Raw genomic sequence first — 112,919 nt, forward strand, 5'->3', positions numbered from 1 at the left:
GATATGTCTTCTATGAAAGGTATGGATCATGATATGCCGATGAATAGCGCTACTGTTAAGGCGGCTTCAGACAAGAATGATAATACCGTATTTGGATGGGCAAATGCTTCAACACCTGAAGGTAATAAAGCATTGCAATATAGTGATTTGCAATCGTTAGATCCTCAAAAAGACACTCGTGCAGCTGAACGTGAAATAGAGATACGTCTTGGTGGAAACATGGAGCGTTATATTTGGACAATAAATGGTAAAAAATTTAATGAAGCCGACCCACTAGTGGTGAAGTATGGTGAACGTATTCGCTTAAAATTTGTCAATGACAGTATGATGGCTCACCCAATGCACTTACATGGCATGTTTATGCAGCTTGAGAATGGTCAGGATCCAAGCAATATGCCAAACAAACATACGGTAATTGTTCCACCTGGGAAAACGATAACCACGCTACTCACAGCTGATGAGTTAGGTGAGTGGGCTATTCATTGCCACCTGCTTTACCATATGAGCGCAGGAATGATGAATAAACTAATTGTGGCCCAAGTAGACAAAGATAGTGTTTCAAAAAATATTGTTGCTCAGCCCCCAATAAGTGAGAAGGGAGTAAATCCACATGCAAATCACTAAGAATTTCTTCTCAAAAACAGTCTTATCAATTGCATTAATAAGTGTATCAAACTTAACTTTTGCTAATAGCAGCACTTCGGAACAAGAAAGTAATATTACAAATGGTATGAGAGTCTTATTACAGGAGTCTGGTGGCTTAAGATATACCCCCCAAGAATTGTATCCAGAATATTATTCAATGGAAAATGCAAATGGGGGCGATAATATTATTTTGACCGCAAAAAAGAGATCAGCCCCATCTCATGATGATCATCTTAAAGAACATGGCGGACAAATTTATCAAGCAACAAAACTTGAAAATGCATGGATAGTTGATGAAGATGGTAAGGGTACACTAGGAACAAAGTTTGAAACTTTGATTGGGACAGATGAAAATCGTATATTTATCGAAGCGAATCTAGCAAAGCAAGAAAGCAGTGATATTAATTATGATATATCTGCACTCTATAGTCGTAATGTAGCCCCATTTTGGGATGTGCAAACAGGTGTTCGATATAGTGAAGATAAAAATAACCCAAACAACAATCGGATTGATGGTGTTATCGGTATATTAGGATTAGCCCCTTATTTCTTTGAGACACAAGCATATCTTTATGGAGGAGAGAATAACTTTTGGGGAACAAGTTTTGAATTCGAACGTGATTTACTTTTAACTCAAAAACTTATTACTCAACCTTATATCGAAGCAGATATTGTACTCAATGATAATTCTGACTTTGCTTCTAAGACCGGCTTGTCTGAATTAAAGACTGGTATAAAAACCAGATATGAGATTACTAAAAGGATTAGACCCTTTGTGGATGTTGCATATCAATATGAAAAAGGGTTGAAAGAGACAAGATTCCAACAAGCCACTGACTCAGAAAAAGGCTGGTTGTATGGTGCAGGTATCGAGTTTGTTTTTTGAGACTGTAAATAAAACTGTGTAAACGCTTAAACTATCCCTCAACGCTGTTGGGGGCAACACAGGTGTTTACCATGAAAGATGAAGCAATGCTGGCATTGGCAAAAGAATTTGCCAAGAACTTAAAAACAGAAGCTGACCTGAATAATTTCAGTAAAGCTCTAAAGAAACTCACCGTTGAAACTGCACTCAATGCTGAACTGACAGAACATTTAGGCTATGAGAAGAATAGCCCTCGTATAGGCAAAAATACACGTAATGGCTATACAACCAAACGGCTATTTACTGATGATGGTGAATTTGAACTAGACACGCCTAGAGATCGTGATGGCACTTTTGAGCCCCAGCTGATCAAGAAGATGAGAAGCAGCGCTTCGCAAGGCGTATCACACAAATGGATAGCCAAATCCTATCCCTATACGCCAAAGGCATGACGACACGAGATATTGTTGCCACATTCAAGGAAATGTACGATGCGGACGTCTCTCCAACGCTTATTTCCAAAGTGACGGATGCAGTTAAAGAACAAGTAATAGAATGGCAAAATCGACCATTGGATGCCCTTTATCCTATTGTCTATATGGATTGTATCGTCGTGAAAGTGCGTCAAGATAGTACGATTATTAACAAAGCGGTGTATCTAGCATTAGGTGTCAATACAGACGGACAGAAAGACTTATTAGGTAAGTTTACAAAAACAACTAAACATGCGAAAAGACATTTTTGGTTAAACGATGTTTGCACATGCCACGGATTGTTACCGTCCCACTCAGCTTAGAACAGCGTGCACAACTAATTCTCTTGACCAAGCATGCAGCACATTGGCGTGAAAGACAACGTGCCCAAACCATTCTCTGGCTTTCCGAAGGTAAAACTGTTGCCGAAGTTGCTGCGTTACAAGAGCGTATCCCAGAAACCATAAGGCTACAACGCCGACATTGGGAGCTACATCAGTTTGAATCGATTCAAGAAGGCCATCGCTCAGGCCGTCCCAATACACTGACCTCAAACTATCAGGCTCAAATCTTAGAGTGGGTCAACACAAGCCCACTCAATGCAGAACAAATCCGAGTCAAACTGCATGAAAAACACGGTGTATCCGTGTCTGTTGAAACTCTTCGCAAGTTTTTGCGAGATTCAGGCATGGTCTTCAAACGCACCCGCCACAGCTTGAAAAAAAAGAGACCCGACCGCATTTGGACAAGCGCAACAGCAGATTGAAGCATTACGTGAGCAAGCGGCACGTGGTGAAATTGTATTGGGCTATGTGGACGAAACAGGATTTTCGGCTACGCCAGATAACCGTTATGCATGGACAAAGATAGGCGATGTTCATGCGGTTGATGCTGTAAGACTAAAGCGAGTTAATGTGATGGGTTGTCTGCTGTCAACGGGTCATCTGATCACCAGTTGCCTACAGGAGTCCGTTAACAGTCGCTGGTTTTATGCCTATTTGATGGGTGTAGCAGCACAGGTGAAACGCAGCTATCAAGTTCCTTTGGTGTTGATTGTTGACAATGCCTCGATTCATCGCAGCAAACAGATGGTAGATTGGCGCAAGCTTCTTGTACAAGAGTATTCAACGACTTTGTATTTTCTACCTGCGTATAGTCCTGAGCTGAATAGAATTGAGATGGTTTGGAAGCAGATGAAGTATAACTGGCGGGATTTTAAGGTGATGAAGGCAGATCAAATAGAGCGTTGGGTTGGGCAGATTTCAAAGGGTTTTGGTAATGAATACATGTTTACTTTTTAGTTGATACTTAAGCAGTCGATGTTGTTATTACCAACAACAAACAAAAGATTATTAACTGATATAATAAAAAAAATAAGTCTTTTTTTTGATTTTTTAAACATATCTCATCTTTTATTTTATTAATTTGATAATCTTCATTTTAAGAGTTTATCTTTTCAACCTATACAAATGGAGAAAATCTAATGATTAAATCTATAGACCTTACAAATACAGAGCGACGTGTATCGACTGCTGAATTTGCATTAAGAATGAATATATCTGAAAAAGAACTATATGATCGAATTATAGTCAAATCATTATAAAACCAATACAACTCAGTCGATGAATTATTTAGAGTTTTTTTCGAATCCTGTATGGATAATAAAGTAGTTTGACTATAAAACTGGTCGCGTGAAAAGACCGATAAAGGATGGACGTAAAAACTTCTGGCTTAATAGCTATGTCCTTACCTGTATTCTAAATGAGGAAAACTCCATTCTTACGTCAAAATGAAATAGATGTTGCTCTAAGTCAAAAACGCCTGATTTTTCTCAGGCGTTTTTTTCAATATTTTCATTCATTCATTCAAGAGTTAAATTCTTATCTAATAAGATCTCTTCTTTTTTAAGAGATTAAAGATCTATAATTAAAAAGGTCACAAATAAAATTTGTGACCTTTTTTGTAACAAACTCATATGTGAGTAACACTATGAGTAAGCTAAATTCTGATATAATAAATTATTTTAAATTACAACAATTTAATATATCAGTGAGCAGTTTACATCATTCCGCCCATACCACCCATTCCGCCCATATCTGGAGCAGCTGGTTTATCTTCTGGGATATCAGTAATCATTGCCTCAGTTGTCAACATTAAACCAGCAACAGAAGCAGCATGTTCTAGTGCAGAACGAGTTACTTTAGCTGGGTCAAGGATACCCATTTCCAGCATATCGCCATATTCACCAGTTGCGGCGTTATAACCAAAGTTACCCTCACCCGCTTTAACAGCGTTGATTACAACAGATGGCTCATCACCCGCATTGGCAACGATCTGACGAAGTGGCGCTTCAATCGCACGGCGTAAAATATTGATCCCTGCTGTTTGGTCTTCATTCGCGCCTTTTAGGCCATCTAATGCATTAACCGCACGTACCAGTGCAACACCACCACCTGCTACAACACCTTCTTCAACTGCTGCACGAGTTGCATGAAGTGCATCGTCAACACGATCTTTCTTCTCTTTCATTTCAACTTCAGTTGCTGCACCAATTTTGATAACTGCAACACCGCCAGCTAATTTAGCAACGCGTTCTTGAAGTTTTTCTTTGTCATATTCAGAAGTAGACTCTTCGATTTGCGCACGGATTTGCTGTACACGCTCAGCGATTTGCTCAGCATTACCCGCACCATCAACAATCACTGTATTTTCTTTAGAGACTGTAACTTTGTGCGCACTACCCAAATGCTCTAGTGATGTTTGCTCCAAAGACATACCCACTTCTTCAGAAATAACAGTTGCGCCAGTCAAGATCGCGATGTCTTGAAGCATTGCTTTACGACGATCACCAAAACCAGGTGCTTTAACCGCACATACTTTGATAATACCGCGCATGTTGTTCACAACAAGTGTTGCAAGCGCTTCACCTTCAACATCTTCAGCGATGATAAGAAGTGGTTTACCTGTTTTAGCAACCGCTTCCAATACCGTGATCAATTCACGGATATTGCTGATTTTTTTATCAACAAGCAGGATGAACGGATTTTCAAGTTCAGCAGTTAAAGTATCTTGCTTGTTCGCGAAGTATGGAGAGATATAACCACGGTCGAACTGCATACCTTCTACAACGTCTAAAGCGTCTTCGAAGCCAGAACCTTCTTCTACAGTGATCACACCTTCTTTACCCACTTTTTCCATTGCTTGCGCAATCAATTTACCCACAGTGGTGTCAGAGTTTGCAGAGATTGAACCCACTTGTTCAATTGCTTTGAAATCATCAGCAGGTTTTGCATTGGTACGGATGTTTTCAACCACAGTTCTCACTGCGATGTCGATACCACGTTTCAAATCCATTGGGTTCATACCAGCAGTTACTGACTTGATCCCTTCATTTAAAATTGCTTGTGCAAGTACAGTTGCAGTTGTTGTACCGTCACCCGCGATGTCGTTGGTTTTAGAAGAAACTTCACGAACAAGTTGAGCACCCATGTTTTCAAACTTGTCTTTTAATGAAATTTCTTTCGCAACAGTAACACCATCTTTAGTGATGTGTGGTGCGCCAAAAGAACGGTCAATGACAACGTTACGGCCTTTAGGACCTAAAGTTACTTTTACCGCATCTGCAAGAACGTTTACGCCTGCAATCATTTTTGAGCGAGCTGAATCACCAAATTTTACGTCTTTAGCTGACATATTAAACTCCGAATCTTTTTAAATACTTAATGTGATAATAAATGTGAGTTATGTGTCGATTAGGCTTCAAGCACAGCCAAGATATCTGACTCTTTCATAATCAAGAGTTCTTCACCGTTTACTTTTACAGTTGTTCCCGCATAAGTACCAAACAATACTTTGTCTCCAACTTTAACATCCAAAGCACGTACACCATTGTCAGTGATCTGACCATTGCCCACTGCAATCACCTCACCCTGAGATGGTTTTTCAGCAGCAGAACCTGGAAGTAAAATACCGCCAGCAGTTTTGGTTTCTTCTTCTACACGACGAATCACAACACGATCATGTAATGGACGAATGTTGCTCATAATTAACTCCATCAGACTTAGTCTTTTTTGATAAATTGTTATGACAAGACAAAAGCGCCATAACAAAATTTGATATGACACTTTTGTGGGGTTAAAAAAAATGGCTTCAAGGGGTAAAAGAAAAAAAATTCTATTTCTAGATGTTTTTTTCAACACAATCACATGATCTTGCCGAATTAAGCAGCATTTCATGATCGAAGAAAGATTTTCTGTTTTTCATCAAACCAATAATGCTCAATCTTGCCATTCCCTAAAATAACATTAAAACCATTGGTTGAGTCATGGTGTAAACGGCTCGAAATTGCAGTGCCTGCATGAATGTCATAGATGGGATGATTGACATTCAAATGATAAATCTTTGTAAGGTCATATACTGCTGTTTGATGTAAATGCCCATGCAACAAGCCAAACAGTCCCGTTTCGCCCCAGCGTTCCAAAGCAATCTTTCCTAAAACAGGGCAATCCTTATCATCATGCTGATCAGGAGATATATAGAAAGGCTGATGAAAAACCACCAGCTTTATTTTATTTGAGGGTGAATTGTTTAACTTTTCATAGGTTTCATGAATTTGTTCCAGGGAAATATGTCCTCGCGTATGGTAACGCCGCCGAATACTGTTTACCCCCACAATATAAAAATGCTCAGTTTCCAGCGTTGTTTCCAGGCGACCAAAAAATGCCTGATACAATACAAAAGGGGAAAAAAATCGGTTCCAGACCTGATACAGGGGGATATCATGATTTCCTGGCACCACCAAATAAGGCAATGACAGGGAATCCAGAAATTGTCGGCAGGCATAGAACTGCTTAAAGCGGGCACGCTGGGTTAAATCTCCACTCACCACAATGACCTCAGGACGATGCTGTTGGCAAAACTGCTGTATGGCCTGAATACATACTTCTCTTTCAGTACCAAAGTGTAAATCAGACAGGTGCAACAGCATTTGGCACCATTACTTTCAAGGCAGATTTTTCAACTGCGAATTTTAGCGGTGTCTGCATTTCCATCAGTTCTCCATCCACCGCCACAGTGAGCTTTTTCTTTTTACACTCCACCTGAATCTGTTCAGCACAGAATGAATAAACATCAGAAGCCTGATCAATTTTCCCCTGAATCAGTGTCCATAACATTTTCAGCAAGCTTAGCCGATCACTTTTAGCCACCACCACCCCTGCCAGCTTTCCATTGGCTGCACATTCTGCAATCCTCATCTTCATGTCGCTGAGTTGAAGCTGGTTATTGCCAAAGAAAACCAGCGGCGTAGCAACAGAATATTTTTGGCCATCCACAGTGACCGCCAGTTTTAATAATTTATGCTCACGTAACAGTACATCCAAACCCGATGTATAGGCATTCAGGGGGAAACGGCCAAAACGCTGGTTATATAATTCACGTTTTTTTATAAATAAAGGATATAAACCCAGACTGGCATTATTCAGGTAAATCTGGTCATTCAGGGTGGCAACATGAACCTTATGTTCAATGCCTGTGGCAATCACCTCCGCAGCCAGCCCCAGATCAATGGGGATATTCAGGGCGCGGGCAACATAATTAAATGTCCCTAATGGCATGATTCCCATTGGAATATCGGTATGCATCAATTTTTTGGCAACCGCATTCAAGGTTCCATCCCCTCCTGCCGCCACCACAACACCACGCGAATCGGCATGCTGATGTCTGGAGAGTACCGATGTCATCATTTCATCAAAATTAACCCGCTGATTTAACTCAAAAACTTGGATTTCAAACCCATATTGTGTCCAGAACGTCATGAGACGTTCATATTGCTCATCTTGTTGTGCTGCATGAAAACCTGATTTTTGATTATAAATGAGGGATAAAGGCCGTAAATTTTGACTCATACAACTTAACCTGAATAAAGTTAACAATCTTATTTTTGTTTACAAAATCAACAAATAAAAGCTTCTTTATGTAAATTTTGAGTGAGCATCATTCATATAACCAATAATAATTCTCAAAAAATCACAATATTTTAAGATATTGTTTTCCAATATAATTTTAAATAAAAATAACACATATAAAAAATCAAAATAATGAATAGAAAAATGATCAAACCAATTAAAAACAACTACCTATCTATAAATATACATGCTTGCATTAACCGATTCTGACATTCTTTAGTCTTATTTTTTTTATGATTTTATGCTTTAATACAGCCACTTTTTTTACTTCATCTATCTTACTGTCATCCAGTAAATGGAACTTGTACGTTGTACACACTTTAAAAAGGCATCACCATGACCCAAGTGAACGCACCAGAATTCGTTCGTCACCCTAAGCTGATTGCATGGGTGGAAGAAATTGCAAAACTAACCAAGCCAGCAAAAATCGAATGGTGTGACGGCAGCGAAGAAGAATATCAACGTCTGATCGACTTGATGATCGCTAACGGCACCATGCAAAAACTTAACCAAGAAAAACATCCTGGTTCTTATCTTGCAAATTCCGACCCTTCTGACGTTGCTCGTGTTGAAGATCGCACTTATATCTGCTCTCAAAACAAAGAAGATGCTGGGGCAACCAACAACTGGGTTGATCCTGCGGAAATGCGTGCAAAATTAAATGGATTATTTGACGGTGCAATGGAAGGTCGTACCATGTATGTGGTTCCGTTCTCAATGGGACCTTTAGGCAGCCATATTGCCCACATTGGTATTGAATTAACAGACTCACCTTACGTTGCGGTTAGCATGACCAAAATGGCGCGTATGGGTAAGGCAGTTTATGATGTGTTGGGCACAGATGGCGAGTTTATCCCATGTGTACACACTGTTGCAGCACCATTAAAAGATGGCCAGAAAGACGTTGCCTGGCCTTGCAACCCTGAAAAATATATCGTGCATTATCCAGAAACTCGTGAAATCTGGTCTTATGGTTCAGGTTACGGCGGTAATGCATTATTGGGCAAAAAATGCCTTGCATTACGTATCGCATCAGTCATGGGCCGTGAACAAGGCTGGCTGGCTGAACACATGTTGATTTTAGGCGTGACCAATCCACAGGGCGAAAAACATTACATCGCGGCGGCATTCCCATCTGCATGTGGTAAAACCAACTTTGCAATGTTGATTCCACCAGCAGGTTATGAAGGCTGGAAGATTGAAACTGTAGGTGACGATATTGCATGGATCAAGCCAGGTGAAGATGGTCGCCTATATGCAATCAACCCGGAAGCTGGTTTCTTCGGTGTTGCCCCAGGTACAAACACCAAGACTAACCCGAACTGTATGGCTACCCTGCATAAAGACGTAATTTATACCAACGTTGCTGTAACTGACAACGGTGAAATCTGGTGGGAAGGTCTTTCTAAAGAAGTTCCAGCGAACTTGACCAACTGGAAAGGTCAACCACATACAGGTGCAGATAAGGCGGCGCATCCAAACGCTCGTTTCACCGTTGCTGCTGGTCAATGTCCATCTATTGACGCTGACTGGGAAAATCCAGCTGGTGTTCCAATTTCTGCGTTCATCTTCGGTGGTCGCCGTGCAGACACTGTGCCTTTGGTATCAGAAGCATTTGACTGGGTGGATGGTGTTTATAAAGCAGCAACCATGGGTTCTGAAACCACTGCTGCTGCTGTTGGTCAACAAGGTATTGTACGCCGTGACCCATTTGCAATGCTGCCATTTGCTGGTTATAACATGGCTGACTACTTTGGCCACTGGTTACAATTAGGTAAAGAAGTGGGTGCAAAAGCTGAAGCTGCTGGTAACAAATTACCAAAAATCTTCAATGTAAACTGGTTCCGCCGTGATGTTGAAGGCAACTTTGTATGGCCTGGTTTCGGTCAGAACATGCGTGTGCTTGAGTGGATCATTGACCGTTGCGAAGGTCGTGCAGAAGCGACTGAAACACCAATCGGTCTGGTTCCTACTTATGAGCAGTTAAACTGGGAAGGTATCGATTTCTCTAAAGAGCAATTCGACACAGTAACCACTCAGGACAAAGATCAATGGATCAAAGAGCTTGAAAGCCACACTGAGTTATTTACCAAACTGGGTGATCGCTTGCCTCAGGCACTTAAAGATCGTCAGGCTGAGTTATTAAACGCGGTTAAATCTGCTTAATAATTAAAAATACAAAAGGTCGCTTCGGCGGCCTTTTTTATTTGGAGGATTTAGTAACGAGGTAAAAAAGTGTTTGGCATTTTCACTCGCCAAGGCTTTTGGATAGCAGGTACATACCAAACGTCATAGCGCGAGACCAATAACACTAGAATTATAGTTTAGATGCGTTGTTTACCGTTAAAACAATGGCTTGAGGAAAGGAGACTCATGATCTTCTCAAAATGAATCTAATGGACTTTGCACACCCAAACCACCACGATTAAGCACGTGGGTATAGATCATTGTGGTTTTGACATCAGCATGCCCCAATAACTCTTGTACAGTGCGGATGTCATAGCCGTTTCGCAAAATTTGTGTGGCAAAACTATGCCTCAACGTATGCAGTGTAGCAAATTTTGTGATATGCGCTTGCTGCACAGCAATTTTGAATGCGCGTTGCAAACCTTGATGATAAATATGATGCCGTCTAAAAATTCCTGTCCTTGGATCAGTGGATTCATTAGATGCGGGAAATACCCAAAACCAAGATAAATGACATAGCGTTTTATCCAGCCACAATAGGCTTGTTCAGTCCGATAACTCATGTGCTTATAACGTATACGCTGCCTGACTAAATCAAGAAGTTTGGGTTGTTGAACTGACATGTTATTATCCTTGTTATTTTTATGATTTAATGATAGTTTTTAGTTCAAATAAATCAATATTATTTTGTTTAATACTTTATAAATAGGCGTCTTATGCAGCAAGTTTTAGCATCTTATGTGTCACCTCTGCCGCATAAGAGTAGTTAGGTGCCACACACACAGATTTCCAGGAGCTGAAATGACACTCATAAAGTCGCCTGTTGCGCGAGCAACAATGCTCATCCGCAGACCCGTCGAGGAGGTGTTCAATGCCTTCGTCGATCCCACCGTGACCACCAGATTTTGGTTTAGTCGTTCCAGTGGGCAACTAGCTCCCGGTAAGACAGTAACCTGGTACTGGGATCAATACGGCGTCTCGGGGGAAGTTACGGTCACGGCGCTGGAGAAGAACCAAAGAATTGCCATTGAATGGCCCACGCCTGTTGAATGGACTTTTACGCCTAAAGGCAATGACACAACATTTGTTTCTATCGTCGCCTCAGGCTTCACGGGAACCGATGATGAAAAGGTTGCGCAGGCACTGGATTCCACTGAAGGATTCAATCTCGTAATCTCTGCCTGCAAGGCATTGCTTGAGCACGGAATTGATCTTCAGCTTATCTCTGACAAAAACCCTGATGCCGCCGTCAGTGGCACCTAACAATTCATTCAAGCCGACGCCGCTTCGCGGCGCGGCTCATTGTGCTAGCGTGTAGCACAACGCCGTGCCACTACGCAGCGCGGCTTAACTTAGGTGTTAGGTTGCCATGAAGTTTCTTGTCGTCATCGTTATAGCAATCCTCGCTGGGTGCTCACGTTATGACTCGCCATCGCCCGGCTCGCCTCCTTCCAAAAGCGAGACCGCTTTCCAATCGGCTACAAACGTCCTGGCCGAGCCATTGCCAGGGAGAAAAGTGAAGATCTCAGTCACTGCAAAGGACGAGAGTCTGTACATCGTCAACTGCAATGAACATGTCGTAGTTTCGTTGCGTGCGGTCGGCGCGCCGCACATTTCTTGGGGCGGCGTGTCGAATAGTTGCTTATCCCAAAGCATCATCATTCCAGCCAAAGCGACACTTAGCTTTATCGTGGAACTTAGTGATGGCTCTCCGGAATTAGATACGACCGTGCGGTACACAGCACTGGTCGGAGGAGTCCATCAAAGCGCTGACATCCGCTCACCACAAGTTCCCGTAGAGCGCATGACCAGCAATTCTTTCAAGATCATTCCATGAGTGGCAACCTAACTCAGGCGTTAGGCAGCATGACGAACATCCTCGATACTCTTTACAAAATCTGCCTGCACCCCAGACCAGATGACGAGTTTATTAACCGATTTTCGAAAGTGATCGATGTCTATTCAATTGCAGAAAAATCAGAACTTGTTGACTCTCTTGCCAGGTTTATCGCGGAAAAATTCTTATCTGGTGAAGGGTCGTTCGAAGAAACAGACGTGGCTATAAACAATCTTGCTGGCTATGCAATCTGCAACAACCGAATCCCCGAGTTTATGTGGGGGGTGTACATGGCGTTTGATGATGCTGAACTTGGATCAGACGGTCAACAGCGCTTACCTTCCAATCTCCGCCATGCGCTAGGGCCTGCTGCCTAACTCAGGTGTTATGCAACCAAAGGAAACAAAAAATGGCATTTACCAGAATAGCCCCTCTTATAAGAATATTTGATGAAAACAAAGCCAAAGAATTTTATGTTGAATTTTTGGGGTTCAATATCGACTTTGAACATCGGGACTCCGATGACGCGCCTCTTTACATGCAGGTATCAAAAGGACAATGTCTTTTGCTGCTAACAGAACACCATGGGGGATGTAGTCCGGGCTGTGCCATCAACATTGAAACAGATGAGCTAGAATCTTACTGCAAGGAACTAAATCAAAAGAATTATAAGTTTGCCAAGCCGGGCATCCAAGATATGCCTTGGGGCAGCAAGAATATGTCCATCGCCGATCCATTCGGTAACAATATTACTTTCACGAATGCCATCAGTACCTAACATTCGTCCCCAAAAAAAGCACCCTTTCCACTCCATCAGTACGCCACCTGAGTTAGTCGAACTCAGGTGACGTAGATAACCGTTATTTTAAAGACAGTATACTATACGATTTTTTAAGCCGCATGTGGCGATTGCTGCTTAGCAGCCAAATAAGCATCTAAAGCCAGCTCTTCACTCGGCATAAAGCTCAAGCCCAACTTAGAACGTCTCCACAGCACATCCTGAGTGCTTGTTACCCATTCAAAGCGACATAAATAATCGACTTCTTTGGCATACAAGCCCTGACCAAAATGTTTTCCGAGTTGGTCAACCGATGTTATTTCACCCAATATATTCCAGATCCGTGAACCATAAGTCGATGCCCAGCGTTTTGCCAATGCTTCTGGAGCATCCGTGATTTGTGCACGGATTTCCTGTATCAACTGTTCAACAGAATGCATATTTTCACCGCCAGGCAATGCCTCTGTCGCAGTCCAGCTTCCCTGCATCTCAGGGAAAAATGCCTTGAGCTGTTGCATAGCAGATTCAGCCAATTTACGATATGTTGTTAATTTTCCACCAAATACGGAAAGTAATGGTGCCTGCCCTTTCTCACCTTTGGACAAGGCCAAAGTATAGTCACGGGTAATGGCTGATGGATTATCCGATTCATCATCACACAGAGGACGCACACCCGCAAAAGTCCAAATGATGTCCTGTTGGGTGAGTTGTTTTTTGAAATGGGCATTGCTCACTTCAATCAGGTAATCAATCTCTTCCTGAGTAATTTTCACCTGTGCTGGATCACCCTGATATTCACGGTCTGTGGTGCCAATCATGGTGTATTGGTCCAGATATGGAATGGCAAACACAATACGGCGGTCATCATTTTGCATAATAAAGGCTTTGTCACATTCATACAGCTTCGGCACAATAATGTGACTGCCCTGAATCAGGCGGATCCCGTAAGGAGATTTAAGCTGCAAATCCTGCTTGATAAATTGCGCAACCCAAGGTCCTGCCGCATTAACCAAGGCTTTCGCCTTAATCTGGAATTGACCATGCTCATTTTCCAGATCGACCAGCCAATATTGCCCATCACGTTGTGCAGAAAGACAACGGGTTCGGGTCACTACATCAGCCCCTTTCTCACGGGCATGCATGGCGTTTAAAACCACCAGACGAGAGTCATCCACAGCACAGTCTGAATATTCAAAACCACGGGTAATAGCAGAGTTTAGCGGGCTATCTTCTTTAAAATAAACATTGTTTGAACCCAACAGCTTTTCACGTTTACCCAAATGGTCATAAAAGAACAAACCTGTACGAATCAACCATGCGGGACGTAAATGCGGACGATGCGGCATGATAAAACGCATTGGGCGGATAATGTGCGGTGCTTTAGCCAACAAGACTTCACGTTCAGCCAATGCTTCACGTACCAAACGAAATTCTTTATGTTCGAGATAACGTAGACCACCATGAATCAGCTTACTGCTGGCAGAGGAGGTATGGCTTGCCAAATCGTCTTTTTCACATAAGAATACGGATAAACCACGTCCTGACGCATCAGCAGCGATACCAACACCGTTAATACCGCCACCAATAACAGCAAGGTCATAGATTTTGTCATTTGACTGAGGAGAAGTTTGCATATCATCACCGCAAATTTTCATTATTTTTCGATAATGAAAATTTAAACATATAAAATGAAAATAAACAATAAATTTTGTGCAAAAAAATGCCAAATTATTGGCATTTTTAACAAATGAATAAAAAAGAAATTGATTATGAAATGGATGATAAATGCTTTAGGTCAATTTTCGAATCATAGAAACAAACTGTGTTTGACCACTAAAGAGATATAAAACAAAGCATTTAATGAAAAATTATTGAGCAACAACCAAATTCACACCTAAATCATGAATGGTTTTTAGATATTGCTCATTGGGTTGCTGATCAGTAAAGATACTATCTACTTGCTTCAATGAACCCAGACGGATCATGGCATTACGGCCAAACTTGCTACTATCCGCCGCCAAGAAAACCTGACGTGCACTTGAGAGGATTTCCTGTGACACACACACTTCCTGAAAGTCAAAATCCAGCAAAGTGCCATCCTCATCAATACCACTAATCCCAATCAGCGCATAATCCGCCTTAAACTGCTTAAAGAAATCAGCCGTTGCCTGACCAATCACTCCACCATCAGGGCGAACTCGACCACTGGCAATCAGTACTTCAAAATCCTCCTTGGTGCTGAGAATTTTGGCCACATTCAGGTTATTGGTAATGATCTTCAGCCCAGTATGGTTGAGCAAGGCATGGGCAATCGATTCCGTGGTCGTTCCAATATTAATGAATAATGACGCATGGTCAGGTACAGCAGCAGCCACCGCCTCTGCAATCCTGAGCTTTTCTTCAAGCATATAGCCGACACGCATCGTATATTCGGTATTTTCAACACTGGAATCATGTGCGGCTCCACCATGATAGCGGCGCAACAAGCCCTCATCCGCCAACTGATTAATATCACGACGGATGGTTTGAGGGGTAACATCAAAATATTGAGCAAGCTCTTCAATACTGATATAGCCACGCTCTCTCACCAGTTCAAGGGTTTTTTGTTGGCGTAGGATCAAGCTCATGCTCATCCATCCTAAGTTATTTTAAATTACGAATGGCGTTATTTTACCTTAATTTTAAGCCCAGTCACGTGTACGCCCCACAGCTTTTAACCAGCCTTGATAAAGTTTTTCGGTTTCATCCTGACTACACGCGGGTGTAAATGTTCGCTCAATGGTCATTCTGCTCTTCAATTCATTCAAATCAGACCAGAAACCAACGGCTAAACCTGCCAAGAATGCCGCCCCCATACCTGTGGTCTCTTTCATGGCTGGACGTTCAACCAAAGTCGATAAAATATCCGCCTGAAACTGCATAAGGAAGTTATTTGCGGTAACACCACCATCTACACGAAGTGTACGTAACTTCTCACCCGAATCCTGCTGCATGGCATCCAGTACATCACGGGTTTGATAAGCAATGGATTCCAGCGTTGCACGAATAATATGCTCAATACTCACGCCACGGGTAATTCCCAGAATCGCACCACGGGCGGTTGGGTCCCAATATGGCGCGCCCAACCCCGTAAATGCAGGAACAACATAAACGCCATTACTGTCTTTCACTTTGGTTGCATAATATTCCGAGTCATGCGAGTCGTTAATGGCCTTTAATTCATCACGCAGCCATTGCACACATGAACCACCATTAAATACCGCACCTTCCAGGGCATAGTTCACTTCACCTCGTGGCCCACATGCAATCGTGGTGAGTAAACCATGTTCAGATTGAACAATACGTTTACCTGTATTCATCAGCAGGAAACAGCCTGTACCGTAGGTATTTTTTGCCTGTCCCGCCTCAACACACATTTGACCGAACAAAGCCGCCTGTTGATCCCCTGCAATTCCCGCAATTGGAATCCCAATCTCCTGACCACTGATGGTATGGGTATGCCCATATATTTCAGAAGAAGTACGCACCTCAGGCAACATGGCTTTAGGAATATTCAAGGCTTCAAGCAGCTTATCATCCCATTGCAATGTTTCAATATTAAATAGCATGGTACGTGAGGCATTGGTATAGTCAGTTACATGCGCCTGACCATTGGTCAGTTTCCAGATCAACCAGGTATCCACTGTACCAAACAACAGCTCGCCACGTTCTGCCCGCTCTCGGCTGCCCTCTACCTGGTCAAGAATCCACTTGATCTTGGTTGCCGAAAAATATGGGTCAATCACCAGTCCAGTGACCTTACGTACATACTCATCCCAGCCGTACTGACGAAGCTGGTTGCAGATTTCATTACTTTGGCGGCTCTGCCATACAATCGCGTTATAAATCGGTTTACCTGTTTTTTTATCCCAGATAATTGTGGTTTCACGCTGGTTAGTGATGCCAATCGCGGCAATCTGGTCGCTTGAAATACTTGCCTGTGCTAAAGCCTCAACCCACACCGCACTTTGCGTTGCCCAGATTTCCATTGGGTCATGCTCAACCCAGCCTGGTTGCGGGTAGATTTGGGTAAACTCACGCTGGGCAATCGTAATAACATTTGCATCGTGATCCAACACGATTGCACGTGAACTGGTTGTACCCTGGTCAAATGCAACCACATATTTTTTTTGACTATCTGTAGAGATCATGGCATACCTATTCAGAATTGCCTTATGTATCAAAGCAATAAATGAAATACCTATTAAAAAAATGGGCCTCAACACTGCGATACAGCAACAACTTGTATATAAAAATAAAAAACTTGCACGATTATATGCAAAATTGTTCGAAAACGAAAATTCTTTCTCTCATTTTGAACCCAAATCATGATGAACAGCGTGAGTTTTAAAGATTCATCACAATACAAAATCTAATTTATGCGATACTAAGACTAGAAATAATAGGACTACTAATATGAAAAAAACTAATTTATTGATTATTGTGAGCGGTACACTTCTGGTTGCGGCATGTCAAAGCACTCCACATCAGTACAATGGTGTGACAGGTTATGAAATTGAAAATAAAACGGCAACTTCGGCAACACTAGCCTATACCTTGGCAGCACGTGGCAACAGTGAGGTTGATGAGAAAAAACTACAGCATGCCTGTAAACAAGTGTTAGGAATGGAAAAAACCTATAAAATTTCGATACTCAGTGTCAATGAAATTATGAACCCAACCAAACAGGAACAATATGGGGTGCAACTTGGCAACAGCCGTGCAACTTTTGGTCTATCCAACTCACCTGATTTAAACAACACTGAGGGCTATGCAACACGTCAGGCACTGGAAACACGCCCAACCACACTGAAAGTGGTTCGCTATACCTGTTCATAATGGTTAAAAATAAGGTGGTTGATTTAAACCACCTTAGCTTTATCTGCGTACTTATTATAAGGTCTTATAAAAACTGACATTGCGAAACTCTTTGGCTTCATCCAGATCAGGCCAGGTGGTTGCGCTGCGCTCATCAATCTTCATATATTTAGGGTGACTAAAGTTTTTAACCCGACTATCCGCTACCCAGACTTCTGGTGCGAATTTTAAAAACTCATCCAGAAAGAATCGGTTACACTGATCGTAAAGCACATCCGCAGCCAGCAAGACATCTACCTGTTCTGACTTGTACAAATCATCCAGATACTCAAGCTCGACATTATTTAGCAAGGCATTTTCACGACATGATTCCAAGCTAACCTGATCAATATCACAGCAGATGACCCGCTTTGCCCCTGCCATTTTTGCGGCAATCGCCACCACGCCTGAACCCGCCCCAAAATCCAGCACCACCTTGTCTTTAACATGATGCGGTTCTGCCAATAACCATTGCGCCATTGCTAGACCTGAGGCCCAACAGAAAATCCAGTATGGCGTTTCATTCCAGATACGGCGAATGACTTCATCATCCAGACGCTCAGTTGGGAAAACAGGTGGAATCAGCCATAGGGAAATTGGCGTCTCAGGAAGCTGTTGCGCCAATAAATCTGTATTTGGAATAACTTCATGCAACGCTTTCAGCAATTGCGCAGGTGCTTTGGCAAATTGAAAAGTACAGCTCATATTTCTTTAATTCTATACAATCCTCCTCTTTCATAAAGCATAGGTGTCTACATATCTGTAACCCCCTCCTACCCCCCCTTAAAAAGGTGGAGGAACATCATTTGAATCAAGACCTTATAAGATTCACAGGAAGTCTCCCCTTTTAAAGGGGAGATTTAGAGGGGTTAAAAATCAGATAAATCAACATATTAAAACTTGTGTAGACACTTATATTCATAAAGAGAGGGTTAGGGGGGAATTTAATCCAAAGCTTTTTCAGCGGCTTCAACGGTCTGACGAATCAATGTGGTAATCGTCATAGGGCCAACACCGCCTGGCACTGGTGTATAGGCAGATGCAACTTCTTCAATTCCAACAAGTTGAATATCACCTACACCACCGCCATCACGAGGATGGAAACCAGCATCAACCACAACCGCACCTTGCTTGATCCAGTCTTTCTGAATCAGTTCAGCCTTACCGACTGCACCGACAATAATATCTGCCTGTTTAACCAGCTCAGCAAGATTCTGGGTACGTGAATGGCAAATTGTCACTGTCGCATTGGCCTGTAATAGCATCATCGCCATTGGTTTACCTAAAATCGCTGAGCGACCCACCACAACCGCATGTTTACCTGCGATTTCAATGTTGTTTTCCTGCAAAATGGTCATGATGCCTGCTGGCGTCGCTGAGCCATAAGCAGACTCACCCATTGCCATACGACCAAAACCAAGGCAAGTTACCCCATCCACATCTTTTTCTAGTGAAATAGCATCAAAACATGCGCGTTCATCAATCTGTTCAGGAACTGGGTGCTGCAACAAGATGCCATGCACATCAGGATTGGCATTCAGTTTTTCAATTTCAGCCAGAAGTTGCGCTGTGGTGGTCTCTTTCGGTAATTCGATTTTAAGTGAGTCCATTCCCACACGACGGCAAGCATTGCCTTTCATGCGTACATAAGTTGCAGATGCACCATCATCCCCGACAAGGATGGTTGCCAAAATTGGGGTACGCCCCGTTTTTGCTTTTAATGCCTCTACACGTACCAACAAATCCGCCTCGATTTGTTTTGCCAATGCACGACCGTCTAAAACCAATGCCACAGCGTATCTCCCAAGTGAGTATAAGTAAGTGCTTACTAATCAGATAAGTATGCAAATGATACATGATAATTTGTCCAATATGCTTTTAGATGTTGTTTTTATGTGCATATTCACCCGAAACACTATTGTTTTTTTCCTAAAGATTGCTAATATGTGCATCACCAAGAGATGGCGGGGTGGCAGAGTGGTCATGCAGCGGACTGCAACTCCGTGTACGCCGGTTCGATTCCGACCTCCGCCTCCATTGGTAAAGCCCGAGTGGTGAAATCGGTAGACACAGGGGATTTAAAATCCCCCGCCCACAAAGCGTGCCAGTTCGAGTCTGGCCTCGGGCACCATTTTTCAGCAAATGAAATATGGTGCTAAAAATTCCAGCTTAATGCTGGTTTTTTTATGTCTGAAAATATTTGCAATAAAAATAAAAAAAGCCAAACAGAATGGTTTGGCCTCTACTGAAATAGGATTACGCTACTTGTTGCGCTGTTTTCATTGGCAATAAATTCACATCCAAACTCAACTGATGCTGTCTGGCTGTATCAACACTATATTCAGGCTTCTTGATTGAATCCACATAAACCCACTGTGACTGTACCTGTGCTTCATCAAATTGAACAATTAAATAACCTCTTTGATTTAAGTTGCAATAGTTCAGCTCATCAATCAAGGTGGTAAACGCAAATTCAAACTGTTGCAACTGAGCCAATGGGATATTTAAATATTTTTCCAAACCTGGCGAAGAAACTGAACTGGTTGCCAGCTCAACACCAACAAACACACCATCCTTGCTATATAGATTGGATGACCACGCATTATGGGTATCCCCTGCAAGTACAACAACTTTTTTCTTTAATTGTGCCAAAGTGCCATACAATATTTCACGCTCTGCAAAATAACCATCCCAGGCATCCAGATTATAAGGTGCAACGCTGAGAACGCGGGCTTTTTCCTGATCGGTTAAGCTCGGATCACCTTGCTTTAAACGCATCTTTAAGGTGACTAGCTCAGTAATTTGCATATTCATTTTATTTAAGGTGTCGGCAGTTGGATTGCCTGAAGTTATTTCTGCCAATGAAAGCAACAATTCAGCTGGAACCAGCATTTTTGTCATTAAAATCTGCTGCCCCAGTACATTCCATGTGGATGTCGATTGCTGTAGTTTTCCAAGTAACCAATCACGCTGGGTATAACCCATTAAGGTACGTGCTGGATTGGTTAAATCTGCCTGAAACTTTGCAATATCCAAACCATTTGCTGTGATATAGTTGGCATAGTCCAACTGCTCATCACGGGCGATAATCCGAGTATCAAGCATAGTCAGTTGCACCAGCTTGCCAAAATCAAACTGGCGATAAATCTTGAGATGTTGTTCATCTATGGGACGAATTGGCATCCACTCAAAATAAGCCTGTAAAGCTGCCAGTTTACGCTCCATAAAAGAACCCTCATTAACCTGATGATTCTCTGCACCATCTCGCCATGTGTCATTTGCCAATTCATGGTCATCCCAAATCACAATAAAGGGATGGCGATGATGTAATGCCTGCAAGTCCTTGTCTTTGCGGTATAAAGCATAACGTTTACGGTAATCATCTAATTTGATAATTTCTTTATTGTTATCAGCTGCCAGTGTTCGTCCTAATTTTTCCGCATCTTCTGTTGCATAACCATCTGCGCCATATTCATAAATATAGTCACCTAGATGAATGACCACATCAACATTTTGCTTCGCCATTTCCCGATACACATAGAAATAACCTGCTGGATAATTTGAGCATGAACATACCGCAAAACTGACTTTTGAGGTGCTGGTTGCTAAGGTTTTAGTTTGACCAACTGGAGAAATCTTGTCACCAAAGATAAAGCGATAGAAATAACGCTGGTCTGGTTTTAAACCCGTGACATCCACCTTGACGGTAAAATCTTGCGATGCCGAGGTAAGGACTTTATCGGTTTTAATGATTTGCTTAAATTGATTATCTAGTGCAATTTCCCAACTTACCTGTAAACGAGCACTGGCATCATTCGGTGTCAGGCGTGTCCATAAAATCACGCGATCCTGCAATGGATCACCACTTGCCACACCATGTTCAAAATTCACCTGAAGTGTTGCCGTTTCTTGTTCTGAATTGTCATTACATCCTGTAAAACCAGTGGAGAGGGACAATGCCCCGAAACCGAATAAGCTTTTTTGAATGAGTTCCCGTCGTGAAATTTTGGCTGTCATTTGATGGCTACCTTAGCTTTTATCGCAATAAATGAATAAAGCTAATTGATATACATGAAGCTTTAATCTCAGTTTGATGAAAGAATCATGAAAACAGTTTGTCCAAGTTTGGTTTTATCCGATAAATACATGAATTGACTGAAAAGAAAGCAAATACGTGGTTTTACTCTTGCCAAGTTTTCAAGTGTCCTCTATTATTGCGCTCATGCCCGAGTGGTGAAATCGGTAGACACAGGGGATTTAAAATCCCCCGCCCACAAAGCGTGCCAGTTCGAGTCTGGCCTCGGGCACCATTTTTCAGCAAATGGAAATATGGTGCTAAAAATTCCAGCTTAATGCTGGTTTTTTTATACCTGAAATTTAGGAATATAAAAAAATGCCTTAATTAAAAAACCAAGGCCTTCAATCTTAATGGTCTGCCGCGCTTCTGGTGAGAATGGGCTTAAACGGATATAGCCCATATTTAAATGCTCACCTGATTGGGTTTGTTGGGTTTCCACCAACTGTTTCGAAACTGGGTCTTGTTTCGGCAATTCCCAAGCCATCACAGGCATCCACGCATATAGACGCTTTACTGGAGTACGGGTTTGAATTTGCCATGCCGCACGGTTAAACAGGTCTGCACGCATCAGGATATGACGGTTCGGGAAATACACCCTATCTGCCGAACCATTGGCATCGGGGTCAGAAAAGGCCTGTAGATAAACGGTGTTTACGCCCATACCATTAATTCGATCCAGTAAATGTCCCAGATTACGTTCCTGTTGCTGCGGATCAGGATCATAGATATAGTCTAAATCGACATGCATGATTTTTTGCGGACGATTATTGTCACCGAGGTTCAGTTCACGGTTCTTGATTTCCTGTGCAAGTGCACTGGTCGACATATTGCCCTGAATCAAGATACGGCTCATATTCTGAATGGATTGTTTGGCCTGGTCTGCCCCATCATCCAAGGTAATGGTAATCGGCATGCCCAATTCCTTGGCGGTTTTGACCAACTGCATATTGTAGCGGCCATAAGGCCAGACCATGACCCGCGGTGAACGTAGACCATGTGCCTTTAACAGGTCATTATTCTTTTTTAGGTCCTGATAGACACGTGCCTGATAATCGGCATCATTTTCATAACTTTTGCTTTTAGTATCATAAATGCGGGTAATTGCGGCAGGCTCCAGATTGCCCTGTGGATTTGCATTAATCCCCTGATGCAAATGATAACTATGGCTGGCAATCTCCACCAAGCCACTATTCTGCATCTCCTTAAGCTCGTCCCAGCTCAAGATTTTGTTCCTTGCGATGCTTTCCCCACCAAAATCCACATTCTGGTTTTCTTTCGGTTCCAGCCATGAACCGACCACAGCCAAAACCACAGGGATTTTTTTGGCACGAATTACGGGATAGGCATTTTGATAGAAAGATTGATAGCCATCATCCACCGTCAGTAATACAGGTTTACTAGGCAATTTATACTGGCCTTGATGGGCCTTGATCAGTTGATCCACATTAATAAAATGGAAGCCATTATTCTTTAACCAGTCAATATGTTGACTAAACTGCTGTGCAGTAACCGCATAACTTGGGATCAGTGCATCTTTATGCTCTGTGATTTCATGATAACCAATGACGGTTAACGTTGTCGCATCAATTTTTGGATTAGCCGCAAAAATGGGGGTGGTTGCAACCACACCCAATACAAGACCGAAAAATGTTTTTAAGGTCGGAGACACTAAACGTGTTGTCATAGAAATATTGTCTCGATACAGGAAAGTCGCTGGGGACGAAGCAGGCATGAATGGTCTTAGGATTTAGGCAACATCATAAGCATTCTAGCGTGTCAGCTGGAAGTAAGGATTGTATTTATAATTTTGCAAACTGAAAATAATCTTAAAAGGATATATGATGAAATTTATCGTAAAATAATAGATATGATGGAAATACAATCATACCCCCAACCCTTGTGACGGTTAGGAGTATAAAACGCTATACAGACTAATATTCAATAGACTGGAAATTTGGATTTTCTGATAACTGCTGTAAATAGTAGCGTTCTTTCTGGTAGAAATATTTACATAAACGGTTGACCCACTCACCACGGCGGAACGTCAATATTTTTTTATGGATACCATCATATTCCAGCAGCAGCACATTACGGTCATCTTCGAATGAGGCCAGGCGGGTAATCTTATAATTATGAGGTGCATGCTGGTGAGCAGGTTGCAAGGCCCTTACGATTTCAACTTTATAATCGCCATCAATCCAGTAATGCCGATCCATAAGCGCCTGTTCATTGACCCAAAATCCTGTTTGCGCCCCATCATGCGTATCAATCAGGAAAAAATGGTCCAACTCTTTTAACAACTCTGATGCAGTGATATCCAAATAATCATTCATATCATACCTCTACTCATTCAAATTTTTATCGCTTGCCTGAGGCAATTACAGCATTTTTATATTTAAGCAACTATCATACGTGACCAAGCACAACCCTAATAGTGACCTTATAAGCAATTTGCCAAATTTTAAAATATGATTTTTTATTCAGCACATTGTCATTTGCAGGGAAATTGCTCTTTGAACTCAAAGATATACAGGACTATATAGAGAATCAACCATTTTTCCCAGAGTATGAAAAAAATAAGATAAAAAAGAAAGTCATTTAAAATCAAAAAGTTATTATACAATTATTAATAATGTTTTATATAACTGATTTTAAAGTGATTTAGCATAAATTCAAGCCTAAACCACTTTATTGTTTCTACAACGAACGGTCTATTCGTCGCGTGTCTTGACATCAAAAAGCTCAATTTCAAAGGTCAGGTTTGAGTTGGCAGGAATAATTTTTCCCATCTTACGTTCCCCGTAAGCCAAGTGTGCAGGAACAATCAGTTTGCGCTTGCCGCCAACCCGCATTCCCATAATGCCCTGGTCCCAGCCCTTGATCACTCGTCCAGTGCCAATCACGGTTTCAAAATAATTACCACGGTCTATTGAAGAGTCAAACTTGGTTCCATCTTCCAACCACCCTGTATAATGGGTGGTAATCAGGGCGCCTTTTACAGCCTCTTTACCCTCACCCACTTTTAAATCAATAATCTGTAATTCCGCATTCATCGCTCTCTCCAAATTTCTTTCAGTTCAACATTATTGCAATTGTTGCCACTGGATGTCGACCTGTCCCTTGTCACTGAGCAAAGTCCATTCACCATCCATGATATTCAGTTGCAACTGCATGGTACGTTCACACAATTGTTCAAGTGCCTGTGTGGTTTGCGGAGCCAGTTGCCAAACCGAGACATTGCCGAGTGTCTTGATTTTGGTATTTTTCTGCCACCAGTCATCTGCCTGTGAACCATAGGCAATCACGGCAACTTTCTTGCAACGCGCACTAGCTTTCTTTATTTTATCTTCCGATGGACATCCGACTTCAATCCATTTTTCCAGCAAACCTGTCAGGTCTTTCTGCCATAAGGCGGGTTCATCGGTTTCAAACAGGTCTTTGGTAAATTCCAGTTGCTCATCTGCATAACGCGCATAGGCTAGAATCCGCACCATTAAACGTTCAATGGTTTCTGATGGATGCAATGCCAGCGTCAACTGGTAGTCCGCATAGATATGCTCATCCATATTGGCAATATTCAGGTCTGCCTTATATATTGTTGCTTTTAACGCCATAAACGGTGCTCTTAAATATAGTGTGTTCAAATTTGGCGCTAAGCATACTCTATTTTATAGGACAACATGAGCCAATTTGACCCACTGCTTATCCATCTCTATTGATACGACACGCCAAGAACTGCGTTTCAAATGCCAACCAATCCTGCTGGGATTGGGTAATGATTTCTATTCGGTTATCAATACTTTCTTCCGCCGACTTATAGTTAAACTGTTGAGGATTAAAATTAAAGCTTTTCCAGCCCTGATCGGTATTAAAAATTCCCTTGATACGCACCCAGTCTTGCTGGGCACACAACAGGTCTAATAAATCATAAAAATTAAACTGCCAGCGCTTTGGTAATTTCCAACCTGCCACGGTATAGCCCTGGACAGTCTCGACATAATGATAAGGCAGTTGCTTGATTTCCTGTTCCTGAACGGCGGCCTGTGTTTTTTGCAACTTTAATAAGGGCTGAATTTTACGTTGGACAGGCTGTTGGGCAATATCAATTTTTTCAAGCTCGACCTGCCCCTGCTCAGTCTCAAACCAATGTTGCACATAGGTCTGGTATTCCTGTTTTAATGCCCGATAAGCTTGGTGGTCAGCCTCATTCATCAAATCAATGTGTGAGATGACCACGATTTGTGCCGCTTTCAACTGATCGGTATATAAGTTCTGCTGCACCCAGTCTTGGTCATGCAAACGGCTGCCATCCACAACCACCACCAAGGCCCGCATCGCCAGACTGCTTTGCCAATGGGGTTCTGTCAGTTGTTCCAGCAATTGTGCGGGATGCCCTAAACCTGTGGGTTCTATAAATAGTCGGTCTGGTTTGCTTTCACTTAAAAGACGTGCAAGCGCAATTTGCATGGGTAACTGACTACTACAGCATAAACAACCACCCAGCAACTCCTTGACAGCATAGCCCTGTTGTTGACTAATTAATTGCTGGTCAACACCGATTTGACCAAATTCATTCATCAATACCGCCCACACCTCATATTCAGGCTTTTGGTTCAGTAAATGTTGCAGTAGCGTGGTTTTACCCGCCCCTAAAAAGCCAGAAATAATATGGGTTGGAACGGGTTGAGGTGCAATAAATTTCACAGTGTCTGACAGGTGCAAAAGATTTATTCTAACGGCAAAGTTGCCCATCAAAAAGTAACTTTAGAGATTTTATGGTGATTTACCATAAAACAAACACATCAACACACTTACCTAAAGTCTATAACAATGACCCAAACCCATTCATTCACAATTTATATTTTCAAATAAGGATGAAATACCTTTAAGTTACTTAAAGGTATCACACTGATTGATATCACCCGATTTCAGTCCCAACTGAAACCAATGCATACGCTGCTCACTGGTACCATGTGTGAAACTATCAGGGACAACCTGTCCTGTGGCACGTTTCTGCAAATAATCATCACCAATCTTTTGGGCAGCATCCATCGCTTCCTCGATATCACCCTGCTCTAGAAATTGTGTACGCTGCTGGTTCTGATGTGCCCAGATTCCTGCAAAACAATCCGCCTGCAATTCCAAACGTACTGAAAGCTGATTGCCCTGTGTCTGACTCATTTGTGAACGTGCCTGCTGCACCTGAGAGGAAATGCCCAATAGATTTTGAATATGATGACCGACCTCATGTGCAATCACATACGCCTGAGCAAAGTCACCCGCCTGATCCTGACGGGAAAGTTCTGTTTGGTTCTGTTCCCCAGAGATACCCATTTGCTGACGCATCTCTTTAAAGAATGAGGTATCAATATAGACTTTTTGGTCTGTTGGACAATAAAACGGCCCCATTGCCGCTTGAGCCGTGCCACAACCAGAACGCACCACTCCATTAAACAGCACCAATCTTGGTGGTTTATAGGACATGCCCAACTGTTGAAAGATAGGAGTCCAGGTATCTTCTGTGTCTGCCAGAATGGTTCCGACAAAATCACTGGCTTCTTTCTGGTCGCCAGTCAGGCTTTGTGGCGCACTGCCCTGTGAGGATTGCGCACTAGTCACAGCCTGGGTCGCCTGATAAGCCTGTTGGGGGTCAACCCCAAAAAACTTCCATGCAATAAAAGCAACAATAAGCCCCAGTATACTAATTCCGCCTGCTTTTGCCCCGCCACCACGACGGTCTTCAACATTGGTACTGATTCGACGACCTTTCCAGCGCATAGTGACCTCACATGATTATATTGTCCAAGATTTAAGCCGAAGCCTTTGACCACACTTTTTGAATCAATCCAACAATGATGAGTACAATGGCACCTGCAACCAGACCAATACCCAAATTAATCAAGGTAGGTGTCAATGCGCCAATAACTGAACCAATGCTTGGAATCAGTTCCAAATGGTCTACCGTTTCTTCAGTAAAATGATGCAGCAATGGAATAGTATGGCTAATAATGCCACCACCAACCAAGAACATTGCGACCGTCCCAACAATGGAGAGTGTTTTCATCAACACAGGGGCAAAGGCCAGCAAACCACGCCCAATCTTATTTTTAAATTCAGATGCCTGTTGTGTTAAATATAAACCGAGATCATCAATCTTGACGATCATGGCAACAAAGCCATACACGCCAATGGTCATGACAATCGCAATAACGCTTAATACAGTCACTTTAGTCATAAATGTTGCTGTTGCAACGGTACCTAACGAAATTACCACAATTTCAGCGGATAAAATAAAATCGGTACGAATCGCACCTTTCACTTTTTCTTTTTCAAACTTGACCAGATCAACTTCAACCTGTTGCAGGTTTTCACTCGCCTCTTCGGCTGTCTTGGCTTTTTTGTGGTGCAGCATATGCACAACTTTTTCTACACCCTCATAACAGAGGAATAGGCCACCAATCATCAGCAAGGGATTAATCAACCACGGCGCAACCACGCTGATTAAAAGTGCCAGTGGAACCAGAATCAACTTATTCACAAAAGAGCCTTTGGCGACACTCCAGACCACTGGCAATTCACGGTCAGAACGCACACCACTCACTTGCTGGGCATTCAGCGCAAGGTCATCCCCCAATACACCAGCAGTTTTTTTGGCTGCCATTTTGCTCATCACGGCAACATCATCTAAAACTGTCGCAATATCATCCAGCAGTAATAATAAACCACTCGCCATTTTTATGTCCTAGTTTGTATTTATACGGCTATTGTAAAGTGGATTAAAGCCATTTTTATATTGATATATTGAAAATTCTTTGCGTATTTTTTGTAGGCATGTTTTACAGAGACTAGGGTCTGTTGACATTTCACAGATGCTTGCGACAGAGGACATTTTTTAGATGGTACAAGGCATGGCTTACGAAATTTAGCTATCCTAAATGAGTAAGGCATAACGCAGTAGCGGCAAAAAATGCCCCTGTCCCGTAGGGTTATGGCTAAAACTTCCATAAACTGCGTTATGAAACTTGACAAGGGGGTCGCCATTGCCTGCGTTTCATGCCTTGTTTATGTTGTTTTAGCCTATAACGCAAGACATGGCTGAAATGGCAACAGACCCTACCCCTATTCCTGCAATATACCGTACAATATGCTGCATTAAATATTTATCAAATGACTGAATCTTGGAACATATCATGAGCAATGCTGATCAACGTCCAATAATTTTGACAGGCGACCGCCCTACTGGACAACTTCATCTTGGACACTTTGTCGGTTCATTACGCTCTCGTGTAGGCCTACAGGACAGCCATCATCAGCATCTTTTACTAGCCGATGCACAGGCCCTGACGGACAATGCCGATAATCCAGATAAAGTTCGCAACAATATCCTACAAGTAGCACTCGATTATCTGGCGGTGGGGATTGACCCAAGCAAAACAACCATTTGTGTGCAATCCTGTTTACCTGCCCTGAACGAACTCACCATGCTTTACCTTAACTTTGTCACTGTGGCACGTCTGGAACGCAATCCAACCATCAAGTCAGAAATCCAGATGCGTGGTTTTGAACGTGACATTCCAGCAGGGTTCCTATGCTATCCAGTGGCTCAGGCGGCAGACATCACCGCATTCAAGGCAACTGTGGTGCCTGTGGGTGAAGACCAGATTCCAATGATTGAACAAACCAATGAAATCGTGCGCCGTATCAACCGTCAAATCGGACAGGATTTATTACCTGAATGTAAGGCGTTGTTATCCAATATGGGACGTTTGCCAGGTTTTGATGGCAAGGCCAAAATGTCTAAGTCATTGGGCAACACCATTGTCTTAAATGCTTCAGATAAAGACATTAAAAAAGCCGTCAATGCGATGTACACCGACCCGAATCACCTGCGCATTGAAGACCCGGGTCAGGTTGAAGGCAACGTGGTATTTACTTATTTAGACGCCTTCGATACCAACAAAGAAGAACTTGAAGAACTAAAAGCACATTACCGTCGTGGTGGTTTGGGCGATGGTACGGTGAAAAAGCGTTTGGAAGGCATTTTAAAAGAATTGATTGGCCCAATTCGTGAACGTCGTGAAGAATTGGCTAAAGATCCTGATTATATTATGGATATTTTGAAACAAGGCACTAAAAAATGCAGAGATATCACACAACAAACCTTAGATGAAGTAAAAGCGGGCTTGGGTTTATTTAAATTTTAATTTACGTTACTTTTACCACAAAAAAGCCCATATTTCTGGGTTTTTTTAATTAACTCATGGATTTAAGTCTAATTTAAGAACTACCCAATAAAAGTTATAACTAACAATTTTCGTCACTTATTAACATCTATTAACAGTAGTTAACATGAATACCTATGAACTTGGTTAAGTTTTTTTATATGATGACTATGTAGATTAGAAAAAACTAATCTTATGATATTTCTCCTTTTCATCGGAACTGTTTTACAGATTCGTAGTTCTACGCAATGATCACCCCAATCATTGCGTTTTTTTTATGCCTATTTCTCGATTGTGAAAACATGTAAGTTTTTAGCAATAAAAAGTTAATTATAGCGGTCTAGCTGATTTTTTGATCTATGATAATTTTTCAATAACTACCACACACTGAGAGAGATTATTATGTCCATTGCTAAAGTCGTCGAAGTCAATTCTAGCAGCAACAAAAGCTTTGAAGATGCAATTCAAACTGGGATTGCCAAAGTCACTGAAACGGTCAAAAATGTTCAAGGTGCTTGGATTAACGAGCAGAAAGTAGTGATCAAAGACAATAAAATTACTGAATATCGCGTGAATTTAAAAATTAGTTTCCTTGTTGAATAAAAAGATTTTATCTTTTAAAAATCCCCGTTTGGGGATTTTTTTATAGTGACAATGTCGACAATATTTGATCATCCAAAATGATCAAACAGATTATAAAATCATCTTTTATTCATCTGCCAGAGCATAGCAATCAGAACGATTTAAGTTGAAATTCACCCCCATTCGCTTTACTCTTATAACTGTTTTATTTTTATAAAAATTTTATTTATTATCTCAAAAAGATATAAGAGTAATGCAAATGATATGGGACTTATTAATCCATCCATCAAATATTGTTTTTAGTATTGCTTTAATGCTTTGCCTGTTTATTGGCGTACTTGAATTCATCTTGCTGCTGTTTGGTGGTAGCTCAAGTTTTCTCGAACAGTTTTTACCAGATAGCCTCACCGATGTAGACCATGCCGATGTCGGAGTGGATCATCCAGAGAATCTCTTTACCCAGTTGTTGGAATGGCTGTATTTAGGCAAGGTCCCCTTACTGATCTGGCTCATTATTTTCTTAATTGTATATGCATTAACAGGCCTGATCATTCAGGATATCTTCTTCCACCTAACCGAACATTACCTGTCTGCATGGATTATTGCACCTGCCTGTGTGTTTCTGTGTATGCCCATCGTGCGTATCAGTGCTGCGCTCATCGCCAGGATTATTCCCAAAGATGAAACCACGGTTATTTATAGTGAAGACTTGATCGGCAGGACAGCCCAAATCATTTTAGGGGATGCCAAACCCAACTCCCCTGCACAGGCCAAAGTGAAAGACCAGTTTGGTCAAACCCATTATGTTTTGGTTGAACCAGAACTCGACATTGTTTTTCAGCAAGGACAAGAGGTTATTTTGACGCAGAGAACCAAGATTGGTTTTCAGGCAATTTCGGTTTAATTTTTATATTGATGATACGAGGGCATTTAAATGTTTAATTCAGCATTGACTGAAATTTTAATTATTACAGGTGTTATTTTTGCGGCACTGATTTTTATAGGGATTATTATTGCTCGCCTGTACACACGTTCCAGCAAGGAAGTGTCTTTTGTGCGTACAGGTTTTGGTGGGGAGAAAGTGATTTTAAATGGCGGGGCAATCGTTCTGCCTGTATTGCATGAAATTATTCCTGTAAACATGAACACCTTGCGTCTGGAAGTCAAACGTGCTGCTGATCAGGCACTGATTACCCGTGACCGTATGCGGGTGGATGTCATGGCTGAGTTTTATGTTCGGGTAAAACCAACAGGTGAATCCATTGCAACTGCGGCACAAACGCTAGGTCGTAAAACCATGTCGCCTCAGGAATTGAAAGACTTGGTTGAAGGCAAATTTGTTGATTCCCTACGTGCCGTTGCCGCTGAAATGGCGATGGAAGAACTGCATGAAAAGCGTGTTGATTTCGTACAGAAAGTTCAACAGGTGGTATCAGAAGATTTGTCTAAAAATGGTTTAGAGCTTGAAACCGTTTCATTGACTGGTTTAGATCAAACCAGCTTTAAGTTCTTTAACCCACAAAATGCCTTTGATGCTGAAGGTTTAACCAAGTTGACCGAAACCATTGAAGATCGCCGTAAAAAGCGTAACGACATTGAGCAGGATGCTGACCTGGCGATTCGTGCAAAAAATCTGCAAGCTGAACAGGCAAGGCTACAAATTTCTCGTGAAGAGGAATATGCCAAGCTCCAACAGGAACGTGAAATCTCAATTCGTAAAGCGGAACAAAGTGCTGAAATTGCAGCGCAGGAAGCAGCTAAAAAGCGTGAAGCAGAAGAAGCCCGTATTGCTGCTGAACGTGAAGTTGAAATCAAACGTATTGCTTCGGCTCGTGATGTGGAAAATGAAAATATCCAGAAAGCTCAGCTCATTCAAAAAGCGCAGGTTGAGCAGAAGAAAACCATTGAACTTGCAGAGCAGGATCGTGCCATTGCTATTGCAGAAAAGTCCCGTGCCGAATCAGAAGCCAAAGCCCAAGCAGATAAAGCCCGCGCCGAAGCAGTAAAAGCCGAGGAAGAAGTTGTGACTGTGCGTGAAACACAACGTGCGGAACGTCAAAAAGCGGTTGAACTGGTTGCTGCTAAACAAACCGCTGAAAAAGAAGCAATTGCCATTACCGTTGCTGCCGATGCAGGTAAAAAAGCGGCTGCTGATGAAGCCGAGGCAATACGAATTGGTGCAGAAGCCGAGGCTGAAAAAGTACGTTTAAAAGCCAAAGGTGAAGCGGATGCCAAAATCCTGCTTGCTCAGGCATTGGAGAAACAATATCAAGTCGATGCAGAGGGTGCTCGGGCAGTGAATGAAGCAGCCAATACCCTTTCTGCTGAACAGGTGGAAATGCAAATTCGTTTAGCCTTGCTCAAACACTTACCTGAAATTATCCGTGAAAGCGTTAAACCAATGGAAAATATTGATGACATCAAGATTTTACAGGTCAATGGTTTAAATGGTTTAAATGGTTTTGCAGGTGGTTCTGTATCAGGTGAAACAGTTGAAAACACCCAAACCTCTTTGTCTGATCAGGTTGTGAATAGCGCCCTACGCTATCGTTCACAAGCCCCTTTGATTGATAGCTTAATGAGTGAACTTGGCTTACAAGGTGGTGATATTAATGGTTTAACTCAAGGATTGAAACCAAAAGCGGAGTAAGTGTTTAATATCCTCAAACTGAGACTTATTAAATGACAATAAAAAACCCTGATGTTTTCATCAGGGTTCTTTAAAGATTAAAATCAACGAATTACGCCAAACCTTTCTCTTTCAAAACTTGTAGCATGGTTGAACCAAGCTCTGCAGGGCTACGCGTGTAAGCCATACCTGCTTTTTCAAATGCAGCGAATTTCTCTTCTGCTGTACCTTTACCACCAGAAATGATCGCACCTGCGTGACCCATACGCTTACCTTTAGGTGCAGTTACACCAGCGATGTAACCTACAACAGGCTTAGTCACGTTAGATTTGATGAATTCAGCAGCTTCTTCTTCCGCTGTACCACCGATCTCACCGATCATGATGATTGCATCAGTATCTGGATCGTCCTGAAACAATTGAAGCGCTTCAATCTGGTTCATACCTGGGATTGGGTCACCACCGATACCGATACAAGTAGATTGACCTAAACCAAGCTTGGTTGTTTGAGCAACAGCTTCATAAGTCAATGTACCTGAACGTGAGATGATACCAATACGACCTGGTTGGTGGATATGGCCAGGCATAATACCAATCTTACATTCACCTGGAGTGATCACGCCTGGACAGTTAGGACCAACTAAACGCGTACCGTTACCGTTAGTTTCTAAGTAACGTTTAGCTTTAAGCATGTCGATGGTTGGAACACCTTCAGTGATCACAACAATTAAGCCAACACCTGAATCAACCGCTTCAACGATCGAATCTAAAACGAATGGAGCTGGTACATAGATAACAGATGCATCTGCATTTGTTTCACGTACAGCTTCTTTCATTGTGTTGAATACTGGTAGGTCAAGGTGAGTCGTACCGCCTTTCCCTGGAGTAACACCACCCACAACTTTTGTACCGTAGTCTAAAGCTTGCGCAGAGTGGAAAGTACCGTTTTTGCCCGTAAAACCCTGTACCAATACTTTAGTGTCTTTATTAATTAATACGCTCATGATTGATACTCCCCTTACGCCTTAACTGCAGCTACAACTTTTTCTGCGGCATCAGATAGGCCGTTCGCAGAAATTAATTTCAAACCAGATTCATCAAGTAATTTCGCACCCAACTCAGCGTTGTTCCCTTCTAAACGAACAACAACGGGTACAGTGACATTTACTTCTTGAACCGCTGCAATAATTGCTTCAGCAATCATGTCACAACGTACGATACCACCGAAAATGTTGATTAAAACACCTTGAACAGACGTATCAGCAAGGATGATTTTGAACGCTTCGATTACGCGCTCTTTGGTTGCACCACCACCAACGTCAAGGAAGTTTGCAGGCTGACCACCATAAAGTTTGATGATATCCATCGTTGCCATTGCAAGACCCGCACCATTCACCATACAACCGATGTTACCTTCTAAAGCAACATAGTTAAGGTCAAATTCAGATGCTTTTAATTCACGCTCATTCTCTTGCGATTTGTCACGTAAAGCAGCAACTTCTGGTAAACGGTAAAGCGCATTAGAGTCGATACCAACTTTTGCATCTACACATAAAATCTCGCCATTTTCACGAACTGAAAGTGGGTTGATTTCAAATAATGCAAAATCATTTTCAACAAATGCCTGGTAAGCAGCTGTCATGATTTTTACAAATTGACCGATTTGCTTGTCTTTCAAACCTAAAGCAAACGCAACTTCACGTGCTTGGAATGGTTGTAAGCCAACGAGTGGATCAACTTCAACCTTGATAATTTTTTCAGGCGTTTCTTCTGCAACTTTCTCGATTTCTACACCACCTTCGGTAGAAGCCATGAAAGTGATACGACGGCTAGAACGGTCTACAACCGCACCTAAGTAAAGCTCACGCTCAACTGGGTATACATCTTCAGCCACAATAATGCTGTTAACAGGTTGACCATTTGCATCTGTTTGATACGTTACAAGACGAGTGCCAATGATGTTGTTTGCAAATTCGATTACATCTTCTTTAGATTTCGCAACTTTAACGCCGCCAGCCTTACCACGGCCACCTGCATGAACCTGTGCTTTCATTACAGCGAATTTACCACCAAGCTGTTCAAACGCAGCAACGGCTTCATCTGCATTTGTTGCCAAAATACCTTCTTGTACTGGCATGCCATATTTTTTTAATAACGCTTTAGCTTGATACTCATGTAAGTTCATTTAGTTACCTACTATGTTGTTTATTGTGGTACAGCCTAAATATTCTTAAAACCAGACTGCTACATATTGAGTAAATGATTGCCTTATAAAACCAATCACCATCATTTAAAAAAGTGTGGCGAACCACACTTTTTGTTTACTTACGCTTACGTTGAATCGCGTGGATTGCACGACCATCAACAGCAAGCGCCGCTTCATGTACAACTTCTGAGAATGTTGGATGACCGAAAGTCATCAATTGCAAGTCTTCCACAGAAGAAACAAACTCAAGCGCAATCATGCCTTGGTGTGCGATCTCAGATGCATTAGGACCCACAACGTGCATACCTAAAAGACGGTCTGTTTTCGCATCAGCAACGAATTTCACAAAACCAGCCGTATCACCAGCTGCCAATGCACGACCATTCACCGCAAACGGGAATTGGCCTGCTTTCACTTCATGGCCTTTTTCTTTGGCTTGCTCTTCAGTTAAGCCTACCCAAGCTGCTTCTGGATGGGTATAGATTATGCTGATGATGGTGTCATAGTTCACTTGAGCAGCATGACCGTGGATACGTTCCACTGCCATGACGCCCTCTTCCATTGCCTTATGTGCAAGCATTGGACCGCGTACCAAGTCACCAATCGCATAAACACCTTCAACAGAAGTTGCACACCAATCGTTTACTTCAACTAAGCCACGTTCAGTCAGTTTAATACCGCAATCATCTGCCAATAAACCTTCAGCATAAGCACGACGACCTACACAAACGATCAATTTATCGAAAGTTTGTTCTTTGTCTTCACCGCCTTGGGTATATTTAACAGTCACTTCACGACCATTAACATCAGTACCTGAAACTTTCGCACCGAAACGAATATCTAAACCCTGTTTTTTCAAGATTTTTTGATATTCTTTCGCCAATGCTTTGTCCGCCATTGGTAAGAACGCATCTAATGCTTCAAACACAACAACTTCTGAACCCAGACGGCGCCATACTGAACCCAACTCTAAACCGATAACACCTGCACCAATGACACCAAGACGTTTAGGAACTTCTGGGAATTTTAATGCACCAGTCGAATCAACAATTAAGTCTTCATCAACTGGAGCGACTGGAATATTGACAGGTACAGAACCCGTTGCAAGGATCACGTACTTCGGTTCTAAAACCTGTACTTCACCTTCAAACGGTGTGAATTCTACTTTTTTACCTGCAAGTAATTTACCAGTACCTTGTAACCACTCGATACCATTACCTTTCAGTAATTGAGCAACACCACCCGTCAATTGATCTACAACTTTATCTTTATGTGCCAACAAAGTGTCTAGATCAAATTTAACTTCACCTGTGGTGATACCATGTTCAGCAAGTTCGTGAACGGTTGCTTCATAGCGGTGGGAAGAGTCAAGCAGTGCTTTAGATGGGATACAACCCACATTTAGACAGGTACCACCTAAAGATGGCTTACCGTTGTGGATACGTTTTTCGATACAAGCGACTTTAAAACCAAGTTGTGCAGCACGGATCGCTGCCTCATAACCGCCAGGTCCACCGCCAATAACAACAAGATCAAACTGTTGAGACATTTTTATCTCCAAAGTCCCATATAAAGGATCACTTTATATGGGAGATATATTTCTAATATTAAAGATCAAGAATGAGTTTAGCTGGTTCTTCTAACAATTCTTTGATTGTTACCAAGAAACCGACAGCTTCTTTACCATCGATTAAACGGTGGTCATAAGAAAGCGCTAAATACATCATTGGCAAGATTTCAACTTGACCATTCACCGCCATAGGACGTTCCTGGATTTTATGCATACCCAAAATCGCAGTTTGTGGCTGGTTTAAAATAGGAGTTGAAAGCAATGAACCGAATGTACCACCATTGGTAATCGTGAATGTACCACCAGTCATTTCTTCAATTGACAACTTGCCTTCACGTGCTTTCGCAGCATATGCAGCAATGCCATTCTCAACTTCGGCATAGTTCATACGGTCAGTATCACGGAGAATTGGCACAACCAGACCACGGTCAGAAGAAACCGCTACACCAATGTCATAGAAACCGTGATAAACGATATCATCACCATCAATCGATGCATTAACCGCTGGATAACGTTTTAACGCTTCAGTGGCAGCCTTAACAAAGAAAGACATAAAGCCTAAACGCGCACCATGACGCTTTTCAAAAGCATCTTTATATTGCTTACGCATTTCCATGATTGGCTTCATGTTCACTTCGTTGAACGTTGTCAACATTGCAGTCTGTTGTGTAGCTGCCAATAAACGCTCAGCAACACGCTTACGTAAACGAGTCATAGGAACACGTTTCTCGATACGCTCGCCGACAGCAACGCTTAATGGTTGAACTGATGCAGCAGGTTTAGCCTGATGGCTGGCAACATCTTCTTTCGTGATGCGACCACCACGACCTGTACCCTGTACATCAGCCGCATTGATGCCTGTTTCAGACAATGCCTTACGCACAGCAGGAGCCTGATCCTGCACGGGAACTACTGGTGCCGCACCTGCTTGAGTATTTTCAACAGCCTGCTGCACTTGAGCAGGCGCTGCACTTTGCACTGCCTGAGTATCGGCAGCACCAGAAACAGCACCCGCCTCAAACTGTGCGATCACTTCATCAGATAAAACAGTGTCGCCTTCATTTTTGATGATTGCAACTAAACTACCGTCAGCTGGAGCAACCACTTCTAAAACAACTTTATCGGTTTCAATGTCACAGATCACTTCATCACGTGATACAGATTCACCTACTTTCTTGTGCCAGGTTGCGATCGTACCGTCAGCAACTGACTCTGGAAATACCGGTGCTTTAATTTCGGTTGCCATTATTGAGAATCTCCTGATTGTTCAGCTTCAATTGCTAGTGCGTCATTGACGAGCTGAGCTTGTTGTTTTGCATGCAAGTATGGTGAGCCACAGGCAGGTGCGGCAGATGCTTCACGGCCTGCATAGCTAATGCGAATTTGTTTACCAGATTTAAGAACATCTTCGTATAGACGAGGAACGATAAATAACCAGGCGCCCTGATTCTTCGGTTCTTCCTGCGCCCAGACAAGTTCCTGGATGTTTGGATACTGAGCCATGACTTCAGCTAAACGCTGTTCTGGATATGGATACAACTGTTCGATACGAACAATCGCAATATGATCCAAACCAAGCTCACGACGTTTTTCCAGTAAATCGTAATAAACCTTACCGCCACAAAGGACTAAACGCGTCACATCAGCTTTATTGATGTTATCAATTTCATCAATCACAGTCTGGAATGAACCATTTGCCAACTCATCTAAAGTCGAGGTTGCAAGCTTATGACGCAACAATGATTTTGGTGACATGACAATCAAGGGCTTACGAATTGGACGAACCGCCTGACGGCGTAGCGCATGGAAAATCTGTGCTGGTGTTGTTGGTGTCATCACCTGCATGTTGTCTTCAGCACATAGCTGTAAGAAACGCTCTAGACGTGCAGATGAATGCTCTGGTCCCTGACCTTCATAACCGTGTGGCAACAACATAGTGAGACCACATACTCGCTCCCACTTGGTTTCACCCGAAGCGATAAACTGGTCGATCACCACCTGTGCACAGTTTGCGAAGTCACCAAACTGGGCTTCCCAAACAATCAGGCTTTTCGGCAATGTGGTTGAATAGCCATATTCAAATGCAAGCACCGCTTCTTCTGACAATAAAGAATCATAAACAGCAATACGCGGTTGATTCTCCTTGACATGACATAATGGAATATAAACTGAACCATCTGCCTGATTATGCAGTTTGGCATGACGATGTGAGAACGTACCACGTCCCACATCTTCACCTGTGATACGCACAAGGAAGCCATCATCCAGCAAGGTTGCGTATGCCAGTGTCTCAGCAGCTCCCCAGTTGAGTGGCATTTCACCCGTTTGCATTTTCATCCGATCATCAATGACTTTCTGAACCTGACGCTGCAATACAAAACCCTCAGGCAAAGTATTTAAGGTTTTTCCAAGTTCTTTTAAGCGGTCAATATTGACACTGGTATCCCAGACATCGGTATATTCATGACCCAGATATGGAGACCAGTCCACAAACATCTTCTTGTTCGGCTTAGTCACCAATGCGTTCGCCACATGATTGCCTGCTTCAAGGTCAGCGCGGTAATCCTCAACCATTCTGTCTGCACTTGCACGATCAAGAATTTGCTGTTGAACCAGCTGATCAGCGTAAAGTGTACGCGTGGTGGCTTTTTTATTAATGATCTGATACATCAATGGCTGTGTTGCGGATGGTTCATCCGCTTCATTATGACCACGGCGACGATAACAGAACAGATCAATGACAACATCTTTACGGAACTCATGACGGAAATCATGGGCGATTTGAGTCGCAAAAATTACAGCTTCAGGATCATCCCCATTGACATGGAAGATCGGTGCCTGAATCATTTTTGCAACATCGGTACAGTATTCGGTAGAACGGGCATCACGTGGATCAGAAGTGGTAAAACCAACCTGATTGTTCACAATAATATGAACAGTACCACCAACCGTATAGCCACGAGTCTGTGACATCTGGAAAGTTTCCATGTTCACACCCTGACCTGCAAACGCCGCATCACCATGAACAATCAATGGTAAAACATCATCACCACCGATATCCTTACGGCGAACCTGACGCGCACGCACCGAACCTTCAACCACAGGTCCCACAATCTCAAGGTGCGATGGGTTAAATGCCAGCGCCAAATGCACTTCACCACCTGGTGTCATTACATTTGAAGAGAAGCCCTGATGATACTTCACATCGCCAGAACCTTTTTTGTGCAGGCTTTTGCCTTCAAACTCACCAAAAAGGTCGGCAGGGTTTTTACCCATAATGTTGACAAGCAGGTTAAGACGACCACGGTGTGGCATCCCGATCACAACTTCTTTACAGCCTACACTACCTGCACGCTGAATGATTTCGTTGACCATTGGAATAAAGGACTCACCGCCTTCAACACCAAAACGCTTCGCGCCAACAAACTTATTACCCAGATACTTTTCCAGACCTTCAGCAGCCGTCAAACGCTCCAGAAAGCCTTTTTTCTGATCAGGGCTGAAGTTGAATTTACCGCGCGCACCCTCTAAACGTTGCTGAATCCAGCGTTTTTCCTTAGTGTCAACAATGTGCATATACTCTGCACCAATTGATCCACAGTAGATAGCCTCCATTGCCTCAACCATTTCAGCCAATGTCGCTTCTGCCTTGCCAATCGCGAGGTTGCCTGTATTAAATACAGTATCTAAATCAGATTTAGTTAAACCATGTGCAGATAAATCAAGATCTGGAACTTCTTCACGTTTCGCAAGACCTAATGGATCAAGTTTGGCTTTTTGATGACCACGGTTGCGGTAAGCAGCAATCAGTTGTAATACACCAATTTGACGACGCTCATGTTCTGTACTTACAGTGCTTTGTACAACAGGTTGAACTCGGTTTGAATTACGACCCAAAAGGAGGAATTGCTCGCGCACACTACCGTGTGGTTGATCACCTTTAGGGTATTTATCGAAATATTCACGCCAATCCTCTGACACTGAGGTTGGAGAAGTTAGGTACTGTTCGTAAAGCTCTTCAATATACGCTGCACTATCAGCGGAAAGTTCAGTGTCAAGACGCAGTGCGTCAGCAACTTCTTGCATTTTTGGACCCATTTCCTATTGCAAAAAATAATACAGGTTGCCTTTTAAGCACACCCATGATTCATAGCGTCAAATTGGTAACAAGACACTACTACCCAAGATCATCAAACCTTGAGACATTATTACTACACATCAGGAGTATTCCCTTTGATGTAACAAATGAGCCATGCACTTTCAATTCAAAGCACATAACTCATCCTTATACTCGATAAAATCGAGCAATTTTTTGCAAATCATTTTAGAAAAATTAAATAATTCTTTAACTTTTCTAAATTGACTTTTTTAAAGTAATCTGCATAAATTCATGGAATGTTACTTTTAGATAACATCAGGAATATGCTTATTTTTTGCTTTCATTTACTGGGTGAAATCCTATCATGTAATCAAGTCTGAATTGATTTTTTTGACACATACCATTCATAAACCAGCGAAATACACTTATTCAATTATATTCTAATATACCGCCCTTTTTCTAAAAGTTGCACCTTGTATCGACCAAAGTTAAAGATTCACTACAAATTTCGCACAAACACCACGCAGAATGCCTAAAAATAAAGCAACTTCCCGATTTATATTTGTTTTTATTATTTGACTTAATCATAAAATTTATAAAATACCATATAACTGACCGTTGTTTAAGATTGATACACATGTTACCCACCCCCATGTTTCCATCCTTATAAATAGCCACATCCAAAATAAAAAACGGAAGTCCTTTTGGAACTTCCGTTTTTTTGGTCAGAGCAATCGATTAGCTCGCTTGATCTAACAGCATGTTACGAATGTGACCAATTGCCTTCGTTGGGTTTAAACCTTTCGGGCAAACCGATACACAGTTCATGATCCCTTTACAACGGAACAAAGAGAATGGGTCGTCTAAACGAGCCAAACGCTCTTGTGTTGCCGTATCACGAGAGTCAATGATAAAGCGGTATGCATTTAACAATGCAGATGGCCCCAGGAACTTGTCAGGGTTCCACCAGAATGACGGGCATGACGTTGAACAACATGCACAAAGAATACATTCATACAGACCATCCAGGTGTTCACGTTCTGCTTGAGACTGTAAACGCTCTTTTGCTGGTGCTGGCTGATTATTAATCAAGAATGGCTGAATTTTGTTGTACTGGTCATAAAACTGGTTCATGTCTACAACCAAGTCTTTTACCACTGGCAAGCCTGGTAAAGGACGGATCACAATCTTCTCTGGCAAGTCGTTCAGGTTCCACAAACAAGCCAAGCCATTTTTACCATTGATGTTGACACCATCAGAACCACAGATGCCCTCACGGCATGAACGGCGGAACGTTAATGTCTCATCCTGTACTTTCAACGCAAGCAACGCATCAAGCAACATACGGTGCTTGTCGGTTAACTCAAGTTTAAAAGTTTGCATGTACGGCGCTTTATCCTTATCAGGATCGTAGCGGTAGATTTCGAATGTACGAGTGCCTCTACTCATCTTTGTTCTCCCGATTAGAATGTACGTGGCTTAGGTTCGATTGCTTCAACCGTTAATGGGCTGAAACGAACTGGCTTATATTCAAGACGGTTGTCTGATGAATACCATAAAGTATGCTTCATCCACTCATCATCACGGCGGCCGTATGAGTATGTTGGGTGATCAGGTGCCAACTCATAGTCAACAACTGTATGTGCACCACGACATTCTTTACGTGCAGCAGCAGAGATCAAGGTTGCTTTTGCAACTTCATATAAATTTTCAACTTCCAATGCCTCAACACGTGCTGTGTTAAAGACTTTAGACTTGTCTTTCAAATAAATGTTGCGAACACGTGGCTCAATCGCAAGAATCTCTTTTACACCCTTGTCAAGCAATGCCTGAGTACGGAATACACCTGCGTGATCCTGTACGATGTCACGGATTGCATCGGCCACTTCCTGAGCGTTCTCACCAGAAGTTGAGTCATCCAGCTTACGGATACGAGCCAGAGTGTTTTCCAGCACATTATTTGGCAACGGTGCATAGTCATCACCGTGATGCTTGGTCACGTAGTCAATGATGTGTTCACCAGCAGCTTTACCGAATACCACAAGGTCAAGCAGGGAGTTGGTCCCTAAACGGTTTGCACCATGTACAGATACACAAGAACACTCACCGATTGCATAGAAACCTTTTACTGGCTTCACATAGTCACGGGTACCTTTATAGGTATATTCTTTAGTGTCCTTATCATAGTGAGCAGAGAATTCAGCCTCTTCCACACCATGCGGCACAACGACCTGACCATGAATATTGGTTGGAATACCACCCATTTGATAATGAATTGTTGGTACAACTGGAATTGGCTCTTTGGTACAGTCAACGTTTGCGAACTTCTTACCAATCTCAAATACAGATGGTAGACGCTTCATGATTGTTTCCGCACCCAAGTGGGTCATATCCAACAGGATATAATCCGCTTTAGGACCACAGCCACGACCTTCCTTAATTTCCTGATCCATAGAGCGTGATACGAAGTCACGTGGTGCCAAGTCTTTTAAAGTCGGTGCATAACGCTCCATGAACGGTTCGCCGTCTTTATTACGAAGGATACCGCCTTCACCACGACAACCCTCAGTCAACAATACGCCTGCGCCCGCAACACCCGTTGGGTGGAATTGCCAGAATTCCATATCCTGTAATGGAATACCCGCACGGGCAGCCATACCAAGTCCGTCACCTGTGTTGATATAGGCGTTTGTTGATGCACGGTAAACACGACCCGCACCACCCGTAGCAAACAAGGTTGCCTTTGCCTGGAATACCGCAATATTACCAGTTTCCTGATCATATGCGGTTACACCAAGAACATCACCCTGTTCATTACGGATTAAGTCAAGTGCAATCCATTCAACGAAGAACTGAGTACCCATTTTCACGTTGCTTTGATACAAAGTGTGAAGCAATGCATGACCTGTACGGTCAGCGGCAGCACAGGCACGTGGAACGGCTTTTTCACCGTAGTTAGCAGAGTGACCACCGAATGGACGCTGATAGATCGTGCCATCTTCATTACGGTCAAACGGCATACCCAGATGTTCAAGCTCATAAACAACTTTTGGCGCTTCACGGGTCATAAACTCGATTGCGTCCTGATCACCCAACCAGTCAGAACCTTTTACCGTATCGTAAAAGTGGTAATGCCAGTTGTCTTCCTGCATGTTGCCCAGTGACGCACCAATACCACCCTGAGCAGCAACTGTATGCGAACGTGTTGGGAACACTTTGGTGAGTACTGCAACCTGTAAACCTGCCTGAGCAAGCTGATAGGCTGCACGCATACCAGAACCACCACCACCAACGATTACAGCGTCAAATGATAATGTCTGGATATTTGAATAATTTTCTTTAGGGGTTGCCATGATCTGTTCCTATCAATTTGCCCAGAAAATCTGGATACCCCAGATTGCGTACACGAACACTGAAATAATGACAGCAGAAGTCAATACAAGGCGCAAACCTGAAGCTGATGGTCCCATCTGACGAGTCGTTACATAATCAGTAAAGACTTGCCACATACCAATCCAAGCATGTGCAACCAGCGATAATACCGCCAACAAAGAAAAAATCTTCATTGGCAGAGTCAACATAAAGCCAGCCCACTGTTCATAGCCAAATCCGCTGTTGCAGAGAATCCAGCCAAACAGAACAACAGTATAGGCAGCCAATACAACCGCACTCACACGCTGGATATACCAATCGCGAGAACCTGAACCTGTTAAACCTGTAGCACTTTTCATCAGAACATAATCCATACAAAGGCTGCGATAATACCAACCGCAGACAAGATCAATGCGATTGTAGCTGCGATGCGACCGCTCTGTAATTCTTCAGCAAAACCAAGGTCGGCAAGCAAGTGCTTGATTCCTGCGATAAAGTGGAAAATTAATCCAGCTACAAATACCCATACGATGAAACGTACAATGATATTTCCGAAAACGACATTTTTAACGTAGTCAAATCCTTCTGGTGAAGATAAAGATTTATCCAAAATCCATAAAAGAACTGCGACCAATAAGAAAACGATCACACCTGATAAACGGTGCAGAATTGATGCAATAGCCACGGGTGATTTTAAGTTTACAGCTAAAACTTGACCCATGGACAAATTGACAGGTCTGTTGCTTTTCACAGCGGGCATCCTGTAAGTAGAAACTCCAACTGGAGTTTGTTTGAATTAATTCAAAGGAAAGCTGGCATTGTTAGGCAAGCACAGCTCATGCCTAACCTATAACGACACCGAATTATAAAACGTGAAATATCAAAATACAAACAATCAGCTTTCGCTTTAGTCGAAAAAAATAATAAATAAGAATCATTCACACAAACAATATTTCCCAGATAAATTAAATTTCTGGCGAAATTATTCTATCCATTTGTTTTATAAAAACAAAAATATAAAACTTTTTTTTATGAATAGTTTCAAGCTGGAAAAAATCACCATTATTTATTTCAAAAAAAATATGTTTTTCTCAGTAAAACCCCATTAAATGAGTCGGTTTTAAGCATAGTCATAAATAATACCCCTCATTTATATCTTAAATACAATTAACCACTAATCTATTATTCAGGCCTAATCCATATAAATACATCGATTTATTTTTAATCAATCAATCGCACCATAATGAACCAATTATCCCGTTATATGTCAGCCTTTAAACTGTTTTTTGAACTATTATTTAACGCGAGACCATGAGATATATAGGTTTTTGCTGAGCTAAGCCCTTAATTTTACAGGCATCAAAATATCACCAGAGTAAAAATTTACTTACAATTGTACTGGTGCTTCATTTTTTTTATGCACCTGAAACATGATTTGACATATTATACTCGACCGATGCTGTGAATTTACTCAATTTTTTCTTTGATACTGAATGACTAAGTTGACTGTAGAAATGTCATTTTTTATCCCTAAGTATAATTGACAAAATTTTAGTAGCCACTAATCTTATAGCAAATTTTGACACCGTCTGATTCGCACATGACAAGATTAGGATTTCGAGTCAGATAATCATTCACCAGGACAGGAGATCTATTGAATGTCTGCAGCAACTGGCAAAAAAGCCGTATTACAGCTTGATGGCAAAGAAATTGAATTACCAATTTACAGCGGCACATTGGGCCCAGATGTAATTGACGTTAAAGATGTATTGGCATCTGGTCATTTTACTTTCGATCCTGGTTTTATGGCGACAGCTGCTTGCGAATCTAAGATCACATTCATTGATGGTGACAAAGGTGTGTTATTGCACCGTGGTTATCCAATTGATCAATTAGCGACTCAAGCAGACTACCTCGAAACTTGCTATTTACTATTAAATGGCGAGCTTCCAAATGCTGAACAAAAGGCAGAATTTGACGCTAAAGTACGCAACCACACCATGGTTCACGATCAGGTAAGCCGTTTCTTCAATGGTTTCCGTCGTGACGCTCACCCAATGGCTATAATGGTTGGTGTTGTTGGTGCGTTGTCTGCGTTCTATCACAATGGCTTGGATATCGAAGATATCAACCACCGTGAAATCACTGCAATTCGTCTTATCGCGAAAATTCCTACGCTTGCAGCGTGGAGCTACAAATACACGATCGGACAGCCATTCATTTACCCACGTAACGACCTAAACTATGCAGAAAACTTCCTGCATATGATGTTTGCTACGCCTGCGGATCGTGACTATAAGGTTAATCCGATTTTGTCTAAAGCAATGGACCGTATCTTCACGCTTCATGCTGACCACGAACAAAATGCGTCTACATCTACTGTTCGTCTTGCTGGTTCTACTGGTGCAAACCCATATGCATGTATCTCTTCAGGTATTTCTGCACTTTGGGGACCATCACATGGTGGTGCAAACGAAGCTGTACTGAAAATGCTGGCTGAAATCGGTAGCGTTGAAAACGTTGCTGAATTTATGGAAAAAGTAAAACGCAAAGAAGCGAAGCTTATGGGCTTTGGTCACCGTGTTTACAAAAACTTTGACCCACGTGCCAAAGTGATGAAAGAAACCTGTGATGAAGTGCTTGGTGCATTGGGTATCAATGATCCACAACTTGCGCTTGCAATGGAACTTGAGCGCATTGCGCTTAGCGACCCATACTTCATTGAACGTAAACTTTATCCAAACGTAGATTTCTACTCAGGCATCATCTTAAAAGCGATTGGTATCCCTGTTGATATGTTTACAGTTATTTTTGCATTAGGTCGTACTGTTGGCTGGATCAGCCACTGGTTAGAAATGCACGCTTCCCCATATAAAATTGGCCGTCCTCGCCAGCTTTATACAGGTGAAAAACAACGTGACATCAAACGTTAATTTTTAAGAAATTAATGTGAAAAAGCTGCCAAATGGCAGCTTTTTTTATTGCTTTCTAAAGCTCATCCTCTTCCAGGGCACGCAACAAGTTTGTACTGATCCCATCGGCACGCAGCCAGGCCAGTTCATAGCTTGCCTTGGCTAAAGCCAACACACGTCGTTCAAACTCATCCCAGATCAGCTTTACCTGTGTGTGGGAAATTCCAAGTCCACTTTCCTGTGCCAAATGCTTATTTTTCTCACAGATTTTTAAAGCATGATACAGCTTACGTCCAGCACTTGCGCTTTCCAGAATACGAATGTGCTTAGCATGGATAAAGCCCTCGACATGCTGGAGACTGGCATTGGGCAACAATGGCACCAGAATCTGGTCCAGTTGTGCATCCAAACGCTTCCAGACCACCAACCGCTGTTCAGGCGTATAGGTGTTCCACTGGATCACCTCATGATTAAAACGGCGGCATCCACGACACACCAGATCACCAAATACCGTTGAACAACGCCCTGCGCATGGGGTCAGTGATGGGATTCGACAATCATTACTCAAAACTTATTCCTCTAAAACCATATTAATTTTATGGTTTTCTCGCTTATTTTCAAATTTCACGCTAAAATATGCGCCTTGTTTTTCCTATCTTAATACATTTGGAGTTATCCATGAACGCTACTGTAGAACAGCTTGCACCTGTAGAACAGCAAGCGACCAATAATTGGGTTGTTGCGGCACTATATCAATTTAAAGAAGTTGCGGATGCGGCCGATCTGCAAAAACGTCTTCTGGACTTAGTGAATGGCATCAATTTATGTGGAACTCTGATTGTCGCTTCTGAAGGAATTAATGGTACTGTTGCTGGCGACCGTGCAGCAATTGACACGGTTCACCAATTCCTATTGAACGAAGGCTTTAGCGCAATGGAATATAAGGAGTCTACCAGCTCTGAAAAACCATTCCGCAAGATGAAGATTAAGCTGAAGAATGAAATCGTTACCCTGGGTGTGGAGGTTAAGCCACGTGACCTGGTTGGTCATTATCTTGATCCAAAGGAATGGAACGAGCTGATTAGCCGCGATGACGTGATTCTGGTGGATACTCGCAACGACTACGAATATAAGGCAGGTACATTCAAGGGCGCAATTGATCCTAAAACAGAAACATTCCGTGAATTTCCTGAATATGTAAAACAAAACCTTGAACAGCACAAAGACAAGAAAATCGCCATGTTCTGTACAGGGGGTATCCGCTGTGAAAAATCCACTTCCCTGTTGTTACAGGAAGGCTTTAGTGAGGTTTACCACCTAAAGGGCGGTATCCTTAAATATCTGGAAGAAACACCTGCCGAGGAAAGCCTTTGGGAAGGTGAATGTTTTGTATTTGATGGCCGTACTGCCGTGACACACGGGGTTGAGGAAGGCGAGAACATCAAGTGTCATGCATGCGGCTGGCCTTTAACCAAAGAAGAAGCGGAATTGCCAAACTATGAGCATGGTGTTTCCTGTGTTTTCTGTATTGATAAAACCACAGAGAAACAGAAAGAGGGTTTCCGTATGCGTCAATCGCAAATTGCAGCAGCAAAACGTAAACGCCTATAAAAATTAAAAAAACTGAAAGCCATAGTTCTACTATGGCTTTTTTATGATAACAATAAAAATGATGTAACGATTAGACCATTGAGCTTCATGATTAACCATCCTATGCTAAAAACAATAATCAAATGAACTATATATGGGTATTATGGGACTTGAAGAATGGGTCTTGGCAGTCATGGAAAAGCTTGGATATTTAGGCATCGCTTTTTTGATGTTCCTAGATAACATTTTTCCTCCTATTCCCTCTGAAATTATTATGCCCTCTGCGGGTTATACCGCCTCCAAGGGGGATTTGAGCTTAATTGGCGTTATCATTGCTGGAAGCGCAGGTTCACTGATCGCGGCGATGATCCTTTATTGGATTGGCCGTAAAATTCCTGAACAGCGTTTATTCAGTTTTATAGAGCATTACGGCAAATTCCTTAGAATCAAGGTTACCGACCTTGAAAAGGCCTTGGGCTGGTTCAACCAGCATGGGCATAAAATCGTTTTCTTTGGCCGTATGATTCCAGCAGTACGCTCGCTGATTAGTATCCCCGCTGGAATGAGCAAGATGCCTTTTGGCAAGTTTATGGCTTACAGCGCATTCGGAACCATCATCTGGACAACATTCCTGGCATTTTTAGGCTATCACCTCAGTGAAGATCAGGCCCTAATGTCTTTAATTATGCAACGGGCTAGCTATATTATTTTGGCAATTGTCATACTTTACATCATTTGGAAAATGGCTAAAAAATTTGGGCAGAAAACATAAAAAAGACAAAGACTTATCCTTTATTATTCATCTAAGTTAAGGAAAAACCATGCAGCATGAGTTTTGGCATCAAAAATGGCAAAAAAATGAGATTGGCTTTCATCTCAACCAGCCTCACCCACTACTGGTTAAATATACGGGTTCCTTAAATCTCTCTCCAAATAGCCGTATTTTTATCCCACTCTGCGGTAAAAGTTTAGACATACATTGGCTTTTAGGTGAGGGCTATCATGTAGTGGCAATTGACCTGAGTCCAATTGCCATTCAGGACTTAATCTCAACACTTAGACTTTCCTTTACCGAAACTCGGACTGGAAATCTTAGTCATTTTCACCATCCACAAATTGACCTATTTGTCGGTGATTTTTTTGAATTGACGGTTGAACAGACAGGAAAGATTGATGCGATTTATGATCGGGCAGCCTTGGTCGCCCTGCCAGAAGAAATGCGAAGCCAATATGTCCAGCATCTCATTCAGATTGGTGGTGAAGCATCGCAATTACTGATTAGCTTTGAGTATGATCAATCCATGATGGCTGGTCCGCCTTTTTCCATTTCCACCCAACAGCTTCAAGACTACTATTCCAGTGAATACAACATACAGCCACTCGATAGCCAAACTGAACTGCTCAAAGGAAAAGTGAATGCCCAGGAAAAAATTTGGCTGCTAAAGAAATAACCCTATCCCAAAATAAAAAACGTCCATAAGGACGTTTAAATACTTAACCTGGCGTATATATGAGCCGCTATCATTGCGGCCTCAAACCTATCCTCAAGCTGGTGTATGGTACATGAGATAAATCTCATTAAGATTATCTGGAATTTCCTCAGCCAGTTCATCCATCAACTGACCATTGCGACGGAAAGACTCCATTTGCGGATCTTCCTCATCAATGCCACTAAACACCATGATCGGCAAAGTCAAATCAACCAGTTGTTCTTCATATTCTGGCGTAAACCAGGCATCTTCGTTCAGGAACATGGCATCAACGAAACCGACGCTCCAGTCACCTAAACTTGAATCCACATCAGCCTCTTCAATTTCAAATGGAAACTCAATTCCATTTTCATTGGCCAAATCCTGACGGATGGATTCCAGCCAGGCTTTAATCTGTTCGATGATCTCACTCGGAACTTTCTTTTGATTGCTCTCGAACAGCTCATCCAGCCAACGATCAAACTTTGGGCCAACGGCAATAGCGCACAAAAAGCCATGAGTCGCCGCAAAATCTAAACCATATTCGTTTTGGTCACCGTCAAGATAATTACTTAACAACTCTAAATCCAGGGTACTCATTTTTTATCCAGCTCTAAAGTTACATTTTCGACAGCATAACATTTTCAGACACAAAGTCTCAGCAATTTTGCCTAGTCTTCGTCATCGAGGTCATCATCGTCGAAATCGTAGTCAAAATCTTTTAATTCTCGTTCTAAACGACGCTGAGCCAACAGATCATCAATCAAACGGCGTTTTTCCAATGATTCCTTGGCACTGATTTTTCCTGATGATTCATCAAAACCAACATCATCGCCGTAGTTATCATCATCTAATTCAAAATCTGTAGAAGACACGAAGTACCTCTTATACGAAAAATATAAATGGGTCTAGCCGCTATTTATCTGTCTCAAACCACCTTGTCAAGTTTTATTTTATTTTTTTGCTATAAATCGGTGATTTGTACTTTTTTTCGGCGGTTTTTTTGTGTAATTATAATCCCAGGACAATACCAATCAAAAAAGTTCCGCAAAAAGGATGGACTGCTTGAAAAATTATGACACACCCCCATATTCAAGAAACACACGTGAAATCAATACTATTTTTTATTTAAAGCAAACGGATCAAATCCAAAACATTCCTCGTGAATTGTGCTATCATGCACGGTTTTTCACCGCCACAGATTCAACAAAAGAGTAAGCAAAGATGAGCGATATGCATTCCCCTACTTCGCAAGTAGCGGCTCTGATTAGCCGAGGCAAAGAACAAGGTTACTTAACTTACGCTGAGGTTAACGATCATCTACCAGACTCGATTACAGAAAGTGAGCAGATTGAAGATATTATTCAAATGCTCCAAGACGTCGGTATTCCAGTGCATGAACGCGCACCAGAAACTGATGACACTATGTTTGGTGAATCGACTGAAGCAGCGGATGAAGTTGCTGAAGAAGAAGCTGCTGCCGTATTAGCATCGGTTGAAAGTGAGCCAGGTCGTACTACAGATCCAGTACGTATGTACATGCGTGAAATGGGTACGGTTGAACTTCTAACCCGTGAAGGCGAGATTAGCATTGCGAAACGTATCGAAGAAGGTATTCGTGATGTTTTACATTCGATTGCTTACTGGCCAAATGCCGTCGAAGTGGTTTTACAAGAATATAATGACTTTCTAACTGGTGAGCGTCGTCTTGCCGATATTCTCTCTGGTTATTTAGACCCAGAAACAGACGAAGAGATTCCTGAAGTTCTTGAAGATGAAGCTGAAATCGAGGAAGAAAAAAGCCCAACTTCAACAACCAAAGAAGTTAAACTTGATGATGACGATGAAGAAGAATCTGAAAGTGATGATGACTCTGAAGGTGATTCAGGTCCAGACCCTGAGGTTGCAAAAATACGTTTCACCGAATTAGAAACAGCTTGGAACGATACCAAAGCCATTATCGAAAAGCATGGTCGTAATAGCAAAGAAGCAGAAGCTGCTCTTGAAGCATTAGCTGCTGTATTTATGATGTTCAAATTTACACCACGTTTATTTGATATCATTTCTGAAATGATTCGTGGTACACATGATCAAATTCGTGCCAATGAGCGTGAAATCATGCGCTATGCAGTTCGTCGTGGTCGTATGGATCGTACAACTTTCCGCACGACCTTCCCTGAGCAAGAATCAAATCCAGCTTGGTTAGATGAGCAAATTGCAAAAGCCCCTGCGGAAATCAAAACACATTTAGAAAAAGTTCGTCCTGATGTATTGGCATTCCAACAAAAGATTGCTGATATCGAAAAAGAACTTGGCTTAAACGTGAAAGATATTAAAGATATTTCTAAACGTATGGCTGTAGGTGAAGCAAAAGCACGCCGTGCCAAGAAAGAAATGGTTGAAGCAAACTTACGTTTAGTAATTTCGATTGCGAAGAAATATACCAACCGTGGCTTACAGTTCCTTGACTTGATTCAAGAAGGTAACATCGGTCTGATGAAAGCCGTAGACAAGTTTGAATATCGTCGTGGTTATAAATTCTCGACTTATGCAACTTGGTGGATCCGTCAGGCAATTACCCGTTCGATTGCGGATCAGGCACGTACTATTCGTATTCCTGTTCACATGATTGAAACGATTAACAAGATCAACCGTGTGTCTCGCCAACTACTTCAAGAAATGGGTCGCGAACCGACTCCTGAAGAATTAGGTGAACGTCTGGAAATGGACGAAGTTAAAGTTCGTAAAGTACTTAAAATCGCAAAAGAACCGATTTCGATGGAAACACCGATCGGTGATGATGAAGATTCGCATCTTGGTGACTTTATTGAGGACTCAAACATCACTTCTCCAGTGGATGCCGCGACCTCAGAAGGCTTAAAGGAAGCGACCCGTGAAGTGCTTGAGAACCTGACTGAACGTGAAGCGAAAGTGTTGAAAATGCGTTTTGGTATTGATATGCCAACCGACCATACCTTAGAGGAAGTGGGCAAGCAGTTTGACGTGACGCGTGAGCGTATTCGTCAGATTGAGGCGAAAGCTCTGCGTAAACTACGTCATCCATCTCGTTCAGAGCACCTACGTTCATTCCTTGAAAATGACTGATGCTTAGGGACATCCTGTATCAAGAGCGCAACAATGCTTTGGTGCAGGGCTTGAAGTTAAACACTTCGCCTCCATTTACCTAGTTAGAACATAAGCGCCTGCACTGATGCAGGCGTTTCAAATTAAGAGGTTACTCATGGTAGACCGCACTCCATCTCGCGAATTGCAAGAACATCTTTGGGTTTTCCCGATGGACTATCCAATCAAATTGATTGGTAATGCTGGGGATGAACTTCGAGTGGCTGTTGTAGATATTTTACAAAAGCACTTTCCTGAATTCGATGGTGCTACAGTAAAAGTACAACCTTCACGTACAGGAAAATACCATTCTTTAACTGCGCAGCTGCGCTTTGAGGAATTAGAACAAGTTCATGCACTATATGCTGATCTTGCTGCCTGTCCATTAATTAAGACAACGCTATAATCAAGGAATCCAAAATGCGAAAGTGTTTTGGATTTTTTATGTGTGCAAATAAAACTTCTGATCAGTTAAACCATTCATAACACTTCTATATTATTCTTTCTTTTTCGATTTATGATTGCGAAATAGCTGATGAAAACGCAACGAATTTTACTATCATTATTTACGGTATTTATCTCATCTATCAGTGATGCGAAAACAGCAACTTTTTCTTGGCAAAATGAGCTGTGTGAATATAAAGGAGTTTATGACACCAATAAATTCACAGTTAAACAATTAAATGACACGATTAAAATGATGCAATCACGTCATTCGACACAATTAAATAGTAAATCTTATGCCTTCCACCCAGATGACATTGCTAAGATCAATTTAATTGCAATTCAAGAAGAATACAAAGTACAGAAGAAAGCATTAAATAATCTACACCCCTTGCTTATTAAAGAATTTCAGCAACTCAAAAATGATCTTATTCAAAATCTAGATCAGGAATACCAACATAATTATTTGACAGCTCTCGCATTTACACAGCCTACGAAGTTACTCACTTCGACTTTCGCACCACAATGCTTAAACCAAGCCAAGGCTTTAAATGCACAAGATAAGCTATCACTGATTAACAATGCCAAACTTTCTCTGCAACGTGAAAATCAATTAGAGTTAAAATTAGGTAATGATCCACAATTTCTCATGAAACGCAGCCAAGATTTTGATATTAAATTAAAAAGCAAAAATGCAGTTCAATATGCCCAGATTCAACTCATTCGTGAATGGTCGAATTGCGCAAATCCACATGAAACGACAAACGATCAGTTAGAGCAGATTTTCCGCAAAAAAGTATTTATTCAATCAAAGGAAGTTTATTGTGACGAACCTTGATAAACCATCCTTAATCATTCGATGTTTTCAGGATCTACAAGATTACACGACACGATTTGAAGCGATGAAAGATTTTACAACTCATCGTGATGAAACAACACCTGATGAGCTTTGGCTACTCCAACATCAAGATGTTCTAACTCAAGGACAAGCAGGTAAACCAGAACATATTCTCATGCATACTCAACTTCCTGTTGTGCATACAGATCGTGGTGGTCAAGTGACGTGGCATGGACAGGGACAACTGGTCGCCTACTTCCTGCTTGATTTAAACCGCCTGAAATGGCATGTACGCACTCTGGTCAGCTTTGCTGAAAAGGCCATGATTGACCTGCTTCAACAATACAATATTCGGGCCTATGCAAAACCTGATGCACCTGGAGTATACGTTGAAGGGCGCAAGATTGGCTCTCTCGGTTTTAAAATTCGCCGTGGTCGTAGCTATCATGGTTTGGCATTGAACATTGACTGTGACCTGACTGGTTTTCAAACCATTAATCCTTGTGGATACGCAGGTTTAGAAATGGTACGCTTGCAGGACCTGCTCGAAGATTATCCAAGCTTCGAGCAGCTCTGTCATGATTTTGTTTGCTATTTAAAAAATACCAATTTCTTTCATGACCCTGAAGTCAAATCTGAATAAACTACTTTTCAATTTTAGAGAAATAAATTAGAGTAATTACTCTAAATTTGCTTTTGCATAATTTTAATAAGGGATACGCAAGTGATTTCAACCAAAGCAGTGAAGCCCACTTTGCAATTTGCCTACGTAAAACTCATGATGGATGTTGTTGGTCGTGGTTTAGTAATGGCAAGCCAAGTGGACGATGAAGTACAACAGGAAGTTTCCAAGTTTCCTGTTGGCTTTATACTTTCAATGAATGTTTTTCCAAATGGACCTGCATTTGTTGCCCGAGTAACAGAAGAAAAACAGTTAGAGCTTCTCTCTAACTACAAAGGCAAGCCTGACTTAACCATCACGTTCAAGCATCTTACCCATGCATTTCTGGTTTTCTCGTTTCAGGAGAGTACTGCCCAAGCATTTGCCAATGACCGCATGATTGCCGATGGTGATGTATCCAGTGCAATCCGTCTTGTGCGTTGCCTGAACAAGATGGAAGCGTTGATCCTGCCTAAGCTGATCGCCAACCTTGCAGTCAAGCGTTATCCAGTTGAATTAACATTAAAAGAAAAATTCACTGGCGCAAAAAATATCTATCTCAAAGTCGCAAAATCATACTTTAAACGGAGCGCATAACATGGCTAAGCCTTATTACGAATTTTTCTGTCCTGTAAAGGTAATTGCTGGTAACGCTGCGTTAGAGCATATTCCGTTTGAGCTTGCAACTCTGGGCGCAAAACGCCCAATGATCATTACCGATAAAGGTGTACGCGCCAACGGTTTACTTGGCCCAATCGAGGCGGCATTCAGCACCACTGATGCCGTGATTGGTGCAATCTTTGATGACGTTCCACCAGATTCAAGCCTGGAAGTGGTACGCCAGGCAGCGGAACTTTACCGTAAGCAAAACTGTGATGCGATTATTGCGATTGGCGGCGGTTCAGTGATTGACACCTCCAAGGCAACCAACATCCTTGTGTCTGAAGGTGGCAATGACCTGCTTCAATACTCTGGTGCTCATAATCTTCCAAAACCATTAAAGCCATTCTTCGTAATTCCAACCACGTCTGGTACAGGCTCAGAAGCAACGATGGTCGCCGTGGTATCTGATACTCAACGTAATGTAAAACTCGCATTTGCATCATATTATCTTATGCCCCATGCAGCGATTCTTGATCCACGCATGACCCAGACTTTGCCACCACACTTAACCGCAATGACTGGAATGGATGCACTCACGCACTGTGTTGAGGCATACACCTGTTTAGCAGCGAATCCATTAAGTGATGCATATGCAAGTGCTGGTATCAAGAAGATCAGTGAAAACCTGTTCAAGGTACTGGACAACCCAAGTGATGCCCAAGGCCGTTTAGAGTTGGCACAGGCTTCGACCATGGCAGGTATTGCATTCTCCAACTCAATGGTTGGTCTGGTTCACTCACTTGGCCATGCCTTGGGTGCGGTGGCTCACCTGCCCCACGGTTTATGCATGAACCTATTCCTGCCATATGTGCTTGAATATAATAAAGAGATCAATGGCGACAAGATTGGTGAATTATTACTGCCACTTGCAGGTGCAGACATTTATGCACAAACACCTGCCAGCCAGCGTGCAGATAAAGCGATTGCAACTATTTTAACCATGCGTGACCGCCTATTCAGCCTCACCAAGCTACCACGTACCCTGCGTGAAACAGGTAAGGTAACTGAAGCACAGCTGGATGAAGTGGCCGAGAAAGCGTTAAATGATGGTTCTATTATTTACAATCCTAAAGAGGCCAATTTGCAGGAACTACGTGCAATTCTACAAAAAGCCTGGTAATTCATTTATTTAGATAAATAATTATCATTAATAGGCCCTGATCTAAACCAATGATCGGGGCTTTTTTCATTTCAATGAATTTTTATTCATCTGTTTCTCTGCACAACTGGCAAAAAAATTGCTAAAAAAAGCGTAAAAGTACTGACAATGTTTATCAATTTACGATAGATTGGCGAACTTCTTTTTTCTATAGGGGGGATCGTTTTCGTCTCAAACGATCCTTAAACCATAGCTGATCCTTGATCAACGATTATGAGGATAACGCCGTTGACAAATATCTCTGGGACTCCATCGGTAGCTAAGCTGCAAAAAACGCTAGGTCTCTGGCACATTATCATTATTGGCTTAGCCTACATTCAGCCCATGACTTTGTTTGACACTTTCGGACTGGTATCGAAAGAAAGTCATCATCATGTTCCGACCTCCTATATTGTTGCCCTAATTGCAATTTTATTCACGTCGATCAGTTATGGTCACATGATTCGTCGTTACCCATCATCAGGGTCGGCTTATACCTATGCACAAAAATCCATCCATCCCAACGTGGGCTTTATGGTGGGCTGGTCATCTTGGCTGGATTATTTGCTGTCACCAATGGTCAATATCATTCTGGCAGGCATCTATCTTGACGCATTATTCCCGAATGTAAACCACTGGGTCTGGGTGATTGTTCTGACCGCCTTTATGACTGGCATCAACTTACGTGGCGCACGTTTTGTGGCGAACTTTAACAGCCTGATTGTCCTCGTCCAGCTTATCGTGATTGCTGTATTCACCTATCTGGTCTATAGCAAACTACAGATGGGATATAACGCCGAAGGTCCAATTACTGCAGAAACACGTTACCAACTCTGGAGCCTGGAGCCATTCTGGAACGACCTGACTTCTGTAGGCGCATTGATTACAGGTGCAACCCTGCTGTGCTTCTCGTTTACGGGTTTTGACTCGCTCAGCTCACTGGCGGAAGAAACCAAGGATACTGAAAAGACGCTGCCTAAAGCGATTTTCCTGACTGCATTATTTGCAGGTATTGTGTTTATTATCAGTACCTACTTTATGCAAATCTACTTCCCGAATGATCCTAAAACTTATTTTGAGGACGTCGCCGCAACCCAGCCTGACATCCTGTTACTGGTGGGTGGTTCATTATTCCAGTCCTATGTGCTTGCCTTTGCGATTGTGACGGTCATGGCATCAGGGATTTCTGCCCATGCAGGTGTATCACGCTTAATGTATGTGATGGGTCGTGATGGGGTCATCAACAAGAAAATCTTTGGCCATATCAGCCCGAAAACCTTTACCCCATCTTATAACATTCTGATTGTTGGATTGGTGGCATTAAGTGCAGGTTTTATGAGTCTGGATGTAGTGATTTCCATGATCAGTTTTGGTGCCCTGATTGCGTTTACTTTCGTGAACCTGTCCGTAATTTCACGTTATGCCTTACGTGATGGCCGAACCAAGAACTTCAAGGACATTGTGAGCTTTGTGATTATTCCACTCTTGGGCTTTCTCAGCGTTTTTGCCATGTGGCTTGAAATTGAAGACACGGCATTGAAATATGGCTTATGGTGGGCAATGTTCGGTATTTTATACCTTGGTTATAAAACCAAAGGCTTTAAATACAATGCCCCTCAACATAATGAGTTTGATGATCGTTAAACTGGTTAAAATAGAAAAGGCGCTCAATGCGCCTTTTCTATTAATTTTAAAAAAGTTTGAAACAATTTCAATGTCATATATAGTCAAATCATTATAAAACCAATACAAATCAGTCGATGAATTATTTCGAGTTTTTTTCGAATCCTGTATGGATAATAAAGTAGTTTGACTATATGATGAGGTTTGCTTTAAATCTTTAAACATTTAGCCTTTGTTTCGATAAACCTTTACGATGACAGAAAATTTTTAATAATCAAGTCAGTGCTTTAAATCCCTGCTGCCGCCAGGCTTCATAGACGATCACCGCGGTTGCATTAGACAAATTCAAACTTCTTGAATTTTCTGCCATTGGCAAACAAATCCAGTTTTCCTGCGGGAACATCAGGCGTACCTGTTCAGGCAGGCCACGGGTTTCAGGTCCCATCAGCAAGGCGACAGGACGATTTAAATCCACTGTATGTGGTGTGGCAGAACCTTTGGTGGTCAATGGAAAAATATCATTGATGCCAATACCCTTTGCCTTTAAGTCAGCGAGGCAAAGTTCGATACTGTCCCAAATCTGCATTCTTGCCCATTCGTGATAATCCAGGCCTGCACGCTTCAGTTTCTTATCATCAAGCTCAAAGCCCAAAGGCTTGATCAAATGGAGTTGCGCACCTGTATTGGCACATAAACGAATGATATTGCCTGTGTTGGCAGGAATTTCAGGCTCGTATAGCACAACATGAATCACAAATATTCTCTACATTGCATGTAAGTCCCCCCTGTGAGGGGGGATTTAGGGGGGTATAAATTGAAACACTTAATTATAAAGTTCTTACAACCATTGTAACTGTTCACGCAGACTCACCACTTCACCAATAATGGTTAAGGTCGGTGCTACGATATGATGTTCAGACACTTTGGCTGCAATATCCGCCAATGTACCCACCAGTACTTTCTGCTCAGGCGTAGTACCTTTGGAAATCAAGGCAACAGGCATGGTTGGTCGTTGACCATGTGCAATCAGTTGCTCACAAATACGCTCCAAGCCCACCAAGCCCATGTACAGCACCAAGGTCTGATTTTCATACACCAGCTCTTTCCAAGGTAATTCTGGTGAACCCTCTTTTAAGTGCCCAGTCAGGAAACGTACGCTTTGTGCATAATCACGATGGGTCAGCGGAATCCCTGCATATGCGGAACAACCTGATGCGGCGGTAATTCCAGGCACAACCTGAAAAGTGACACTGGCTTCAACCAATTCCTGAATTTCCTCACCACCACGTCCAAAGATAAAGGGATCACCACCTTTCAGGCGGCAAACACGTTTACCCTTTTGCGCATATTCAACCAATAAGGCATTAATGCCATCTTGTGGGACTGAATGATTGGAACGGGCCTTACCGACATAAATCTTTTCCGCATCACGGCGGCAGAGTTCCAGAATCGGCGCAGACACCAAACGGTCATAAATCACCACATCCGCTTGCTGCATCAAGCGTAAGGCTTTTAAGGTCAAAAGCTCAGGATCACCTGGACCAGCCCCCACTAGATACACCTCACCTTTTGGTGCAGTCCATTCTGTTAAGGCTTGTTCAATTAAATTATTTGCCACATCCAGATTGTCATTGAACACCTGCTCCTTTAACGGACTGGCATACAGATTCTCCCAAAAGATACGGCGTTCATCGGGATTGGAAATCTTTTCCTTGACCTGTTTACGCCAAAGACCTGAAAACTCAGCCAGTTTCCCCATACCATGCGGCACAATCGTTTCAATCTGGGTACGAAGTTGTCTGGATAAAACAGGCGATGCTCCATTGGATGCAACGGAAATCACCAAAGGTGAACGGTCAATAATCGCGGGAACCATGAAACGGCAATTCGGAATATCATCCACACTATTCACTAAAATATTACGTGCTTCACATTGCTCGAAAACGCTTTTATTCACAGCGGTATTGTCGGTTGCAGCAATCACCAAACGATAACCTGTAGCAAGAATATTTTCAGAAAAAGCGGCCTGAATATATTGCCCCATCGATTTGTAAACAAGCTGGCGTAACTCAGGCTCAATCTCAGGCGCAATCACATCGACAATCGCACCTGCCTTCACCAATAAACTTGCTTTACGGTAGGCAATATGCCCACCGCCAACAATCAGACAACGTTGCTGCTGCAACTTTAAAGAGATTGGGAAAATTTCCACGATACGCCTCTATATTTTTTAGATCTGATTGGGCTAAAGCAAAAACTATGCACAAAATGGATGCACAGTTTAATCAATATAGCTTGCACCGCCCATATATGGACGTAAAACTTCTGGAATTTCGATTGAACCGTCAGCACGCTGGTAATTTTCCATCACTGCAAGCAAGGTACGACCCACCGCCAGACCTGAACCATTCAAGGTATGCACCAGTTCGATCTTCTTCTGGTCTACACGGTAGCGCGCTTTCATACGGCGTGCCTGAAAATCGCCCATGTTTGAGCAACTTGAGATTTCACGATAGGTATTTTGACTTGGCACCCAGACTTCCAGGTCATAGGTCTTGGTTGAACCGAAGCCCATGTCACCACCACAGAGCAAAATCTTGCGGTAAGGTAAACCCAATGCCTGCAAAATGCCTTCTGCATGTGCAGTCAGTTCTTCAAGCGCCTGCATTGAGTGCTCTGGTTTTACGATTTGCACCATTTCAACCTTGTCAAACTGATGCTGACGAATCAGGCCACGAGTATCACGCCCGTAAGAACCTGCTTCACTACGGAAACATGGTGTATGTGCTGCGTATTTGAGTGGCAAACGATCCGCATCTATGATTTCGTCACGCACAAAGTTGGTGACAGGCACTTCTGCGGTCGGGATCAGGTAATATTCTTTTTCACCCTGTAACTTGAATAAGTCTTCTTCAAATTTAGGTAGCTGACCTGTACCACGTAAGCTATCTGCATTGACCAGATAAGGTACATACGCTTCGGTATAACCATTTTTGAGCGTATGCGTATCTAACATAAACTGCGTCAAAGCACGTTGTAGACGTGCCAAAGGACCTTTGAGTACGCTAAAACGTGAACCTGTTAATTTGGTTGCTGTTTCAAACTCAAGCCCACCCATCCACTCACCCAGATCGGTATGGTCCTTGATCTCAAAATCAAACTGGCGTGGTGTGCCCCACTTTAAGATTTCTAAATTATCACTCTCATCTTTCCCTTCAGGCACAGACTCATCTGGCAAGTTTGGAATCGCCAGTGATTTTTGCTCTAGTTCAGTTTGCAATTCAGCAAGCGCAACTTCAGCAGTTTTGATTTCATCACCAATGGCAGCCATACGCACCATGATCTCAGATGCATCTCCACCCGATTTCTTAATTTGACCGACCTGTTTGGCACCCGCATTACGCTCTGCCTGTAAATTTTCAGCTTTGGACTGCAATTCCTTACGGCGCGCTTCCAAATCCGCCCATTCCTGAACATCAAGCTGAATACCACGTTTTGCCAAAGCGGCATTGACCGCTTCAATATTATTTCTGAGTAATTTTGGGTCAATCATAATCAATCATGAATAGAGAAAAAACTGGCTATAGTGTAAGGCTTTAACCTAAAAAAATACAGTAATAGACAACAAAGACTCAGCATCCACACACGATATGTCGATGCTGAATACTGGCTAAACGGGCTCTTTCGGCAGACTTGGCAGATATTGCGGCTTAATAAACTGTTTGGCTGCATAATATGGCAGGGTCAACTCGCTCATCCCTTCGGCGTACGAAGCCAACTCATACAGCGGATAGACGAATACTATCTCATTGACACCATAATAATAGTTGTCACTCACCTGCAACTGCTCTTTCTTGATGTTATGGTCTTCCAGCCAATTCTGATTCGAGACATATAACTCATCGCGTAGTTTTTGGTTCATGTCAGGTTTAACCAATTCACTTACAGTAATGTGTTTTTTATTGGACAGGTCAAAATTGACAAATTCCTGATGCGACATGCCATGTGCCGCACCCGCAGGGTAACTATAGGTCTGAATGGCAAAAGTTGCTAAATTATAGTTTTGCCCTAAAAAACGTACATAAGTGCTACTTTCACTAAGCGAGGGTTCATCCGCTGGCACCTTGACTTTTTGGTCTGCAATGTTGGCAAAGGCATTCGGCTCGGCCTTTTTCATACGATTGATAAAATATTCATCAATCCATTTTTGCTTGGTCTCGACCGTTTGCAAGTCATAACTGGTACATCCATCTTCCAGGCACAACTTTTGTTTAGGAAGCTTGACCGCCACAACTTTGGCCTGAATCAATGGAATATCGACTTTTTCAGCAGTAGCTGACGATTGTTCTTTTTTAGGTTGACAGCCAACCATTGCAATGACCGTAAGTATTGAAATGAGTGGAATCAATTGTAATCTTTTTACTATTTTCATCGCCTTGCAAGTCTCCAGGATTTTTCTTCACTATACAAAGCCTTGCGCCTAGATGAAATTAAGAAATGTATCTATATCGCGCCCAGCAAAAAGCCGCAACAGATGCGGCTTTGTTGAGCATAAGTCCATTATTGGTCAATAATATCTGTACCTTTTGGCGGTTCAAAGTGAAAGACCGATGCTGGAATCGCTGGATTCACTTTGATGTTGCTAAAACGCACATACGTGGTTTGGCCTAAAGAATCCTGCAAAATCATCAAGGTGGGTGCCTTATTTGCGCCAAAGCTAATGGTCAGGCTTTGGAATGCACCATCATCCTGTTTTGGGTACAAGGTATAGTACAGCTTGGTTCGGTCAGGCTGAGTCACACGGTAAGCATCCATAATCTGGTTGGTATTACCTGACAATAATAGTGCAGGCGTATTGGCCACCTGATCATCCAGACTCTGTCGCACTGCCTGCTGTAAATCTGGATCATAAATCCACACCACCTTTCCTGTAGTCACAATGGTTTGTTTCGCTGGACTGGTGGTTTCCCAATAAAATTTTCCAGGACGCTCAACCTTCATCACACCCTTAAAGGTCTGGTTCATGTGCTGGGCAGTCAGGCCCTTTTTCTGTACTGTTTTATTATTGGTGGTCTTGGTGCTTTGTTCAAAATCTGCGGTCAGGCGTTGCAGACCAGCCAACTGCTGTACCAGACTGCTGGTTGCCTGCTGAGCCGATGCAGCCACAGGTGCGGCAAACACCTGACTTCCCACCACAGGGACAAGCGAGATGGCACTCAAGGTTGCGGCATAAGCTATTTTTTTTACGAAATTCATAAAATGAACCTTCTATCAGATTTTTACTGTTATGACGACATCTTACTGTTTTTGATCACGAAAAAAATGAAGAAATCCACAGGTTTTGTGTATTTCGTGTCGCAAAGTCCTGCATTATGTATGAAGTTTCTGCCTTTATGTAGAGATTGTAAATATAAAAAAACCCGCCAAAAGCGGGTCTTTCTGAACCATTAAAGCTTAAGCTTCAACAGTTACATAGCGACGGCCAAACTGACCTTTCACTTCAAATTTCACTACGCCGTCAGCAGTAGCAAATAAAGTATGGTCACGGCCCATACCAACATTTGCACCAGCGTGGAACTCAGTACCACGTTGACGAACGATGATGTTACCAGCAGTTACAGTTTGACCACCGTAAACTTTAACACCCAACATCTTAGGATTCGAATCACGACCGTTCTTCGTCGATCCACCGGCTTTTTTAGTTGCCATGTCTATTTACTCCTGTGTTAGCCTGCGATACCAGTAATTTTCAACTCGGTAAACCATTGACGGTGACCTTGTTGCTTACGGTAGTGTTTACGACGGCGCATTTTGATGATGCGGATTTTGTCGTGACGACCATGGCCAACTACTTCTGCAGTTACTTTTGCGCCAGCTACAACTGGAGCACCGATTTGAATGTTGTCACCGTTTACAACCATTAATACGTCATCAAACGTAATAGTCGCGCCAGTTTCAGCTTTCAATAATTCTACTTTAAGGGTTTCACCCTCAACAACACGGTGCTGTTTACCACCGCTCTGGATTACTGCGTACATAATGTACTCCAACTTGCCCGTGTCGTCGTGCCGATAAAAGGACATATCGATCTTAAGACGAACGCCACTGGGGTTATACAAGGCGATAGATTTTAAGTGAAATTTGATCAAACAACAAGTGATTTTGCACAAATACGCCGCTCAACAAATGAGCTGTAGATTTCATAATAAAATCAAACAGTTTGAGAATACGTTGTTTTTATTGATTCTGATCGGGTTTTGCAATACATTCTAAAAAACCAATTGCGACAATAACAATCTGTGTTCATATAAAGTCACGCATACCTATGGTATAAAGCTTGGGTTTGACTATGTAGAGACCGCTTTTTTGTCTAACGAAAGCCGCAAAATCGCTGCACCGATTTAAATGACTGATTACACAGCCTGTATAGCTGTTCAGCAACAGACATATTGATACACCTAACACTATATTTCACCTGTACGAGGTTCTTCTTCATATGGTTATCGATTTTAAGCAAGACATTCTCTCTCCTGTAGCGACAGATTTTGCTGCGATGGATCATTTGATCAATGAAGGAATCAGCTCCAAGGTTGGCCTGGTCATGTCGGTCAGCAAGCATGTGGTTGAGGCTGGCGGTAAGCGTATGCGCCCAATCATGTGCCTACTCGCAGCCCGTGCATGTGGTGTAGCCAATATGCAGCATGCGCAGCATCTGGCTGCAATCATTGAGATGCTGCATACCGCAACGCTGGTACATGATGATGTTGTGGATGAGTCCAATCTGCGCCGCGGCAGACCCACTGCCAATGCAACCTGGAACAACCAGACCGCCGTTCTGGTCGGTGACTTTCTGATTGCCCGCGCTTTCGATTTACTGGTGGACTTAAACAACATCACTTTACTCAAGGATTTCTCAACAGGAACCTGTGAAATTGCGGAAGGTGAGGTTTTACAGCTTCAGTCCCAACACCAGCCAGAGACCACTGAAGAAACCTATCTAAAAATTATTCATGGTAAAACATCACGCCTGTTTGAACTGGCAACTGAAGGCGCGGCTATCTTGGCGGGTACTGAAGAATACCGTGAGCCACTACGTCGCTTTGCGGGTCACTTTGGCAATGCCTTTCAGATCATTGACGATATTTTAGACTACACCTCCGATGCGGAAACACTGGGTAAAAATATTGGTGATGATTTAATGGAAGGCAAACCGACTTTACCGTTAATTTCAGCATTGGCCCACTCCACTGGTGATGACCATGCGATTATTCGCCGCAGCATTGCAACAGGCGGTGTGGAACATTTGGATAAAGTGATTGAAATTGTTCATCACTCAGGTGGTCTGGATTACTGTCAAAAACGTGCCCAACAAGAAACGGATGCCGCTTTAGAAGCGCTTAAAGCACTTCCAGATAATGAATATCGCCAAGCACTGATGAATCTAACCTTAATGGCCTTACATCGACTACAATAATTTTTCTGAGTGCCTATGCATTTAAATTTATCTGATTTATTTTTAAAAATGCAGGAACAGCTTGACCATCCTGAAGCTGTTCCTGAAAGTCTTCTTGCCAATGAGCAGATCCTCATTGAACTGGTCAATCGCATACGACCCAAAAAACCGAATGATGCTGAAGAAGTTAAACAGCGAATTCATGCATTAATCAAAATTCTTTTGCTGACTCCCACTTCAGCAACTTTACTCCAGAATTTCCTGCTCAAGCTGATGAGCCAGTATAAACAGATCAGCCTCTATGCCGACAGCGGCATTCTTTCGCTGGATGGTTTCTGGAATCAGCTTGGGCAACGTCTTGGCGCACATTTCCTGCCTTTAGTGGAAGATGCTAACCAGCTTAAAACCCTCGTTGGCAAAGTCTTTCATAAGCAAAGTGATGGAGAATGGCTGGACCTGATCGAAAATCAGGACTGGATTACCCTCTTCAACCTAATTGCTGAAAGCCAAAGCAACACGAATGAAAAACAGGTGTGTAAAACCGACCTGATCAAGGCCATTACTGTGTTGTCCTATCGGATTAGTGGCATTGGTCTGTATCCAGAATTTATTAATGCACAACCCGACATTATTGAATATGAGTCACCTTTTTTGGTTCAGAACCGTGAAATTGTAGAGTTCATTGAAAAGTATAAACAGCAGATACACCAGCAGGATACAGTTGCGGTGCTTGCTCCTCCCGATGCGTCACAGGCCTTTGTGATGCTGGACCAATGCCGTGAGGTTGTGCTCAAGATCCGTCGGGCAACCAAGCGCATCGGGGTCAGTATCAGCCTGACCTATTTATTGTCCTTACTGGAGCAGGCGCTTGACCGTATTGAATTATTGCTTGGTTTGCTTGCCAGTAAAAATGATTTCCACTATATCGCACTGGGACAATTAATTACTGACCTGACCCAGGCCCATTATGATGAAAAAAGTGTTCGTCACCTACTAAATTCAACCAGTGAACTGATTGCCCTGCAAGTCACCGAAAATGCCAGTAAAACAGGTGAGCATTATGTAAGTACCGATAAAAAAGGCTTTTTCGGCATGTATAAGGCGGCGGCAGGTGCAGGCGCAATTATTGCCGTCATGGCCACCTTGAAAATTTTAACGACCCGTCTGGTACTTGCTCCATTTATGCATGCATTTTTATATAGCATGAATTATGGTCTAGGTTTCATGCTGATCCATGTGCTGCATTTTACGGTTGCAACCAAACAACCTGCGATGACGGCCGCAGCACTTGCAGCAACGGTACAGCAGCAGAAAGGCAGTAAAACAGCTCAGATTGCTGAACTGGCGGCCCTGATTATCAATATTATCCGAACTCAATTCATCGCAATACTGGGAAATATTTCAATCGCTATTCCTGTAGCGGCCTTAATTACCTTTTTATGGCAGTACAGTCTTGGGGAACCGTTACTTTCCCCTATTAAGGCAGCCAAGACACTACATGATTTAAATCCATTTACTTCGCTGGCTATCCCGCATGCGGCAATTGCAGGTGTCTGTTTATTCCTTTCAGGCCTGATTGCGGGCTATTTCGATAATCTGGCAGTCTACCGAAAGGTCGGCCCCCGTCTAAAACAGCACCGCCGCCTAAAACGCTGGATGGGACAGGCACGACTGGACAAGTTTGCCAACTATATTGAAACCAATCTCGGGGCTTTGGCAGGTAACTTCCTGTTCGGGATAATGCTGGGAAGTATGGGAACCATCGGTTTTATTTTAGGCCTGCCGCTGGATATCCGTCATATTGCCTTTGCATCCGCCAATTTCATTCAAGGCTTAATGACAGTAAGCGGCGCACCTGACCTTGGTTTAATCATCGTGTCATTTTTGGGCGTTATGTTGATTGGTCTCACCAACCTATTTGTTAGCTTTACTCTGACTATTATTGTTGCTTTGCGCGCTCGTCGAGTACGTTTCGCACAATGGAAACCATTGGCAAAATTGGTACTCACCCACTTCTTAACACGACCAAGTGATTTCTTTTGGCCACCAAAACAACCAATCGAAGTAGATGATGATGCATCAAGTGAACAAAAAGTGAGACATTAATCAATTTTTGTTATGTTTTTTTACTGAACCTTAAAAAAATCTGAAAATGAAATTATCATAAAATTTCAAGACTTGACCAAAAGTGTACTCGAAAGTACACTTTCAAACATTATATAACCCTGAACAATGGTTAAGCAAATAATGAGGTTCGCATGCCGTACCTACTGCTTTGTATTGGTTGCTTTTTTTTAGGACTCGGTGTGTTTGGGCTGGTTTATCTCGACACATCGACTTTAGACCTTTTTAGTGTTCAAGCTTTATTTGAACACCGTTCGTTTGCGCTTAACCAGGTAACCATTCTGCTTTCTCGACTGGGTGGAATGCCATTTTTATTATTTTTAACCACTTTTTTGTGTATTTATCAAACTTGGATTAAAAACTATAAGAATGCAATTTTTATCGCTTTAAGTGTGGGTGGAAGTATTGTGATTGGTTGGCTTCTGAAATGGGGCATTGATCGACCAAGACCCTTGGAACTTTATCACTTGATTCAAAGTTATGGCGCATCTTTCCCAAGTGCCCATAGCCTATATGCTGCGACCCTTGCGAATATGTTCATGTTGCTGTACAGCGCGCATAAATACCGTAACAGCATTATTTTAGTATCTACTTTATGGTTTGTTTTCATGGGGATATCTAGAGTTTATGCTGGGGTTCACTATCCAACCGATGTATTGGCAGGTTGGGGAATCGGGCTGATTTGGACTTCGTTGCTTTGGTTTTGGCTGTATCAAGGCAATTTCAGCAACAATTTGTTTTTAGATAACAAATCTAAATTGAGGTGGAATAATGATGTCAGCTAAGCTTTGGGCTCCTGCCCTCACTGCTTGCGCGTTGGCAACAAGCATTGCGCTTGTTGGTTGTAGCAAAGACCCTAAAGATGCACAGCAAGCTGCTGCTGCTCAAAAAATGCCACCTCCTGAAGTCGGTGTCATTGTTGCCCAACCGCAAAGTGTAGAACAAAGTGTGGAACTTTCTGGGCGGACCTCCGCCTATCAGGTTTCAGAAGTACGTCCACAAACAGGTGGTGTCATTTTAAAGCGCTTATTTGCTGAAGGCAGTTATGTTCAGGCAGGTCAGGCACTTTATGAAATTGACGCCAAGACCAACCGTGCAAGCGCAGACAGCGCCCGCGCGACCTTATTGCGCCAGCAAGCAAACCTAAATGCATTACGCGTTAAAGAAGGGCGTTATCGTCAGTTGGTTGGCACCAATGCGGTTTCCAAACAGGAATATGATGATATTCATGCCCAGGTCCTGTTGGCTGAAGCCGATGTAGCAGCCTCTCAGGCGGCATTGAAAAATGCTGAGATCACTTTGGGCTATTCTACTGTACGTGCGCCAATCTCAGGCCAGTCCAGCCGTTCTTCGGTAACAGCTGGTGCGTTGGTGACAGCGAATCAGGCTGATCCCTTGGTCACGATTCAACAGCTTAACCCGATCTATGTTGATATTAACCAATCCAGTGCCGAAATGTTGCGCCTACGTCAACAGCTCAGTAAAGGCAGCCTGAACAACAGCAACAACACCCGTGTCAAGATTACGCTTGAAGATGGTTCCGACTATCCTGTTGAAGGCCAGTTGGCTTTCTCTGATGCCAGAGTCAATCCAGACACAGGTACAGTGACCTTGCGTGCAGTGTTCTCAAATCCAAACCACCTGTTGTTACCAGGTATGTATGCAACTGCCAAGATTTCACAGGGCATCATTCCAAATGCCTACCTGATTCCACAGGTGGCTGTGTCACGTCTACCAACAGGACAGGCGATTGCCTTGATTGTAAATGCGAAGAATACGGTTGAAGCGCGCCCAATCACAACGGTTGGTGTGAAAGCTCAGGACTGGATTGTCACCGATGGCTTACAGGCGGGTGACAAGATTGTGGTTGATGGTGTTGCCAAGGTTAAGGAAGGCCAGCAAGTTTCTGTAAAACCTTACCAGCCACAGGCAAAAGCACCACAAGGTCAAAATGCTACACCACCAGCCGCCGCTGAACAACAAAAGCAAGCCGATTCAGCAAAAGCTGAACAAAAAGCTACTTCACAAGCTTAAGGGGTAGATTGCATGGCTCAATTTTTTATCCATCGCCCAATTTTTGCATGGGTGATCGCACTGGTCATTATGTTGGCGGGTATTATCACGCTCACAAAAATGCCAGTTGCACAATATCCGACAATTGCCCCCCCCACGGTAACGATTTCTGCAACTTATCCTGGGGCTTCTGCGCAAACCGTTGAAAATACGGTCACCCAAATCATTGAACAACAAATGAATGGTTTGGATGGTTTACGTTACATTTCATCGAATAGTGCGGGTAATGGTCAAGCATCAATTAACTTGAACTTCGCACAAGGTGTCGATCCAGATATCGCCCAAGTACAAGTTCAAAACAAACTGCAATCAGCAACAGCACTGTTACCTGCTGACGTACAACGTCAAGGTGTAAAAGTGACGAAGTCTGGTGCAAGCTTCTTGCAAGTTATTGCATTTTATTCGCCAGATAACAGCCTTTCTGCTTCTGACATTAAAGATTATGTGAACTCAAATATTTCTGAGCCACTGAGTCGTGTGGCAGGTGTAGGTGAACTCCAAGTATTTGGTGGTTCATACGCCATGCGTATCTGGCTGGACCCTGCCAAATTAAGCAGTTTCAATTTAACACCAACGGATGTTGCAGCGGCAATTCGTGCACAAAATGCACAGGTTGCAGTGGGTCAGTTGGGTGGTGCTCCATCCGTCAATGGCCAAGTTCTTAACGCAACGGTAAATGCACAAACCATGTTGCAAACCCCTGAACAGTTTAAAAACATCTTCCTGAAAAATACCTCAGGTGGTGCACAAGTTCGTTTGGGTGATGTTGCACGTGTCGAACTCGGTTCAGATAACTATCAATTTGACTCAAAGTTCAATGGTAAACCTGCAGGTGGTGTCGCAATCAAACTGGCAACAGGTGCCAACGCATTGGATACTGCTGCTGCGGTTGAAAAACGTTTATCTGAGTTACGTCATAACTATCCGAGCGGTTTAAAAGACAAGCTAGCCTATGACACCACACCATTTATTCGTCTTTCGATTGAAAGTGTTGTGCACACGCTCATTGAAGCGGTTGTCTTGGTATTTATCGTAATGTTCTTGTTCTTACAGAACTGGCGCGCAACGATTATTCCAACATTGGCAGTTCCTGTGGTTGTGTTGGGTACATTTGCCGTGATTAATATCTTCGGCTTCTCAATCAACACCCTCACCATGTTTGCAATGGTACTGGCCATCGGTCTATTGGTGGATGACGCCATTGTCGTGGTCGAGAACGTTGAACGGGTAATGCAGGAAGAACATCTGGAACCTGTCCCTGCGACCGAAAAGTCGATGAGTCAGATTTCAGGCGCCTTAGTCGGTATTACCAGTGTGTTAACAGCGGTATTCGTACCGATGGCGTTCTTTAGTGGAACCACTGGGGTAATTTATCGTCAATTCTCGATCACGCTGGTTACTGCGATGATCTTGTCATTGATCGTAGCACTTACCTTTACCCCTGCCCTATGTGCAACCTTGTTAAAACAGCACGATCCAAACAAGCAGGAAAGCAACAATATTTTCGCGCGTTTCTTCCGTTGGTTTAACCGTAGCTTTGAAAGACTTTCGGAGAAATACCAAGGCGGTGTCAATCGTATGACCCACCACAAGTTATTCTCTGGGGTACTTTATATTGTTGTGATTGCCGCTTTGGTTGGCATTTATAAAGTTTTGCCATCTTCATTCTTACCAGAAGAAGACCAAGGTGTGGTGATGACACTGGTTCAGTTACCACCGAGCGCGAGCTTGGAACGAACCGACAAAGTCATCGATACCATGACAGGCTATTTCTTGAATAAGGAAAAAGAAAATGTAGAGTCAATCTTTACAGTTGCTGGTTTCTCATTCACAGGGGTGGGTCAAAACGCGGGTCTTGCCTTTATTAAATTAAAAGACTGGAGTGAGCGTACGACACCAGAATCACAAATCGGTGCCATCATTCAACGTGGTATGGCATTGAACATGATTGTGAAAGATGCGTCTTACATCATGCCATTGCAGTTACCCGCAATGCCTGAATTGGGTGTCGCTTCTGGTTTCGATATCCAGTTAAAAGATGCCAGCGGTCAAGGGCATGAAAAACTCATTGCTGCTCGTAATGCGATTTTAGGTATGGCATCACAAGACAAACGTCTTGCGGGTGTACGTCCAAATGGTCAAGAAGATACACCACAGTACCAGATCACCATTGATCAAGCGCAAGCAGGTGCAATGGGTGTCAGTATTGCCGATATTAACAGCACCATGAGCATGGCTTGGGGTGGTTCATATATCAATGACTTCGTTGACCGTGGTCGTGTGAAGAAAGTTTATGTCCAAGGTGAAGCGGATACACGCATGATGCCTGAAGACTTGAACAAGTGGTATGTGCGTAACAACAAAGGCGAAATGGTTCCTTTCTCTGGCTTTGCCAAAGGTGAATGGACCTATGGTTCACCACGTCTAGAGCGTTATAACGGCGTATCATCTGTTAACATTCAAGGTACGCCTGCACCGGGTGTCAGCTCTGGTGATGCAATGTTGGCAATGGAAGAAATCATTGGTAAGTTACCTTCTATGGGCTTAACCGGTTTCGACTATGAATGGACAGGTTTATCTTTAGAAGAACGTGATTCTGGTAGCCAAACAGCACCTCTTCTTGTTCTTTCATTATTAATCGTATTCCTGTGTCTTGCTGCACTCTATGAAAGCTGGTCTGTACCTGTTTCGGTATTGCTGGTTGTACCTTTAGGTATCGTCGGTGCATTTGCCTTGACATGGTTAGGTATGCTGATTAAAGGTGATCCAAACTTATCCTTTAACATTTACTTCCAGGTTGCAATTGTTGCCGTAATTGGTCTATCCGCGAAGAATGCGATTTTGATCGTCGAATTTGCGAAAGAATTACAGGAACAAGGCGAAGAACTCTTTGAAGCAACATTACATGCTGCCAAAATGCGTTTACGTCCAATTATCATGACTACACTTGCATTCGGTTTCGGTGTTTTACCGCTCGCCCTAGCAAGCGGTGCTGGCGCAGGTAGCCAACACTCGGTCGGTTATGGTGTACTTGGTGGTGTAATTTCTTCAACACTTTTAGGTATTTTCTTCATCCCTGTATTCTTCGTGTGGATTCGTAGTATCTTTAAGTACAAACCTAAAACTTTAAATACTCAGGAGCATTGATCGTGATGCAAACTGTATGGTCTATTTCCAGTCGTGGCATTGCAATCTCTGCCCTCGCGCTATCTTTGGCTGCCTGCCAAAGCATGCGCGGGCCAGAGCCTGTGGTAAGCTCAGATGTTCCTGAAAGCTTCGCGTCTTACGGCAATGCTTCTGGAACATCAATCGCAGAACAAGGTTACAAAGATTTCTTTGCTGACCAACGTTTGCTGCAAGTGATTGATCTGGCGCTTGCCAATAACCGTGATTTACGTACTGCGGCTTTGAATATCCAAAAAGCACAACAGCAATACCAAATCTCGGAAAACAATCAGTTACCAACGATTGGCGCAAGTGGTAGTGCGGTTCGTCAAGTCACCCCTACTCGTGATCCAAATAACCCATATTCAACCTATCAAGTCGGTTTAGGCCTAACTTCATATGAGTTGGATTTCTGGGGTCGTGTACGTAGCTTGAAAGATGCGGCACTAGACAGCTACCTTGCGACACAAAGTGCGCGTGATGCCACACAAATTAGTTTAATCAGCCAGATCACTCAGACGTGGTTGAATTATTCGTATGCAAGTGCACAGTTGAAACTTGCAAATCAAACCCTCAAGGTACAGCAAGACTCGTTTAACCTGAACAAGAAACGTTTCGATGTGGGCATTGATAGTGAGATTCCATTGCGTCAGGCGCAAATTTCGGTTGAAACCGCACGTAATGATGTTGCCAACTACAAAACACAGATCGCACAAGCACAAAACTTGTTAAATTTACTTGTTGGTCAAACAGTTCCTCAAAACTTATTGCCACAACAGCAAATTTCTCAAATTACCAAACAAAGCGCTTTAAGTGCTGGTTTACCAAGTGACTTGCTCAATAATCGCCCAGATATCAAGGCGGCTGAATATCAACTCAGTGCCGCAGGTGCAAATATTGGTGCAGCCAAAGCACAACTTTACCCGACGATTAGCCTGACAGGTTCGGCAGGTTATGCTTCAACAGATTTGAGCAACCTTTTTAAGGCGGGTAATGCAGCTTGGTCAATTGGGCCAAATATTAGCTTGCCAATCTTCGATTGGGGTACACGTAAAGCCAACATCAAGATTTCAGAGACTGATCAGAAAATTGCCTTGGCAAACTATGAAAAGTCAGTTCAATCTGCTTTCCGTGAAGTGAATGATGCCTTGGCAACCCGTGCCAACATTGGTGATCGTTTAACCGCGCAACGCCGTTTAGTGGATGCAACCAACACGACCTATAAGCTGTCTAACGCCCGTTTCCGTGCAGGTATTGATAGTTATTTAACCGTGTTGGATGCCCAGCGTTCAGCGTATTCGGCTGAGCAAGGTTTACTGCTGTTACAGCAGGCAAACCTGAACAACCAAGTTGAGCTTTACAAAACATTGGGTGGCGGTTTAAAGACCAATACCAGTGATACAGTGACGCCTCAACCCTCTAGTGCTAAAATACATGCTGCACAATAAACCTTAATAAGATGTACTATCTATAGCCATCTCCCGAGATGGCTAGTTTATTTTGAGTCCGACTGAATAATAGTTTAACCCCAAATGATTGGCATATTGTGCCGCTTCGGCACGCGATGAAATTCCCAGTTTACAGGTTATTTCTATCACACCATTAAATAACCATCTCACTTTCAATCAAAATGGCTTGGTATATTCCCAAGCTATATTTATGAGAATTACCTTTTTAAGCTTTTCTCATCCCTCATGTTGTTTTATCTTTAATACAGTATTTTTATTCGAGATCAATATGTTACTCAGCAGCTTGGAATCTGTACCTGGTCATGAAATTTTACGTCAGCTTGATGTGGTGTATGGCAGCACTGTCCGCAGTAAGCACGTGGGTCGCGACCTGATGGCGGGTTTAAAAAATATTGTGGGCGGCGAATTGACAGGTTATACCGAACTTCTTGAGGAATCCCGTCAGGAAGCCACACAACGCATGATCGACAAGGCACGCGGTTTAGGTGCCAATGCGATTGTGGGGATTCGCTTTTCCACATCGAATATTGCCCAAGGCGCGTCCGAACTTTTTGTATATGGTACGGCTGTCGTGGTTCAGCCTGTGGCGCCTAAACTTCCTGATCCATTTGGCGCATAGGCAATATAATGGATGGATTAATTTTTCAGATCGTTATTTTTCTGATTCTTTTTTCAGTCGGTTGGGGTTTTGGTCGTCATATTGAACAAAAACACCTACGCGAACTGGATGAGAAAGAAAGACAACTTGCCCATATCCGCATTGATACCAACCGCTTTGTTGAAACGACTGCAAAAGGTCAACTGGTAAGCAGCAATGTGGTGATCTCACATGATTATTTTAAATATGTGCTTGCCACCATTAAAAACTTCTTTGGTGGTCCTCTTGTCAGCTATGAAAGTTTGGTAGAACGGGCACGGCGTGAGGCAATGGTTCGGCTCAAGCAGGAAGCACACAGGATGGGAGCAAACCAAATCATGGGGGTTCGTCTCAGCACCACTGAACTGGGGATGCAAGGTGGCATGGTTGAAGTGTTTGCTTATGGCACGGCTATTTTAAATGAGTAAAAGGGAGCAAAAGCCCCTTTTACTTCACTTTGGTTTTACGAATCATTTTATACAACAGGCTTGGTGACAAACGGGACACCAATACGCCCAGTTGTTCTTTCTTGCCGCCGACAACTACATATTCCTCACCTGCCATCAAAGCCTCAACAACTCGCTGGGCAAATACATCGGCATCCAAACCATTTTCAATGGCTTCATCCTGATAGCCCTGTGGCTTACCCTCACCATTTAAGGCATTAAAAGAGACATTGGTTTTAACAAAGCCTGGGAAAACCACCGAAACCTCAACCCCATCTTTTGAAACCTCGGCGCGAAGACTGTTTGCCCACATATGAATCGCCGCTTTGGCAGCTGAATAACTGGCGCGATATTGTGTACCCAATAGGCCCGCCACACTGGAGACAAATACCACCCGACCAGACTTTTGTTTGAGGAATGTTGGTAACACAGTCTTGGTAAAGAACACCTGTGAAAAATAATCTACTTCCATGATGGCACGTTCAGTTTGCATGGTGGTGTCCTGAATCAGGGCACGCTGGCTCAGACCTGCATTGTTGATAAGCCAGTCAATTCGCCCTTTGCATGCCAAAACCTGTTCATGCGCATGACGTACCTGGGCTTCATCAGTAATATCAGCGGCAATTGAAACATGACGTTCTGGCTTGAACAAACCGACACGCACAGCTTCCAGTTCATCATAACGGCGTGAAGTCAGCACCACCTGCGCACCCTGCAAGGCACATTCCCTTGCCAGCGCCTTGCCCAAACCAGAAGAAGCCCCTGTAATCCATACCACTTTATTTTCAAGGTTTTTTAGCTTTGCCATATCAATGATCCCCTATGCCTGATGACGCATAAATTTCAAGAAGTAATCCACATAAATGACCGCAACCTGCTGATCCAGTTGAGTGCCTAGTTTTTCCAAACGTTTATAGCCTAGATGTGTGGTCATGTTGATCACGCCATTGAGGGTTTTATCCACCACAAAATTAAACTTCAGGCATTTTTTCGGTTCACGAATTAAATGGGTCACACCGACATCAATCACATCGGTCAGCAGTTTCAACGCATTTACCGTTTCATGACGGTCTCCACCAGCAAGCTTATGGCTTGAGCTTTTCACCTGTTGTGCAAGCTGCTGTTCAATTGGATAGGTCATGTAAACCTTTTCATCTTCAAGCTGAATGGTTTTGGAAAGATATTCCACCACAGGAACCAATCGGTCATTGCCAAAAAATGAAACTGACCACGGCATATATTTGCGAATGGCTTCCAGAATTTGCTGAATCACCTTTTCGGATTCGCCTGTTTGGGAATGATGCTGGTTTTCCTGTAGCAGCACCATAAAAACCTGTTCAATCACTTCACAAGCCATTTCTGACAGGACATTCCCCAAAGCATTTGCCTGACTTTCCTTACTGCCCTGTAATAACTGCGCTCGAATATGCGCAAATCTCGCGTATGTATCCGCATGAATATTTAAAAAAACGGCGGTGTTCATTCTAATTACCCTAATTCTTAGATTGCATAAAATAAGGGCTTGTTCAACAAGCCCTTATTTTTCCATCAAACTGTTTTATATCATTTTTGGCTTTTTACACGCCGAATTTACCATATTCTATTCCGCATCAACATGCATAAATGCCAAAAAATGGTTGACCGTGTGTTGCTTCATTAATTTTTAGTAAAATTGAATAACTCATCTGAACCATCCTCTCATTCATATTTTAATATTGTTATGTTGTTGTTTTATGCATCTACATAGGATAATTATGTGACACAGAACACATAATTCAAGGTTTTATCGTTAAAAAACCAACGCATTTCATCGGCTTTTTTAGATGAAAATCTTGGCGGTTTTTTTGCTACAATAGATCCAATTTTTTATTCAATTTTAATCTTCTGTACTATGACTGACGCTCAATCTGCTCAAAATATTGCAACCACTTACGATCCAACCGAGATCGAAAAGAAATGGTATCAAATCTGGGAACAACAGGGTTACTTCAAACCATCAGGTCAGGGTGAATCATTCTGTATCATGATTCCACCGCCAAACGTGACAGGTAGCCTGCACATGGGGCATGGCTTTAACAATGCCATTATGGATGCCTTGACTCGCTATAACCGTATGATGGGTAAAAACACCTTATGGCAACCAGGCACAGACCATGCGGGGATTGCAACGCAGATGGTGGTCGAGCGTCAACTCGGTTTGCAAGGTGTGACCCGTCATGACTTGGGTCGTGACAAGTTCATCGACAAAGTTTGGGAATGGAAAGAACAATCTGGCGGAACGATTACCAAGCAAATCCGCCGTTTAGGTTCATCTGTGGACTGGTCTCGTGAACGCTTTACCATGGATGATGGTCTATCCAATGCCGTAAAGGAAGTGTTTGTGCGTTTGCACGAAGATGGCTTGATCTATCGTGGCAAGCGTTTGGTGAACTGGGACCCTAAACTGCAAACTGCCCTTTCTGACCTTGAAGTTGAAAGCAAGGAAGAAAAAGGCTCATTGTGGCACTTTAAGTATTTCTTTGAAGATAAATCACTGAAAACCAAAGATGGTAATGACTATCTTGTGGTGGCAACCACACGTCCAGAAACTTTATTAGGCGATACAGCAGTTGCGGTACATCCTGAAGATGAACGTTATGCACACCTGATTGGTAAAAACATTATTCTCCCAATTACAGGTCGTTTAGTACCTGTGGTGGCTGATGAATATGTCGAAAAAGATTTCGGTACTGGCTGTGTGAAAATCACCCCAGCGCATGACTTCAATGACTATGAAGTCGGTAAACGCTGTAACTTAGCCATCATCAACATCTTCAACAAAAATGCCGAAGTGTTGGCTGAGTTTGAATATATCGCCAAAGCGGGTGAGCAAATTTCTCAACTGTTGCCTGCCCCTGCGGACTATATTGGTTTAGAGCGTTTTGCTGCCCGTAAAAAGTTGGTTGAACAAGCGGAAACTGAAGGCTGGTTAGATCAAATCCAACCTTATGACTTGAAAGCACCGCGCGGTGATCGTTCAGGTGTGATCGTTGAACCATTATTGACTGATCAATGGTATGTGAAGATTGCGCCACTTGCTGAACCTGCAATCGAAGCAGTTCAGGATGGTCGTATTAAGTTTGTGCCTGAGCAATATACCAATATGTATATGTCATGGATGCGTGACATTCAGGACTGGTGTATTTCGCGTCAACTGTGGTGGGGCCACCGTATTCCTGCCTGGTATGATGCCGAGGGCAATGTGTATGTGGGACGCAATGAAGAAGACGTTCGTGCCAAAAACAACATCGCTGCTGACATTGAATTAAATCAGGATGAAGATGTACTGGATACATGGTTCTCCTCTGCGCTTTGGACGTTCTCAACTTTAGGTTGGACTGGCGATGCACAGAAAGATGCAGCCAACGTTTTCCTTAAAACGTTCCACCCGACTGATGTGTTGGTGACAGGTTTTGACATCATCTTCTTCTGGGTTGCCCGTATGATCATGATGACCATGCACTTCATGAAAAATGAAGATGGTTCATCACAAGTTCCATTCAAGACGGTTTACGTTCATGGCTTGGTCCGTGATGGTGAAGGTCAGAAGATGTCGAAGTCCAAGGGCAACGTACTTGATCCGTTAGACTTGATTGACGGTATTGATCTTGAAAGTCTGGTTGCGAAACGTACCACTGGCTTAATGAATCCGAAAGACGCAGCGAAGATTGAGAAATCAACCCGTAAAGAATTTCCAGACGGCATCAATGCCTACGGTACAGATGCAGTTCGTTTTACGTTCTGTGCGCTTGCCAATACGGGTCGTGACATCAAGTTCGATCTAAAACGCGTTGAAGGCTACCGTAATTTCTGTAACAAGATTTGGAACGCGACCCGTTTCGTATTGATGAATGTTGAGGGGCAAACCGTTGGTCAGGAAGCGCGTCCTGATTTATGGGAACTTCCTGAACAATGGATCATCAGCCGTTTACAGAAAGTGGAAGCTGCGGTGCATCAAGCATTTGCCACCTACCGTTTAGACCTTGCGGCGCAAGCAATCTATGACTTTATCTGGAATGAATACTGCGACTGGTATGTCGAACTGACCAAGCCTGTGCTTAATGATGCCAATGTGTCAGAAGAACGTAAGGCAGAAGTTCGCCGTGTGTTACTTGCAGTAATGGAAGCTTCTTTACGTTTGGCACATCCGTTAATGCCGTATTTGACTGAAGAAATCTGGCAAACCCTTGCACCAATGTTGGGCAAAGGTGGCGCAACCATCATGACCGCACAATATCCTGTGCCTGATCAAGCGAAGATCAATGATCAAGCTGAAGCAGATATGCAGTGGTTACAAGGCCTGATTGGTGCGGTACGTAACATTCGTGGTGAAATGGGCTTGGGTAATGCGCGTTTATTGCCTGTATTGCTGCAAAACATTTCTGATACTGAACGTGAGCAAATCACCCGTATTGAAGCATTATTTAAGGCATTGGCTAAAGTTGAAAGCATTACATTCTTGGTTGACGGCGAACAACCGCCATTATCTTCTTCTTCTGTTGTGGGTCATGTTTCTGTATTTGTTCCAATGAAGGGTTTAATTGACCCGAAAGCTGAATTAGGTCGTTTGCAGAAAGACCTGGATAAGGTTCAAAAGCAACATGATCAAATCGCAACTAAACTTTCTAACGAAAGTTTTGTCGCTAAAGCACCAGCAGCCGTTGTTGATGGTGAAAAAGTCAAATTGGCTGAGTTCGCTGACCAATTAGCGAAGATTAAAGCGAATATGGAGCAAATTGCAAGTTTATAATTATGACTAGCGTATTGAATAAAATATATTCAATACGCTAAACAGAGGTGGTCCCACTTGTTTGAACAACTAAAAGCTTATTTACAGGCTCAAACCACTTTAAAAATTAAATGACCAGCCGAATGCTCTATTTTTAAGTAAGTTTTTTAAACAATCAAAATCCTTATAACTATTTAAACACTGTTCATCTTGTAATAGCTTTCTTCGAATTTCCCTCAAATCATATTGGTACTTCTTAGCCAAATCAGCAGGTTTAAAAGTGTGTTTATAAAAACCTGAGCTTTTCCAATCAAATGAGTAAATAATGTGATCTAACTCCATTTGCAATTGCTCAATTTGATCTTCTAGCAATAGATTATAAGATTTCAAATGTTCATTTGCGATTTTAACTGCTTGTTTTTGATCACCTTGTTCTGTATAAGCACGTAACTTTAATAGCGTAAGTAAATCTTTTTCTTCAAGTGCAGTATTTGCTTGCTGCAAGAGCTCGGTTTTGTCTATACGTTTTTGCTCATCCCGTTCACGATCAGGATGGATCACAGAGGCAATTTTTAAATAAATGCTTTTTAATGACTGCCCTGCCATTTTTTTTGCATCTTCAAGTTGCATTTGCTTCTTTAAAATTTTCTTTTTTTCTTTTTCTGCAAACTTTTGATATGCTTCACGTTCATGATCATTCAGTTGATTTTGAATGAAATCAGCTTCCTCTCGATCAAATTTTTCTTTTACTTTTTGCATAAACTCTTCAAGATTTTCGAGATCAAAATCAAAGTCAATCCAGTCCTCAGACACACCCAATTGATCTGCAAGAATTTCTTTCATCACTTGTTTTTCCATCATTTCATCAACATCATGCTCTGAATGAAAATCATCCTCTGTATCATCTACTTGTGATGTAGGCAAATGATCATGGTCTTCTAAAATTTTATAAAATTGAGCAATGACGATGGTCAATTTATGTTGTTCTTCAGACAGATTGGGATTATTTAAAAGTTGACTCACTAAAATTGAGATTTTTTGATCTAAACGCTCTAAATGGGTTTTAGCAAATTTATGCGATTGTTTATATTGCCAAAGTACCTCTAGTTGACTAAATAAAACTTGGTGCCATTGAGCATATAATGGCAAGAGTTCAACACTTGCATCCTGCTGTACTTTTTGTTGTGCTTGTTGCCACTCAACCAAAGAGAGTTGTAATTTCTCAATTTTTTGAATCTGACGATTAAACTTTTTTTGTTGTGGAGATAAATTTTCAGTTTCTTGATACAAACTTAAATCTAAAATGCTCATGACTTTATTTCAATACAAATGCGATTTGACTCAATATTTTAACAGAAAGCATGCCTACGACCATTTGTTTTAAAAGTAAAATTCTTATCTCATAAAACCCCATGCCCCAACAACATCTCCCCGCCACTCAGCTTTTTCATATACTTTAAACGTTCTTTTTTCCCACTTCAACTGCGGCTTTAAATCAGTACAATCGGCATCTTATACTTACTAGACTCGCCTTACAAAATGTACAATTCAAATGTACATCTAAATAGGACAAATAATATGAACAACATTCCATTTAGCCAAGTCCGAGCCAATCTTGCGCAACTGATACAACAAAGCAAACAAGGTCAACCGATTTTTATTTCACAACGAGGGCAAACCTCTGCGGTGCTCTTATCTTTCAATGACTATCAAAAATTAGGTCATCAGCCACAAAGTCTTATGCAGGCATGATCAGCATGGCATCAACAACATATACAAGATTTACAAAATGAGACTGATGATTTTCAGCCTGAACGCTCACAAGAACAGGGGCGAAATTTTTCATGGTAAATTCTACCCTATCTCATATTAGTTATCTCCTAGATACCAACATCATTTCTGAATTGATCAAGCCACAACCCAATCAGCATGTCATTTCGCAATTTCAACTGTATCAACATGAAATTGCAATTCCGAGCTTAGTTTGGAATGAACTTCGATTTGGTTGGCTTAAAATGCCTCAAGGGCAAGGTAAAGAAATGATTGGTTCTTTTTTACATGACATTGTCAGTCTGATTCCCACTCTTTCTTATCATGAATCTGCTGCCAAAATTCATGCTGAAATTCGCTTAGAAGCACAACAAAATGGGCTTAATATTCCCTTTGCAGATGGACAGATTGCAGCAATCGCAATGGCTCAAGGCTTAGCTTTAGTCACTCGTAATAGCAAAGACTTTCAAAATATTTCAGGTTTAAGGTTGGTCAATTGGTTTAGATAACCCGATTTTTTCCATATTCAGCAACAATTTTGTGCTCTTTTTAAGCAAATCGCACCACTTTTCATCAAAATTACAATTTAAATTCTAAATTGGTGCGTTTTTTGCATTATAAAATTCATCAAATTGAGTTGTTTCACGACAACTTGAGTTTTTAGATTTACTAAATCTATTTTGGTGCAAAAAACGAATCAAATATTTGTATCAAAACCGAATTTAGCACTTTTTTTGAGCACTACTATGCAAAACGTAGATCTATTTTTCTTACTGCTCGGTGCAGTACTGGTATTGGCAATGCATGCTGGCTTTGCATTTTTGGAACTGGGTACAGTACGCCATAAAAACCAGGTCAATGCGCTCAGCAAAATCTTAACTGATTTTGCCATTTCAGCTATTGCCTATTTCTTTGTGGGCTACTGGATTGCATACGGACAGAATTTTTTCCATGCGGGCACTACCTTGGCTGCCGATCATGGCTACAACCTGATGCGCTGTTTCTTCCTGCTCACCTTTGCCGCCGCCATTCCAGCGATTATCTCTGGTGGTATTGCTGAACGTGCCAAAATGCGCTCCCAGGCCATTGCCACGCTGATTCTGGTCGCACTGATCTATCCGTTCTTTGAGGGCATGATCTGGAATGGCAATTATGGCTTGCAGGGTTGGCTGGAAAAAACCTTTGGTGCAGGGTTCCATGACTTTGCAGGCTCAGTCGTTGTACATGCCATGGGTGGATGGATTGCATTGGCGGCGGTAATCCTGCTGGGTGCTCGAAATGGTCGCTATAAGAATGATGGCCGTGTCAGTGCCCATCCACCATCATCAATTCCATTCCTTGCTTTAGGCTCATGGATTCTGATTATAGGCTGGTTTGGCTTTAACGTGATGAGTGCGCAACGGGTGGAGGCCATCTCTGGTTTGGTGGCAATCAACTCACTGATGGCAATGGTTGGCGGTACATTGGCTGCAAACTTTATGGGTAAAAATGACCCTGGTTTCCTGCACAATGGTCCATTGGCAGGTTTGGTCGCAATCTGTGCGGGTTCGGATATTGTGCATCCTATTGGTGCATTATTCATTGGCGGCGTTGCAGGTGCCCTGTTTGTTTACCTGTTTACTTATACACAAAACAAGCTCAAGGTAGATGATGTACTGGGGGTATGGCCTTTACACGGTGTCTGTGGTGCATTTGGTGGCATCGCTGCGGGTATTTTGGGTCAGCAGGCTTTAGGCGGTTTGGGTGGCGTGTCCATCATTTCCCAAATCATTGGTACAAGCTTAGGTATTATCATTGCGCTGATTGGTGGTTTTGTCGTGTACGGCATCTTAAAAGCGACTTTGGGTATCCGTCTTTCTCAGGAAGATGAATATCGCGGTGCAGACCTTTCCATTCACAAAATTTCGGCAAACTCTGAAGAATCCATGTTCTGATGTGATTTAATGATTAGAAACGAGTATTCCTAAAATTTCCCTTGTATGTGCAGACCTCACTACAAGGGAATAATTTTAAACATAAAAAATTTATTTCAAACATACATTTTAAATGTATTAGCTCGCTCCACATTTATTTTATAAATTTGTATTACCTTATAATATGAATAACATTTTTATTATAATAACTGATGTTACGCACCTAGCCTATATGTTGTAAATTTTCAAAAATTCAACCACAATATATTGTGGTGAAAGTACCCAAAAATACACTTACTGAGTAACATCAGATAATAATAAAAATTATCATTCAAATAAATTTAATTTTTCTTTAAGTTTTGGTTAATTTTATATTAAGTTCCATCATTTTAAATCTCAGTCCAATCTGCGCCATTATTATTTATTCATTATGTTAATGAAATCCCCTTTTCTCTTATGGAACAGTTGCCTACTTATTCTCAGCGGGTTGGTATTGATTTTTGTATTTCCAGTCGCTGGACAGATTGATTTATCTCTTATTCAACCCTGGGTGGATAGCACAGGACATTTCCAATTAAAGGGCGACTGGTATTTAGCCATCCTAAGTCATACTTATGTGAAGAAAATCCTGACAGTGGTCTACATCATCTTTTTTGTACTTTGGTGTTTATCATTTAAGGTTGAGAAACTGAAAGCAAGACGTTGGCAGTATGGCTATATGTTTTGGGTCAGTATGTTATGTACATGCATTATTGGTCTAATGAAAGCACAAGCTTCTCATGCTTGCCCATGGGATATGACCCATAAGACTGTCACAGGTTTTATTTGGGATTATTCCGCAACTGCGGGACACTGCTTTCCAGGTGGACATGCCAGCACAGGCTTTGCCTTGCTCACAGGCTACTTTACCTACCGTTTACAGGACAGAAAACGTGCATGGTTTTATTTATTTGCAGGTTTAACACTGGGTTTTGCGATGGGCTGGGCACAGATGATGCGTGGCGCACACTTCCTCAGCCATAATCTCTGGACAGGCTGGATTTGCCTAACCATTAACTTTGTTCTCTATGCGGTCACTGAAAAATACCACGTATCGCTCCCCGACCGTAATTCCGTACCGCAAGCACAGCTTGATGTGGTAAAGTGAACACCTACTACAAGTAAGTGTTTATAAACATCAGGATGTTTTTTGCTGGCCTATGTCTGACTTTCAAACTTTTTTAGAATCGTCTTTAACCACACAACAGAATTCGATTGAGGCCTACCAACTCAACATCGGCAAGGTCTGGCTTAAAAAGGCTTCCGAGCGTCATGGTTTATGGCTCTACACCCCACTGAAATGGCTGGCAAAAATATTCAACCTCGGTGCAATCATGCCTGTTCCCAACCGAGGGGGATCAATCGCAATTCAGTGTGAATTCAAGCGTATTCAGCAACTCAGAGCATTAGGGGTTTCCACGCCAAATGTGTTGGCAGTTTCGGAAAAAGGCATTTTATTACAGGACATTGGAATACAGCATCAAAGCCAGATTCAGCAACTAGATCAGGCGCTTGCCCGCCGCAAGGAAAATCCTGATGCACAATTTCTACTATTTACCCAGGCAATTCAGTCCATTCAAAGCATACATCAGAAAGGTGGGTATTTAAGTGAAGCCTTTGCACGCAATATTCTAGTCGATGAGCAGAATCAGTTTAGCTTTATTGACTTTGAAACTGATCCACGTGATGTACTCAGCCTGCATGACTGCTTTGTACGTGACTGGTTGCTGTTTATTTTCTCAACGGCCTATCATTTTGAATTTGAACAATTAAATGATGCCAGCCTCATCCTGTACAAAGCGCTGCTTGCTGAGCCGCAAGTCTATAAGGACATTGCCAAGGTTGGAAAACGCCTGAGCTGGGTACTTAATTTCAATGTAAGCAAGGTCGGTAATGATGGAAAACGTATTCAGAAATGTGTGTTGTTTCTGCGCGACCTTAAAGAACACGCTGAAAAGGCATCAGCATAGTTTTCTCTATGCATGATGCTCCAGTTTTTTAGGAAGTTTTACCAGCACCGATAAACCGCCTAAATCAATACTTCTTGATAAAGTGAGTGTGCCACCCAAACGCTGCGTGGCCTTATCCACAATTGAAAGTCCAAGACCGCTGCCCACTTCCAGATGATGATGCACACGGTAAAAACGCTTCAAAACCTTGTCGTATTGGTCTGGATCAATGCCCTGCCCGCTGTCATCAATCTGCACGTAGGCAAAGCCATCGGTATCATCATAAACCGAAATATTGATGATGCCCTGATTCGGAGTGTACTTGATCGCATTATCAATCAGGTTAAAGATAATCGAGTGAACGGTTGGCTCAAGGCTTTGCATTTCAATCAGGTCATTACGCTCAAAGCCCAGATCAATTTCTTTCTCCATTGCCAGATTGACCAGTTGCTCCACGCAGTTCAGTGCCACATCATTCAGGTAAAACTGGGTGTTTGGTTCAATCAGGCTTAATCCAACATCCTGTTTTGCCAAGGCCAGCAACTGTGTTACCAAGTGCTGAATACGTGCCAGTCCCTTGCTGAGGTTTTGCAAAGCCTCATGTTCAGGAAACTGGCTAATCAGAATCTTGGTTTGCAGGTTCAAGGCGGTGACAGGCGTCCTGAGTTCGTGTGCCGCATCGGCAATAAACTGTTTCTGTTCGGTCTGTGCGTGCTGGATCCGTTCAAATAAACGGTTCATTTCCTCAATGGTTGGAATCAACTCCTGCGGATATTCGTCACTATCAATTGGTGCCAATCCCTCAGACCCTCGTTGGGTCAGCTCAGTTTTAAAGTCTTCCAGTGGTTTTAGGCTTAAACTGATAATAAAGGCCAGTACAATGATCGCAAATGGCAACATCAGGATATAGGGAATAAACATGCTGCCCGCTAGTTCCCAGGCAAAGCTTTGACGTACCTTTTCCTGCTGGCTAATCTGGATTTGATAGTCTTTTAAGGGAAATACATAAACCCGCCATGTGCCCTGCACAGTATTTTGGGTATAAAAACCCGCCTGTTTTACAGGGGGAACCAGTAAATGGGTTGGGTGCCAAAGGTGGCTTTGATCTTTATATGCCCAAATATCAACCAGTAAATCCTCTTCATGGTAACTGCGGTGCAGTTCTATTTTGCTGGCAATCTTTATGATCGGTTCAACGGCGGAGCGTTCAGCCATATACTGCATCTGGGTATCCAGAATTTCATTGACCTCATGCAGGGCAATTTTATAGGCGGTAAAAATCAGCAAGCATCCAAGTAGAAGACTAAAGACAGATGTTCCCCAAATCAGTCTTTTTTTCAGTGAATATTGCTTCATTTTTTTCATAAATAATCAGGGTTGTCCCAGTCTATAACCTAGCCCACGAATGGTTCGAATAAAGTCTTTGCCAAGCTTGGCACGCAAATGATGGACATACACCTCAATGGTATTGCTTGTCACTTCACTATCAAAGTCATAGAGCTTGTCTTCAAGGTTGGCTTTGGAGAAGATTTTATTCGGATGGGTCACCATTGGAATCAGGATGGCCCATTCACGGTTGGACAATTCAATTTGCTGTCCTTTAAAAGTCGCCAAATGCTGTTCCACATCCAGCGTCAACTCGCCACTTTTAAGTAACTGTGACTGATTTTTCAGTAAGGCGGTTTCGGCATTTCCTCGACGCAATAGTGCATTGATACGGGCAAGCAACTCATCAAACTCATAAGGCTTAACCAGATAATCATCCGCGCCGTGATTCAGTCCATCCACCCGATTCTGCAACTGATCCCGTGCAGAGATAATCAGAACAGGAATTGAGGTGCGCTGGCGGATTTGTCTCAGGATTTGCATGCCATCCATAAGCGGTAAACCAAGATCCAATAAAACCAGGTCAAACGCCTGTTTGGTCAATAATGCCAAGCCATCGACCCCATTATTGACCCCCTCCACTTCAAACTGATGATAGCGCAGCAGGGTCATTGTTGACTCTGCAATCATAAAATCATCTTCGATCATCAAGATTTTGGTCATGACTTCACCACACCTTATGGATTAGGGACATGCTGCCAGCATATCGTTATTCGGGTCGATCACCTTGCTTTTCACATCAAGCAGGCTCAGCATGGTCGGGAACAGGTTATCCTGACTCAACTCCTTCCTGCCCTGCTGTGCCAAACACTTGACCTGTTGTTTTGCCTGATTTTTCCAGACAGTGGAGAACCACATCAGCATCGGGATATGGGTTTGTTGCGTTGGTGCAATCGCATAAGGCGCACCATGCAAATAGATACCGCTTTCACCTGTGGACTCTCCATGATCAGATAAATACCACAAAGCAGTTTGGTATTTCGTTGTATTTTTTAATGTTTCAATCAGGCTGTCCAAAACATAATCGGTATAGAGCAAGGTATTGTCATAACTGTTCAGCAATGCATCTCTGCTACAACCCTGAATGGCGTTGGTGTCACAGGTCGGCTTGAACACTTTGAATTGTGCGGGAATACGTTTATAGTAGGCTGGTCCGTGACTGCCCATTTGATGCAGTACAATCAAACGTGGACGATTGTCATCTTGCGGAATTGTGGCTAAATAGGCCTTAAAGCTATCAATCAGAATATCGTCAAAACATTCCTTGTCTTCACACCATTTCTGCTGGAGTGGTTCAGGAATCTTGAATTGATTGACACGGTCACAGGTGCCTTTGCAGCCTGAATTATTATCAATCCAGGTCACCTGATAGCCTGCACGTTGTGCAATATCGAGTAGCCCCTCACGGTGGATAGCCAAACGTTCCTCATACTCTTTACGCGGCATACCTGAAAACATACAGGGAACCGAAACTGCGGTTGCCGTACCGCATGAACTGACCTGCGAGAAGTTTAAAATATCCTGCTGTGCCAGTTTTGGGTTGGTATTTTTGCCATAACCATTCAAAGAGAAGTTTTCAGCACGGGCTGTCTCACCGACTACCAGAACCATCAGTTTCGGTAAAGATGTAGCCTGTGCCTTTTGCATCACGGCATCTTCACCATACATGACCAGTGGTAAATTCTCTTTAGGCGCTTTCTTCTTATAATATGAAGCAAAGGAAGCAATCATGTTCTGCGGCGAAATCATACCTTTCAGGTCACGGTTTTCACGAAAGATTGCAGCAAAATCAACATAGAAAACAAATAATAGCCCTAACACTATCGCCAAAGAGACAACTGAAGCAATGACCTTGTGCAATAGCTGGCGAATGATGGGTTCAGGTTTGATTTTTATCATGAGAATTACAATAATCGGCAGTACTGTCATTCCCAGAGTCCATGTCAGCAAATGCCATGACCAGGTATCACGCGCTTCCGCAATATCGGTCTGCATCAGGTTCTGGATTTGGTCAGATGTAATGAGTACGCCTAGTGTATTCACTGCATAAGCGGCAAAACCGCCAATAAATACCAATGCAATCGCCAGAGGTTTTGCTGTCCATTTCCAGTTAAAAAGCTGGAAAATAAAGTTATAGGCGGCAACCACAATAATGATTGAAGCGACAACAAATAATCCTGCCTTTACACCATTATATGGCGTCAGCATGTGTATTTTTTCAAAAAAGGCAATATTTAAAAATACACCCAACCAAATTGCCAGTAATAAATTAAATACAATTAAAGAAATAGGTTTTTTCTTTAAATTTTGAAAAAATGTCATCATTACAGTCTAAACATAAATATCCTGCTTCCTTTTTAATATAAAAATGCAAACTTAAAAATGACTTAAATAGAAAAAGACGATCAAGTGATCGCCTTTTTTGTTAAAATGATAATGATATTAATTCTTAGAACTTAAATTCCAGACCTAAACCAGCAACAGGCTGTTTATCCTTTTTACTGACCTGTTCAAGCGTTAAGTAACCTGCATAGCCGTAAGTCTTTACCTGCTTGTTAAATGCATAGTCCACGCCACCAATGATCTGTTTGGCCTCAAAGTCAGCCGTGGTATCCTTAAAGCTGGTGGTGTTCTGGCTGTACTGACCTTTTACTGTCCAGTTCTTTGCCTGTGGAATGGTGTATTCCGCACCAAGCAACCAGCCCTTGGCATCATCAATCTTGTCTGCGCCTGCGGTATTGCCAGCCACATTCTCGACCTCAGAGCTTTGGAATAGTGCTTTCAGCGCCAAACCATTCACTGGGTTGACACGGCCAATGGCACGGATGGTGTTTGCCGCGGCAAATATCGCTGGGGCAGCCGTTGGTGAAATTGCCTTGTCAGAGGCATTTAAAAAGCCACGTCCAAGGAATGTGCTTGGAATGGCTTTATCATAGCCAATACCAGCAACCAATAACGGACTTTCAAAGCTTGCTGACGCTGACCATGCATCACCTAAACCACGGCCTGCTGTTTTAACAACACCTGATTTACTGGTATCAATTCCTGTTGCTTCGCCTGTTGCCAATAGGCCACTTACTTTAATGGCTCCGTCCAGTACAGGAACTTTTACTGCTGGTGATTCATAAACAACGACGTTGCTAACACGTGTTTCACCACCAAAAATTCCACCAATGTCGGCCTTATTGGCAACATAGTTGTTAAAAGTATCAACGACACTAGAAAGTTGCTTCAATGGCGTATCATGTACACCAATTTTCACTGTACCCAACTGGACATCTTTTAAACCGACAAAACGGTTACGCTGTGACCAGTCTGTGCTGTCACCATCTGCGCTGAAGCCCCATTCAATAGCATAAACGGCACTTAAACGGTCTGTAAGTTTTTCATCACCCTTAACACCAATAAATGAACTGTTTGAACTAATTTCCCAAACATCCTTGTTGGCCTTGGTTGCATTTTTTTCTGGTAGATAGTCAACACTGGCATCAATTTCACCGTAAATGGTCGGTGCTGCAAATGTTGTGGTTGCAAGTAAACTAAGCACTGCTGCTGTTACAATTTTGATTTTCATTATGTACGTCCTAGCTAAATTTGTAACAAATCCTACACATTAACTTTATATGACAAAACGATTAAAATCTTATTAATTTATTCCATTTTCGACTAAAGTTTAATTTTTAGACACTTTTTCAGTACCGTTTAACTCGATTTTTTCTTATCTCTTCATCCAGATTATTATTTTAACTATCAATCAATTAAGAAAATAAATTTATTTTCTATTTCAATAAAAACACCTTTATTCATAAAACAACTGTTTTTTATAAATTACTTCAATTTTCCATATAAAATATGATTTCAGCACATAAAACCTATTTCAATCGCAGGGCATTTTAGAAAAAAATTGTAATAAAACTATATTTTCATCTTGCATTATTTTTCCAAAGGAATATCGGCCATAAACACAAAATGGCAACCCCACAAATCATGGCTAAATAACGGTAATATCCGAGTACATCCCCTACGATTCCACTGATCAGATACAGCAAACCACTCACTGTCGCCATGACTGATACCTGAAAGGTAAAGTCAGTTCCAGCAAATGGCTTACGGCTATATTGCATCACCAAGGTCAACATCACCACCAACAGCATCGCGGAACAGGCATCTTCAAATGCGTTCACGGCATATAGCCATAACGGTGCAACCTGAACCTGCTGGTCATATGCATATGCAACAAAGGCATAAGCGACCAGACTCAGGATTTTCAACAGGGAAAATATGATCAGACACTGTGCCCGAGAAAAATACTTCAGCAGCACACCTGCACAAGCTGCCCCGATCAGCGCAGCGATGGCACCAAACATGGTGATAAACACGCCAATTTGGGTGAAACTCAATCCCATATCCACCATAAGCGGCTTTAATAATGGCCCTGCCAAACCATCCGCGACCTTGAAGCTGATCAAGACCATTAACCAGCTTTTAAGCGCTTTGGATGAGCTAAAATAATTCAGGTAATTCCTGATGGCCTGTATGAATGAGGGAGCAACCTGTGGATCATCAACGCTTGGCCTTGAATGAAGCGGTTCCCGATAAAATAAAACAGGTAATGTGTTCAGGAAAACCAGTACCGCCAACACAAGAAATGTTGCCTGCCAATGTAGCCAGTCCAGCCCCCAGAGTACCGCTCCACCACCGACAATAAAGCCCAGACGGGAACCGATCACCTGAAAGGTATTGCCCCAATGTTGCTGATCACTTTTAAGCAGGTTCACAGCAAGACCATCTGTGGCAATATCCTGAGTTGCTCCCGTAAGGTTCATGAGCAGCAATAGCACAAAAAAAATGATCAAATAGCTGGGTTGGTCCAGAGACTGAATGGGAAAAAAAGACAAAATGACCAGAATAAACACACTACATAATTGAGTGGGGACAATCCAGCTACGATAATGCCCCAAACGTGACAAGGCATAACGATCCACATAGGCCGCCCAAAAAATCTTGATTGACCACGGCAGCATCAACAACCCAAAGCCACCAATATGTGCCAGAGATACCCCCTGCGCCCTTAAAATCACGGGTAAGGCGTGGGTCATAAAGCCAACGGGAAGTCCCTGTGCCCAATATAGGGAAAACAATAAAATGTAAATCTGTCTGAGACTAGGCACTTTTTCAGTTTCCCTTGGCAAGCTATGGCGAAGCCCAAAGTATCCAATCCTTTCAGTGTCATGGCAATAAAATCTTATTTTTTGCCAATGCAGGCACTGTCATGAGGATTTAAGATGATAGGAGTTGTTCATGATCTATCTTCGCTTATGCCACAAGATTTTCCAGGTTTACCGCCCTTAGTTCCGCAACGTGGCAGAGCGTATAGTCGTGCATTGTGCAGAAAACTTTTCATTGGTCAGGGATGAAAAGTGGCTTTTATCATATTGCCCATGCCGCTGGTGTACCGATTGTGATATTTTCTTTCGATTATGAGCACAAGACCATCTATAGTCTGGGCGCATTCACCACGACAGGACACTACCAGCAAGACCTTGAAAAATTATGAAATGTTATGAGGGCCATTTCTCACCAAAGAATCCACACTAGCTGGCTGAAACCTTACAAAAACTTGTGAAAAAAAACTAGAAAATTAAGGGCAAATCTGCTCTGATGTGCCCATCTTTTTGTACACTTTATCTGTATTTAATATGAAAATTGCTCGACTGTCTTGCCTGGCATTAGTTAGCCTGGCTTTATTTGGTTGTGATCAGACTGCAAAAAAAACACCGCCTACAACAGCAATCAAGGCCCGTGAACCTGTGATCGCACTGGCGTTGGGTGGTGGCGGGGCCAAGGGTTTTGCCCATATTGGTGTGATCAAGGTGCTGGAATCACATGGGATTAAGGCCAAGATTGTGACAGGCACCAGTGCAGGCAGCTTTGTGGGCAGTATCTATGCAAGCGGTCAAACACCTTATCAAATGCAAAACCTTGCCCTAAAGCTGCAAGAGTCTGATCTGCGTGATTTAACTCTCAATAGTCAGGGCTTTATTGCAGGGCAAAAATTACAGAACTACGTCAATGCTCAGGTGGGCAATAAACCAATTGAACAGTTTCCAAAACGTTTTGCTGCGGTTGCCACCCGTTTGGATAATGGTAAAAAGGCTGAATTTATTAAGGGCAATGCAGGTCAGGCAGTACGTGCATCCTGTAGTATTCCGAACGTTTTTGTACCCACTGTGATTGGCAATACCAAATATGTCGATGGTGGCTTGGTCAGTCCAATTCCAGTCAAAACAGCAAAGGATATGGGTGCTGATCTTGTGATTGCGGTGGATATTTCAGCCCGTCCAACGGGTGACAAACCACTGAGTATGTGGGGATTGCTCGACCAAACCATTAATATTATGGGACAGCAAAGTATTAATGAGGAGCTGAATCAGGCAAACGTCGTGATTCAGCCTAAAGTTGGTCATCTTGGTGTGCTTGATCTTAAATCAAGTAATGAAGCGATTTTAGAGGGTGAAAGAGCGGCTCAGGGTAAAATCGTTGCCATTCAAAAAGCCATTACTGATTTTAAGAAATCCCCTGCTGCATTACAGCCAGCGCCTCGGGCTAAATTCTAAAAAAACAATATTAAGGGGTGGTGTGCATTTCAAAAATGCTTGCTCTATAAGTAAGCTTTCCAGCTCGCATTTTCCCCACATCCTAAAAAAACAATCTTTTTATATTCATAAAGATAATCATCTGCTAGAGTGGGGAAAGTGAATATTTTTTCACCTCCACTCAGTTTAATGATGCGAGCAAATCTATGGAGTTTGTAGTTGAACCTTGGCACTGGTTCGTATTAGGGATTTTACTGATTCTTTCAGAGTTGATTTTGCCTGCTTTTGCCGCATTATGGTTTGGCATAGCAGCAGTCATGGTATGTATTTTACTGTGGCTTTTCCCAATGATGGGCTTTACCACCCAAGTGGTGACCTGGGGAATTTTATCTATTTTATGTACGATACTCTGGTTCAAGTTTATCAAGCCACTCTCGACTGATAAAACCAAGGCAGGATTACCACGGGAAGCCACGATTGGACAAGTGGGTATGGTCATCCGTACTGGGCTTGACCATGATCAGATCATTGTACGCTTTCCAATGCCTGTTTTGGGCTCAGATGAATGGAATTGCCGAACCACAACGGCTGTTCAAGTCGGTGACCGTGTTCGGGTCGTTGATATTCTAGGTAATGATTTAGTGGTCCAACCACATAGTAGTAATATTTCATAACAAAGAGGGTTTTGATATGTCTGCTGGAGCGATTATTGTTTTAGCTCTTTTGGTCTTTATTGGTATAACCATTTTTAAAGGGGTTCGTATTGTTCCCCAGGGTTATAAATGGATTGTACAACGTTTAGGTAAATATCATACTACGTTGAGTCCTGGCCTGAATTTTGTCATTCCATATGTTGATGAAGTGGCTTATAAAATCACCACCAAGGATATTGTGCTGGATATTCCTTCACAGGAAGTGATTACACGCGACAATGCGGTCTTGGTGATGAATGCAGTTGCCTATATCAACCTGACCACACCTGAAAAAGCGGTGTATGGCATTGAAAACTATACATGGGCAATTCAAAACCTTGTTCAAACTTCACTACGTTCCATCGTGGGTGAAATGGACCTGGACGATGCGCTGTCTTCCCGTGACCATATCAAGGCGAAATTAAAAGCCGCGATTTCTGATGATATTTCAGACTGGGGAATCACGCTCAAAACCGTTGAAATTCAGGATATCCAGCCATCTCACACCATGCAGGCTGCAATGGAAGAACAAGCGGCAGCAGAGCGTCAACGTCGTGCTGCTGTAACCAAGGCAGATGGTGAAAAACAGGCAGCTATTTTAAGTGCAGAAGGTCGTCTGGAAGCCTCCCGTCGTGATGCAGAAGCGCAAGTGGTACTTGCTGAAGCCTCACAACGTGCCATTGAAATGGTCACCAGTGCTGTGGGAGATAAAGAAATTCCTGTTGCCTACCTATTGGGTGAACAATATGTGAAAGCCATGCAGGATTTATCCAAATCAAGTAATTCAAAAACAGTGGTATTGCCTGCTGATGTACTGAATGCAATTCGTGGGATTATGGGTAAGCATTAATTTTTAGTTATAAAAAAAACGTACTATCTCTAAAGATGGTGCGTTTTTTTATTGAGCAAATACCATCTAAGCTGTGTAGTTGATATTTATTGCTCAGCTAATTTCTTAATTTTACGATCAAAAATAAAAGGGCCAAAAGGTAGGATCGCAGCAATCAACCCCATGTTAAAAATACTCAGTGACCATTTCATACGGTGACAAACAACCAGCAAGACCGCTAAAAACAACAAGAACAGTACTCCATGTCCCATACCAATGTATTTGACAAAAACAGGATTATCCCAAATATATTTAATCGGCATCGCAACACCAAGCAATAACAGGAAACTGATTCCCTCAAGCGTACCCACGAAACGTAAAGTTTTAATATTCATTATGATGCTGTTCCTGTCATTAACTTTTTCGTGCCAGTAAAAACTGTGCAATTGCCACCAGCTCTTTGGCATCATCACCAAAATAGCCCAATGCTTCAAATGCCTGATCATGCAGGGTTTGCGCATAGGCTTGAGCTTTTTCCAAACCCATTAAGGCTGGATAAGTCGATTTTTGTACCTGCTCATCCTTACCCGCAGTTTTACCTAATGTTTCAGTGCTGGCGGTAATATCCAGAATGTCATCCTGAACCTGAAAAGCCAAACCAATGCTTTGCCCAAACTGGCGCAACTTTGGAATCGCCTGATCCGTACCTGCAAAAATTGTCACTGCACCCATCATAATCGCGGCCTGAATCAAGGCACCTGTTTTATTACGGTGAATATTTTCCAGTTCAGCCTGATCGACCTGTTTGCCTTCAGCCTGTAAATCCAGTACCTGACCACAGACCATTTTTGAACTGGCGGTGGCTAAAATCTGCATTTGCTTCAGTACAATTGTAGCATCAGTTCCCTGCCCCTGTTCATCAAACAAACGGCTTCCCAGAATTTCAAATGCCATGGATTGCAAGATGTCACCTGCCAACAAGGCAGTGTTCTCACCAAATGCAACATGGCAAGTTGGCTGCCCACGACGCAGCAAATCATTATCCATACAGGGTAAGTCATCATGTGCCAATGAGTAGCAGTGGATCAACTCAACCGCAACGGCCGCACGGCGGGCGGCCGCAAAATAAGGGTTGGGTTGCAATGAGGCAGCCGCATAACACAATGCAGGACGAACACGCTTTCCCCCTAGCATCACGGCATGATGCACAGCGGCCTTTAACGGTTCTGGAATGGAGAATGCAGCCAATGCTGTCAATAAATCCTGTTGAATACGTTGTTGAGCTTGTTGTAAAACATCCGCATTAACTTGAGAAATAGATGACACAATTGCCTCTGGAAGCTTGAATGATAAGGATAAAGACAGGACCTGTCAGAATGGCGACATCATACCATTATTTATCTCAGGAAATTGTGTTTGTATTTTTAACTTATTCAAAATAATAAAGCCTCCAAAAGGAGACTCTATCAAGAGATTTACTGGGATAATTTAGAACGTATCACCTGGTACACGCACCCAACCTTCCATTAACACACGTGCGCTACGGCTCATAATGGCTTTTTTCACGGCCCATTTGCCATCAATCAACTCAGCTTGAGCGCCAACACGCAATGTCCCTGATGGATGACCAAAACGAACCGCTTCACGCTCACCACCGCCTGCTGCCAGATTCACCAACGTTCCTGGAATGGCTGCTGCCGTACCAATTGCAACTGCGGCTGTGCCCATCATGGCGTGGTGCAGCTTACCCATCGACAAGGCACGCACCAATAAATCCACATCAGCCGCCTCAACGGTTTTACCACTTGAAGAGGTATAGGCTTTCGGCTGAGAAACAAAGGCAATTTTAGGCGTATGCTGACGGGCAGCCGCTTCAGAAATATCTTTTATTAAGCGCATTTGTAGCGCGCCATAGGCACGGATTTTTTCAAAACGTGCCAAAGCAGCGTTATCACCATTGATATGATCCTGCAATTCTGTACCCTGATAGCCAATATCTTCCGCATTCAGGAAAATGGTTGGAATACCCGCATTGATAAAGGTGGCCTGAAATGTACCAATCTCAGGTACTTCAAGCTGATCCACCACATTGCCTGTAGGGAACATATCACCACCCTCTTCACCATCATCGGCAGGGTCTAAAAATTCAATCTGCACTTCCGCTGCTGGAAAGGTCACGCCATCCAGTTCAAAGTCACCTGTTTCCTGTACCTGACCATTGGTTACTGGCACATGCGCAATAATGGTTTTTTGTATATTTTTCTGCCAGATGCGTACCGTACAAATACCATTTTCAGGAATACGTTCTGCATCAACCAAACCATTGGAAATGGCAAATGAACCGACTGCTGCGGTGAGGTTGCCACAGTTACCACTCCAGTCCACAAATGGCTGGTCAATCGAAACCTGTCCAAATAAATAATCGACATCATGTTCTGGTTGTGCACTTTTTGCCAAAATCACGGTTTTGCTGGTACTTGAAGTTGCACCACCCATGCCATCAATTTGCTTGCCATAAGGGTCTGGACTGCCAATCACACGAAGAAGAAGTTGATCACGTGCCTTTCCTGCCACCTGTGCCGCTTCAGGCAAATCATCCAGCTTGAAAAACACCCCCTTACTTGTACCACCACGCATATAGGTTGCTGGGACTTTGATTTGCGGTACTGAGCTCATGTCAATTTCATCCTTTTATCATGTTTTGGTGCAGCTAGGTTTTGTGTTCAACGTTACTGCACAGCAGTCAAAAATGCCATACGACCAATGGTTTTTTAGGCAAATTATCGTTAGCAAAATATGTTGTTTATATTGGGTATATCAGCATGATTTAACAATAGCACGAAAGCCAACAAACATGGTTAGAAAACAAAGTTGCCTTTCAAGCGTACAAATATAAATCAATATTTATTTTACCACTCATTCAAATATAGGATTTTAAATAACTTTTAAAAACCACTTTACAGTCATAGCCTGCCTGTACTTTTACTAGGCGAAAATCCTGCAATCTATTAGAATAATCCACTTATTCATCGTCGAGCTCAGTCCTTTGAACAACGATTCTTCTCAACTTCAGCGTGGACTAAAAAACCGCCATATCCAGCTCATTGCGATGGGTGGAGCAATTGGTACGGGCTTATTTTTAGGTTCTGCACAGGTGATCCAGTCTGCTGGACCATCTATTATTTTGGGTTATGCGATTGGCGGTTTGATTGCTTTTTTAATCATGCGTCAACTCGGTGAAATGATCGTAGAAGAACCTGTAGCAGGTTCATTTAGTCATTTTGCATATCAATATTGGGGTAAATTTCCAGGCTTTTTATCAGGTTGGAATTATTGGATATTGTATATCCTCGTTGCGATGAGTGAGCTCACGGCAGTCGCAAAATATATCAATTACTGGTGGCCTCATATTGCTGCATGGCAGTCAGTTTTATTCTTCTTTGTGATTATTACAGCGATCAATCTCACCAATGTAAAATTCTATGGTGAGTCAGAATTTTGGTTAGCCATTATTAAAGTCACCGCTGTTATAGCGATGATTTTATTTGGTCTGTTCTTGCTGTTCACTGCGGATGCCAACTCTACGGCTTCATTTACCAACCTTTGGAGTCATGGTGGATTCTTCCCGAATGGGTTTGAAGGTCTATTCTTCATGCTGGCATTCTTGATGTTTGCATTTGGTGGTATTGAATTAATCGGTATGGCAGCGGCTGAAGCCAATGATCCAAAGAAAACGATTCCTAAAGCGATCAACCAAGTTGTGTTCCGTATTCTGATTTTCTACATCGGTTCACTCACAATTTTATTATCACTTGTGCCTTGGAATCAGCTTGATTTAGGTGGCTTAGATAAAAGCCCATTTGTAATGATTTTCAGTCAAATGGGAATTGGTTGGGCTGCTCACCTACTTAACTTCATTATCTTAACCGCAGCATTATCTGTATATAACAGTGGTATGTATGCAAACAGCCGCATGTTGTTTGGTTTAGCTGAACAAGGTAATGCACCTAAAGTATTTGCTAAAGTGAATAAACAAGGTGTTCCTGTTCCAGCCGTATTGCTTTCAGCATTGCTCATCTTCGGATGTGTACTTTTAAACTACTTCGTACCAGAAGATGCCTTAGGTCATTTGATGTATGTGGTTGTGGGTGCTTTAGTTTTAAACTGGGCAATGATCAGTTTGACTCATTTGAAATTTAAAGCGATGGTCAAACAAAAAGCATTAACAACGAGCTTCCCTGCTTTATGGTCACCATTCAGCAATTATCTTGTACTCGCATTTATTGCGGTTGTACTTTACATCATGTGGCAGCAAGGTTTTAAAGAATCTGTGCTCATGATTCCTATTTGGATCGTTCTAATGTTTGTGCTCTATCGTGTTTTAAATTTGAAAAATAAGAGCTAAATACAGCTAGTCGGTTTCATCAAAAAGTGATTGCTAAGGCAATCACTTTTTTGTTTATAATCATTTAATTATGCGCCCTTAGCTTAACTGGATAGAGCAGTTGCCTCCTAAGCGACCGACGTGGGTTCGAGTCCCGCAGGGCGCACCATTTTATGGTTTATTTTGATATAAAACATTCCACCCAAAAATAAAACATACATTAAATTCAAATATTTAATTAAAATCAAATCTAATTTAGTCTATAAATTTCCAACTTAATACATATTTTTTTGCGGTAATTTTTACGGTAAGATGTACTACCGCAAAAACTCTTACCGTAAAAAGGCCAAAAATAGTTATACCACTTACAGATACCAAGATTAAAACTATCAAAGCAGACTCTACAAAAGTTCAGAAGCTTGCCGATGGTAATGGTTTATTTTTGATTATCTCTAAGACTGGGGATAAGAGCTGGAGATTTGACTACTCACGCCCCTATACCAAAAAAAGAAATTCCTTAAGCTTTGGTTCCTATCCAACAGTCACTCTAGCTGATGCAAGAATTAGACGTGAAGAAGCCCGTACCCTTCTCTCTCAAAATATCGACCCACATGTTGAAAAAGTTAGAATTGAGAATGAGATATTAAATACGAATAATAATACTTTCCAAAATATTTCAAATGAGTGGATGGCAAAGCAAGACTTTGCTGAATCAACGATTAAAGGGCAACAACGCTTATTAGAAGTAATCAATCAGCATATTGGTAAAATCCCAATACATGAGATTAAAGCCATGGATATCCTGAAGGTTTGTCGAATTTATGAAAAAGAAGGCAAATTAGAAACAGCTTAAAAGGTCAAAGTGAAATGTGGTCAAGTTCTGCGCTACGCGGTTTCTATTGGATTTTGTGAGCGTGATGTTACTCAAGATTTAAAGGGAGCCATCTCCCCTCCCAAAGTGACACATATGGCCGCTTTGGTAGAACCTAAAGATTTTGCCTTACTCTTACGAGACATTGATCATTACGAAGGTTCAGTAATCACTCGATATGCTCTACGTATTGCTCCTCTAGTTTTTGTTCGCCCAGGCGAATTAAGACATGCTAAGTGGCAAGATATCGACCTTCAAAAAGGCTTGTGGAGTTATACCCCTCCAAAAACAAAATCAAAGACAGGTGTCCAGCACATTGTCCCTCTATCAACGCAAGTCATTCATTTGCTTTCAGAACTTGCTCAAATAACAAAAGCTAGAAGTGAGTATGTATTTCCTGCAATCACTTCCAACTTAAAGCCCATGTCAGAAAATACCATTAATCAAGCTTTACGCCGCTTAGGTTATACCAGTGAACAAGCATGTGGACATGGTTTTCGTGCTTCTGCGCGTACAATTTTAGAAGAAGTTTTAGAATTTCCGATTGAATTGATTGAGCAACAGCTTGCCCATCAGGTAAAAGATATGCATGGTCGTGCTTATAACCGTACTAAGCATTTAGAGAAGAGAAAAGAGATGATGCAGAGATGGGCGGATTATTGTGATGAATTGAAGGCTTCGTCATAAAAAATAAACTAATACTAGCTCACTCAAATAAAAAGGCTAATTAACGGGGGCTTTGAGGGGGAGTAAATGAATCAAATCTCGTAATTATTAATGCAATCCTAATAGAATAAAAAAGCTAAGGGGGACTAAGTTCATAATGGATTTATTTTTAAAATCACAAACTTATGATATAAATAATTTATACAAGAATTTACTGACTTTAAATAGCATAACTTATGTACTTATCAAACATAAAACTTTGGAACTTTAGAAAATATGGTGAAGTTGCCACTACATTTGATCTAACAAAACCTAATTTAGACCTTAACTTTACCAAAGGTCTTAATGTGCTAATTGGTGAAAATGATTCTGGAAAAACTGCAATAATAGATGCCATTAAATTGGTTTTAAAAACTCATAGCTACGATTACATCAAGGTAGAAGATAAAGATTTTTTTGATGGCTCTACACGATTTAGAATTGAGCTTGAATTTTGTGGCTTAACTGATGATGAAGCTAAAAATTTTACAGAATGGTTAGGATGGAAAGGTACTGGAGCTGATACCCAAACATTTTTAAAGTTAAATTATGATGTTACGCGTAATAAAAACAAAATTAATCCATCAGATGTAAAGGCTGGTGCAGACTCAGAAGGCTATCTATTAACAGCTGAAGCCAAAGAATATCTGAAAACAACATATTTAAGACCTTTAAGAGATGCTGAAAATGAGTTGATCTCAAAACGAAATTCTCGACTTTCTCAAATTTTATTAGGCGATCCTACTTTTAAAAACAAAGATCAAAATCATGAACTCGTTCATATGTTTGAAGGTCTGAATACAAATTTAAAAAAATATTTTAAAGGAGAGGAAATAAGTTTTATTGATAAAGATGGTAAAAAAACAACTGAAACATATGAAGATGGAAAAATAATTAAAGAGAAAATTGATGGTTACATCAAAAAATTTTATAACGATGAGATTTTTACAGAATTTAATGTTTCATCCACAGAATTAAAAAGCATTTTAGAAAAATTTTCTCTTTTTTTAGAGTCTCAGAGAAATGTAGGTCTAGGTACTTTAAATCGACTTTTTATGGCAGCAGAATTACTTCACTTAAATAAAGAGGATTGGCATGGTTTACGTTTAGGATTGATTGAAGAGTTAGAAGCACATCTGCATCCTCAGGCTCAGATGCAAGTGATTGAAGCATTACAACAACAAAAACAAATTCAACTCATTCTTTCAACCCATAGTCCAAATTTAGCCTCGAAAGTCAAATTAGAAAATTTAATTCTCTGTAATAAAGGCAATGCTTTTCCTTTAGGGAAAGAATACACAATGCTAAAGCCTGATAGTTATAAATATCTAGAAAAATTTCTCGACACCACTAAGTCAAACCTGTTCTTTGCTAAAGGAGTGATTCTAGTAGAGGGATGGGCTGAAGAAATTCTAATTCCAAGTTTCGCTAAAGCTATAGAAATAGATTTAACAGCCAAAGGAATATCTGTCGTAAATATTGGTGGTGTTGGTTTTCAACACTTTGTCGATATTTTTCTTCGAAAGCAAGAACCTCATATGACTATTCCTGTTGCAGTGATTACAGATTCCGATGTAAGAACTTATGAAAAAGTTGGCGAAGACTACAATCCCAAATCTTCTAAAGTACTAGGAAGTGAAATTGCAAATAAACTTAAAGAAATTAATGAAAAATCGAATCAAAATGTTAAATATTATGCTGCTGAGCAATGGACTTTAGAATATTCTATTTTTAAATCCAAAAAACTTACATCCTCATTTCAAATACATGCTAAAGCAATTCATACTAAAACTTCGTGGGATAGTAATTTTGAATTAGAGCTTGCTAAAAAATTAATTAACCAAGGACTAAAAAAAACAGAAATAGCTTATCGTTTAGCACATGATTTAGATGTGGAAATGAAAAAAGAAAAACCTGTTAGAACTATAAATTTACACGAAACAGATTCGACAGACAGTATTTATTATTTAATCGAGGCGATTCGATATGTCACAAACAGTTGAAATCACAGATGAAGATATACGATACGCTGAAAATATTTTATTACCTCAAGGCAAAACTTTTGATGATGAACGACGTAAATTTATCTGTAATTTATCTACGATAGATTTACAAGCAGTTCCTGGCAGTGGAAAAACAACAGCTCTTTTGGCAAAACTATTAATTTTAGAAACTAAGCTCCCTTTATCTGATGGTTCAGGAATTTTAGTTTTATCTCATACCAATGCAGCAGTGGATGAAATTAAAGAAAGAATTCATCAATACTGCCCAAAACTTTTTCGTTATCCTCACTTTATTGGAACAATACAAAGTTTCGTAAATGAATTTTTAGCTATCCCTTATTATCTTTTTAAACTTAAGAAAAAACCTCTACGTATTGATAATGAAATATATGCAGAACAAATAGAATTTGCTCTTTCATACAATACAAAAATAGCTCTTTCAAAACGCAGCATAAATTATATTGATATATTAAGTAATTCATTTATAAGTAATAAACAAATTTTGCAACATTTTTGGAGTAATGACGAAGTAACTATTCCCAAAATTGGTAGCCATACAAATACATATAAAGAATTAGCAACCATAAAAATTAATTTACTAAAAACTGGCATTCTTAGCTTTGGTGATTGCTATGCTTTAGCACAAAAATATCTAAGTAATTATCCAATTATCCACAAAATTATTAATAAAAGATTTCAATATGTATTTATTGATGAAATGCAAGATATGGATACTCACCAATATGAGCTTATTGAAAAGATATTTACAGAAAATAATGATACAAATACTATAATTCAAAGAATTGGAGACAAAAATCAATCTATTTATAATTCAATAAAAGCTGAATCAATTTGGCAAGATAGAGGCAATGTTCTTCACCTTTCAAATAGCCAACGTTTAAGTAGACCAATCGCAAATATTGTTAAAAATTTTGCACTGTATCCAGAACATTGTACGGATATTCAAGGCATGAATGAATGCCAGCTTAAACCACATATATTATTATTTTCAGATTCATCTATTAAGAACGTAATCCCTTATTTTTCTCAACTTGTGCAACAATATAAAGGTTCTGGTGAACTAAACTGTCTTCAAGACAAGCCTCTAGAAATAAAAGTCATAAGTTGGAATACCAATTGGAAAGATGATGAAGATAGCCGCTCTAATCTCACTAAGCTTAGATTAGAAGATTATCACCAAGCTTTTAAAAAAAATGAGCAGAAACCTAAAGAAGACTACAAATGCTTAAAAAGTTATATTCATTTTTATGATAAAAAACATACTACTTTATCTATGATTAGAAAAAATATTTTTCATGCTCTACTTAAGGTTTTAAGAATTGAAAATATTTCGACAAATGAAAATCGTCTTTATACCATTTCAAATTTAATTAACCACTTAAAGGTAAACTCAGAGCTAAATTATTCAGATCTAAACTTAAAAGTATATCAATGTTGTTTAAAAGTAGTTAGAAATGAAAAAAATCAAGCTTTGTCTGACTTACAAACTTATATTCCTGTATTCATTTCTTATTTTAAAGAAAATCATAGGCTTTCTCCAAAATGTAGTGATTTTATCAATAATGATAAAACTGGTCTTGATCAATCTAGTCAAAATCATTCCTCTGTTTCAAATATGATTGAAGAAAATAATCTCAAAATCGAAATAGCCAGTGTCCATTCAGTAAAAGGTCAAACGCATGATGCCACACTATATTTAGAATCATTTTTTAATCAAGGGTATGGAAACTATGAGTCAGAACGTCTTAGAAATCAGTTTTTAGGTATACAAACAATTCCTCAAACTCTTGGAACACAGAAAACTAGCCATGATAAAATTATCCAATCAACAAAAATGGCGTATGTAGGATTTTCGAGAGCAACTCAGCTACTTTGTATAGCAATACACAAAGCTAGATTTGAACAACATCTAAAGACAATAGATCGAGATATATGGGAGATTAAAGATATATCCAGTTAAAAGAATTGATTGTTACAATTAGTGTAATTCATAGAGTTCTATGAATACGAAGAATAGCTTAAAATTTTATTTCATTTTCTACAAAAAATAAGGGAGCCGAAGCTCCCACCTTTTATCGACTCGCCAACTTAGATTCAATCCATTGATTGATTTCCCAAGCTGACCACCCAACACGACCAACTGTTAAATTCGTCTGTTTGGGAAATGTTGGATCATATTGTTTATGACGCTCATCCATAATGTTATAAATCGTTGCACGACTTAGCCCCGTAATTCGCATAACCTCTTTCAAGTTAATAATCTGATTCATCTGAAAGGTTTGACCTGTGAACGCATTCATGATGTTGACTCCTAATCATTGATGCGAGCGGTGATTCGCTCAGATAATAGGGCCGTCCAATAAAATTTTACTGAGTCCAATCTCGTCCACCCCCATCTAATTCACCGCCCTCACACTCCCCTGTAATCCTTTCTGAATATCCTGTACAAAACCATCCTTTTGATTGAATATAGGTTTCGCCTTAGCTTTTGAGTCAGGCTGTGCCTGCTCAGACTCAACAATCTCATCCGCATAAAACTCCTCCACCAAATCCAATCCCTCTTCCGAATTCACCTCAAACCGTGCATTGCCATAACCCTGCCGTGCTATTGCATCCAATGCACTTTGATTAAATCCAGAAGCTTTGCTTTGCTGATCTATATCCTTTGCCATTTGAATGGCTTGTTGCAGATTCACGCCATCACGTAGTGTTAAATCCACGTAATACACAGGTGTACGATAACTTTGTGTGGTGGATTTACCTCTTAAGGTCAATTGCAACGGTAAGCAGGACAATAAGCCATTGGAGGCTGCATGGTAATAACTGAGTCGTGCTGCCAAAGTGCGAATGCTGTTAAAACCTGTGGTTCTAAAGATAAATGTACCCAGTTCATCCGATTCATCTAAATTGACATGTAGCCTTCCATAAGGTTTACAGTTGCCACCTTGTGCCAAAGGACATAAGTCAGGTGATGGACATGGATGTTGTTCAATCCCTTGATTGGTCAGCCGTTGGCAAGTTTCACCATTACCAACACACACTGGACGTCCTGTTTGGCGGTCAAATAAGCTGTACTCTGCACGTAGATTCAATTCAGGATCATTAAAGATCATACGGACTGGTATGGTTCTGAGTTTTTGGTTTTGTGCTTTAACTCGGAGTTGTTCATCAAGCGGATGCTTCACCCATCCTTCTTTGCCTTGGATTTGGCTGGTAATCGTGAACTGGTCATCCTTTTCGGGCAATCGTTTACCGTTCTTTTCGACCACCTTACCGATACTGATACGTCCAAGTATGGGTGGTGTAATCGCTAAACCTTTGATCATGTTAATGTCCTCTATGCTGCTGTATGGTTTGGAACTGTTTTGTGTTGTTTGGTTAAAAATGAAATAGACATAAAACATCCCATGCGCTGAGGCATGGGATGTTTAGGCGGTCTGTTTTAATGTTGAGTGGTTAAAGTTTTGCTTAGGCTAAATCGGTTTCAATCATCATTGCTGTAGATGTTGAAACGCCGTGAACCTAGTTTGCTTTGTGGAAATTGATTCAGATATTCAGGATGCTGTTTAAGTAAAGCCTTGCTATCTAAGCTGATTGAGTCTTTAGACTTCTTCCACGTCACTGAGCCGTTGGTGAATGTTGCACGCTCTGCCTGTTGCATCTTGGCTTGCAATTGATGTTTAAGCAGATCAAATTGTTCTTGATGCTTTTCAATTTGATTGCGTGCTTGAAGCAGTTGCTCAAACTGTTGATTAGCACTTTCGTCTTCGGATAAATCCGTGGAGCTGAGTGGCACATGTTCGGGATAAAGCAGTTGTAAAGCTTTGGCTGCCGATTCACTGGCATCTGCTTCAGGTGGCGTATCCTTTTCCACGCATTCCCAAAAGTAACGTTCAGCATTGATAATGTGTTGAATCACTGATTCAGAGCGAGTGACTTTAAAAATTCGGGTTTCATGTCCACAGATTAAGACGCAGATATGTGCAGCTTGCTTGCCTGTCACTGCCAATTGGTGTTGCACCTGACACAGCACGTATAAAGGCACACCATCACGCCACAGTTTGGCACCATATTCCCCTGCTGTTTTACATTCCAAGATTTGTACATCGGCATCACCTGTTACGGAGTAATCCAAATTGGCGAGCATGAAATGTTTATCAGGTTCAGGATGTTGTAACACTGCATTGACCCGACGGACTTTGTAGTTCGTGTGCATGCTGTAGTATTCAGCCACCAAGGGTTCAAGGCGTTTGCCCCAGTACAGAGGTGCATGCCCTTCACTTTCATCTTCGATGCTTTGTTGAATTCGTCCTGTTTTGATCATCCATAGTTCGAGCATCGACATATAAGGATTGAGCCCACAGGCTGCGGCACAATCACTACTGCCGATGCCTTGTCGACGTACTGCTAACCATTCAGCTTGGCTGAGTTTCTTGGTATCCACAAAGCGTTTGGCTGTAAACAGTTTGGGACGATTAGCATGGGTATTGACGATTGGATTCGGTGTTACATTTAGAGGCGTGTTTAGTGCTGTATTCATGATCATTTCCTATTTTGTAAATTTCGGGCATAAAAAAGCCACATCCGAAGATGTGGCTTGCTGTTGTATTTGGGGTGTATTGGTTGGTTAATGAATTGAAGTTAGGCAATTATCCTTAAAGCCTGTTCCAATCCACGTTGTTTTAAGCCTGCTCCTGCACCAAACCAAGCTGAATCAAGTCGATGATCCTGACTCATGGCTCGACGTTCATGGTCAGCAAATTCTGTGATCGAGCACAATAAGCCATAGGCTGTATCTTTGGCTGAACTGAGTTCTGCCCCACGGCCATGCCCATTAAACATGGTCATGACTTTAGACATGGCTCGTCCATTCGGTTCGGTTTTTGTGGTCTCAGCCTGATTGGCAACATTGCGATAGAACTGAATAATGCTGTCATCCTGTTCAGCAATACTCAAGCTGGTATTGTTAAATACAGCATCGAAGTAGGCTGCTGCTTCTTGTTGAGTGACTTTACGCTGACTGAGTTGCTTCATTTCATACATGTGCTCTTCCCATACACGAACGGATATACCCAATTGTTGCTTAATTTTCTCGGCATCAAACTTGGTGCTGTGTGGCACTTTGACCACGCCTGCACTGCTATTCTGTCCTTTTAAAGCAATGGCTAAGGTGTTATTACACACCACACGAATACTGGTGAATTGTGCTGTAGTGGCTAAAGTTCCATCACAAGCGGTGGCAAGAAGAATATAGCCATTACTGACATCTTTACCTTTCAGTGCTGAAGTCTGTCCTGTTCGTGCTAATGCCCAGAATTTCTTGCCACCTTTAAGTACCCCTGCGGTTTCTAATTCAAAGCCTGATTGTTCGGTCAGGTCTTTATAGAAATTTAGGATTTCCATGGGTTGCACCTCTTGATAGCGTTGACTGACTACAGAGAGTGGTGCATGAGTATCGGAACGGTATAGCACTCGTTGTTCTTCATAAGGCATGATGATGCTTTGCCCACGTTCATTCTGTGCCATATAGCTAACATTGGAGGATTCAATGCGCCAGTCCATGCCTGCCTGCTGTGCCCAGACTTCAATTGGTTGGTTTTGCGTGAGCTGGTTGCCTAAGCCATGCCAAGGGGTTTCGCCAACATAGGCCATTTGTTCAAGTTGATGTGCCATAGATTTTGTCCTTATAAACAAAAAGGTTGCTGGACTTCATCCCTTGATTGGAATGAAGTCCAGCAGCCTGATTTAGATTGGTCTTGTGAATATGCTTATTAAGCCTTATGTAATAGGCTCAATAAACGCATTCAATGTATTGATTCATCTTTATGTTATATAAGTGAAATTTCTTTCAATATGCTCATATGCTTCAACGACTCAACTGTATAGTGCGTGGTTCGTATGTAGAATAAATATCGCCTTCAGCCTACTGCGGTGACATCACAATTTCACGCCCATCCTTCAGTACTGCAACCACCTCTCTGACATTCCGTGGATCACAATTTAAGAAGAAACGCATGGATTTCCCGTACAGAATTGGATTGGCACCATCACGGTAATCGGCTCTACAGTTACCACGATTCACCACCACTCGATCCAGTGTAATGCTATCGGATAATGAAATTAAATGTAGATAAGCAGTTTCAACCTCATGCTTTCCACCAAAGACCTGATTCTTGATTTCAATGCGGTATTGCATGGATGCATCGCCTTGGTCGGATGGCGTTTGTTGTGCGTCCTTCTCGGCTTCCTGTCTATTCAGGGTTTCCCATTCATCCCAGCCTTTGGCAATAAACTCTCGTATTTCCGCAACGGGAGTGACTTCCAAATTACTCAGGTAATAACCTGCTGTAGCTGCCGTTTCTTCACTGGGTGATTTTTCTAAAGACTCTAAGTCCTGTAATTCTTTCTCAGTCAGTTTTTCAACTTTGACCGCTGGTTTGGCTTGTTCAGTTTTAACTGCGGTATTCTGTGCTTGTGTTGCTTCTGGTTGCTTTTCACAACCGACTGTGAACATGGCAATGGTTGCCAACATCATGATCTTTTTCATTTTATCTCCTCCCCCTATTCCCCTTATGCTTAGGCATTCACATCAAGGTGCTGGTCTATCCATGCATTGTTGGTAATATTTATCTTTAAAGACTTGTTTGGTTTTTTCGAAAGTTGCCGTCCCACCTCGACCATATTCAAAGGCGTCATGAATCATCGGTCTGAGTTGTTCTCTCAGCTCATCGTTATCGCCTGCAAGCATGTAAGTCGCTTCGGCAAAGCCTCCATAGGTCAAGCGTGCCTGCATCACGCTTTCAGCCACATTAGCTTCTTCTTGACAGGCTTTCTCTTGTTTGGAGCTACAGCCTGTAAGCAAAGCAATTGCGACTATCAGAAGTAATTTATTGTTGAACATGTTCTTACCCCCTGCATTTGCCTACGGTATAACCTCTGGCAAAGTCCAAACGACGTCGGTCTTCATCATTGGTGATCGGTACAGTAAAGAACGGCTTGCCGTATTGTTCACGAATGCTGTCATAGCGACAGCTACAGGCTTCTTCATTTTCCACTGCGGTTTTAATGGCTGTATTTGGATACATGCATTGTTCGATATAGGCTTTACGGTCTTTGGCATCCGTAGATGAACAGGCAGCTAAAACAGGTAAAAGGAATACAGCAAGCATGCTGAATGTTTGAATTTTCATAAAGCTCCCCTCTGGTATTGTTCTGTATTGAAATCAAAATTTAAGACACAACGACGCATACTCCCGAGTCAGGAAGATGTTCGGAAATGAATAAAATGAGACGAATAAATCCCATCAACTGCTTGGTGAAAAATCAGTTGCTTGAAATAGAATTCAGTACAGTAAGGGGATGTTTTGAATGACCATGACGGACTCCTATATGCATAAGAAGTTCTACCGAATCACTGTCAATTGATTATGGTGGCAGAACGAAAAGGGGTTGACAGACTGGGCATATAGAACCAGCACGCGCGAACGCGTCCCCCTCCCGTTCTACCGCAAAGGGGGACGAGAAGGTTTCGCACAAGACTTATACTCAGGAAGAATATAAGTACCTGATACGCTATACGCTTGGTCTGTCAAAACCAACTGACAATGTAGGTCAGCACGCTAAGAATAATGGTGAGGGCAAGCTAAGTCAATTCAGGTGGTTAGGAATACGGCTTGAACTTAAACTTTTATAATACTATTTAATAAAATGTTTGATCTTTATCATAAAGTTGTTAATACTCATACTTCATTTATCTGCAGTATTTAAAGAAGGTAAAGAAAATGAGTCTAGAGCGTTTTAAAGCACAAGCAATTCGAGATCTAAATATTTATGAAGCAACGCCTGCAATCACAAATGAAGAATGGATAGCTTTTGCTAAGCAACTTGTTGCTTCAAATTCAAAAACAATAGCAGAAGCAAAAAACATATTCCTAGAAATGTTTGAAAGTAAAGAAATTATTTTCATTGCATGTGAGAGTGTCGATAACACGGATTTAAATGCTCTATTAATGATGGCGATTCAAATAAGTAAAATTTAAAAATATAATTGTTAACATAAATATTTAAACTACTGTTTTTATGGGGGGGGGTAGAATGTCTGACCAAGACTTAGCTTATCATCTACAGATAAAATTCGGATTATCTTATAATGAACCGAACTCATATCAAATATTAGCTATCAAATCGGACATCAACCAAATTGTTAGAAGTGGTAGAACACCAACCCAAGCCGATTGGATAAGGATCATTGGATTTCACTGCAGAACTATTGGGACACATTCTCGATTTGGAGTTGATAATACAGATTTGAATTTTTTACTTTTATTAGCAATCCAAACCAGTAAGTAGCAATATGAATATTAATGATTTTAAGAAAGAAGTTTTTTCTACTTTTCACATCTTTAAAGTATCTCCAGACATAACTGATCAGGAATGGCTAGAGTTCTCAAAAAAACTTGCTCAATTAAAACCTAGAAATAAAGTTGAAGCATCCAAGCTTTTACATAGTTTTTTTCCACGTCATAAATTTACAGTTATGGCATTTGATAGCGTTGATAACACGGATATTAATGCTCTTTTACTTATGGCTATTAATTTAAACAAATGAGTAATAACTCTTACAGCTCTTTCGAAAAAGAGCATGCACAAAATAAAGAGACATATATAAGAGGTGGATCAGGAAATTTGAACAACAGCTATAAGTGATATTTTGCTCCCCAAATGATGTTATAAACATCGATATAAGGAGTATTTTATGGCA

Annotated in this window: 101 protein-coding genes, 4 tRNA genes and 7 pseudogenes; 55 read left to right on the forward strand and 57 right to left on the reverse strand. The window is 41.9% G+C overall.

Annotation, left to right across the window (positions count from 1 at the left end):
• The 6 genes and pseudogenes from F988_RS04815 to F988_RS15590 all read left to right on the forward strand — a co-directional run.
• On the forward strand, nucleotides 1-624 hold a 624-nt coding region (locus F988_RS04815; protein ID WP_004681458.1), incomplete at its 5' end, for a multicopper oxidase domain-containing protein.
• Nucleotides 611-1,531 carry a copper resistance protein B gene (locus tag F988_RS04820; RefSeq protein WP_004681459.1) on the forward strand — a complete coding sequence of 307 codons (921 nt, stop codon included), beginning with the start codon at nucleotides 611-613 and terminating at the stop codon, nucleotides 1,529-1,531. The genes F988_RS04815 and F988_RS04820, both read left to right, overlap by 14 nt.
• Before the next feature lie 71 nt (nucleotides 1,532-1,602).
• Nucleotides 1,603-2,261, forward strand: a pseudogene (locus F988_RS14415) (IS256 family transposase); the annotation flags it as partial.
• An 11-nt stretch (nucleotides 2,262-2,272) separates the two neighbouring features.
• A complete protein-coding gene (locus F988_RS04835) occupies nucleotides 2,273-2,749 on the forward strand; it encodes a helix-turn-helix domain-containing protein (RefSeq protein ID WP_004677047.1) in 477 nt (158 codons plus the stop codon).
• The gene (locus F988_RS04840) at nucleotides 2,745-3,284 is read left to right on the forward strand and encodes an IS630 family transposase (protein WP_126038012.1); all 540 of its coding nucleotides are present in this window, start codon (nucleotides 2,745-2,747) and stop codon (nucleotides 3,282-3,284) included. Before F988_RS04835 ends, F988_RS04840 begins: the two co-directional genes overlap by 5 nt.
• 182 nt (nucleotides 3,285-3,466) lie before the next feature.
• Nucleotides 3,467-3,776: pseudogene (locus F988_RS15590) on the forward strand (hypothetical protein).
• A 265-nt stretch (nucleotides 3,777-4,041) separates the two neighbouring features.
• Here the strand turns inward: F988_RS15590 and groL are convergent.
• The 4 genes from groL to F988_RS04860 form a co-directional block, all read right to left on the reverse strand.
• The gene (groL, locus tag F988_RS04845; RefSeq protein WP_004681467.1) at nucleotides 4,042-5,676 is read right to left on the reverse strand and encodes a chaperonin GroEL; all 1,635 of its coding nucleotides are present in this window, start codon (nucleotides 5,674-5,676) and stop codon (nucleotides 4,042-4,044) included.
• A 59-nt stretch (nucleotides 5,677-5,735) separates the two neighbouring features.
• Nucleotides 5,736-6,026: a co-chaperone GroES gene (locus F988_RS04850; protein WP_004681468.1), complete on the reverse strand. Its 291-nt coding sequence runs from the start codon at nucleotides 6,024-6,026 to the stop codon at nucleotides 5,736-5,738.
• Nucleotides 6,027-6,214: 188 nt separating this feature from the next.
• Nucleotides 6,215-6,970: a metallophosphoesterase family protein gene (locus tag F988_RS04855; protein WP_004681470.1), complete on the reverse strand. Its 756-nt coding sequence runs from the start codon at nucleotides 6,968-6,970 to the stop codon at nucleotides 6,215-6,217.
• Nucleotides 6,951-7,889 carry a diacylglycerol/lipid kinase family protein gene (locus tag F988_RS04860; RefSeq protein WP_004681472.1) on the reverse strand — a complete coding sequence of 313 codons (939 nt, stop codon included), beginning with the start codon at nucleotides 7,887-7,889 and terminating at the stop codon, nucleotides 6,951-6,953. Before F988_RS04860 ends, F988_RS04855 begins: the two co-directional genes overlap by 20 nt.
• A gap of 396 nt (nucleotides 7,890-8,285) precedes the next feature.
• Between F988_RS04860 and F988_RS04865 the strand changes: the two genes are divergently transcribed.
• Nucleotides 8,286-10,115, forward strand: a complete 1,830-nt coding sequence (locus tag F988_RS04865; protein WP_004674891.1) for a phosphoenolpyruvate carboxykinase (GTP) — start codon at nucleotides 8,286-8,288, stop codon at nucleotides 10,113-10,115.
• 216 nt (nucleotides 10,116-10,331) lie between these two features.
• Here F988_RS04865 and F988_RS04870 read toward each other — a convergent pair whose 3' ends face one another.
• Nucleotides 10,332-10,673, reverse strand: a complete 342-nt coding sequence (locus tag F988_RS04870) for a tyrosine-type recombinase/integrase (RefSeq protein WP_010589162.1) — start codon at nucleotides 10,671-10,673, stop codon at nucleotides 10,332-10,334.
• A 14-nt stretch (nucleotides 10,674-10,687) separates the two neighbouring features.
• A pseudogene (locus F988_RS15695) lies at nucleotides 10,688-10,759 on the reverse strand (phage integrase N-terminal SAM-like domain-containing protein); the annotation flags it as partial.
• 178 nt (nucleotides 10,760-10,937) lie between these two features.
• Here F988_RS15695 and F988_RS04875 point away from each other — a divergent pair.
• The 4 genes from F988_RS04875 (at nucleotide 10,938) to F988_RS04890 (ending at nucleotide 12,751) form a co-directional block, all read left to right on the forward strand.
• Nucleotides 10,938-11,399 carry an SRPBCC family protein gene (locus tag F988_RS04875; protein WP_004681473.1) on the forward strand — a complete coding sequence of 154 codons (462 nt, stop codon included), beginning with the start codon at nucleotides 10,938-10,940 and terminating at the stop codon, nucleotides 11,397-11,399.
• Nucleotides 11,400-11,505: 106 nt separating this feature from the next.
• Nucleotides 11,506-11,973, forward strand: coding sequence for a hypothetical protein (locus F988_RS04880; protein WP_004681474.1), 468 nt, complete (start codon nucleotides 11,506-11,508; stop codon nucleotides 11,971-11,973).
• Nucleotides 11,970-12,350 carry a hypothetical protein gene (locus F988_RS04885; protein WP_004681476.1) on the forward strand — a complete coding sequence of 127 codons (381 nt, stop codon included), beginning with the start codon at nucleotides 11,970-11,972 and terminating at the stop codon, nucleotides 12,348-12,350. The genes F988_RS04880 and F988_RS04885 overlap by 4 nt, the downstream gene beginning before the upstream one ends.
• 32 nt (nucleotides 12,351-12,382) lie before the next feature.
• Nucleotides 12,383-12,751: a glyoxalase superfamily protein gene (locus F988_RS04890; protein ID WP_004681478.1), complete on the forward strand. Its 369-nt coding sequence runs from the start codon at nucleotides 12,383-12,385 to the stop codon at nucleotides 12,749-12,751.
• A 113-nt stretch (nucleotides 12,752-12,864) separates the two neighbouring features.
• Here the strand turns inward: F988_RS04890 and glpD are convergent, their stop codons facing one another.
• The 3 genes from glpD to glpK all read right to left on the reverse strand — a co-directional run bounded on the left by glpD (nucleotide 12,865) and on the right by glpK (nucleotide 16,941).
• Complete coding sequence (gene glpD / locus F988_RS04895) at nucleotides 12,865-14,385, reverse strand: glycerol-3-phosphate dehydrogenase (protein WP_010589163.1); 1,521 nt, start codon at nucleotides 14,383-14,385, stop codon at nucleotides 12,865-12,867.
• Between the two features lie 234 nt (nucleotides 14,386-14,619).
• Nucleotides 14,620-15,378 carry a DeoR/GlpR family DNA-binding transcription regulator gene (locus F988_RS04900; protein WP_004674899.1) on the reverse strand — a complete coding sequence of 253 codons (759 nt, stop codon included), beginning with the start codon at nucleotides 15,376-15,378 and terminating at the stop codon, nucleotides 14,620-14,622.
• A 54-nt stretch (nucleotides 15,379-15,432) separates the two neighbouring features.
• Complete coding sequence (gene glpK, locus F988_RS04905; protein ID WP_004681481.1) at nucleotides 15,433-16,941, reverse strand: glycerol kinase GlpK; 1,509 nt, start codon at nucleotides 16,939-16,941, stop codon at nucleotides 15,433-15,435.
• A gap of 265 nt (nucleotides 16,942-17,206) precedes the next feature.
• Between glpK and F988_RS04915 the strand changes: the two genes are divergently transcribed.
• Nucleotides 17,207-17,629, forward strand: a complete 423-nt coding sequence (locus tag F988_RS04915; RefSeq protein WP_004681484.1) for a hypothetical protein — start codon at nucleotides 17,207-17,209, stop codon at nucleotides 17,627-17,629.
• A gap of 54 nt (nucleotides 17,630-17,683) precedes the next feature.
• Here F988_RS04915 and F988_RS04920 read toward each other — a convergent pair whose 3' ends face one another.
• Both F988_RS04920 and folD read right to left on the reverse strand, forming a co-directional pair.
• Nucleotides 17,684-18,352, reverse strand: coding sequence for a class I SAM-dependent methyltransferase (locus F988_RS04920; RefSeq protein WP_004674906.1), 669 nt, complete (start codon nucleotides 18,350-18,352; stop codon nucleotides 17,684-17,686).
• A 239-nt stretch (nucleotides 18,353-18,591) separates the two neighbouring features.
• Entirely contained in the window at nucleotides 18,592-19,440 is an 849-nt protein-coding gene (gene folD / locus F988_RS04925; protein ID WP_004674908.1) for a bifunctional methylenetetrahydrofolate dehydrogenase/methenyltetrahydrofolate cyclohydrolase FolD, read from the reverse strand.
• A 170-nt stretch (nucleotides 19,441-19,610) separates the two neighbouring features.
• Between folD and F988_RS04930 the strand changes: the two genes are divergently transcribed.
• Nucleotides 19,611-19,684 (forward strand) — tRNA-Cys (locus tag F988_RS04930).
• 8 nt (nucleotides 19,685-19,692) lie between these two features.
• Nucleotides 19,693-19,778: transfer RNA gene (locus F988_RS04935), tRNA-Leu, on the forward strand.
• A gap of 125 nt (nucleotides 19,779-19,903) precedes the next feature.
• Here F988_RS04935 and F988_RS04940 read toward each other — a convergent pair.
• Nucleotides 19,904-21,664, reverse strand: coding sequence for an alkaline phosphatase D family protein (locus F988_RS04940; protein WP_004681486.1), 1,761 nt, complete (start codon nucleotides 21,662-21,664; stop codon nucleotides 19,904-19,906).
• Between the two features lie 207 nt (nucleotides 21,665-21,871).
• Here F988_RS04940 and F988_RS04945 point away from each other — a divergent pair.
• Nucleotides 21,872-21,957 (forward strand) — tRNA-Leu (locus F988_RS04945).
• A 114-nt stretch (nucleotides 21,958-22,071) separates the two neighbouring features.
• Here F988_RS04945 and pgaB read toward each other — a convergent pair.
• The 7 genes and pseudogenes from pgaB to F988_RS04980 form a co-directional block, all read right to left on the reverse strand.
• Nucleotides 22,072-23,409, reverse strand: a pseudogene (gene pgaB, locus F988_RS04950) (poly-beta-1,6-N-acetyl-D-glucosamine N-deacetylase PgaB); the annotation flags it as partial.
• A gap of 247 nt (nucleotides 23,410-23,656) precedes the next feature.
• A complete protein-coding gene (locus F988_RS04955) occupies nucleotides 23,657-24,058 on the reverse strand; it encodes a hypothetical protein (RefSeq protein ID WP_004681489.1) in 402 nt (133 codons plus the stop codon).
• A gap of 378 nt (nucleotides 24,059-24,436) precedes the next feature.
• Nucleotides 24,437-24,778, reverse strand: coding sequence for an FKBP-type peptidyl-prolyl cis-trans isomerase (locus F988_RS04960; protein WP_004681490.1), 342 nt, complete (start codon nucleotides 24,776-24,778; stop codon nucleotides 24,437-24,439).
• 30 nt (nucleotides 24,779-24,808) lie between these two features.
• On the reverse strand, nucleotides 24,809-25,339 hold the full coding sequence (locus tag F988_RS04965) for a YaeQ family protein (RefSeq protein WP_004681491.1): 531 nt from the start codon (nucleotides 25,337-25,339) through the stop codon (nucleotides 24,809-24,811).
• A gap of 88 nt (nucleotides 25,340-25,427) precedes the next feature.
• A complete protein-coding gene (locus F988_RS04970) occupies nucleotides 25,428-26,429 on the reverse strand; it encodes a CobW family GTP-binding protein (RefSeq protein WP_010589166.1) in 1,002 nt (333 codons plus the stop codon).
• A 186-nt stretch (nucleotides 26,430-26,615) separates the two neighbouring features.
• Entirely contained in the window at nucleotides 26,616-27,503 is an 888-nt protein-coding gene (gene ypfJ, locus F988_RS04975) for a KPN_02809 family neutral zinc metallopeptidase (protein ID WP_004681493.1), read from the reverse strand.
• 31 nt (nucleotides 27,504-27,534) lie between these two features.
• Nucleotides 27,535-28,458, reverse strand: a complete 924-nt coding sequence (locus F988_RS04980; protein WP_004681494.1) for a DUF808 domain-containing protein — start codon at nucleotides 28,456-28,458, stop codon at nucleotides 27,535-27,537.
• A gap of 457 nt (nucleotides 28,459-28,915) precedes the next feature.
• Here F988_RS04980 and trpS point away from each other — a divergent pair, with 457 nt between their 5' ends.
• The 4 genes from trpS to F988_RS05000 all read left to right on the forward strand — a co-directional run bounded on the left by trpS (nucleotide 28,916) and on the right by F988_RS05000 (nucleotide 33,179).
• Entirely contained in the window at nucleotides 28,916-29,929 is a 1,014-nt protein-coding gene (gene trpS / locus F988_RS04985; protein ID WP_004681495.1) for a tryptophan--tRNA ligase, read from the forward strand.
• A gap of 420 nt (nucleotides 29,930-30,349) precedes the next feature.
• Nucleotides 30,350-30,550, forward strand: a complete 201-nt coding sequence (locus F988_RS04990) for a dodecin family protein (RefSeq protein WP_004674921.1) — start codon at nucleotides 30,350-30,352, stop codon at nucleotides 30,548-30,550.
• A gap of 238 nt (nucleotides 30,551-30,788) precedes the next feature.
• A complete protein-coding gene (locus F988_RS04995) occupies nucleotides 30,789-31,433 on the forward strand; it encodes a YqiJ family protein (RefSeq protein ID WP_004681496.1) in 645 nt (214 codons plus the stop codon).
• 30 nt (nucleotides 31,434-31,463) lie between these two features.
• Entirely contained in the window at nucleotides 31,464-33,179 is a 1,716-nt protein-coding gene (locus F988_RS05000; RefSeq protein WP_004681498.1) for a flotillin family protein, read from the forward strand.
• Between the two features lie 91 nt (nucleotides 33,180-33,270).
• On the opposite strand, the gene sucD is transcribed toward F988_RS05000, so the two are convergent.
• From sucD to sdhC, 9 genes are all read right to left on the reverse strand, one after another.
• Nucleotides 33,271-34,161, reverse strand: a complete 891-nt coding sequence (gene sucD, locus F988_RS05005) for a succinate--CoA ligase subunit alpha (protein ID WP_004681499.1) — start codon at nucleotides 34,159-34,161, stop codon at nucleotides 33,271-33,273.
• A 14-nt stretch (nucleotides 34,162-34,175) separates the two neighbouring features.
• Entirely contained in the window at nucleotides 34,176-35,342 is a 1,167-nt protein-coding gene (sucC, locus tag F988_RS05010; protein ID WP_004681500.1) for an ADP-forming succinate--CoA ligase subunit beta, read from the reverse strand.
• 136 nt (nucleotides 35,343-35,478) lie between these two features.
• Nucleotides 35,479-36,912 carry a dihydrolipoyl dehydrogenase gene (gene lpdA, locus F988_RS05015; protein ID WP_004681502.1) on the reverse strand — a complete coding sequence of 478 codons (1,434 nt, stop codon included), beginning with the start codon at nucleotides 36,910-36,912 and terminating at the stop codon, nucleotides 35,479-35,481.
• A 58-nt stretch (nucleotides 36,913-36,970) separates the two neighbouring features.
• On the reverse strand, nucleotides 36,971-38,179 hold the full coding sequence (gene odhB / locus F988_RS05020) for a 2-oxoglutarate dehydrogenase complex dihydrolipoyllysine-residue succinyltransferase (protein ID WP_004681503.1): 1,209 nt from the start codon (nucleotides 38,177-38,179) through the stop codon (nucleotides 36,971-36,973).
• Nucleotides 38,179-41,019: a 2-oxoglutarate dehydrogenase E1 component gene (locus F988_RS05025; RefSeq protein WP_004681504.1), complete on the reverse strand. Its 2,841-nt coding sequence runs from the start codon at nucleotides 41,017-41,019 to the stop codon at nucleotides 38,179-38,181. Before F988_RS05025 ends, odhB begins: the two co-directional genes overlap by 1 nt.
• Before the next feature lie 751 nt (nucleotides 41,020-41,770).
• On the reverse strand, nucleotides 41,771-42,481 hold the full coding sequence (locus F988_RS05030) for a succinate dehydrogenase iron-sulfur subunit (protein WP_004681505.1): 711 nt from the start codon (nucleotides 42,479-42,481) through the stop codon (nucleotides 41,771-41,773).
• Nucleotides 42,482-42,495: 14 nt separating this feature from the next.
• Nucleotides 42,496-44,385: a succinate dehydrogenase flavoprotein subunit gene (gene sdhA, locus F988_RS05035; RefSeq protein WP_004681506.1), complete on the reverse strand. Its 1,890-nt coding sequence runs from the start codon at nucleotides 44,383-44,385 to the stop codon at nucleotides 42,496-42,498.
• A gap of 12 nt (nucleotides 44,386-44,397) precedes the next feature.
• Nucleotides 44,398-44,763: a succinate dehydrogenase, hydrophobic membrane anchor protein gene (sdhD, locus tag F988_RS05040; protein ID WP_004652198.1), complete on the reverse strand. Its 366-nt coding sequence runs from the start codon at nucleotides 44,761-44,763 to the stop codon at nucleotides 44,398-44,400.
• Nucleotides 44,763-45,164: a succinate dehydrogenase, cytochrome b556 subunit gene (gene sdhC, locus F988_RS05045; RefSeq protein ID WP_004681507.1), complete on the reverse strand. Its 402-nt coding sequence runs from the start codon at nucleotides 45,162-45,164 to the stop codon at nucleotides 44,763-44,765. Before sdhC ends, sdhD begins: the two co-directional genes overlap by 1 nt.
• An 898-nt stretch (nucleotides 45,165-46,062) precedes the next feature.
• On the opposite strand from sdhC, the gene gltA reads away from it, so the two are divergent.
• The gene (gltA, locus tag F988_RS05050) at nucleotides 46,063-47,337 is read left to right on the forward strand and encodes a citrate synthase (protein WP_004674939.1); all 1,275 of its coding nucleotides are present in this window, start codon (nucleotides 46,063-46,065) and stop codon (nucleotides 47,335-47,337) included.
• A gap of 55 nt (nucleotides 47,338-47,392) precedes the next feature.
• Here gltA and F988_RS05055 read toward each other — a convergent pair whose 3' ends face one another.
• Nucleotides 47,393-47,884: a DUF1289 domain-containing protein gene (locus F988_RS05055; protein WP_004674940.1), complete on the reverse strand. Its 492-nt coding sequence runs from the start codon at nucleotides 47,882-47,884 to the stop codon at nucleotides 47,393-47,395.
• Nucleotides 47,885-47,994: 110 nt separating this feature from the next.
• Between F988_RS05055 and trhO the strand changes: the two genes are divergently transcribed.
• The 3 genes from trhO (at nucleotide 47,995) to tmpT (ending at nucleotide 50,357) form a co-directional block, all read left to right on the forward strand.
• Complete coding sequence (trhO, locus tag F988_RS05060) at nucleotides 47,995-48,927, forward strand: oxygen-dependent tRNA uridine(34) hydroxylase TrhO (RefSeq protein WP_004681509.1); 933 nt, start codon at nucleotides 47,995-47,997, stop codon at nucleotides 48,925-48,927.
• A gap of 142 nt (nucleotides 48,928-49,069) precedes the next feature.
• Nucleotides 49,070-49,678, forward strand: a complete 609-nt coding sequence (locus F988_RS05065) for a DedA family protein (protein WP_026040019.1) — start codon at nucleotides 49,070-49,072, stop codon at nucleotides 49,676-49,678.
• 49 nt (nucleotides 49,679-49,727) lie between these two features.
• Nucleotides 49,728-50,357: a thiopurine S-methyltransferase gene (tmpT, locus tag F988_RS05070; protein WP_004681513.1), complete on the forward strand. Its 630-nt coding sequence runs from the start codon at nucleotides 49,728-49,730 to the stop codon at nucleotides 50,355-50,357.
• A 93-nt stretch (nucleotides 50,358-50,450) separates the two neighbouring features.
• Here the strand turns inward: tmpT and F988_RS05075 are convergent, their stop codons facing one another.
• Together F988_RS05075 and F988_RS05080 are read right to left on the reverse strand one after the other, a co-directional pair.
• Nucleotides 50,451-50,975, reverse strand: coding sequence for a YecA/YgfB family protein (locus F988_RS05075; protein WP_004681514.1), 525 nt, complete (start codon nucleotides 50,973-50,975; stop codon nucleotides 50,451-50,453).
• Between the two features lie 71 nt (nucleotides 50,976-51,046).
• Nucleotides 51,047-51,250 (reverse strand): PA3496 family putative envelope integrity protein, encoded by a 204-nt coding sequence (locus F988_RS05080; protein ID WP_004681516.1) that lies wholly within the window; start codon nucleotides 51,248-51,250, stop codon nucleotides 51,047-51,049.
• A gap of 349 nt (nucleotides 51,251-51,599) precedes the next feature.
• On the opposite strand from F988_RS05080, the gene rpoD reads away from it, so the two are divergent.
• From rpoD to F988_RS05115, 7 genes are all read left to right on the forward strand, one after another.
• On the forward strand, nucleotides 51,600-53,480 hold the full coding sequence (rpoD, locus tag F988_RS05085) for an RNA polymerase sigma factor RpoD (protein ID WP_004681517.1): 1,881 nt from the start codon (nucleotides 51,600-51,602) through the stop codon (nucleotides 53,478-53,480).
• A gap of 136 nt (nucleotides 53,481-53,616) precedes the next feature.
• Nucleotides 53,617-53,904, forward strand: coding sequence for a YbeD family protein (locus F988_RS05090; protein ID WP_004681518.1), 288 nt, complete (start codon nucleotides 53,617-53,619; stop codon nucleotides 53,902-53,904).
• Between the two features lie 129 nt (nucleotides 53,905-54,033).
• Entirely contained in the window at nucleotides 54,034-54,780 is a 747-nt protein-coding gene (locus F988_RS05095) for a hypothetical protein (protein ID WP_004681520.1), read from the forward strand.
• Entirely contained in the window at nucleotides 54,767-55,423 is a 657-nt protein-coding gene (gene lipB / locus F988_RS05100; protein WP_004681521.1) for a lipoyl(octanoyl) transferase LipB, read from the forward strand. The genes F988_RS05095 and lipB overlap by 14 nt, the downstream gene beginning before the upstream one ends.
• Before the next feature lie 81 nt (nucleotides 55,424-55,504).
• Complete coding sequence (locus tag F988_RS05105) at nucleotides 55,505-56,038, forward strand: hypothetical protein (protein ID WP_004681522.1); 534 nt, start codon at nucleotides 55,505-55,507, stop codon at nucleotides 56,036-56,038.
• 1 nt (nucleotide 56,039) lies between these two features.
• Nucleotides 56,040-57,224 (forward strand): iron-containing alcohol dehydrogenase, encoded by a 1,185-nt coding sequence (locus tag F988_RS05110; protein WP_004681523.1) that lies wholly within the window; start codon nucleotides 56,040-56,042, stop codon nucleotides 57,222-57,224.
• A 252-nt stretch (nucleotides 57,225-57,476) separates the two neighbouring features.
• A complete protein-coding gene (locus F988_RS05115) occupies nucleotides 57,477-58,886 on the forward strand; it encodes an APC family permease (RefSeq protein ID WP_004764017.1) in 1,410 nt (469 codons plus the stop codon).
• Between the two features lie 253 nt (nucleotides 58,887-59,139).
• Here the strand turns inward: F988_RS05115 and F988_RS05120 are convergent, their stop codons facing one another.
• From F988_RS05120 to rplU, 7 genes are all read right to left on the reverse strand, one after another.
• Entirely contained in the window at nucleotides 59,140-59,619 is a 480-nt protein-coding gene (locus F988_RS05120) for a tRNA (cytidine(34)-2'-O)-methyltransferase (protein ID WP_004681526.1), read from the reverse strand.
• Nucleotides 59,620-59,703: 84 nt separating this feature from the next.
• Nucleotides 59,704-61,077 (reverse strand): siroheme synthase CysG, encoded by a 1,374-nt coding sequence (cysG, locus tag F988_RS05125; protein WP_004681528.1) that lies wholly within the window; start codon nucleotides 61,075-61,077, stop codon nucleotides 59,704-59,706.
• A 69-nt stretch (nucleotides 61,078-61,146) separates the two neighbouring features.
• Entirely contained in the window at nucleotides 61,147-62,418 is a 1,272-nt protein-coding gene (gene serS, locus F988_RS05130) for a serine--tRNA ligase (protein ID WP_004681529.1), read from the reverse strand.
• A 117-nt stretch (nucleotides 62,419-62,535) separates the two neighbouring features.
• On the reverse strand, nucleotides 62,536-63,297 hold the full coding sequence (locus F988_RS05135; protein WP_004681530.1) for an RsiV family protein: 762 nt from the start codon (nucleotides 63,295-63,297) through the stop codon (nucleotides 62,536-62,538).
• A gap of 128 nt (nucleotides 63,298-63,425) precedes the next feature.
• Complete coding sequence (gene lolA / locus F988_RS05140; RefSeq protein WP_004681532.1) at nucleotides 63,426-64,121, reverse strand: outer membrane lipoprotein periplasmic chaperone LolA; 696 nt, start codon at nucleotides 64,119-64,121, stop codon at nucleotides 63,426-63,428.
• Nucleotides 64,122-64,319: 198 nt separating this feature from the next.
• The gene (gene rpmA, locus F988_RS05145) at nucleotides 64,320-64,574 is read right to left on the reverse strand and encodes a 50S ribosomal protein L27 (protein WP_004640422.1); all 255 of its coding nucleotides are present in this window, start codon (nucleotides 64,572-64,574) and stop codon (nucleotides 64,320-64,322) included.
• 17 nt (nucleotides 64,575-64,591) lie between these two features.
• Complete coding sequence (gene rplU / locus F988_RS05150) at nucleotides 64,592-64,903, reverse strand: 50S ribosomal protein L21 (RefSeq protein ID WP_004652230.1); 312 nt, start codon at nucleotides 64,901-64,903, stop codon at nucleotides 64,592-64,594.
• Nucleotides 64,904-65,361: 458 nt separating this feature from the next.
• Between rplU and sdsA the strand changes: the two genes are divergently transcribed.
• From sdsA to F988_RS05190, 8 genes are all read left to right on the forward strand, one after another.
• A complete protein-coding gene (sdsA, locus tag F988_RS05155) occupies nucleotides 65,362-66,339 on the forward strand; it encodes an All-trans-nonaprenyl-diphosphate synthase (protein WP_004681534.1) in 978 nt (325 codons plus the stop codon).
• Between the two features lie 15 nt (nucleotides 66,340-66,354).
• Nucleotides 66,355-68,424 carry a site-specific recombinase gene (locus tag F988_RS05160; RefSeq protein ID WP_004681536.1) on the forward strand — a complete coding sequence of 690 codons (2,070 nt, stop codon included), beginning with the start codon at nucleotides 66,355-66,357 and terminating at the stop codon, nucleotides 68,422-68,424.
• A gap of 152 nt (nucleotides 68,425-68,576) precedes the next feature.
• Complete coding sequence (locus tag F988_RS05165) at nucleotides 68,577-69,227, forward strand: phosphatase PAP2 family protein (RefSeq protein ID WP_004681538.1); 651 nt, start codon at nucleotides 68,577-68,579, stop codon at nucleotides 69,225-69,227.
• Entirely contained in the window at nucleotides 69,214-70,476 is a 1,263-nt protein-coding gene (locus F988_RS05170) for an efflux RND transporter periplasmic adaptor subunit (protein WP_004674970.1), read from the forward strand. The genes F988_RS05165 and F988_RS05170 overlap by 14 nt, the downstream gene beginning before the upstream one ends.
• A gap of 12 nt (nucleotides 70,477-70,488) precedes the next feature.
• Nucleotides 70,489-73,662, forward strand: coding sequence for a multidrug efflux RND transporter permease subunit AdeJ (gene adeJ / locus F988_RS05175; RefSeq protein ID WP_004681539.1), 3,174 nt, complete (start codon nucleotides 70,489-70,491; stop codon nucleotides 73,660-73,662).
• Nucleotides 73,663-73,667: 5 nt separating this feature from the next.
• Nucleotides 73,668-75,128: a multidrug efflux RND transporter AdeIJK outer membrane channel subunit AdeK gene (gene adeK / locus F988_RS05180; protein WP_004681540.1), complete on the forward strand. Its 1,461-nt coding sequence runs from the start codon at nucleotides 73,668-73,670 to the stop codon at nucleotides 75,126-75,128.
• 289 nt (nucleotides 75,129-75,417) lie between these two features.
• Nucleotides 75,418-75,768, forward strand: a complete 351-nt coding sequence (locus tag F988_RS05185) for a YbjQ family protein (RefSeq protein ID WP_004674976.1) — start codon at nucleotides 75,418-75,420, stop codon at nucleotides 75,766-75,768.
• A gap of 8 nt (nucleotides 75,769-75,776) precedes the next feature.
• On the forward strand, nucleotides 75,777-76,214 hold the full coding sequence (locus F988_RS05190; protein WP_004681541.1) for a YbjQ family protein: 438 nt from the start codon (nucleotides 75,777-75,779) through the stop codon (nucleotides 76,212-76,214).
• A gap of 19 nt (nucleotides 76,215-76,233) precedes the next feature.
• Here F988_RS05190 and F988_RS05195 read toward each other — a convergent pair whose 3' ends face one another.
• Both F988_RS05195 and F988_RS05200 read right to left on the reverse strand, forming a co-directional pair.
• The gene (locus F988_RS05195) at nucleotides 76,234-77,040 is read right to left on the reverse strand and encodes an SDR family NAD(P)-dependent oxidoreductase (protein ID WP_004681543.1); all 807 of its coding nucleotides are present in this window, start codon (nucleotides 77,038-77,040) and stop codon (nucleotides 76,234-76,236) included.
• 12 nt (nucleotides 77,041-77,052) lie between these two features.
• Nucleotides 77,053-77,715 carry a hypothetical protein gene (locus F988_RS05200; RefSeq protein ID WP_004674981.1) on the reverse strand — a complete coding sequence of 221 codons (663 nt, stop codon included), beginning with the start codon at nucleotides 77,713-77,715 and terminating at the stop codon, nucleotides 77,053-77,055.
• 408 nt (nucleotides 77,716-78,123) lie between these two features.
• On the opposite strand from F988_RS05200, the gene F988_RS05205 reads away from it, so the two are divergent.
• Nucleotides 78,124-81,021: a valine--tRNA ligase gene (locus tag F988_RS05205; protein WP_004681544.1), complete on the forward strand. Its 2,898-nt coding sequence runs from the start codon at nucleotides 78,124-78,126 to the stop codon at nucleotides 81,019-81,021.
• Nucleotides 81,022-81,120: 99 nt separating this feature from the next.
• On the opposite strand, the gene F988_RS05210 is transcribed toward F988_RS05205, so the two are convergent.
• On the reverse strand, nucleotides 81,121-82,311 hold the full coding sequence (locus F988_RS05210) for a hypothetical protein (RefSeq protein WP_004681545.1): 1,191 nt from the start codon (nucleotides 82,309-82,311) through the stop codon (nucleotides 81,121-81,123).
• A gap of 89 nt (nucleotides 82,312-82,400) precedes the next feature.
• A pseudogene (locus tag F988_RS15595) lies at nucleotides 82,401-82,512 on the reverse strand (molecular chaperone DnaJ); the annotation flags it as partial.
• A gap of 66 nt (nucleotides 82,513-82,578) precedes the next feature.
• On the opposite strand from F988_RS15595, the gene F988_RS14435 reads away from it, so the two are divergent.
• The 5 genes from F988_RS14435 to F988_RS05230 all read left to right on the forward strand — a co-directional run bounded on the left by F988_RS14435 (nucleotide 82,579) and on the right by F988_RS05230 (nucleotide 86,692).
• Nucleotides 82,579-82,752 carry a type II toxin-antitoxin system Phd/YefM family antitoxin gene (locus F988_RS14435; protein ID WP_004681546.1) on the forward strand — a complete coding sequence of 58 codons (174 nt, stop codon included), beginning with the start codon at nucleotides 82,579-82,581 and terminating at the stop codon, nucleotides 82,750-82,752.
• Nucleotides 82,753-82,844: 92 nt separating this feature from the next.
• On the forward strand, nucleotides 82,845-83,279 hold the full coding sequence (locus tag F988_RS05215) for a type II toxin-antitoxin system VapC family toxin (protein ID WP_004681547.1): 435 nt from the start codon (nucleotides 82,845-82,847) through the stop codon (nucleotides 83,277-83,279).
• A 237-nt stretch (nucleotides 83,280-83,516) separates the two neighbouring features.
• On the forward strand, nucleotides 83,517-84,704 hold the full coding sequence (locus F988_RS05220; protein ID WP_004674991.1) for an ammonium transporter: 1,188 nt from the start codon (nucleotides 83,517-83,519) through the stop codon (nucleotides 84,702-84,704).
• A 409-nt stretch (nucleotides 84,705-85,113) separates the two neighbouring features.
• Entirely contained in the window at nucleotides 85,114-85,830 is a 717-nt protein-coding gene (locus F988_RS05225) for a phosphatase PAP2 family protein (protein ID WP_004681549.1), read from the forward strand.
• 52 nt (nucleotides 85,831-85,882) lie between these two features.
• Nucleotides 85,883-86,692 carry a lipopolysaccharide kinase InaA family protein gene (locus F988_RS05230; protein ID WP_004681551.1) on the forward strand — a complete coding sequence of 270 codons (810 nt, stop codon included), beginning with the start codon at nucleotides 85,883-85,885 and terminating at the stop codon, nucleotides 86,690-86,692.
• A 6-nt stretch (nucleotides 86,693-86,698) separates the two neighbouring features.
• Here the strand turns inward: F988_RS05230 and F988_RS05235 are convergent, their stop codons facing one another.
• The 5 genes from F988_RS05235 to F988_RS05255 all read right to left on the reverse strand — a co-directional run bounded on the left by F988_RS05235 (nucleotide 86,699) and on the right by F988_RS05255 (nucleotide 93,228).
• A complete protein-coding gene (locus F988_RS05235; protein WP_004681553.1) occupies nucleotides 86,699-88,036 on the reverse strand; it encodes an ATP-binding protein in 1,338 nt (445 codons plus the stop codon).
• A gap of 6 nt (nucleotides 88,037-88,042) precedes the next feature.
• Nucleotides 88,043-88,720, reverse strand: a complete 678-nt coding sequence (locus tag F988_RS05240) for a DNA-binding response regulator PmrA (protein WP_004681554.1) — start codon at nucleotides 88,718-88,720, stop codon at nucleotides 88,043-88,045.
• A 21-nt stretch (nucleotides 88,721-88,741) separates the two neighbouring features.
• Entirely contained in the window at nucleotides 88,742-90,382 is a 1,641-nt protein-coding gene (locus F988_RS05245; protein ID WP_004681555.1) for a phosphoethanolamine transferase, read from the reverse strand.
• Nucleotides 90,383-90,506: 124 nt separating this feature from the next.
• Nucleotides 90,507-91,631 (reverse strand): porin, encoded by a 1,125-nt coding sequence (locus F988_RS05250; RefSeq protein ID WP_004681557.1) that lies wholly within the window; start codon nucleotides 91,629-91,631, stop codon nucleotides 90,507-90,509.
• Nucleotides 91,632-91,980: 349 nt separating this feature from the next.
• Nucleotides 91,981-93,228: an MFS transporter gene (locus F988_RS05255; RefSeq protein WP_004681558.1), complete on the reverse strand. Its 1,248-nt coding sequence runs from the start codon at nucleotides 93,226-93,228 to the stop codon at nucleotides 91,981-91,983.
• Nucleotides 93,229-93,470: 242 nt separating this feature from the next.
• Here F988_RS05255 and F988_RS14145 point away from each other — a divergent pair.
• From F988_RS14145 to F988_RS05270, 4 genes and pseudogenes are all read left to right on the forward strand, one after another.
• A pseudogene (locus F988_RS14145) lies at nucleotides 93,471-93,655 on the forward strand (hypothetical protein); the annotation flags it as partial.
• A 101-nt stretch (nucleotides 93,656-93,756) separates the two neighbouring features.
• On the forward strand, nucleotides 93,757-94,674 hold the full coding sequence (locus F988_RS05260) for a patatin-like phospholipase family protein (protein ID WP_004681561.1): 918 nt from the start codon (nucleotides 93,757-93,759) through the stop codon (nucleotides 94,672-94,674).
• Nucleotides 94,675-94,859: 185 nt separating this feature from the next.
• The gene (locus F988_RS05265) at nucleotides 94,860-95,327 is read left to right on the forward strand and encodes an NfeD family protein (protein WP_004675003.1); all 468 of its coding nucleotides are present in this window, start codon (nucleotides 94,860-94,862) and stop codon (nucleotides 95,325-95,327) included.
• 16 nt (nucleotides 95,328-95,343) lie between these two features.
• A complete protein-coding gene (locus F988_RS05270) occupies nucleotides 95,344-96,195 on the forward strand; it encodes an SPFH domain-containing protein (RefSeq protein ID WP_004675007.1) in 852 nt (283 codons plus the stop codon).
• An 86-nt stretch (nucleotides 96,196-96,281) separates the two neighbouring features.
• On the opposite strand, the gene F988_RS05275 is transcribed toward F988_RS05270, so the two are convergent.
• The 3 genes from F988_RS05275 to prpF all read right to left on the reverse strand — a co-directional run bounded on the left by F988_RS05275 (nucleotide 96,282) and on the right by prpF (nucleotide 98,850).
• On the reverse strand, nucleotides 96,282-96,569 hold the full coding sequence (locus tag F988_RS05275; protein WP_004681563.1) for a DUF3817 domain-containing protein: 288 nt from the start codon (nucleotides 96,567-96,569) through the stop codon (nucleotides 96,282-96,284).
• Between the two features lie 19 nt (nucleotides 96,570-96,588).
• The gene (locus F988_RS05280) at nucleotides 96,589-97,500 is read right to left on the reverse strand and encodes a polyprenyl synthetase family protein (protein ID WP_004681565.1); all 912 of its coding nucleotides are present in this window, start codon (nucleotides 97,498-97,500) and stop codon (nucleotides 96,589-96,591) included.
• Between the two features lie 162 nt (nucleotides 97,501-97,662).
• Nucleotides 97,663-98,850 carry a 2-methylaconitate cis-trans isomerase PrpF gene (prpF, locus tag F988_RS05285; RefSeq protein WP_004681566.1) on the reverse strand — a complete coding sequence of 396 codons (1,188 nt, stop codon included), beginning with the start codon at nucleotides 98,848-98,850 and terminating at the stop codon, nucleotides 97,663-97,665.
• A 370-nt stretch (nucleotides 98,851-99,220) separates the two neighbouring features.
• Here prpF and F988_RS05290 point away from each other — a divergent pair, with 370 nt between their 5' ends.
• From F988_RS05290 to F988_RS05310, 5 genes and pseudogenes are all read left to right on the forward strand, one after another.
• Nucleotides 99,221-100,579 (forward strand): amino acid permease, encoded by a 1,359-nt coding sequence (locus F988_RS05290; RefSeq protein WP_004681568.1) that lies wholly within the window; start codon nucleotides 99,221-99,223, stop codon nucleotides 100,577-100,579.
• A 72-nt stretch (nucleotides 100,580-100,651) separates the two neighbouring features.
• Nucleotides 100,652-100,727 (forward strand) — tRNA-Arg (locus F988_RS05295).
• 129 nt (nucleotides 100,728-100,856) lie between these two features.
• Nucleotides 100,857-102,116: pseudogene (locus tag F988_RS05300) on the forward strand (tyrosine-type recombinase/integrase).
• A 215-nt stretch (nucleotides 102,117-102,331) separates the two neighbouring features.
• On the forward strand, nucleotides 102,332-104,137 hold the full coding sequence (locus F988_RS05305) for an ATP-dependent nuclease (RefSeq protein ID WP_004681573.1): 1,806 nt from the start codon (nucleotides 102,332-102,334) through the stop codon (nucleotides 104,135-104,137).
• A complete protein-coding gene (locus F988_RS05310; RefSeq protein ID WP_004681574.1) occupies nucleotides 104,121-106,118 on the forward strand; it encodes a UvrD-helicase domain-containing protein in 1,998 nt (665 codons plus the stop codon). The genes F988_RS05305 and F988_RS05310 overlap by 17 nt, the downstream gene beginning before the upstream one ends.
• Before the next feature lie 112 nt (nucleotides 106,119-106,230).
• On the opposite strand, the gene F988_RS05315 is transcribed toward F988_RS05310, so the two are convergent.
• From F988_RS05315 to F988_RS05345, 7 genes are all read right to left on the reverse strand, one after another.
• A complete protein-coding gene (locus F988_RS05315) occupies nucleotides 106,231-106,458 on the reverse strand; it encodes a helix-turn-helix transcriptional regulator (protein ID WP_004681576.1) in 228 nt (75 codons plus the stop codon).
• A 96-nt stretch (nucleotides 106,459-106,554) separates the two neighbouring features.
• Nucleotides 106,555-107,484 carry a recombination directionality factor gene (locus tag F988_RS05320; protein WP_004681578.1) on the reverse strand — a complete coding sequence of 310 codons (930 nt, stop codon included), beginning with the start codon at nucleotides 107,482-107,484 and terminating at the stop codon, nucleotides 106,555-106,557.
• 158 nt (nucleotides 107,485-107,642) lie between these two features.
• Nucleotides 107,643-108,698 carry a YqaJ viral recombinase family nuclease gene (locus F988_RS05325; RefSeq protein WP_004681579.1) on the reverse strand — a complete coding sequence of 352 codons (1,056 nt, stop codon included), beginning with the start codon at nucleotides 108,696-108,698 and terminating at the stop codon, nucleotides 107,643-107,645.
• Between the two features lie 101 nt (nucleotides 108,699-108,799).
• Nucleotides 108,800-109,831 carry a DUF932 domain-containing protein gene (locus F988_RS05330; RefSeq protein WP_004681580.1) on the reverse strand — a complete coding sequence of 344 codons (1,032 nt, stop codon included), beginning with the start codon at nucleotides 109,829-109,831 and terminating at the stop codon, nucleotides 108,800-108,802.
• Nucleotides 109,832-110,081: 250 nt separating this feature from the next.
• Complete coding sequence (locus tag F988_RS05335; protein ID WP_004681582.1) at nucleotides 110,082-110,705, reverse strand: hypothetical protein; 624 nt, start codon at nucleotides 110,703-110,705, stop codon at nucleotides 110,082-110,084.
• A 42-nt stretch (nucleotides 110,706-110,747) separates the two neighbouring features.
• Complete coding sequence (locus F988_RS05340; RefSeq protein ID WP_004681584.1) at nucleotides 110,748-111,059, reverse strand: hypothetical protein; 312 nt, start codon at nucleotides 111,057-111,059, stop codon at nucleotides 110,748-110,750.
• A gap of 4 nt (nucleotides 111,060-111,063) precedes the next feature.
• Nucleotides 111,064-111,348: a hypothetical protein gene (locus F988_RS05345; RefSeq protein WP_004681585.1), complete on the reverse strand. Its 285-nt coding sequence runs from the start codon at nucleotides 111,346-111,348 to the stop codon at nucleotides 111,064-111,066.
• A 591-nt stretch (nucleotides 111,349-111,939) separates the two neighbouring features.
• Here F988_RS05345 and F988_RS05350 point away from each other — a divergent pair.
• Entirely contained in the window at nucleotides 111,940-112,197 is a 258-nt protein-coding gene (locus F988_RS05350; protein ID WP_004681588.1) for a hypothetical protein, read from the forward strand.
• Nucleotides 112,198-112,511: 314 nt separating this feature from the next.
• Nucleotides 112,512-112,766, forward strand: a complete 255-nt coding sequence (locus F988_RS05360) for a hypothetical protein (protein ID WP_004681590.1) — start codon at nucleotides 112,512-112,514, stop codon at nucleotides 112,764-112,766.
• Nucleotides 112,767-112,919: the final 153 nt, after the last annotated feature.

This window comes from Acinetobacter parvus DSM 16617 = CIP 108168 (assembly GCF_000368025.1).
In the GTDB taxonomy this organism is placed as follows: domain Bacteria; phylum Pseudomonadota; class Gammaproteobacteria; order Pseudomonadales; family Moraxellaceae; genus Acinetobacter; species Acinetobacter parvus.

What these genes read in the sequence shown, in the direction of transcription:
- F988_RS05160 (WP_004681536.1), top strand. Translation starts at nt 66,355, where the DNA reads ATGCATTTAAATTTATCTGATTTATTTTTAAAAATGCAGGAACAGCTT.
- ypfJ (WP_004681493.1), bottom strand. Translation starts at nt 27,503, where the DNA reads ATGCGCTGGAAAGGTCGTCGAATCAGTACCAATGTTGAAGACCGTCGT.
- F988_RS05200 (WP_004674981.1), bottom strand. Translation starts at nt 77,715, where the DNA reads ATGAACACCGCCGTTTTTTTAAATATTCATGCGGATACATACGCGAGA.
- sucC (WP_004681500.1), bottom strand. Translation starts at nt 35,342, where the DNA reads ATGAACTTACATGAGTATCAAGCTAAAGCGTTATTAAAAAAATATGGC.
- F988_RS05315 (WP_004681576.1), bottom strand. Translation starts at nt 106,458, where the DNA reads ATGAATGCGTTCACAGGTCAAACCTTTCAGATGAATCAGATTATTAAC.
- tmpT (WP_004681513.1), top strand. Translation starts at nt 49,728, where the DNA reads ATGCAGCATGAGTTTTGGCATCAAAAATGGCAAAAAAATGAGATTGGC.
- F988_RS04860 (WP_004681472.1), bottom strand. Translation starts at nt 7,889, where the DNA reads ATGAGTCAAAATTTACGGCCTTTATCCCTCATTTATAATCAAAAATCA.
- F988_RS05305 (WP_004681573.1), top strand. Translation starts at nt 102,332, where the DNA reads ATGTACTTATCAAACATAAAACTTTGGAACTTTAGAAAATATGGTGAA.
- odhB (WP_004681503.1), bottom strand. Translation starts at nt 38,179, where the DNA reads ATGGCAACCGAAATTAAAGCACCGGTATTTCCAGAGTCAGTTGCTGAC.
- F988_RS04885 (WP_004681476.1), top strand. Translation starts at nt 11,970, where the DNA reads ATGAGTGGCAACCTAACTCAGGCGTTAGGCAGCATGACGAACATCCTC.
- F988_RS04980 (WP_004681494.1), bottom strand. Translation starts at nt 28,458, where the DNA reads ATGGCGAGTGGTTTATTATTACTGCTGGATGATATTGCGACAGTTTTA.
- F988_RS05345 (WP_004681585.1), bottom strand. Translation starts at nt 111,348, where the DNA reads ATGAAAATTCAAACATTCAGCATGCTTGCTGTATTCCTTTTACCTGTT.
- rpmA (WP_004640422.1), bottom strand. Translation starts at nt 64,574, where the DNA reads ATGGCAACTAAAAAAGCCGGTGGATCGACGAAGAACGGTCGTGATTCG.
- F988_RS05220 (WP_004674991.1), top strand. Translation starts at nt 83,517, where the DNA reads ATGCAAAACGTAGATCTATTTTTCTTACTGCTCGGTGCAGTACTGGTA.
- F988_RS05250 (WP_004681557.1), bottom strand. Translation starts at nt 91,631, where the DNA reads ATGAAAATCAAAATTGTAACAGCAGCAGTGCTTAGTTTACTTGCAACC.
- F988_RS05340 (WP_004681584.1), bottom strand. Translation starts at nt 111,059, where the DNA reads ATGTTCAACAATAAATTACTTCTGATAGTCGCAATTGCTTTGCTTACA.
- sdhC (WP_004681507.1), bottom strand. Translation starts at nt 45,164, where the DNA reads ATGCCCGCTGTGAAAAGCAACAGACCTGTCAATTTGTCCATGGGTCAA.
- F988_RS14435 (WP_004681546.1), top strand. Translation starts at nt 82,579, where the DNA reads ATGAACAACATTCCATTTAGCCAAGTCCGAGCCAATCTTGCGCAACTG.
- F988_RS05205 (WP_004681544.1), top strand. Translation starts at nt 78,124, where the DNA reads ATGACTGACGCTCAATCTGCTCAAAATATTGCAACCACTTACGATCCA.
- F988_RS05185 (WP_004674976.1), top strand. Translation starts at nt 75,418, where the DNA reads ATGTTACTCAGCAGCTTGGAATCTGTACCTGGTCATGAAATTTTACGT.
- trpS (WP_004681495.1), top strand. Translation starts at nt 28,916, where the DNA reads ATGAGCAATGCTGATCAACGTCCAATAATTTTGACAGGCGACCGCCCT.
- adeJ (WP_004681539.1), top strand. Translation starts at nt 70,489, where the DNA reads ATGGCTCAATTTTTTATCCATCGCCCAATTTTTGCATGGGTGATCGCA.
- F988_RS04960 (WP_004681490.1), bottom strand. Translation starts at nt 24,778, where the DNA reads ATGAATGCGGAATTACAGATTATTGATTTAAAAGTGGGTGAGGGTAAA.
- F988_RS05025 (WP_004681504.1), bottom strand. Translation starts at nt 41,019, where the DNA reads ATGCAAGAAGTTGCTGACGCACTGCGTCTTGACACTGAACTTTCCGCT.
- trhO (WP_004681509.1), top strand. Translation starts at nt 47,995, where the DNA reads ATGAACGCTACTGTAGAACAGCTTGCACCTGTAGAACAGCAAGCGACC.
- F988_RS05215 (WP_004681547.1), top strand. Translation starts at nt 82,845, where the DNA reads ATGGTAAATTCTACCCTATCTCATATTAGTTATCTCCTAGATACCAAC.
- F988_RS05225 (WP_004681549.1), top strand. Translation starts at nt 85,114, where the DNA reads ATGTTAATGAAATCCCCTTTTCTCTTATGGAACAGTTGCCTACTTATT.
- F988_RS04835 (WP_004677047.1), top strand. Translation starts at nt 2,273, where the DNA reads ATGCCACGGATTGTTACCGTCCCACTCAGCTTAGAACAGCGTGCACAA.
- rplU (WP_004652230.1), bottom strand. Translation starts at nt 64,903, where the DNA reads ATGTACGCAGTAATCCAGAGCGGTGGTAAACAGCACCGTGTTGTTGAG.
- F988_RS04995 (WP_004681496.1), top strand. Translation starts at nt 30,789, where the DNA reads ATGATATGGGACTTATTAATCCATCCATCAAATATTGTTTTTAGTATT.
- F988_RS04820 (WP_004681459.1), top strand. Translation starts at nt 611, where the DNA reads ATGCAAATCACTAAGAATTTCTTCTCAAAAACAGTCTTATCAATTGCA.
- F988_RS04880 (WP_004681474.1), top strand. Translation starts at nt 11,506, where the DNA reads ATGAAGTTTCTTGTCGTCATCGTTATAGCAATCCTCGCTGGGTGCTCA.
- F988_RS05115 (WP_004764017.1), top strand. Translation starts at nt 57,477, where the DNA reads ATGAGGATAACGCCGTTGACAAATATCTCTGGGACTCCATCGGTAGCT.
- F988_RS05000 (WP_004681498.1), top strand. Translation starts at nt 31,464, where the DNA reads ATGTTTAATTCAGCATTGACTGAAATTTTAATTATTACAGGTGTTATT.
- F988_RS05230 (WP_004681551.1), top strand. Translation starts at nt 85,883, where the DNA reads ATGTCTGACTTTCAAACTTTTTTAGAATCGTCTTTAACCACACAACAG.
- F988_RS05310 (WP_004681574.1), top strand. Translation starts at nt 104,121, where the DNA reads ATGTCACAAACAGTTGAAATCACAGATGAAGATATACGATACGCTGAA.
- F988_RS05275 (WP_004681563.1), bottom strand. Translation starts at nt 96,569, where the DNA reads ATGAATATTAAAACTTTACGTTTCGTGGGTACGCTTGAGGGAATCAGT.
- glpD (WP_010589163.1), bottom strand. Translation starts at nt 14,385, where the DNA reads ATGCAAACTTCTCCTCAGTCAAATGACAAAATCTATGACCTTGCTGTT.
- F988_RS05195 (WP_004681543.1), bottom strand. Translation starts at nt 77,040, where the DNA reads ATGGCAAAGCTAAAAAACCTTGAAAATAAAGTGGTATGGATTACAGGG.
- F988_RS05065 (WP_026040019.1), top strand. Translation starts at nt 49,070, where the DNA reads ATGGGACTTGAAGAATGGGTCTTGGCAGTCATGGAAAAGCTTGGATAT.
- rpoD (WP_004681517.1), top strand. Translation starts at nt 51,600, where the DNA reads ATGAGCGATATGCATTCCCCTACTTCGCAAGTAGCGGCTCTGATTAGC.
- F988_RS05030 (WP_004681505.1), bottom strand. Translation starts at nt 42,481, where the DNA reads ATGAGTAGAGGCACTCGTACATTCGAAATCTACCGCTACGATCCTGAT.
- F988_RS05270 (WP_004675007.1), top strand. Translation starts at nt 95,344, where the DNA reads ATGTCTGCTGGAGCGATTATTGTTTTAGCTCTTTTGGTCTTTATTGGT.
- gltA (WP_004674939.1), top strand. Translation starts at nt 46,063, where the DNA reads ATGTCTGCAGCAACTGGCAAAAAAGCCGTATTACAGCTTGATGGCAAA.
- lpdA (WP_004681502.1), bottom strand. Translation starts at nt 36,912, where the DNA reads ATGTCTCAACAGTTTGATCTTGTTGTTATTGGCGGTGGACCTGGCGGT.
- F988_RS05135 (WP_004681530.1), bottom strand. Translation starts at nt 63,297, where the DNA reads ATGAAAATAGTAAAAAGATTACAATTGATTCCACTCATTTCAATACTT.
- F988_RS05260 (WP_004681561.1), top strand. Translation starts at nt 93,757, where the DNA reads ATGAAAATTGCTCGACTGTCTTGCCTGGCATTAGTTAGCCTGGCTTTA.
- F988_RS04890 (WP_004681478.1), top strand. Translation starts at nt 12,383, where the DNA reads ATGGCATTTACCAGAATAGCCCCTCTTATAAGAATATTTGATGAAAAC.
- F988_RS05245 (WP_004681555.1), bottom strand. Translation starts at nt 90,382, where the DNA reads ATGATGACATTTTTTCAAAATTTAAAGAAAAAACCTATTTCTTTAATT.
- F988_RS04915 (WP_004681484.1), top strand. Translation starts at nt 17,207, where the DNA reads ATGAAAAAAACTAATTTATTGATTATTGTGAGCGGTACACTTCTGGTT.
- F988_RS05360 (WP_004681590.1), top strand. Translation starts at nt 112,512, where the DNA reads ATGAATATTAATGATTTTAAGAAAGAAGTTTTTTCTACTTTTCACATC.
- F988_RS04940 (WP_004681486.1), bottom strand. Translation starts at nt 21,664, where the DNA reads ATGACAGCCAAAATTTCACGACGGGAACTCATTCAAAAAAGCTTATTC.
- F988_RS04875 (WP_004681473.1), top strand. Translation starts at nt 10,938, where the DNA reads ATGACACTCATAAAGTCGCCTGTTGCGCGAGCAACAATGCTCATCCGC.
- F988_RS05235 (WP_004681553.1), bottom strand. Translation starts at nt 88,036, where the DNA reads ATGAAAAAAATGAAGCAATATTCACTGAAAAAAAGACTGATTTGGGGA.
- F988_RS05350 (WP_004681588.1), top strand. Translation starts at nt 111,940, where the DNA reads ATGAGTCTAGAGCGTTTTAAAGCACAAGCAATTCGAGATCTAAATATT.
- F988_RS05165 (WP_004681538.1), top strand. Translation starts at nt 68,577, where the DNA reads ATGCCGTACCTACTGCTTTGTATTGGTTGCTTTTTTTTAGGACTCGGT.
- F988_RS05265 (WP_004675003.1), top strand. Translation starts at nt 94,860, where the DNA reads ATGGAGTTTGTAGTTGAACCTTGGCACTGGTTCGTATTAGGGATTTTA.
- F988_RS05325 (WP_004681579.1), bottom strand. Translation starts at nt 108,698, where the DNA reads ATGAATACAGCACTAAACACGCCTCTAAATGTAACACCGAATCCAATC.
- F988_RS05210 (WP_004681545.1), bottom strand. Translation starts at nt 82,311, where the DNA reads ATGAGCATTTTAGATTTAAGTTTGTATCAAGAAACTGAAAATTTATCT.
- F988_RS05330 (WP_004681580.1), bottom strand. Translation starts at nt 109,831, where the DNA reads ATGGCACATCAACTTGAACAAATGGCCTATGTTGGCGAAACCCCTTGG.
- F988_RS04920 (WP_004674906.1), bottom strand. Translation starts at nt 18,352, where the DNA reads ATGAGCTGTACTTTTCAATTTGCCAAAGCACCTGCGCAATTGCTGAAA.
- sdsA (WP_004681534.1), top strand. Translation starts at nt 65,362, where the DNA reads ATGGTTATCGATTTTAAGCAAGACATTCTCTCTCCTGTAGCGACAGAT.
- F988_RS05090 (WP_004681518.1), top strand. Translation starts at nt 53,617, where the DNA reads ATGGTAGACCGCACTCCATCTCGCGAATTGCAAGAACATCTTTGGGTT.
- F988_RS04855 (WP_004681470.1), bottom strand. Translation starts at nt 6,970, where the DNA reads ATGCTGTTGCACCTGTCTGATTTACACTTTGGTACTGAAAGAGAAGTA.
- sucD (WP_004681499.1), bottom strand. Translation starts at nt 34,161, where the DNA reads ATGAGCGTATTAATTAATAAAGACACTAAAGTATTGGTACAGGGTTTT.
- F988_RS05170 (WP_004674970.1), top strand. Translation starts at nt 69,214, where the DNA reads ATGATGTCAGCTAAGCTTTGGGCTCCTGCCCTCACTGCTTGCGCGTTG.
- prpF (WP_004681566.1), bottom strand. Translation starts at nt 98,850, where the DNA reads ATGAGCTCAGTACCGCAAATCAAAGTCCCAGCAACCTATATGCGTGGT.
- F988_RS04965 (WP_004681491.1), bottom strand. Translation starts at nt 25,339, where the DNA reads ATGGCGTTAAAAGCAACAATATATAAGGCAGACCTGAATATTGCCAAT.
- F988_RS04865 (WP_004674891.1), top strand. Translation starts at nt 8,286, where the DNA reads ATGACCCAAGTGAACGCACCAGAATTCGTTCGTCACCCTAAGCTGATT.
- adeK (WP_004681540.1), top strand. Translation starts at nt 73,668, where the DNA reads ATGCAAACTGTATGGTCTATTTCCAGTCGTGGCATTGCAATCTCTGCC.
- serS (WP_004681529.1), bottom strand. Translation starts at nt 62,418, where the DNA reads ATGATTGACCCAAAATTACTCAGAAATAATATTGAAGCGGTCAATGCC.
- F988_RS05335 (WP_004681582.1), bottom strand. Translation starts at nt 110,705, where the DNA reads ATGAAAAAGATCATGATGTTGGCAACCATTGCCATGTTCACAGTCGGT.
- F988_RS05190 (WP_004681541.1), top strand. Translation starts at nt 75,777, where the DNA reads ATGGATGGATTAATTTTTCAGATCGTTATTTTTCTGATTCTTTTTTCA.
- F988_RS05320 (WP_004681578.1), bottom strand. Translation starts at nt 107,484, where the DNA reads ATGATCAAAGGTTTAGCGATTACACCACCCATACTTGGACGTATCAGT.
- sdhD (WP_004652198.1), bottom strand. Translation starts at nt 44,763, where the DNA reads ATGAAAAGTGCTACAGGTTTAACAGGTTCAGGTTCTCGCGATTGGTAT.
- lolA (WP_004681532.1), bottom strand. Translation starts at nt 64,121, where the DNA reads ATGAATTTCGTAAAAAAAATAGCTTATGCCGCAACCTTGAGTGCCATC.
- F988_RS04850 (WP_004681468.1), bottom strand. Translation starts at nt 6,026, where the DNA reads ATGAGCAACATTCGTCCATTACATGATCGTGTTGTGATTCGTCGTGTA.
- F988_RS05240 (WP_004681554.1), bottom strand. Translation starts at nt 88,720, where the DNA reads ATGACCAAAATCTTGATGATCGAAGATGATTTTATGATTGCAGAGTCA.
- F988_RS04955 (WP_004681489.1), bottom strand. Translation starts at nt 24,058, where the DNA reads ATGAATGATTATTTGGATATCACTGCATCAGAGTTGTTAAAAGAGTTG.
- F988_RS05075 (WP_004681514.1), bottom strand. Translation starts at nt 50,975, where the DNA reads ATGAGTACCCTGGATTTAGAGTTGTTAAGTAATTATCTTGACGGTGAC.
- F988_RS05110 (WP_004681523.1), top strand. Translation starts at nt 56,040, where the DNA reads ATGGCTAAGCCTTATTACGAATTTTTCTGTCCTGTAAAGGTAATTGCT.
- F988_RS04900 (WP_004674899.1), bottom strand. Translation starts at nt 15,378, where the DNA reads ATGAGCTTGATCCTACGCCAACAAAAAACCCTTGAACTGGTGAGAGAG.
- sdhA (WP_004681506.1), bottom strand. Translation starts at nt 44,385, where the DNA reads ATGGCAACCCCTAAAGAAAATTATTCAAATATCCAGACATTATCATTT.
- F988_RS05095 (WP_004681520.1), top strand. Translation starts at nt 54,034, where the DNA reads ATGAAAACGCAACGAATTTTACTATCATTATTTACGGTATTTATCTCA.
- F988_RS04990 (WP_004674921.1), top strand. Translation starts at nt 30,350, where the DNA reads ATGTCCATTGCTAAAGTCGTCGAAGTCAATTCTAGCAGCAACAAAAGC.
- groL (WP_004681467.1), bottom strand. Translation starts at nt 5,676, where the DNA reads ATGTCAGCTAAAGACGTAAAATTTGGTGATTCAGCTCGCTCAAAAATG.
- glpK (WP_004681481.1), bottom strand. Translation starts at nt 16,941, where the DNA reads ATGATCTCTACAGATAGTCAAAAAAAATATGTGGTTGCATTTGACCAG.